General features: G+C 46.9%; 63 protein-coding genes and 12 pseudogenes (2 of these 75 only partly in view). 14 read left to right on the top strand and 61 right to left on the bottom strand.

Annotation, left to right across the window (positions count from 1 at the left end):
• From L0M14_RS06360 to fabD, 26 genes and pseudogenes are all read right to left on the bottom strand, one after another.
• Positions 1–4,828 carry the 5' portion of an SDR family NAD(P)-dependent oxidoreductase gene (locus tag L0M14_RS06360; RefSeq protein WP_235121350.1) on the bottom strand. Its footprint begins 9,122 nt before the window's first position, so 4,828 of the gene's 13,950 nt are visible here — the first part of the coding sequence; its start codon is at positions 4,826–4,828; its stop codon lies off the left edge, out of view.
• Positions 4,814–6,345, bottom strand: a pseudogene (locus L0M14_RS06355) (type I polyketide synthase); the annotation flags it as partial. The pseudogene L0M14_RS06355 and the gene L0M14_RS06360, both read right to left, overlap by 15 nt.
• 162 nt (positions 6,346–6,507) lie before the next feature.
• Positions 6,508–7,257, bottom strand: coding sequence for a polyketide synthase (locus L0M14_RS06350; RefSeq protein ID WP_235121348.1), 750 nt, complete (start codon positions 7,255–7,257; stop codon positions 6,508–6,510).
• A 57-nt stretch (positions 7,258–7,314) separates the two neighbouring features.
• Entirely contained in the window at positions 7,315–8,574 is a 1,260-nt protein-coding gene (locus L0M14_RS06345; RefSeq protein ID WP_235121347.1) for a hydroxymethylglutaryl-CoA synthase family protein, read from the bottom strand.
• A gap of 74 nt (positions 8,575–8,648) precedes the next feature.
• Entirely contained in the window at positions 8,649–9,398 is a 750-nt protein-coding gene (locus tag L0M14_RS06340; protein WP_235121346.1) for a 4'-phosphopantetheinyl transferase family protein, read from the bottom strand.
• Positions 9,399–9,426: 28 nt separating this feature from the next.
• Entirely contained in the window at positions 9,427–10,197 is a 771-nt protein-coding gene (locus tag L0M14_RS06335) for an enoyl-CoA hydratase/isomerase (RefSeq protein ID WP_235121345.1), read from the bottom strand.
• Complete coding sequence (locus L0M14_RS06330; protein ID WP_235121344.1) at positions 10,197–11,456, bottom strand: hydroxymethylglutaryl-CoA synthase family protein; 1,260 nt, start codon at positions 11,454–11,456, stop codon at positions 10,197–10,199. The genes L0M14_RS06335 and L0M14_RS06330 overlap by 1 nt, the downstream gene beginning before the upstream one ends.
• Positions 11,457–11,472: 16 nt before the next feature.
• Positions 11,473–12,417, bottom strand: coding sequence for a beta-ketoacyl synthase N-terminal-like domain-containing protein (locus tag L0M14_RS06325; RefSeq protein ID WP_235121343.1), 945 nt, complete (start codon positions 12,415–12,417; stop codon positions 11,473–11,475).
• Positions 12,350–12,775, bottom strand: coding sequence for a beta-ketoacyl-[acyl-carrier-protein] synthase family protein (locus L0M14_RS06320; protein WP_235123080.1), 426 nt, complete (start codon positions 12,773–12,775; stop codon positions 12,350–12,352). The genes L0M14_RS06325 and L0M14_RS06320 overlap by 68 nt, the downstream gene beginning before the upstream one ends.
• A complete protein-coding gene (locus L0M14_RS06315) occupies positions 12,750–13,001 on the bottom strand; it encodes an acyl carrier protein (RefSeq protein ID WP_235121342.1) in 252 nt (83 codons plus the stop codon). Before L0M14_RS06315 ends, L0M14_RS06320 begins: the two co-directional genes overlap by 26 nt.
• A gap of 59 nt (positions 13,002–13,060) precedes the next feature.
• Entirely contained in the window at positions 13,061–13,831 is a 771-nt protein-coding gene (locus tag L0M14_RS06310; protein ID WP_235121341.1) for an alpha/beta hydrolase, read from the bottom strand.
• 35 nt (positions 13,832–13,866) lie between these two features.
• Complete coding sequence (locus L0M14_RS06305) at positions 13,867–14,820, bottom strand: acyltransferase domain-containing protein (protein ID WP_235121340.1); 954 nt, start codon at positions 14,818–14,820, stop codon at positions 13,867–13,869.
• Between the two features lie 23 nt (positions 14,821–14,843).
• Positions 14,844–15,518 carry an MBL fold metallo-hydrolase gene (locus L0M14_RS06300; RefSeq protein ID WP_235121339.1) on the bottom strand — a complete coding sequence of 225 codons (675 nt, stop codon included), beginning with the start codon at positions 15,516–15,518 and terminating at the stop codon, positions 14,844–14,846.
• Positions 15,519–15,580: 62 nt separating this feature from the next.
• Positions 15,581–16,345, bottom strand: coding sequence for an acyl carrier protein (locus L0M14_RS06295; RefSeq protein ID WP_235121338.1), 765 nt, complete (start codon positions 16,343–16,345; stop codon positions 15,581–15,583).
• A gap of 160 nt (positions 16,346–16,505) precedes the next feature.
• The gene (locus L0M14_RS06290) at positions 16,506–16,823 is read right to left on the bottom strand and encodes a hotdog family protein (RefSeq protein ID WP_235121337.1); all 318 of its coding nucleotides are present in this window, start codon (positions 16,821–16,823) and stop codon (positions 16,506–16,508) included.
• Positions 16,824–16,828: 5 nt separating this feature from the next.
• Positions 16,829–18,595 (bottom strand): annotated as a pseudogene (locus tag L0M14_RS06285) (beta-ketoacyl synthase N-terminal-like domain-containing protein); the annotation flags it as partial.
• Positions 18,596–18,934: 339 nt separating this feature from the next.
• Positions 18,935–19,423: pseudogene (locus L0M14_RS32320) on the bottom strand (KR domain-containing protein); the annotation flags it as partial.
• Positions 19,330–30,798 (bottom strand): SDR family NAD(P)-dependent oxidoreductase, encoded by an 11,469-nt coding sequence (locus L0M14_RS06280; protein ID WP_235121335.1) that lies wholly within the window; start codon positions 30,796–30,798, stop codon positions 19,330–19,332. The pseudogene L0M14_RS32320 and the gene L0M14_RS06280, both read right to left, overlap by 94 nt.
• A gap of 187 nt (positions 30,799–30,985) precedes the next feature.
• Positions 30,986–42,244: pseudogene (locus tag L0M14_RS06265) on the bottom strand (beta-ketoacyl synthase N-terminal-like domain-containing protein); the annotation flags it as partial.
• Between the two features lie 129 nt (positions 42,245–42,373).
• A pseudogene (locus L0M14_RS06260) lies at positions 42,374–43,279 on the bottom strand (SDR family NAD(P)-dependent oxidoreductase); the annotation flags it as partial.
• Positions 43,280–43,323: 44 nt separating this feature from the next.
• The gene (locus L0M14_RS06255; RefSeq protein WP_235121333.1) at positions 43,324–48,141 is read right to left on the bottom strand and encodes a PfaD family polyunsaturated fatty acid/polyketide biosynthesis protein; all 4,818 of its coding nucleotides are present in this window, start codon (positions 48,139–48,141) and stop codon (positions 43,324–43,326) included.
• An 84-nt stretch (positions 48,142–48,225) separates the two neighbouring features.
• Positions 48,226–51,381, bottom strand: a complete 3,156-nt coding sequence (locus L0M14_RS06250) for a beta-ketoacyl synthase N-terminal-like domain-containing protein (protein WP_235121332.1) — start codon at positions 51,379–51,381, stop codon at positions 48,226–48,228.
• A gap of 14 nt (positions 51,382–51,395) precedes the next feature.
• Positions 51,396–51,644 (bottom strand): hypothetical protein, encoded by a 249-nt coding sequence (locus L0M14_RS06245; protein ID WP_235121331.1) that lies wholly within the window; start codon positions 51,642–51,644, stop codon positions 51,396–51,398.
• Positions 51,635–52,216, bottom strand: a complete 582-nt coding sequence (locus L0M14_RS06240; RefSeq protein WP_235121330.1) for a class I SAM-dependent methyltransferase — start codon at positions 52,214–52,216, stop codon at positions 51,635–51,637. Before L0M14_RS06240 ends, L0M14_RS06245 begins: the two co-directional genes overlap by 10 nt.
• Positions 52,217–52,234: 18 nt before the next feature.
• Positions 52,235–53,017 carry an alpha/beta hydrolase gene (locus tag L0M14_RS06235; protein WP_235121329.1) on the bottom strand — a complete coding sequence of 261 codons (783 nt, stop codon included), beginning with the start codon at positions 53,015–53,017 and terminating at the stop codon, positions 52,235–52,237.
• Between the two features lie 28 nt (positions 53,018–53,045).
• Positions 53,046–55,384: pseudogene (gene fabD / locus L0M14_RS06230) on the bottom strand (ACP S-malonyltransferase).
• Between the two features lie 538 nt (positions 55,385–55,922).
• On the opposite strand from fabD, the gene loaP reads away from it, so the two are divergent.
• Positions 55,923–56,594, top strand: coding sequence for an antiterminator LoaP (gene loaP / locus L0M14_RS06225; protein WP_235121328.1), 672 nt, complete (start codon positions 55,923–55,925; stop codon positions 56,592–56,594).
• 76 nt (positions 56,595–56,670) lie between these two features.
• Here the strand turns inward: loaP and L0M14_RS06220 are convergent, their stop codons facing one another.
• The 6 genes and pseudogenes from L0M14_RS06220 to L0M14_RS06195 all read right to left on the bottom strand — a co-directional run bounded on the left by L0M14_RS06220 (position 56,671) and on the right by L0M14_RS06195 (position 71,521).
• Positions 56,671–57,357, bottom strand: coding sequence for a 4'-phosphopantetheinyl transferase family protein (locus L0M14_RS06220; protein ID WP_235121327.1), 687 nt, complete (start codon positions 57,355–57,357; stop codon positions 56,671–56,673).
• Positions 57,358–57,384: 27 nt separating this feature from the next.
• Complete coding sequence (locus L0M14_RS30915; RefSeq protein WP_260115444.1) at positions 57,385–58,668, bottom strand: non-ribosomal peptide synthetase; 1,284 nt, start codon at positions 58,666–58,668, stop codon at positions 57,385–57,387.
• Entirely contained in the window at positions 58,661–59,044 is a 384-nt protein-coding gene (locus tag L0M14_RS30910; RefSeq protein ID WP_260115443.1) for an AMP-binding protein, read from the bottom strand. Before L0M14_RS30910 ends, L0M14_RS30915 begins: the two co-directional genes overlap by 8 nt.
• Before the next feature lie 22 nt (positions 59,045–59,066).
• Positions 59,067–68,317 (bottom strand): annotated as a pseudogene (locus L0M14_RS06205) (amino acid adenylation domain-containing protein).
• 187 nt (positions 68,318–68,504) lie between these two features.
• Positions 68,505–70,010, bottom strand: a complete 1,506-nt coding sequence (locus tag L0M14_RS06200; protein WP_235118066.1) for a transposase — start codon at positions 70,008–70,010, stop codon at positions 68,505–68,507.
• A gap of 224 nt (positions 70,011–70,234) precedes the next feature.
• Positions 70,235–71,521 (bottom strand): Gfo/Idh/MocA family protein, encoded by a 1,287-nt coding sequence (locus L0M14_RS06195; RefSeq protein WP_235121326.1) that lies wholly within the window; start codon positions 71,519–71,521, stop codon positions 70,235–70,237.
• Between the two features lie 182 nt (positions 71,522–71,703).
• Here L0M14_RS06195 and L0M14_RS06190 point away from each other — a divergent pair, with 182 nt between their 5' ends.
• Positions 71,704–72,531, top strand: a complete 828-nt coding sequence (locus L0M14_RS06190; RefSeq protein WP_235121325.1) for a helix-turn-helix domain-containing protein — start codon at positions 71,704–71,706, stop codon at positions 72,529–72,531.
• A 57-nt stretch (positions 72,532–72,588) separates the two neighbouring features.
• Here the strand turns inward: L0M14_RS06190 and uxaC are convergent, their stop codons facing one another.
• The 7 genes from uxaC to L0M14_RS06155 form a co-directional block, all read right to left on the bottom strand.
• Complete coding sequence (gene uxaC, locus L0M14_RS06185) at positions 72,589–73,989, bottom strand: glucuronate isomerase (protein WP_235121324.1); 1,401 nt, start codon at positions 73,987–73,989, stop codon at positions 72,589–72,591.
• Positions 73,990–74,180: 191 nt separating this feature from the next.
• Entirely contained in the window at positions 74,181–74,405 is a 225-nt protein-coding gene (locus L0M14_RS06180; RefSeq protein WP_235121323.1) for a cold-inducible protein YdjO-related protein, read from the bottom strand.
• 278 nt (positions 74,406–74,683) lie between these two features.
• Positions 74,684–74,899: a hypothetical protein gene (locus L0M14_RS06175; RefSeq protein ID WP_235121322.1), complete on the bottom strand. Its 216-nt coding sequence runs from the start codon at positions 74,897–74,899 to the stop codon at positions 74,684–74,686.
• A gap of 218 nt (positions 74,900–75,117) precedes the next feature.
• On the bottom strand, positions 75,118–76,200 hold the full coding sequence (locus tag L0M14_RS06170; RefSeq protein ID WP_235121321.1) for a Gfo/Idh/MocA family protein: 1,083 nt from the start codon (positions 76,198–76,200) through the stop codon (positions 75,118–75,120).
• Positions 76,201–76,401: 201 nt separating this feature from the next.
• A complete protein-coding gene (locus tag L0M14_RS06165) occupies positions 76,402–77,118 on the bottom strand; it encodes a response regulator transcription factor (RefSeq protein ID WP_235121320.1) in 717 nt (238 codons plus the stop codon).
• 96 nt (positions 77,119–77,214) lie between these two features.
• The gene (gene pnpS / locus L0M14_RS06160) at positions 77,215–79,011 is read right to left on the bottom strand and encodes a two-component system histidine kinase PnpS (RefSeq protein ID WP_235121319.1); all 1,797 of its coding nucleotides are present in this window, start codon (positions 79,009–79,011) and stop codon (positions 77,215–77,217) included.
• A 113-nt stretch (positions 79,012–79,124) separates the two neighbouring features.
• A complete protein-coding gene (locus L0M14_RS06155) occupies positions 79,125–80,675 on the bottom strand; it encodes a fumarate hydratase (protein ID WP_235121318.1) in 1,551 nt (516 codons plus the stop codon).
• A 133-nt stretch (positions 80,676–80,808) separates the two neighbouring features.
• Between L0M14_RS06155 and L0M14_RS06150 the strand changes: the two genes are divergently transcribed.
• Both L0M14_RS06150 and yfbR read left to right on the top strand, forming a co-directional pair.
• Positions 80,809–81,957: a polysaccharide deacetylase family protein gene (locus L0M14_RS06150; protein ID WP_235121317.1), complete on the top strand. Its 1,149-nt coding sequence runs from the start codon at positions 80,809–80,811 to the stop codon at positions 81,955–81,957.
• 278 nt (positions 81,958–82,235) lie between these two features.
• Positions 82,236–82,817 (top strand): 5'-deoxynucleotidase, encoded by a 582-nt coding sequence (yfbR, locus tag L0M14_RS06145; protein ID WP_235121316.1) that lies wholly within the window; start codon positions 82,236–82,238, stop codon positions 82,815–82,817.
• 93 nt (positions 82,818–82,910) lie between these two features.
• Here yfbR and L0M14_RS06140 read toward each other — a convergent pair whose 3' ends face one another.
• From L0M14_RS06140 to citZ, 4 genes and pseudogenes are all read right to left on the bottom strand, one after another.
• Positions 82,911–83,336, bottom strand: a complete 426-nt coding sequence (locus L0M14_RS06140) for a hypothetical protein (protein WP_235121315.1) — start codon at positions 83,334–83,336, stop codon at positions 82,911–82,913.
• 197 nt (positions 83,337–83,533) lie between these two features.
• On the bottom strand, positions 83,534–84,475 hold the full coding sequence (gene mdh, locus L0M14_RS06135; RefSeq protein ID WP_235121314.1) for a malate dehydrogenase: 942 nt from the start codon (positions 84,473–84,475) through the stop codon (positions 83,534–83,536).
• A 57-nt stretch (positions 84,476–84,532) separates the two neighbouring features.
• Positions 84,533–85,830: pseudogene (gene icd, locus L0M14_RS06130) on the bottom strand (NADP-dependent isocitrate dehydrogenase).
• Between the two features lie 210 nt (positions 85,831–86,040).
• Positions 86,041–87,153, bottom strand: a complete 1,113-nt coding sequence (citZ, locus tag L0M14_RS06125; protein ID WP_235121313.1) for a citrate synthase — start codon at positions 87,151–87,153, stop codon at positions 86,041–86,043.
• Between the two features lie 283 nt (positions 87,154–87,436).
• Here citZ and L0M14_RS06120 point away from each other — a divergent pair, with 283 nt between their 5' ends.
• From L0M14_RS06120 to L0M14_RS06110, 3 genes and pseudogenes are all read left to right on the top strand, one after another.
• Entirely contained in the window at positions 87,437–88,090 is a 654-nt protein-coding gene (locus L0M14_RS06120; RefSeq protein ID WP_235121312.1) for a Ppx/GppA phosphatase family protein, read from the top strand.
• 114 nt (positions 88,091–88,204) lie between these two features.
• Positions 88,205–88,288, top strand: a pseudogene (locus L0M14_RS31435) (hypothetical protein); the annotation flags it as partial.
• 27 nt (positions 88,289–88,315) lie between these two features.
• On the top strand, positions 88,316–88,966 hold the full coding sequence (locus L0M14_RS06110; protein ID WP_235121311.1) for a hypothetical protein: 651 nt from the start codon (positions 88,316–88,318) through the stop codon (positions 88,964–88,966).
• On the opposite strand, the gene L0M14_RS06105 is transcribed toward L0M14_RS06110, so the two are convergent.
• Positions 88,932–90,986, bottom strand: coding sequence for an RNA degradosome polyphosphate kinase (locus L0M14_RS06105; protein WP_235122829.1), 2,055 nt, complete (start codon positions 90,984–90,986; stop codon positions 88,932–88,934). The genes L0M14_RS06110 and L0M14_RS06105 overlap by 35 nt on opposite strands.
• A 305-nt stretch (positions 90,987–91,291) precedes the next feature.
• On the opposite strand from L0M14_RS06105, the gene ytvI reads away from it, so the two are divergent.
• Positions 91,292–92,416 (top strand): sporulation integral membrane protein YtvI, encoded by a 1,125-nt coding sequence (gene ytvI, locus L0M14_RS06100; protein WP_235121310.1) that lies wholly within the window; start codon positions 91,292–91,294, stop codon positions 92,414–92,416.
• A gap of 19 nt (positions 92,417–92,435) precedes the next feature.
• Here ytvI and L0M14_RS06095 read toward each other — a convergent pair whose 3' ends face one another.
• From L0M14_RS06095 to L0M14_RS06060, 8 genes are all read right to left on the bottom strand, one after another.
• Positions 92,436–92,831: an FxsA family protein gene (locus L0M14_RS06095; protein ID WP_235121309.1), complete on the bottom strand. Its 396-nt coding sequence runs from the start codon at positions 92,829–92,831 to the stop codon at positions 92,436–92,438.
• Positions 92,832–92,870: 39 nt separating this feature from the next.
• Positions 92,871–93,314, bottom strand: coding sequence for an acyl-CoA thioesterase (locus tag L0M14_RS06090; RefSeq protein ID WP_235121308.1), 444 nt, complete (start codon positions 93,312–93,314; stop codon positions 92,871–92,873).
• Between the two features lie 69 nt (positions 93,315–93,383).
• Positions 93,384–95,138: a pyruvate kinase gene (gene pyk, locus L0M14_RS06085; protein WP_235121307.1), complete on the bottom strand. Its 1,755-nt coding sequence runs from the start codon at positions 95,136–95,138 to the stop codon at positions 93,384–93,386.
• Positions 95,131–96,105, bottom strand: a complete 975-nt coding sequence (locus tag L0M14_RS06080; RefSeq protein WP_235121306.1) for an acetyl-CoA carboxylase carboxyltransferase subunit alpha — start codon at positions 96,103–96,105, stop codon at positions 95,131–95,133. The genes pyk and L0M14_RS06080 overlap by 8 nt, the downstream gene beginning before the upstream one ends.
• Positions 96,095–96,961 (bottom strand): acetyl-CoA carboxylase, carboxyltransferase subunit beta, encoded by an 867-nt coding sequence (gene accD, locus L0M14_RS06075; protein WP_235121305.1) that lies wholly within the window; start codon positions 96,959–96,961, stop codon positions 96,095–96,097. Before accD ends, L0M14_RS06080 begins: the two co-directional genes overlap by 11 nt.
• 64 nt (positions 96,962–97,025) lie before the next feature.
• Complete coding sequence (locus L0M14_RS06070) at positions 97,026–97,214, bottom strand: glutamate decarboxylase (protein ID WP_235121304.1); 189 nt, start codon at positions 97,212–97,214, stop codon at positions 97,026–97,028.
• Positions 97,215–97,459: 245 nt separating this feature from the next.
• A complete protein-coding gene (locus L0M14_RS06065) occupies positions 97,460–97,960 on the bottom strand; it encodes a phosphatidylglycerophosphatase A family protein (protein ID WP_235121303.1) in 501 nt (166 codons plus the stop codon).
• A gap of 82 nt (positions 97,961–98,042) precedes the next feature.
• Positions 98,043–101,810 (bottom strand): DNA polymerase III subunit alpha, encoded by a 3,768-nt coding sequence (locus L0M14_RS06060; protein ID WP_235121302.1) that lies wholly within the window; start codon positions 101,808–101,810, stop codon positions 98,043–98,045.
• A gap of 121 nt (positions 101,811–101,931) precedes the next feature.
• Here L0M14_RS06060 and L0M14_RS06055 point away from each other — a divergent pair, with 121 nt between their 5' ends.
• From L0M14_RS06055 to L0M14_RS06045, 3 genes are all read left to right on the top strand, one after another.
• Positions 101,932–102,264: a YtrH family sporulation protein gene (locus tag L0M14_RS06055; RefSeq protein WP_235121301.1), complete on the top strand. Its 333-nt coding sequence runs from the start codon at positions 101,932–101,934 to the stop codon at positions 102,262–102,264.
• Positions 102,261–102,776, top strand: coding sequence for a sporulation membrane protein YtrI (locus tag L0M14_RS06050; protein WP_235121300.1), 516 nt, complete (start codon positions 102,261–102,263; stop codon positions 102,774–102,776). The genes L0M14_RS06055 and L0M14_RS06050 overlap by 4 nt, the downstream gene beginning before the upstream one ends.
• Positions 102,777–102,872: 96 nt before the next feature.
• Positions 102,873–103,169 (top strand): YtpI family protein, encoded by a 297-nt coding sequence (locus tag L0M14_RS06045; protein ID WP_235121299.1) that lies wholly within the window; start codon positions 102,873–102,875, stop codon positions 103,167–103,169.
• Between the two features lie 12 nt (positions 103,170–103,181).
• On the opposite strand, the gene L0M14_RS06040 is transcribed toward L0M14_RS06045, so the two are convergent.
• From L0M14_RS06040 to L0M14_RS06000, 9 genes and pseudogenes are all read right to left on the bottom strand, one after another.
• A complete protein-coding gene (locus L0M14_RS06040; protein ID WP_235121298.1) occupies positions 103,182–104,510 on the bottom strand; it encodes a DRTGG domain-containing protein in 1,329 nt (442 codons plus the stop codon).
• 262 nt (positions 104,511–104,772) lie between these two features.
• The gene (locus tag L0M14_RS06035) at positions 104,773–105,051 is read right to left on the bottom strand and encodes a hypothetical protein (RefSeq protein ID WP_235121297.1); all 279 of its coding nucleotides are present in this window, start codon (positions 105,049–105,051) and stop codon (positions 104,773–104,775) included.
• A gap of 101 nt (positions 105,052–105,152) precedes the next feature.
• Positions 105,153–105,887 (bottom strand): oxygen-insensitive NADPH nitroreductase, encoded by a 735-nt coding sequence (gene nfsA / locus L0M14_RS06030; RefSeq protein ID WP_235121296.1) that lies wholly within the window; start codon positions 105,885–105,887, stop codon positions 105,153–105,155.
• Positions 105,888–106,098: 211 nt separating this feature from the next.
• Positions 106,099–107,160, bottom strand: a complete 1,062-nt coding sequence (locus tag L0M14_RS06025) for an acyltransferase (protein ID WP_235121295.1) — start codon at positions 107,158–107,160, stop codon at positions 106,099–106,101.
• A gap of 77 nt (positions 107,161–107,237) precedes the next feature.
• A pseudogene (chrA, locus tag L0M14_RS06020) lies at positions 107,238–108,415 on the bottom strand (chromate efflux transporter).
• A gap of 75 nt (positions 108,416–108,490) precedes the next feature.
• The gene (locus L0M14_RS06015; RefSeq protein WP_235121294.1) at positions 108,491–109,069 is read right to left on the bottom strand and encodes a ferric reductase-like transmembrane domain-containing protein; all 579 of its coding nucleotides are present in this window, start codon (positions 109,067–109,069) and stop codon (positions 108,491–108,493) included.
• Positions 109,066–110,055: an FAD:protein FMN transferase gene (locus tag L0M14_RS06010; RefSeq protein ID WP_235121293.1), complete on the bottom strand. Its 990-nt coding sequence runs from the start codon at positions 110,053–110,055 to the stop codon at positions 109,066–109,068. Before L0M14_RS06010 ends, L0M14_RS06015 begins: the two co-directional genes overlap by 4 nt.
• 37 nt (positions 110,056–110,092) lie before the next feature.
• Positions 110,093–110,587, bottom strand: a complete 495-nt coding sequence (locus L0M14_RS06005) for a hypothetical protein (protein WP_235121292.1) — start codon at positions 110,585–110,587, stop codon at positions 110,093–110,095.
• A gap of 147 nt (positions 110,588–110,734) precedes the next feature.
• Positions 110,735–111,497, bottom strand: a pseudogene (locus tag L0M14_RS06000) (DODA-type extradiol aromatic ring-opening family dioxygenase).
• A 272-nt stretch (positions 111,498–111,769) separates the two neighbouring features.
• Between L0M14_RS06000 and L0M14_RS05995 the strand changes: the two are divergent.
• From L0M14_RS05995 to L0M14_RS05985, 3 genes and pseudogenes are all read left to right on the top strand, one after another.
• Positions 111,770–113,136: pseudogene (locus L0M14_RS05995) on the top strand (YheC/YheD family endospore coat-associated protein).
• 9 nt (positions 113,137–113,145) lie between these two features.
• Positions 113,146–114,342, top strand: coding sequence for a YheC/YheD family endospore coat-associated protein (locus tag L0M14_RS05990; protein WP_235121291.1), 1,197 nt, complete (start codon positions 113,146–113,148; stop codon positions 114,340–114,342).
• A 95-nt stretch (positions 114,343–114,437) separates the two neighbouring features.
• Positions 114,438–115,343: the 5' portion of a YheC/YheD family endospore coat-associated protein gene (locus L0M14_RS05985; RefSeq protein WP_235121290.1), read on the top strand. Its footprint extends 462 nt past the window's final position; the window shows 906 of its 1,368 coding nt (coding positions 1–906); it begins with the start codon at positions 114,438–114,440; its stop codon lies off the right edge, out of view.

Here is a 115,343-nt window from a genome sequence, read left to right as displayed (position 1 = left end):
TCTTCCAATTCGGGTATTCCTTGGCCATTGTGCCCATAAGACCATAGACACTTGCATGCGCCGGGTTTACCGCGTCGTTTTTATGAATGGGCTGCGTTTGTACCGTAATCACGGTCCAACCCAAATCCTTGGCGTCATATCCCAGTTGAAGCAGCGCTTTCATTACTTTAAAAAGATGGAGAACACCACATTCCTGATCTGCAATACATACCTCACTAGCTGCGGATTCTAAAGGTTGAGAAGGCGCCATCCAAATCAAATGGTCAATCGGACCATACTCTTCCATTTTACTCGCCAGTTCTTCCATAGATTCCCCGTATTGGGTCACCCATACGTCCATGTGCGGGCAGCTGCGTTTAAGCATTTCCCAATTGTCTTGATCTCCGCCTATCACCACTACGCGATCTGCAGCAGCCGGAAAGCTCTGCCCCATTTCCAGCTTAACAGCATCCCACACAGGAGCAAGCATGACCGGACCTGTTGCTGTCCAGCCTGCGTATTCAGTGGAACCCGTTTGCGGCACATGGCTGAATTGGAGATCCCTTTCCAGCATCCGGGATGAAACACCTTTCATCCTTACACATACTCTGCCTTGTTCATCACATAAATCAATATCGGTTTTCTCCAACTTATCCCCTGCAGCAGCATGATCACTATACCGGATTAGAGCCCACATCGTTGAATGGCATGTATCAAAAATCTCAAGTTCCTCCAGAGCGAAGGGCATAACCGGCTTATTGGGACGTCTTGGATCTCCATTGGCATACATCATTAACCCTATGTACGACTGCAAAGCAGAATCCATCAAGCTGGGATGCATGACATACTGTTCCTTCGTATTGGAAAGGAAATCGGGCAGTGACAGTTTGGCCAGCACCTGCTCAGCGCCTTTATAGATTTCTACAATTCCACGGTATGCTGGACCATAGTCCATTCCCATAGCACGAAACACTTCATAACATTGGTCGGATGAAATCTTGCCCTGTCCGCACTCTGCCTGCAAAGCCTGCAGATTCAGCACAGGCGACTTTGTTCCCGGAATGACTACCGCACTGCCCTGACTGTGTATCACACAATCTTCCGCTTCTGTTTCAGGAACACTGTAGATGTCGTAATCAATCGTGCCGTCTTCCTTGGGGTACAACCCGATATGGATCTCCACAGGCAGGTCAGCGACCACGACTGGCCTTATCCAAACCACATCTTTGAGGAGAATTTGAGCCTTGGCTTCGTGCATGTTCCCTAGCGCATGATAAACTGCTGTTCTGGCCATTTCCAAATAGGCAACACCAGGAAGAACCTTCCCGCCTTTTACCCTATGATCTGTAAGGAAAAACTCCTGCCCGTTAAAGGTTGTGCTAAACCTCATCTCGGATAAATCCGATGTGTTCTGATGCAGGAATGGGTGGATAACAGCCGCACCACTGTCTGGCTTGACGTCCATGTCAGGAACCCAATAGCGCTCCATTGCGAAGGGATACGTTGGCAAACTGATGATACTTGGCTTGAAGCCCTCATAGAGTCTGTTCCAATCATAGTTCAAGCCTTTGACCCAAAGGTCTAAAATCTTTCCATATTTGCTTCTTTGTGTCCAGACATCGATTATTTTTTCAAAATCTTCATCTTCCATGAGTACGGCGACATGTTCTTTGCTTTGCTTCCCTTGGGTCCAGTACACATCTTCAGCAAGATCCGATTCTTCCACAAAACTTTGCAGCTTTTCCTCAAGCTCGGAAATTGAGCTCACGATCATGCCCATGCGCTCATCCATGGCTTCTCGCCCGACCTGAAGCGTATATGCTATGTCAGGCAGATCGCCGTCGGAAACTTGACCTTTCCTAATAAATGCTATCAGCTGTTTTGCCCGCGCCTTAAGCCGTTCATTATTTCTGGCGGATAAAACAATTACAGTTGGATTTTGGGAAATCCCTACAATAGCGGGCTTTGCTATTTCCTGGGGAATATATTCCTCCAGCACAACATGGGCATAAGCACCTGACATACCAAAAGAACTTACTCCGGCGCGTCTAGGCGTACCTTCGGGACACTTCCAATCTTCTAATTCTCGATTTATGTATAGTGCCGACTTATCCAAATCAATATAAGGATTCAACTTATTGAACATGGGCAAAGCCGGTATCTGACGATGTTTCATTTGGAGAATAACTTTGACTACGCTTGCTATACCAGCTGCACCTTCTGCATGACCGATATTAGCCTTTACTGAGCCTACAGCACAGAACCCTTCATTCCCTGTAAAATGCTTGAACGCTCTTTTTAAACTATTCATTTCAATCGGATCGCCTAACTTTGTACCTGTGCCATGAGCTTCTATATAGCTGATGGTTTCAGGAGGCACTCCTGCATCCTCCCAAGCTTTCACAATAACATTCTCTTCTCCCGCTACGCTTGGTGCAGTTATAGACGGCGTATATCCTCCATGCAGGGCGGCCGAACCTTTGACAATCGCATAAACACGGTCTCCATCTTTAATGGCCTGATCCAGCGGCTTCAACAGCATACTGGCAACACATTCCCCTGGAATATAACCGTCTGCAGCTTCATCGAAAGTATGGCAGCGTCCTGAAGGCGATAATGCCCCCATACTGCTGAAGTAACGGTAATGCCAAGAAGATAGGAGCAGATTCGCTCCACCTACAAAAGCCATGCTGCACTCTTTATTTCTTAACGCCTGGCACGCGTAATGCAATGCGAACAAGGAGGATGAACACGCCGTATCTATGGCAATACTCGGACCTTTCAAGTCAAGGAAAAACGAAATGCGATTGGCAAGTATCGTCTGAGATGTACCTATACCGACATAAGGATCAACGGGAAGATTCTTTTCGGCAATCAAATCTTTATAATCGTGGCAGCAAGCCCCAATAAATACTCCTGTGTCTGTACCTCTCAGCCTGTTCATGACGCCTGCATCTTCCCCTGCAGCATAAATGCTTTGCAGCATAAGCCGGAGCTGAGGATCCATCCACTCTGCTTCACGAGGGGAAATATGGAAAAATTCCGCATCAAATTTATCTACATTTTCGATAAAGCCGCCCCACTTACAGTAGGTCTTATCTTGAGTCTCAGGATTGGGATCATACCAAGGACGGTAATCCCAATGGTCCAGAGGAATCTCTGTGATTACGTCTGTTTTTTCCCTCAAATTATTCCAAAACTGTTCCAAATCAGATGCCCCAGCAAAGGTTCCATGAATCCCTATGACAGCAATCTCATCTCTAGCAGGTTCGGACCAGGTCTGGCTGGTTGACGGTACGAATTTGTTAGGTTCGGCGTTGATCGTTTCTTGTGAAGCCTGCCTGTTGTCACGGACGATCTCAGGCTTCGACTGGTTCCTTGAACCGGACTCAAGAAGCTGAACAAACGCATCCCCGTGCTCTTGTGAAAAGAACTTTGTAAGCTCCTTCACATTCGGGTACTCAAAAAACAATGCAGGACTCAGCTCAATGTTTGCTTCTCTTTCAATCTCGCGGGTCAGTGCAATAAAATCCGAAGACCCCACGCCCAAATCCATTAAATTAATCTCAATATTGGACGTTTTCTTGTATCCGGGTATGATGCTGCACAGCTTGTCTCTCAAATATTTTTGTACTTTACCTGAAAGGTGGGATGCTGCCCCAGTCACCACAGGCTTGTATTCACCCGAACTGTTTTGGCTTTGTCCTTGATGCGTCGCATCCTCTTCTAATATCCGGCTGCCGGAATGACTTTGCGCCGCAGATCGAAGCCTTTTCGAGGAGCATCCTGAAAAACTCGCAATAACCTGTGAGCGATCATTCATCACATCCGCATCGAAAATCGCCATCTCTCCCGAAAACTTCCTTAGCGTTACCAATAACCAAAATGACTCCAGCTTGCCGGTCTGCTGAACATACATATCTTTAATCCCAAAGGGCAGAAATCCGCCATTCATGTCTTGTCGGCCCAAAAGCGGAACTACCGCCTGGAAGGCGTTATATATCATGAGCGGATGCGTTGCATACGTATGCTTTTCTTCCTGAAGCGCTTGAGTCAAATCCACTCTGGCAAGCACCCGGTCATGTCCAGCATAAATTCGGCTTATATTTTTAAAGGTATCTCCAACTTGAATAGCAGGATTGTCGGAATAAATATGTTCGAAAGCTTTCAGCTCTTCCAACTCACCCTGTAATTCCTCCAAATTGATGCTGCCGCCTGCGAATGAAGACTTGCGTAATGTGCCCGTAGCACTCAGATCCCACGCCTCATCCAAGCGATATCGGTAAACAGCACGAAAATCAGCATGATCCCCGATTTGTTCAGACTCAATCGCAATTTCCGCATGCTGCCCTTTTTTAATTTCAACAGGCTTTATAAAATGAAGTCCATGGAGATGAACGTTGTTTTCCTCTGGAAATGCTCTAAAAAAATCATTGATTGCCAGGCTTGCATGAGTCATTCCAATAAGAACAGGTTCGCCTCCGACCTTATGATCCTGTAAATAAGGCTCGTCATAAGCATAAACCTCAGGAACAGCGGAATTCTTACTGTCCGGTTGGGATGAATCAACGCTTCGAGTGCTAATTATCCCAGCGTTTCCGTTGTAAAGTTCCTGAACCCAGCAGAGCTCCTTAGCAAAAGGATAGGCAGGAAGATGAACCCGTCTAGGTCTTGAATTATCATACAAGCTATCCCAATCGAGCTGTAATCCGTTCACCCATAATTCTGCTATTTTCCGCCATTCTCTACGTTGAACAAGAAGGGTTACCTCCTCTTCACTCGCTTCATTCCTATTCAACTGCGCAGTCAACACGCCTGCAGGCTGACGATTTTCCAGAATCGCTTCCATAACCTCGACAGCGGACTCCCTTGAATCTGCAAAAAAGCAATACGGTGCTCCATCGCTTCCCGGCCGACCTGCAACGTGTATGCGATATCTGCCAAATCGGGCTCAGAGTGAGATTGGATGAAATTCTTCAACGACTTTACATAGAATCGCAGCTGGTTCTCGCTTTTCGCCGACAGGATGAACAATAACGGAGAATCGGATTTGCCGCCGGACAATGAGGAAACATGTTTGTCTGGGGCCGGATACTCCTCAATAACAAGATGGGCATTGCTGCCGCTAAATCCGAATGAACTCACACAAGCCTGCCTTGGAACGCCAGATGGAGACTCCCAAGGTTTTAATTCGGTATTCACATAAAATGGGGAAGTCTTGAAATCGAAGTGCTCATTTGGACTTTTAAAATGTAATGTCGGTACTAGCATCTGATGCCTCATACTTAGCAGCACTTTCTGAATACTTGCCACCCCGGCGGCTGCCGATACATGCCCGATATTGCCTTTTACCGAACCTATCGCACAATAATTCCTCCGGCTTGTCTTTTCCTTAAAGACCGTCGACATTGCTTCCAATTCGATAAGGTCACCCAGCTTCGTCCCTGTCCCATGCATTTCAGCATATCCGATCCGCTCTGGATCAATTTGATACTTATCATAGATCTCCCGCTCCAACTGCATCTGGCAGTTTTTACTGGGAGCGGTAATTCCGTTCGTATTGCCGTTTTGATTGATTCCCGAACCGATAATAACGCCGTATATAGAGTCACGATCCGCCTCGGCGTCACTCAGTCTTTTTAGCACCAATGCTCCGGCACCTTCGCCCGGCACAAATCCATCGGCATGATTGTCAAAAGCTTTGCTATGGCCGCCAGGTGACAGCATTCCAGCTGCACACATGCTTATATATCTATCAGGCGTCAGATACAGGCTTACGCCTCCTACCAACGCCATATCAATTTCGCGGTTTAATAATGCCTGGCACGCCAAATGTGCTGCAACCAGGGAGGAAGAACAGGCTGTGTCTACGGAGATTGCAGGCCCTGTTAAATTCAAATAATAAGCGATGCGTGCCGCAGCTATGGCAGAGCTGTTACCGGTCGTGTCCATGGCTTCAGCCTTATTTTTATAGAGCATCATGCCATATTCATTACCCGCAATCCCAAGATACACACCGCATTTCTTGCTGCTTAGCAAGCGGCGGCTGTATCCCGCATCCTCAAACGCTCTATATGCCTCCTGCAGGAAAATGCGCTGCTGAGGATCCATAGTCTCCGCTTCCGCTAACGGAATATGAAAAAATGCAGGATCAAAATATTCGATATCATCCAACATCCCCATCCAATTACAGTTCAATTTCCCCCGTTGATTAGGGTGCGAATCATAGTACGCATTCACATCCCAGCGCGAAGCCGGAATTTCCCGGACAGCATTTTGGGCAGAGGCTAGGTTATCCCAATATTGGTCTAATTCATCCGCACCGGGGTACCTAGCAGACATCCCGACAATGGCGACAGCATCCTTACGATCCATTTGGCGAGTCAGGTCCTTGTTCCCCAGATGCTGACTATTTGTTTCCGTATGTATGGTTTTTGCCAATTCTTTTTTTGCATCTTCAAGACTTATTTCACGTCCCCGCAGCGCATGCAAAATATCTCTAGGATTCATCAATAAACCCTCTCTCCATTATTTGCCGAATAATTCCATGATTCGATGTTTAACCTCATCTTGATGGAAGGTTGTTTCATGCATGGCAATTTCCTGTTCGATAACGAAGGGGAGTTCCTCCCGAATCGTTTTTACCAAGTGATCCTTTAAGGTAATTAATGATATTCTCGGCTTTTCAGCCACTTGTCTAGCCAATTCCAGTGCCTGTCCCAGAACCTCATCCCTCGGGAGCACCCGGAATGGAACTCCTCGTTTTTCAAGCTCTGCTCCCCGATAACCACCGGCGCTTAGCAGCATTTCCTCGGCCAAACTAAATCCCAGTTTCTTGGGCAGCATATACGTCGCGCCCATGCCAGGCGTAAATCCGTATTTCATAAAGTTGGCGGTATACATACTTTCCCTGCTGAGAATTACGAAATCCGAATATAAACCCAATACAAATCCGCCGCCAATGCCATGCCCCTGCATGGCAGCAATCACAGGTATCCTGCAATTTAGGGGAAGGCTGTAAATATTGACGTCGGTAAACTTTTCCCGTCCTTCGTATATGGATAACAACCCTTCCCTCGTTCCGCCTGAAGAAAAATAGCTGTCATACCCGGTCACAACCGCAACCTTATAGTTCGGGTTTGCATGAATCGTTTCATAGGCTTGAATCAAGCCGCAGACTAATTCCTCCGAAAACGTATTTTTATGAACCCGGTCCTGCATCGTGATTTGAACAATACCCGGCTCCACTTCACACACATCAACAACCGATTGTGACATTGGCATCTCCTTACTCCCACAATATCCTTGCTATGTATGAATTTACGGCCTTATTTACTAGATCCAGCTGTATTGGCGATGAAACTCTTTGATTTCCTGTAGGAACAAAAGTCCTTTCCCCTTGCATGAATCCATAACTGCCGGTATCCGGTCAAACTCCAATTTGGTATTCCGCGTGCCGAATTTTACGGCACTGCTCTCGGCCAATAGAGCCTCATATTCTTGGATATTTAATGAATAGCGCCCGTTTAATTGCTCCTCTATGCGAAAACGCGATTGAAGCTGCTGCCCGCGGGCTGAAGCAATGCCGCTGTAGAACTCTGAGCAGCAGCCTGACCCGTATGAAAAACAGCCGATTCGCTTTGGCAAATCGTAGGATCCATGATCTATTGTGCTTGCTAGAGACATGAACATGGATCCTCCCATCATATTGCCAACACGCTGGCAATAGATCAATCCGGGCGCCACGCGCTTCTGAAAATCGGGTTCTATCTCTCGCGGGCTGGCTTGAGCCATCTTTCTCATCATGGCTCGGTGAGCACTTTTCACCATCCCGCCAAAGGGGGTATGAAAGGAAAGATATTCAAAGGTATCTCGATAATTCACATCGTTTACCCTATTCTGATACTCCAGGAACGAACGCTCACAGCAGTCTAAATAGGACATGAATCCCAAATCCGCATCCCCAACTTCGCCATCTGGTGTCGGCCGGCAAGTATCCATTACCTCGTAGCCGTAATATCCGTTTGCTCCTACATCTACTTGAAACACATATGGGGTATCGCTCACCAGAATTGCAGCCGCCCCCGCACCTGAAGTAGGCTCCGCAAAGGCCCAATCCATGTTCAGGACATCTCCGCTCTCCGCCAGAGTAAACCGTGAAATATCTGTCACAACAACTAAAGCTTTCGCCCCTGGGGAAGTCTGTGACAATATAAAGTTGACCGCCATCTGAAGCCCTGCGGTTCCCGAATAGCAAGCGTTCTTCATTTCGAATAAACGGCAATTCCTGTTTAATCCCAGATAATGATGAATGTAGGTGCTTATCGATTTTCCAAAGTCCACACCGGACTCGGTACAGGTTATCAACAATTCGATCCGGTCTTTATCGGTGTCGGAGAGCAAATCAATCAGCGGTTTGGCCGCATTAACGCCATAGGTGATCGGATCTTCATAAGGCATGGCCACCGTCTTTTCTTTGATAAGTAAATTTTCAAATCTTGAGGTATCCATGTTTCGATGCTTGGCTAACTGCATAACATCCAGGAATGCTATTCCACCAAATACATTCATCGCTTCAATTCCGACAGATATCATAGTCATCTCCCTTCCGATATCGGTACTTGCATCTATGTATCTTTCAGGCGGAGCTGCCCCCGCCTAATCGCTAATTATTCATTTGCAGCAAATATTCCCTTGAAGGAGCTCATATCCAGACACATATCTGTTTTGAGCGGGCAGGTTATTGCACATATATAGCTTCCAACTGTAAAAGCAATCGCTTTATATTGCTTGAAATTTTTATAAAAGCATATGAAATGATCATCATGCACTTCTATTTTTGAAACTTCAAAAATCTTAAATGAAGTCGTTAAACCTGTTTTAAGAACTTTGGACAAAGCTTCTTTAGCTGACCATAACAATGTAAGCGCAGTATCCAACGAGATAGGCAAATCGTTGATATTTTCTTTTTCTGCCATGGTAATCTGGCTTTCAAAAGCACTTCGCTTTTGATCATCGATCTTTTCAACATCAATGCCCATCGGATGAGCCTCCGGAAAAGCAATAGCCGCACCATAATCGTTACAATGGGTAATACTGACCTGAATATTCGGTTTGGCTGAGGTCAGGATAGGTTGGTCAAATATACCTGACTGAATATGGATATTCTCTAGTTTTTCTTCATCGGTTAGAGCTGCAGCCGCCTGTTTGGCGGCAAAGCGGCCTAAGAGAAAACTTCTCCTGCGTTTTTCGAATGTTAAGGTATCCAAATAATCCCGCTCTTCGGCATGCAAATAGGGGATTATTCTTTCAAATTCCGCCATACTCTGAAAATAGCAGCAGCATAGAGAACCCTTATATGTATTCTCTTGCCTAGTCAACAAGATCTCACCAACCAAACATTGACCTTCTGGAGCCAAAATTCACCGATACCTCCATCATGCTGATTTAATTTGCATCCTCCCATGGAAACAGCCCTTTTTCCACATATCGAAAGATCAATTCTAAATTCCGTGGATCCGAAAACACTTCTACATTACTTGCGATTGCCGCTGATTTGGATTGTAAAAGCGACCCGTTCAAGTGATTCAAGTATTTTTTATATCGTGAAATGCCCGCTTTGGGCAAATGCTTTAATCGCATTACATGTTTGCGGAGCAAAATATCGCTCTGAGCATCGCACGCATCTACCAGCCCCCAGGCACTGGCCTGCTGGGCGGATATAGGCTGCGTCATCAATGTTAAATAATTGGCTTTTTGAAACCCAATTTTTCGAATCAGAAACGGCAGGACGCAAGAAGGTAAAAGTCCGAATAGCAACTCTGACAAGCTGAACTGGGCAGTCTGATCCGCAATGACAATATCACTGGCAGCAACAAACCCCACGCCACCCGCATTTACCTTTCCTCTTACATGGGAAACGGATATATACGGTCCGGTTGCCAGTTTCAACCATAAGTCATATAGGGGCTCCGGGTTTTGTCCACTGTGCTGTCCCCTTGTCATGGCACCATGAAATTCTTGAAAGTCTGCCCCGAAGCAGAAAACTTCCGGCAGACCTTCCAGCACTACAACATTAATAGATTCTTCGCACATCTCCAGCACCTGGCGGCATTCTTCAATCAAACAATCGTTGATGGTATTGTTGGCCTCGGGACGATGGATCTGCAAAAAACAAACCGAACCCTGAAAGCGGACCCGCAAAGTTTGATAGTCCATCACATCCACCTGTATTCCCGGTGAAACTCGTTAATTCTCTCCAGGAACAAACGCCCCTTGCCCCGGCTTGAAGCGATCGCTTCCGGAATCAGTTCAAAGTCCGTTTGCATATTACGGGTCCCGAATTTCACTGCTCCGCTGCCCGCCAAGAGCGTCTCGTATTCAGCGATCGATAATGGGTAGCGTTCGTTTAATCGGTTACCAATCTCGAAACGCCGCTGGCGCTCCTGCCCTTGTGGTGTAACGATTCCGCTGTAGAACTCGGAGCAACAGCCCGAACCGTAGGAAAAACAGCCAATTCGTTTTGAAGTTTCGAACCTGCCGTTATCGATTGCGCTCGCCAGAGACAGAAACACCGCGCCTCCCATGATATTTCCGACACGCTGACAATAGAGCAATCCCGGTACGACCCGTTGCTGGAAATCCGTTTCGATTTCAGCAGGCTTGGCTTGAGCCATCTTCCTCATCATAGCCCGGTGCGCCCCTTTGACCATTCCGCCAAATGGAGTGTGAAACACAAGATATTGGAATGCTTCCCTGTAGTCCGCACCCGTCACCCTTTTCTGATATTCAAGAAACGCATTTTCACAACAGTCCAGGTAAGATAATAAGGATAAATCCGCATCCCCAGCCTCACTGTCAGGAACAGGGCGGCAGGTATCCATGACCTCATAGCCATAGTAACCGTTAGCCCCCACATCAACTTGGAAAACGTAAGGAGTCTCGCTTACAAGAAGCGCCACAGCTCCTGCACCTGAACTGGGCTCGGCAAAAGACCAATCCTCCGTCAGGGCTTCTCCTCCATCTGCTGCCAAAAACCTTGAAATATCCGTTGCAATTACGAGGGCTTTGGCTCCTGGAGAGGTTCTGGACAAAATAAAATTAACCGCCATTTGAAACCCGGCAGTTCCTGAAAAACAGGCTTGCTTGATTTCAAATAAGCGGCAGTTCCGGTTCAATCCCAGATAGTGATGGATGTACGTGCTCATTGATTTTCCAAAATCGATTCCGGATTCGGTACATGTAATCACCAATTCGATCCGGTCTTTCTCCGCCTGCGAAAGTGAATCTACAATGGGCTTGGCCGCGTTAACAGCATTGGTAACCGGATCCTCGCAAGGCAATGCTACTGTCTTTTCTTTCATTAATAAATTCTCAAATCTGGCCGTGTCCAGATTGCGGTACTTCGCCAATTCCATAACATTCAAATAAGCTGTCCCGCCAAAAACGTTCATAGCTTCGATTCCAACTGAAATCAAATCGATCGTAACCTCCTTAATTTATACCTCTGAGGACTATACTTGTATTTATACCTCCAAACCCGAATGAGTTACTCAATGCTGTCTTTAGATTTGCTTTAACCGTATTGCCCCTGCTGAATCTGCACTCCTGATCAATAGGTTCTTCCAGATTCAGATTAGGATGAACAAAACCTTCCTTCATTTGTACGATTGCAGCTAAAGCCTCTACGATGCCGGCAGAATATAGACAGTGGCCCGTAAGGCTTTTCGTTGAATTCATCCATATTTCTCCGATGCGTTCTTTAAACAGTCTTTTAATTGCTCTAATTTCGGTCATATCGCCTGTAGGCGTCGATGTGCCATGAGCATTGATATAATCGATATCTCCAGGTGAAAGACCCGCTTGTCGCAATGCTTGCTCCATAGCGCGTACTTCGCCGTCTTCATTGGGATCGGATAACCTGTTACCGTCCAATACCAGAGCTCCGGAAAGGAGCTCTGCAAGAGGCTTAACACCGCGCTTTTCAGCAGACTGGCGAGATTCAAGAATAAGGCAGGCTGCTGCCTGCCCATAGATGAATCCTTCGTGCTTCTTGTCAAAGGGCCGGCAAGCTTGACCAGGCTCGCTTCCAAAGCTTTTGCCGCCCATCGCGCCCAGATTGCTGAAACTCATTAATTCCAATGGAGATAAGTCTGCAAGAGTTCCCGAAACAAGACATAGATCGGCAAGTCCCAGCTGGATCATCTGCATAGCCTTGATAATGGCAACATTCCCGCTCGCAGACGCACCGCCGACATTGAAGCCTTCACCCTTAATGTTACATATATCACTGATTGTTCCAACGTGGTCTGTATCCATGAAATGCAGAGCGTAGCTGGGTGTGAGATATTCGGGAGCTTCATCAAACTTTTTAAAAAGTGAGTATGCATAATTCTGGGAAAGATTGCTCCCGGAAACAACGATCCCCTTTACGCTCATCCGCTATTGGATGCGTATGGAGTTCAGCTTGTTCCCATGCCTCCAGCACAGCCAGTACAGAGCATTGTACGGAAAAAGGAGAACGTCTCGCACACAGTCTCGCTTTATTCGCAAGTTCTAAAGGGCTTTGCTTGATCAGCTTGTCAAACGAAAAGTCACGGATTTGTGCTCCTATTCTCACAGGTGCAGCAGACCCAGCCGGGCTCTGCCAACAATCGATACCGCTTTTGCCCGACTTCAAGGATTCAGTGAATTCCACGGAATTGTATCCAATAGGGCTTATGATGCCAGTTCCGGTAATAACAACGTTATTTACCATGCCAGACGCTTGATCAGACAAGTGCGGCTTTCTTTCCATAAAGCAAATTCACCAATTCCTGAATATTTTTTACTTGCCCGAATTCAACCATGGACATTTTTAGCCCTATTGCTTCCATTGCGCTTACCGCTATATCTGCACGATCTATGGAATTAGCCCCTAAATCTTTAAGGGAAAGTTCAATTCTGATATCGCCTTCACTCAAATCTGGCAGAATTTCCATAATACAACCCTTTACAACTGTAAACACTTCGTCTTTAGTCATCTAATTAGCCTCCCTAATATGGTTATTCCGATCTCATCGGCGTGTCTCATTTTCTAGCCCTAAACTGCCTGTACTTGATCCGCGGTCGTAAACCATCTTTCTTTTTTCTCATTAATCCATGAGACAAGCATCTCATTAAAATGATTGCAAATATACGAATCAACGTGTCTTCCTCTATCGAGGATGAGAATGTTTTTTTCACAAGGGCTCTGTAAAAAGGTTTTGAGTATTAAATCTACAGGCATAATATCATCATTTTCAAAATGAACTAAAAGCAGCGGTAAGCCTTCCAGTTGATTCAGCACATCCTTGATATCGTTTTTGCGGAAATCTTTGAGCAAACTGTCTTGATCAAAAATACAGTGATGATTTTCTCGTTTCGAATTCAAAACTTCAACAATGAATTCCCATTTTTCTACAGTTATAGCCGATTCCAGCAAAATGGACATACCAAAAACAGCTGTCACATTTTTGTTTTGTGCAGCTGCTTGAAGGGAAAAGAGGGCTCCCATGCATTGACCGCCCAGTATGATCGGCAAATCATGTGAAAGATAACTTCTCGCATAATCGATCGCTGCGAAAATATCACTGATCATTTCATGACCGGCAACACCTTCGCTGCCGCCATGACCTTGATAGTCATAAGTAAATACATGATTCCCGCCTTCGCATATATCAATTGCTTTTTTGGCAAGCATTTCTTTGGTTGCGCCAAATCCGACAGATAAGATAACAATACTTTTCTGATCGTTATCATCCGTATTCAGATAAAATTTCCCACTTAGTTTGATATCCCCATTATTAAAATAAACGTCTTTCGTTTCGTGCATCGTCTATTCACTCCCATTCATCGTTTTAAAATTTACTATCGCAGCAAGCTTTCGATTTTCATTACATGTTTCATATCCTGGCCGAATGGCGTAACGATTGGATAAAATGAAGATACGGAATCCTTAGCAAGATTATATTTTGTGAAATTTGCCAAGGTTCCCGCTGGCCCTACATCCAAATAAATACAACCTGACCTCTTTTCTAATCCTAGAAGAGCTTCTTGGAATTGAATCGGACTTCTCACGATTTCCCATAAATACGAATTCGGTACTTCCAATAGCTGCGCTCCAAACAGACTAGAAATTACGGGTATAACAGGTTTATTGAATGACATTGATCTTAAAAAACTTCTATACTGCTCTTCAGCAGGATCCATGCATGAAGAATGGAATCCATATGAAACCGGCAGCAATTGGTATAGTATATTTTTCTCCGCTAACCACTGAACCACTTCTGCTAATCGTTCATTCTCCCCTGATACTACAAAGTGGGAGTGATAATTAACCGATGCCAACTCTATGTGCTTAAACATCAGCTGGTCTTCATGATATACGTCAACGCTATCCAAAATAGCTAGCATCCCGCTTTTCTGGCAATGAGACTCGATAACTTCAGCTTGTTTGATGACGCACTCCATTACATCCTCAACGCTCATGCATTCGGAAACAGCAATAGCCGTAAACTCGCCTAAGCTAGTGCCTAATACGTAATCCGGCCTTATTCCGCTTTCTATTAGAACTTGGGACAACGCATATTCCACCATAAAGATAGCCGGATGAGTGAATAAGGTGCGATCAAATTTTTCCTCTTTTCGCCGTTGTTCATTATAGATTTCATGTAGAACAGATCGGCCGATCAATCGCTGCACTATATCATCCATGTGTAACATCCAGTTTCGAAATACAGGATGGTTATGAAATAAGTCCTTTCCCATTTGATAATATTGAGATCCTTGTCCAGAAAACATAAAAACGATAGGTTTCTTCATTTCTCCCCCCTAATTCGAACGATTCAACAAAAATTAAACAGATTTTTTTGACCTTTTCTCATTCTAAAATTAATAAAATGTTCTTTGTTTATGAATTGAAAGTAAATATTGTGCCTTAACAGATACTCCAAGGTATATCCAGGATCTTTCCCATAGGAATGACCAGGGAATATTTGAACCTCCGGCTTAATGGTTGACTTTATCCTTTGGATGCTATGAAACATCTTATCCGGATCTCCCCCAACCGTGTCGCAAAGCCCACAACCTTCGATAAATACCGTGTCTCCGGTAAACAAGTCATTCGATATGAGAAAACAAGAACTTCCATATGTGTGTCCTGGGGTCAGCATACATGATACTGACGTATCGCCAAGCATGATTACATCGTTATCTTCGAATGGATGTAAGTTTTCACAAGCGAAATTATAGTAATGTATTTCTTTATGAGACAGATATACTTGCGGGTTGTACTTTTCTAATAATCGATGAACTAGATTCACATGGTCGTTGTGAGAATGGGTCAATAAAATCGTTGTAAGATGCCCATTCAACATGTGCATGGTGGATTCGATTTTAGCCAATTCCCACGCCGGGTCGATGATGGCTAACTGTCTGGTTGTATGATCGACGATCACGTATGTATAATTTATAGAATTTCGGTTTCGTAATTTTAACGGGTACACCGAATGGGTATCCATAAGAAACTTAATCCCCACCTCCTTTCTGTAAATTTTCATTGATCGGATTCGAATGTCCTATCCTAATAAAGCGATTCCGATAGCTTCTCATGATGCTTCGGATCCGTTTGTTCGTCCGTTTGCTTTCTCTGGTTGTATCTACTGAATTCCGGTGCATAATTTTGGATCAGATATGCTGCTAATTCTGCAATGGTCGTGTATTCAAATAACAAGGTCGGCGGTAATTTGACCTCGAGTTTGGCTTCAATAGCATCGACAACACTCATTAATCCGGACGAATCCAATCCCATTTCATAATATTCGATCTTTATATGAATCAAATGGGCTGGCTTTTTCACCTGGTCTGCGAGCAATTGTTGCAAGAAACGCTCCACCTCAGCGGGGGCGATTTGAACGCGATCTGAGCTGCTGGTTGCTTCCTGAGAAGCTGCGACCGACTGTTCCAACAATGGTTGTACGTTGTTTTTGCGGCTAGGATGGATGATAGCCGGCTCTCGAACTAGCTTAGCCGCCAGATCGCTCAGTTCGCCTGCTTTTTTCCCGAATTCGTCAAAGAATTCCAATGTCAAATAGATCAGTTCATTTTTTGATTGGATAGATGAACGTGAAATTCGGGCCAAGCATTTTTTTTGTAATAACGCGGAAGCGCGAAACGACTTGTAAAACAGCGGCAAAAAAAGCTGCTGCGTTTCGGTAAGTACGCTTGCGATCAAGTCGCTTGCACCCACTCCGCTTCCATCCATCAAGGTAGGATGAAACATAAACTCGGAGGCGCTGGGAAGAGCATGTTGTCCGAGTGAGAGATCAATGACTACCTCATTACTCAAGGTATAGATGGTTCCCTCAGCTTTGATAAATCCGGAATGCACCAATTCGTGGCATCGGCATTTTTCATATATCGCGTCGAGTGATTTGACTTGGATTGACTGTCGGATCAAATGTAAGTCTAATTTTTCACTATACTCCACAGGGGCACTCTGATACATTTCAGCGCTGATATAATGTTTTTTTTTCCAATGCTAACTTGCCATTCACTTGTTCCTGACCTTCGATCCGAATCTTCCACTGTCCTTTTTGAACTTCCGCGACTTGAACATGAAGCATGACACTACGGTCATGCTCCACAATTAAAGGGTTATAAATCGTTACATCACGAAGTTCAAGCTCTCGATAGTCAAAACCATTTTCGCGGAAAAGTTGATACAACATATCGATATAAGCCAAGCCAGGCAGTAAAGCCTGACCAAACACCTTATGGTTACCAAGTATTGGATTATCGGTGCCGATAAGAAATTGTTCATTCATTTTCATTATTCCTCCGCTATTTTCCTTTTCCAAATACTTACGATGTTCGATGCCTGTTGTTGGGGGTTATTGGACATAGCTTCCTGTCTCGATGTTGTTTCAGCAAGAACCTTTGACTGTTCCTTCCGGACGTCATATCGTTTCAATTCCGGAGGCGGAAGGGGATGTCGTGTAGCTGAATGTACATGTAATTCTTCGGGCTCTTCCCAGGCCTCCAATATGACATGGGCATTCGTACCTCCATCGGCAAAGCAGTTTATGGCCGCAGTCCGCTGCAAATCGCTCCAATCGGTAAGATTGCGATAAAAATGAAAAGATGTTGATTTCATATCAAAATGTGTCATTGCCATTTCGCCTGATAAGAATGGAACGATTTGTTTGTTTTGAAGCATAAGGATGACCTTAATAAAACTTGCAATTCCTTCGGCGCATAATGGATGCCCGATATTGGGTTTCATTGACCCTAACCCGCAAATTGCTGAGTTGGAAGAACGATAAACGGATTGGATGGCTTTAAGTTCCAGTAAATCAGTAACCTCCGAACCCGAACCGTTGGCCTCAATATAGCTGATCTCCTCTGGTTTTTTGCCGCTTTGAGCCAAAGCATGTTTCATGACTTCTTTTTGCGCTTGGAGATTGGGAGTTGCAGGTCCGGCCGTGCGACCGTCATTATTAACGGCAATTGCTTTGATCGTTGCATAAATCCGGTCTCCATCCGCAATGGCTTGATCAACGGTTTTCAAGAGAACCATCCCTACACCTTCACCTAGCACAGTTCCTTGGGAACGTTGATCGAAAACATGAAAAACAGGCTCGGGGCTTAAGATGTTCCGTTGCTGAAACAGCCGGTGCGCCGAATCTGTATGCAGCAAACTCACCCCTCCGACGACTGCAGAAGTAATCTCGCCCATTTGCAAAGCTTGCACCGCCATTTTCATCGCGACCAAGGCGGAGGAACAGGCTGTATCCAGCACAAGGCTAGGCCCGCGCAAATCAAAAAACTGTGAAATATTGGCGGCTAAATAATTTTGTCCTACAGCCATAATCGGATTTCGGGTATCACTCCAAGGTAACGGATTCGATTGAGGTTGACTTCGGGCTCCTAAATAAACCCCGATTGGTTTTCCCTTCACTTCCTGGTGCGTATACCCCGCGTGATACCATAAATGCAAACACTCCTCTAAAGCTAACAAAGCCTGCGGATCCATGGAGCTGACATCTTCCTTGGAAATGGAAAAGAATTCCGGATCAAAATGGTTTATTTGATCCACCAAACCGGCATAAAAGTGGGTTGAATGTCCCCATCTTTCCTTTGGTACAGAGCCGATTGCACTTCGCCCTTCCGATAATAGCTGCCAATATTCCTCGAGATTTTCAGCCCCGGGGAACCGGCAGGAAAGACCGATTACTGCAATATCCGATGGCGTGCTCGATTTCGGACCGCCTGGATATAGAGGCTTTACCGCATGACTGAAGGCATGGGCGGCATTCTGCGAATCTTGAGTCGACTCCCGATGTTCCGCAATTGGATTGCCCCCCCATATGTTAGCTAGAACTGCTTGATACGTATGAGACATCCACTGTGCAAATGACTCAATTGTTGAATATTCATAAAAAATTGAAGGATCCAATGATTCTGAGAGTAATTTGTTAATTTGTTGCAATATTTGAGCTAATAAGACGGAATTTACTCCATAATCCTGAAAGGGAACACTTACTTCGAGTTTTTCAGGATCCATTTTTAATTCCCGAGCAAATAATTCGATCAAATACATTTCAGCCGATTTCGCGGTTGTATTGGCAGCAGTCTGTGCGGACGCGACATGGGTGCGGCGCTGTGGCGACTCGTTCTTCCATCCAATTGGTGTTTGCATGGTTCGCGATAACAACTGATCAGGCTGCCATACATCATGATTAACTACTGCCGGAAGTATCACCGGACCGATTCTACGGGCTAATACCTGATCCAACAGACGTAAACCATCCGCATTCGTATGGCTTAATAAGCCGGTTTGTTCATAGGCTCGACCTTTGACCTCCCCCATGCCGGTTTCTTTCCAATTGGGCCATTGAATACTGATAATAGGAAGTGATTGGGCATTGGCCTCAGCAAAGTAGTCCATATACGTATTCGCCATAGCATAGTCACTCTGTCCGGCTGCTAAAGTCGGAATCATTCCTGATACCGACGAAAATAAGATAAAGAATTGTAAGGGCTCATGTTTAATACTTTCATTAAGGATTTGCAGCCCGCTTACTTTCGGATCTAACACCTGCTGGATTCCAAGGATTGATTTTCGGATAAAAGCAGGGTTTTCCTGGTCAACGAAACCCGCACAGTGGATGACTCCCCCTATCGGCCCCATCGTGTGATTGATTTCCCTGATGCATTCTTGTACGCTCAGGCGATCCGTCAACTGAACTGCTTTTACCTGCACCTCAACACCTTGGGCTTCCAAATTTTCGATAGAGCGAATTTTTTGTGCAAGTGTGTTATTATGCTGCTTTACTGCATTCCATTCAACTCGCGGCGGAGTTGTTCTCGGCCAGTAAGAACTATACGCTTGACTCCATATTGGGCGACAAAATGCTGTGCGCATAAATAGCCAAGACCTCGCGTCCCCCCGGTAACCAAGAGCACGTGTTTCTCAGGGAACTCCAGTTGTCGGGCCTCTTGATTCTCACCTTGGTATTCCTTCAAATAAGAACGATATCGTTGTCCGTTCCGGTAACAGACTTCCGGCTCTTCACTTTCCATTAGAAACTCCAGAGCAATCTGTTGTGCCAACTCGCGATCCTGAGCAGCCGGATCCATGTCCACATGACGTGACCGCAGTTGGCGATATTCACTTTGCAGCATGCGATACAACCCTGCGCGAGAGGCACCTGATAAGTTTATGGCAGCATGGTAAAAAGATTCTAAACCTTTCGTAACACATAACGCCATGAGACCCTCTTTTTCGCCCTGTTCAATGAACTGCTGGACAAAAGGAATCCAGTTAAGAGAGTCATCTATATCCGTTCCGCAACCTATCAAATCAATAAGGCCGTCATATTGGTTCCGCTTTATCTGCGATTCCAGGAGCTCTGGCTCCAAATCATGTACATTCAGAATTTGACCTTTTGGAAAATGTTCCTTAATTAAATTTGCCAATCCCATTGTTTCTTTAGTAATTAGGATGGCTATGACAGAATCCGCTTCCCGAGTTGAAGCGGCTGAACATAGTTCCCATTGCTTCTTCAGAAAACACATTTTACGATCGATAATGTGTTCTTTATGATTGGAAGAAGTGATTTCTGTAACAGGCAGATTGCTAATTTTTTTGACGTTCCCAAACAGCCAATAGCGTTCTCTGGCAAAAGGATACGTCGGCAGGCTGATGCGACGAGGCTTATTTCCCGGGTACAGCCTGTTCCAGTCCATACTCAATCCTTTTACCCATAAATCAAGCAGTTTCCCGTATTTCCTTTTACTTATCCAGGCATCGATGGCTTTAACCAGGTCTTCATCCGCCGTAAAGACGTCCATAGTCTCCTTATTGCGTTTACTTTGTCCCCGGTACAGATCGATATCATCTTTGCCTTCCAAGTAACCTGTCAGCTTTTCTTGCAGTTCCTTCAGCGAACCTGCAATTACGGCCAGACGTTCTTCCATGGCTTCCCGCCCAACTTGGAGCGTATAGGCGATATCGATTAGATCCTTTTCAGCGAGCGGCTGCTCTTGAATGGCAGTGATCAATCGCTGTACTTGCTCTTTCAGACGTTCCTCATTCTTGGCCGACAATACAATCATGGCCGGATTATCGGGACTAACCGCATGCGCAGCTCTGTTCCGATCTTCCGCCATATATTCTTCGATGACCACATGAGCGTTGGCTCCCCCGGCTCCAAAGGAAGATATTCCCGCACGTCTTGGGTATTCTTTGACCTTACCGTCGATCTCGATCAACGGCCGCTTCCATTCCGTCAACTCCTGCTGCACCACAAATGGTGTTTCCTTAAAGTCTATATGGGGGTTCAGCACCTTGGAATGAAGCGACGGCACGATTTGGCCATTCTTTAGTTGCAGCAGAACTTTCGTTAAACCCGCTATCCCGGCAGCGCCTTCAGAATGCCCGATATTGGACTTCACCGAACCTATCGCGCAAAACTGTTTGTCTGGCGTATCTTGACCAAAAGCCCGGGTCAAACCGGTAATTTCAATCGGATCTCCCAAGACCGTCCCAGTTCCGTGGGCTTCCAAATAACTGATGGTCCGAGGATTCACACCGGCATCTTTCAAGGCTTGGCTGATTAAATTTCCTTGCGCATTAGGGTTAGGCACCGTATATCCATTGGTCTTTCCCCCATGATTGATCGCTGTACCTTTGATAACCCCATAAATCTGGTCTCCGTCTGCGATCGCTTTCGATAACGGCTTCAATAATACGGCTCCTACCCCTTCGCCGGGTACGTATCCGTCGCCGCCTTCCCCGAAGCTTTCGCATCTTCCTTTGTTGGAAATAAACTTACCTTGACTGAGCTTCAGATATTTATTCGGATGAATAGAGATGTTCACTCCGCCAGCAATCGCTAGCTCACATCCGCCCCGCTGGATACTTTGACAAGCCAGATGAATCGCCGTTAATGAGGAGGAGCACATCGTTTCTACAGCCATGCTCGGCCCATGGAAGTTGAAGAAATAGGACACCCGGTTGGCGATGGACGCTAACGTCCCTCCCGCCGTTACCGGCCTTCCTTGAATCTGCTCCTGGGCTCCGTATAGCTGATACTCTTCATACATGACTCCTACATAAACTCCGACGTTTCTTTCCAGTCCCCACCCGCGGTACGAGCCTAACGAGTCACGAGTGTATCCTGCATCCTCTACAGCTTCATACACACACTCCAAAAATAAGCGTTCCTGGGGATCCATGACCTCCGCTTCGCGTGGGGAAATATGGAAGAAGAGCGGGTCGAATTGATCAACTCCCTCCAAAAATCCTCCCCGTTTGGAGTACGTCTTGCCGGAATTCGTTTTATCTTCGTCAAAGTTTAGGCTGGAATCCCAGCGCTCTTTTGGAATTTCAGTGATGCAATCCCGTCCATCCCGCAAATTGTTCCAGAATTCCTGCAAATTTCTCGCTCCGGGATACCTGCCCGAAACCCCAACGATGGCAACGTCAACCACTTCGTTATCTTTCTCGGCAGGAGATCCTTTCAACGAGACGAACCGATGGCGTCGATGACGTTTAGTCGCAGTCATTGCACTGCCTGCCCCGATGTCTTGAACCTGATTCGTCGCAGCCGCAACTTTTTCTTCAATCCCCAGTAATTCTTGCAATTGCTCCCGATGTGCCTCTAGAAAATATCTGGCTAATTGCTGAATGGTTTGGTATTCAAAAAACAATGTTTTCGATAAAGAACCAAACACTTTTTCTAATTGATTTGTTAACTGCATAACCATGACCGAATCAATTCCGTACTTTTCCAACTGGGCGTCCGCTTCAATTCGATTCGCGGGCAGCTTGATAATGGAAGAAAGCATTCTCTTTACATAATTTACGACTTTTTCGTAGAGCAATTCTTCATCGGCTGCTTCCGATTTTGTACTCTCTCCGGCTGAGACAGTTATATACAAATTCTCATTCCGATATATATTTTTGAGCATATCGCCGTAGGTTTCGATCAAGTAAACAGCAGTATGACGAAGCGTTGAATGATCAAATAATAAGGTCGGAGAAACCTCAAATGCATACTTCTCATTGAGTTTATTGGCTAGCTCGGTCACATGGAACGGATCGAATCCATACTCAGACAGCGCCACGTTTGCATCGATATTCGTCTGATTCACCTTGAGTAACTCAGCCGCAATTTGGATCAGATCTTGTTGCAATTGATCCTGCAAATTGGTACTAACGGCATCCAGCTTCATCGATGCTACGTGAGCTGGGGAGAATGCCAACAACTGCTGTCTCATTTTCGTGAGTTGGCCTTCCATTACCATGATCTGGTCTTTTCCGGATGCTATGCTCTGATATAAAGCCCGGATGCCGGTTTCAGTCTGCATAGCCACCATTCCGGTATTCTGCATCATCATCTTTTCGCGTTCTTTGACAACACTCATTCCGCCAGCCTGCCATAACGGCCAGTTCACCGATAAGGTTTTCCCATGACGTCGGTTCAATTGGACCAATCGGTTACGGTAATTGGCATAAGCATCCATAAAGGCGTTGGCGGTTGCATAATCTGCCTGCCCCATATTGCCGAATCTTCCCGTTAAGGAAGAGAATAATATGAAGAAATCCAGCCTCAAATCTTGGCTTGCTAGATCCAGGTTTTCCAAACCGCAAACCTTAGGAGCCAATACTTCTATACATTCATCCTTTGTCTTATTCAAAATAAAATTATCCTGAATCACTCCGGCGCTATGAATAATGCCATCGACTCTTCCGTATTGTTCCTGAAGGCTGCGTATGAATGCTGCTACTGCATGTTTATCTGTTACATCGACCTGACGGTATACGATATGTACGCCCCGATTTTCAATCTGCTTCAATTGGGCTCGTTTGGCCTCGTTCAGCGAGGATCGGCCCGCTAATACTACAACAGCTCCTTGAACTCGTTCGGCAATTTCTTCGGCGAAGACAAGTCCCAATCCGCCGGTACCACCGGTGATGAGATACACGCCCCGGTCTTTCCACGGTAAGTCGACCGCTTTAGGCTGTTCCTCGAGCTCTTTCCATCTGCTAACTAACCGCTTATCTGATTGATAGCGAATATGCTGTTCCCTGGCGGCACTGCTGGTTTCCAGGATCTTCTTGATCCCTTCCGTTCCTTCATGCACTTCCACTTCAATCAATTGTCCTATCAATTTGGGATTCTCAATTTGCGCCGTTTTCAAAAGTCCGAGCAAACCCTTGAAAAGCTCCCCTTCTCCTTGGTTCGGGACTATAATTTGAATGAGAATTTCTTTCTTCGGTTTCGAATCTACCAGGCCTTGAATTTCTTCAAATATTCGAACTGCATAGCTTTGGAATCGTTCCGCGATACTTTCCTGGTAAGATTGTAATGAAATGCAATGTGCCCCATTTATCCGATCCCCCAGAGCTTCGGAGGTGACGCTACTTAGTTCACACAGAATAATCAGATGCTGTGCATACTCGATAGCAGAACTTTGATGTCCAGCCACCTGTTCCTCCCAGACCGGTTCAAGCATGAGAAGCTCTGAGACTGCTTGGGATTCTGGAGAATCGATCTCACCCTCCAGCGCTCTGGAAGAAAGCCCCTTCATCCGAATACAGACATTGCCCTGCTCATCGCATAGATCTATATCTAGTTTCCTTACGCGTTCCCCCGTTTGACTGTTGGTACTGCTGCGAATCCAAGCCCACATCTTCTGCGTGCAAGCACCGAAAATTTCAATCTCTTGCAATGCAAAAGGCAGCGCCGCTTTAAGTTCTTCTTTGCCCTTCCGCAGCCCAATCGATGCTTGGAGTGCGGAATCCATGATACTGGGATGGAGAACATACGTGTCTTGGGTATCAAGGACAGAAAATGGCAATGACAGTGCTGCCAAGGCTTGATCTTCTCCCACATATACCTTCTCAATGCCCTGATGCCCGGGACCATACTCGATTCCCATCGCCCGAAATGCCTGATACAGCTCATCAGATGAGAGATTGCTTTGATTACACTGCTCCTGCAAAGCCGTTAAATGTAATAGCGGCTTTTCCTTCATCGGGCTTAGCAAGGCACGGCCTTGGCTGTAGAAGACAGATTCATCAGGATCCGATTCATCTTCACGGTAGATTTCGTATTCGATCTCTCCGTCATCTGCCGGATACAGCCCGATATGCACCCGAAGAGATTGTTCCCCTGCAACGACAGGCTGTGTCCACACCACGTTTTTCAGCTTGATCGCTGCCCCGTCATTTCCCCTTGTCGCCTCCGCTACTGCCGCACGCGCCATCTCCAGACAAGCTGCCCCCGGCAGTACCCGTTGTCCTTTGATCACATGATCGGTTAAGAAAAATTCCTGCCCCGTTAATGTTGTGCTAAATCGCTGCTCGGTCAGATCGGACGTATTTTGATGCAATAACGGGTGGATCACGGTGACGGCTGTCGGTCCCGACAACCCGCCGGCGATATCAGCGACTCCCGCCGCCATTTCCGGAACCCAGTATCTCTCCCTAGCAAAAGGATACGTCGGCAGGCTGATGCGGCGCGGCTTGCTGCCCGGATAAAGCCTGTTCCAATCTAAGCTCAAACCTTTCACCCATAAATCAAGCAGTTTTCCATATTTCTGCTTGCTTATCCAGGCATCGATCGTATGGTGCATGTCCTCATCCGCATTGAAAATCGCCATTGTTTCTTTATTCCGTTTAACTTGTCCCCGGTACAGGTCTTCGATATCATCTTTGCCTTCCAGAAAGCTTGTCAGCTTTTCTTGCAGTTCCTTCAGGGAACTTACGATGACGGCCAAGCGTTCTTCCATGGCTTCCCGCCCTACTTGGAGTGTATAAGCGGTATCGATTACATCCTTTTCGGCGAGCGGCTGCTCTTGAATGGCAGCGATCAATCGCCGTACTTGCTCCAGCAGACGTTCCTCATCCTTGGCCGACAATATGATGATGGCGGGATTTTCAGGACTAACCGAAAGTTCAGCCGTCTTTCTGTCTTTCGATATATATTCTTCAATGACCACATGAGCATTGGCTCCCCCGGCTCCAAAGGAGGAAATTCCCGCACGTCTTGGATACTCGATGGCCTCTCCGTCGATCTCGATCAACGGCCGCTTCCATTCCGTCAGCTCCTGCTGCACCACAAAAGGAGTTTCCTTAAAATCAATGTTAGGATTCAGTACCTCGGAATGAAGCGACGGCACGATATGGCCATTCTTTAGTTGCAGCAGCACTTTCGTTAATCCCGCTATTCCGGCTGCGCCTTCACAATGCCCAATATTGGACTTCACAGAACCAATCGCGCAAAACTGTTTGTCCCATGTATCTTGACCAAAGGCCCGGGTCAGCCCGTTAATTTCTATCGGATCTCCCAATACCGTTCCGGTTCCGTGAGCTTCCAAATAACTGATAGTCCGTGGATTTACTCCGGCATCTTTCAAAGCCTGGCTAATTAAATGGCCTTGCGCATTGGGGCTAGGCACCGTATATCCATTGGTTTTTCCTCCATGATTAATGGCTGTACCTTTGATTACTCCATAGATCTGGTCCCCGTCTGCGATTGCTTTGGATAGGGGTTTCAGTACTACGGCCCCTACCCCTTCTCCGGCAACAAATCCATCGGCATGCTCTCCAAACGCCTTGCATTGATCCGTTGATGAAAGCATCGTCTTCGCTGATAGTCTCTTATAATGAACGGGATCAACAATTAAATTGACACCACCTACGATCGCACATTCACTTGTACCGCTATGCAAGCTTTCCAAGGCCAAATGTATCGCTGTCAATGAAGAGGAACAAGCGGAATCCACGGCGATGCTCGGACCATGAAAATTAAATAAGTAGGAAACCCGGTTAGCAATGGACCAATAATTATGCCCCGTAGGATAGTTGCCATTCATAACACCGACAAATACGCCAACTTTACGGCTTTCACTTAGATTAGCCGTTGTGTACCCGGCGTCTTCGATGCAAGCATAGGCGGTTTCAAGAAATAGCCGCTCTTGAGGGTCCATTTTCTCAGCTTCAGCAGGAGCAATATTGAAAAATAACGGATCGAATTTATCAATATCCTCGAGAAATCCGCCCCATTTCGTATAGATGGACCCTTTATTTCCTTTCTCGGCATGATAATAGTGTCTCCAGTTCCAGCGTTCGCCAGGAATTTCTGAGATACAATTCTGTCCCGCTTTTAGTTGATTCCAAAATTCATACATATGAATAGCCCCAGGGTAACGCCCCGAAAGGCCAACAATGGCAATCTCCTCCACCGCTGAACGTGTTGATTCCGGTCTTGTCATGCTTGGCTCATCCATATGGAGAAAGCGTCTGGTTTGTTTCATTCCCGAATGATTATGCGTTGATGAAATCGAGATGTCTTTTGGATCGATCCTTGAACTCTTTTCTTCCTCCCCCTTCTGCTCTAAACCTACTAAAGCAATCAATGACTCTTTTTGAGTGATTAGAAAATGTTCTACTAAAGCATCGATGGTTTGATATTCGAAGAATAAGGTGCTACTCACATTCGCAAATACTTTGCGCAAGTTATTCGTTAGCTGTGTAACCAAAATGGAGTCGATCCCGTACTTTTCCAGCTGCTCTGTCGAATCGATCTTGTGACTGGGCAGCTTTAGTGTTTCTCCAATCAATCTTTTCAGGTACGACGTACTTTTGTCCCGAAGCAAATCTGAGGCGACTTCTTCGGTTTGTTTTTTAGCTATCTGTTTTCCAGGAATGGCATTTGAATGAGATAACTGTTTTTGTCGGACAACTCCATCACTTTCAGCCGCAATGATCTGTAATCCCAAATCATGCGCCGTTTCAGCGGGAAAGTACACCGACTTGAAACCCTCATTTTCCAGAACCTTGCGCCAGGTTTCAGAAGATAAGCCCGGACAACCCGGAATGCGTAATTCCGGATCTTGATACAGCCACCACCCTTCTAGAAGGCCAAAAGTCAAATGGGTGAATAGCGACTTCCTGCTTATTTCATTTAATAAGATCAACCCGTTTTTTCGAGCGACTGCTTTCAGATTGCGTATAGTTTGCCGAATATTTGGGGTAGCATGTATGACATTGGCGGCAATGACAATATCGTAATCACCCACACGAATTCCTTGTCCGGCGGCAGGCTGTTCCACGTTAAAAAGCTGGTATGTCAAATAAGGATGGCTAGCCCCGTATACGTTTTCAGCATGCATAATGAACGCTTTCGAAATATCTGTATAACAATATTCCTGAATATGTTCCCGATAGGGCTCAAGTTTCCGAAAAATCATGCTGCTGGTTCCTCCGGTACCAGCACCAATCTCAATCAGCCGGATGCGCGCAGCCGGGTCTTGGTGCAACCGGTCTTCAATATGAGCAATAATTGTATCCACCAGCACACCATTAAAGTAATCTGCAACCAAGTTATTTTTGTATATTCCTTCCACCAATTCAAGAGATGAATCAGGAAACATGATGTCTGTAGCAAGCACTTTACCGGTAAGAATTGCGGGTAAAGCCCGCATTGTCTCTTCTACCAAAGTCACCTGGGCTTTCAAATTCGGAATTTCCAGCCATGTGTTCTTCTTTTTGAACCAATCTTCCCATATCGAATCTATTTCCTCTAAGGGGGCTTCATTTACCACGGCATGTGCTCCGTCAAACCGAAGATATTGGTTCGTCTCCAAAACTGTGAAACTTTCTTTCAACCAACGGTCGTACTTCTCCAATAAAACCGTTTTCGTTTGATTGCCGGATGTCCATTCACCTGACTTCAACAATCCCAACGCTTGTAATTGACCCAAAAGCAGTCTATGGAGGACGTTCTCCATTTCTTTCACGGCTAAGTTTTCTGTGTTCTTCAACACTTCAAGCTCTTGGTTTCGTTTTGGCAAGTTGTTCGATATGTTCTCCAGATTGGGTTTCAAACGATCCGGGTATATTGTTATCCGTTCCTCCATGGATTCTAATGCCTCAAAACCTATGGATTTTGTAGTCTTTATGAATCCGATTTGATCCAGAGGACCTGCCAAAAGTGTTTCCAAGGCTGCCATGGCTTCCGGTGGTTCTATAGATCCGATGCCCGCCTGTTCCATCCGTTCCCGGTAAGCTTTGGAAGCGACAATACCGACACTTCCCCAATATCCCCAATTCATCACTTTCACAGCACATGGCCATTCCAAAGATAGCTGATGGGCAAAAGTATCTGCGAATGTACAGCCGGACGTGTAGTTACTTTGTCCAAAAGCTTTTGTAAATGAGTTGAACGAAGAGAAAAACATGACAAAATCCAACGGTTCCTGGTGGAAAACTTGAGCAATATGCACACTGATATCCACTTTTGCCGCGAGTCCGGCTCTAAAAGATTCTTCTTCCATGTTTGCCAAGCTTTGATCATGAAGTACGAGCGCAGAATGAATGACTCCATCAATTCCCGTATATTTCCGCTTGATCTCTTCATAAGCTTGCTGGAGTTCCTTCTGGTTCGTCGCATCAGCTGTCATGTAATGCGGCGATACTCCTAAAATTGCGAGTTGATCCAGCTTCGTCTGTATCGCTTCATCTTTAGGCCGTCTGCCAATCCATATGATCTGTGCTTGATAGGTACGAATCATGTAGTCCGTCCAGATTTCGCCAATACCGCCGGCGCCCCCAATGACTACATAGACTCCTCCCTTCTTATACGAAGTTCGGTCCCTGTTAACAGGCTGGATGGCAACCAGTTTCTGGCTGTACCATTCCCTGCCTCGGTAGGCCACAGGGTTGCCTCGTGAATCCCATGGCAGCGCGAACATTTCATCAATTGGCCACGAGCAATCCGCTTCCAGATCAAGAAGACGTATTTTCCAGTTCGTGTATTCTTTAGCCATTGAACCGATGAACCCGTCAATTCCCGCATGAATTGGATTTACATGATCATTTTTATGAACAGGTTGAGCTTGAGTGGTAATTACACTCCAATTCAGGTCTATTCCTCCGTAGCCTAACTTCAGCAAGGCTTTAACCGTTCTGAATAGCGAGAGGATACTTTGATTCTGCTTTTCAATGAACGACTCTTCCATGAGTGAGCCTAAAGGAGCGTATGGAGCAATCCATATGATATGATCTGCTGTTCCGTGCATCTCTATCTTTTTGGCGATTTCCTCCACATTGTCATCAATTCCAATTTCCAATCGATGTGCATTAGGGAAATATTCCCCGATCCGACTTTGCTCACCTGTATTTGCTCCAATAACGAAAACCTGCTCGTTTGAGAACGAACAGGCTTGACTTGGTTTCTCCGTAATGACATCCCATACAGGTGTTAACATGGCAGTCTCTAGGGCAACTTGCGGCTCAGAATGGTTTTGAAGTTCCCCTTCCATTCCCCTGAAAGAAATCTCCTTCATTTGAATGCAGACCTTACCCTGATCATCGCATACATCAATATCTAATTTTCTTACCCGATCCCCTGCTTGACTGCTCCTACTATTCCGAACCCATGCCCACATCTTCGGTGTGCATGTGCCCATAATTTGTATCTCCTGTACGGCGAAGGGCAACGATGCCTTCCGATCTTCGCCGCCAATTCGCAGCCCGATCACCGCTTGGAGCGCTGAATCCATGATGCTTGGATGGAGAACATACTGATCTTGGGTTTCGCGGACAGACATAGGCAATGACAGCTCTGCCAATGCATGACTTTCTCCCACATAGAGCTTCTTAATCCCCTGATGTCCGGGTCCATACTCGATTCCCATCGCCCGAAACGTCTCATACAGCTCTTCGTATGTGAGACTGCTTGGATTGCACTCCTCCTGAATAGTCTTTAGTTGTAACACCGGTCTATCCATATCAGAGCTCAGCAGGGCGCTGCCTTGGCTGTATACGACCGATTCGGCAGGATTCGCTTCATCATCACGGTAGATTTCGTATCCAATCTCACCGCTACCTTCCGGATACAGCCTGATATGCACACGAAGCGGTTGTTCACCTGCAACGATAGGCTGCGTCCATACAACATTTTTCAATATGATTGCAGCCCCGTCTTTAGCTCTAGTCGCTTCGGCCACTGCCACACGCGCCATTTCCAAACAGGCTACACCTGGCAGAACCTTCTGACCTTGTATCACATGATCGGTTAAGAAAAACTCCTGCCCCGTCCAAGTTGTGCTAAATCGTTGTTCAGTCAGGTCGGAAGTATTTTGATGCAAGAAGGGATGGGAAACATGCGATTTCTCATCGTTCGCAATTCGAGAATTCAATTGACGCAGCAAAAGTAAGGCTTCTGATTTCAATAATCGCCCGTTTTTCACCTCAGATAGAATGTATGTTAAAAAACTATCCATAGCTAACCTCCAGAATGAACTAAATCCCATTTCCTACTTCCATAAATTCTTTTACTTTCCGAACCGCAACATCGATAGTAATGGAATCTTCTAACACTTGATCAATTAATTGTTCATATAAGAGATCATCCAGTTGAGCTTTATTTTGTGATGATATAGGGTTGGTTTCCGATTGAATCTTATTTTCGGGAACCCAGTATCTCTCTTTAGCAAAAGGATACGTCGGCAAGCTGACTCGATGCGGCTTGATGCCCGGGTATAGCCTGTTCCAGTCCATGCTCATTCCTTTCACCCATAGATCAAGCAGCTCTTCGTACTTTTTATTGCTGATCCACAAATCAATCGCTTTATCCAGATCCTCATTCGTAGTAGAGGTGGACACGATTCGCTTATTACCTTTAATCTGCCCCCGGTATAGGTTTTCGATAGTTTCCTGACCTTTCAGGAAGCTTGTGAGCTTTTCCTGAAGTTCCTTCAGGATCCGGCAATGATGGCCAGGCGTTCTTCCATCACTTCCCGCCCTACCTGGAGTGTATAGGCGATATCGATCAAATCTTTGTCGGTAAATGGCTGTTCCTGAATGTCGACCATCAAGCGCTGCACTTGTTCTTTCAGGCGTTCCTCATTCTTGGCCGACAATACGATAATGGCCGGATTCTCGGGACTAACCGCTAATTTGGAACGTTCCCGCACTTTAGGAATGTATTCCTCAAGTACCACATGGGCGTTGGCTCCTCCAAATCCAAAAGAACTAACCCCAGCCCTGCGGGGGACTTCTCGGCCTTGAGCATCCTGAACAGAACTCCATTCTTTGGTTTCTTGCACAATATAGAATGGGCTGTCTTGAAGTTGAATATAAGGGTTAACCGTTTCACAATGAAGGCTTTTAGCCAGCGCTTTGTGTTTCATTTGCAGCAATACTTTAATAACTCCTGCGACTCCTGCTGCCAGTTCCAAATGACCGATATTCGTCTTCACTGAGCCCAATCCGCAATTAGCAGCTATGTTGTCGGAATCTCCCGCGATTTGATACAACTCCTTAAATGCTGTTTTCAAACCGTTGATTTCGATGGGGTCGCCAAGTTCAGTTCCTGTTCCATGGGCTTCAATATAAGTAACCGTTCTCGGATCAATTCCAGCCTTCGTGTACGCCGTTTTCAACAGCTCCGCTTGCGCTTTCGGGTTAGGCGCCGTCAAGGAATTGGCCCTACCTCCGTGATTTTCGGCCGTGGCGCGGATTACCCCATAAATATGATCGCCGGCTTGTTCCGCATCCCCCAACTTTTTCAAAAAGAGCATGCCAACCCCTTCACCTCGCACATAACCATTGGCACGGTTTGAAAACGTCTTACAGCGTCCGTCTTCACAGAGCATCCCAGCTTTGTTGAAACTGATGTAAGGCTCGGGCGTCACGAGCGTGTTAATGCCGCCAACAATCGCCATGTCGCAGCTGCCTGTCTCAATGGCGTTCACAGCTCTATGGATCGCTACCAATGAACTTGAGCACGCGGTCTCAACGGGTTCGCTTGGACCATGAATATTTAAAAAATAACTCATCCGATTCGGTCCCATCGAAGCAACTGACCCGGTCGAACTGTACCCTTCGATTGACACTTTCGCTCGGGATATCAATCCGCTGTAGCCGCTATTGGCCGTTCCTACAAATATGCCGGTTTTAGTTCCCGAAAGGCTTTGAGCCGAATATCCGGCATCCTCAATCGCTTTCCAAACATAAGTCATAAGCATGCGCTGCTGTGGATCCATAAGCTCAGCTTCCCGTGGCGAAATGCCAAAAAACAACGGGTCAAAATCAGCGATTCCATCCATAAAACCGCCCCACTTAATATTGGTTTTATTGGCTTCTTGGATTGGATCCCCATAATACTCACGCCAGTCCCAGCGTTCTTTGGGAATTTCGCTGATACAGTCTTTCCCTGCCGCTAGATTACTCCAAAATTCTTTCAAATCCTCAGCCATAGGAAAAGCCCCGCTCATGCCAACAATCGCAATAGGTTCGGAGATGATAGGATTGGATTTGGTTACGGGCAAGGTCTGGGCTGAAACAAACCGCGAGCGCTGTCTTTTACCCGAAAGCTTAACCTCTTTCGATTTTTCTTCCCCTGGCATTGGAACCGCAGCGTGCGTTATTACATCCAATTTACTTGCTAAAGCGGCTTGGTGTTCCTGGATCAAGTAGGTAGAGAAACTTTCCAAGCTGGAATATTCAAAAAATATGGTTGGGGCAAGTTCAAGCTGGTATTCCTGGTTGATCATATTGGTATATTGCGTAAATGTTATGGAGTCAAATCCATATTCATTCAAAACAACATCTAAGCTAATATCGTCACTCTTCACCTTCAACAACTGCGACATCATCTGCACTAACGCTTTCTGAACTTGATCAAGCAAGTTATTCGTGACGCCGCTGGCCGAAGATTCAGGCCTTTTAACAACAACTTTCGGTTCTGGTGCAGCGGGAGTCGAAAGCATTTTTTGCTTCATTTTTGCCAGATTCCCCTCCATCACCATGACCTGGGCGTTTCTCGATACTAAGACTTGGTACAAGGCGCGGATTCCTGTCTGAGTCCGCATCGGGATCATCCCTGTATGTTGTGTCATCATTTTTTCGCGTTCTTGGTCAACACCCATTCCGCCATCTCGCCATAACGGCCAATTTACCGATAACGTACTCCCATGGCGTCGGTTCAATTGGACCAATCGGTTACGGTAATTGGCATATGCATCCATAAAAGCATTGGCGGTTGCGTAGTCTGCCTGCCCTATATTTCCGAACCTTCCCGTCAATGAAGAGAAGAGAATAAAGAAATCCAATCTTAAATCTTTACTTGCCTGGTCCAAGTTTTCCAATCCGGCAACCTTTGGGGGCCAATACTTCTATAAATTCATCTTTCGTCTTATTCATCATATAATTGTCTCTAATTACTCCGGCGCTATGAATAATGCCATCGATATGACCGAATTGTTCCTGAAGATTTCGTATTAATTCTGTCACCTCTTGTTGATCCGTTACATCCACTTGCCGATATACGATATTTGCGCCCTGTGTTTCAAGCTCTTTCAACTTCGCTCTGCTGGCCTCATTCAGCGAAGATCGGCCGGTTAGAATTAACACCGATTCTTGAACCCGCGCCGCAATTTCTTTCGCGAACACAAGTCCTAAGCCGCCCAATCCTCCGGTGATGAGATACACACCTCGGTCTTTCCAAGGGAGGTCGCCCGCTTCAGGCTGCACCTCGATTTCCTTCCATCTAGTAACCAACTGCTTACCTGATTGATAGCGAATGTGCTGCTCTCTGGTGGCGCTGCTGGCTTCCAGCATTACTTCCAACCCTTCTGCTCCTTCATTCGCTTCTACTTCAATCAGTTGTCCGATCAATTTGGGATTCTCCATTTGCGCCGTTTTCAAAAGTCCCAGCAAGCCCGAGAATAGCTCCTCTTCTCCTTGATTCGGAACTACAAGTTGAATGAGTATTTCTTTCTTTGATTTCTCCTTGACAAGGCTCTGAATTTCTTCAAATACCCGGACTGCATAACGTTGGAATCGTTCCGCAATACTTTGCTGCGGAGATTGCAATGTGACACAGCGTACCCCGTTCATCCGCTCTTCAATAGCCTCTGAGTTGACGTTACTTAGTTCACATAAAAGAATCAGATGCTGAGCATAATCAGCAGCAGAACTTTGCTGAGCAGTTAATCGCTCTTCCCAGACAGGTTCAAGCATGAAAAGCTCCGGTGCATCCGAAGGTTCGGTCGAATCCATCTCTGCTTCCAGCACTCTGGAGGAAAGTTCCTTCATCCGTATGCAGACATTGCCTTGCTCATCACATATATCAATATCTAATTTCCTTACTCGATCCCCCGCATGACTGTTGGTACTATTCCGAATCCATGCCCACATTCTCGGCGTGCATGCACCGAGAATTTCAATCTCCCGCAAGGCAAAAGGAAGCGCTGGCTTCAGGTCCTCACTGCCGACCCGCAGTCCGATTGACGCTTGGAGCGCGGAATCCAGGATGCTCGGATGGAGAACATACTGGTCCTGGGTGTCCCTGACAGACACAGGCAATGACAATTCCGCCAAAGCTTGACCTTCTCCCACATCTACCTTCTCAATCCCCTGATGTCCGGGGCCATACTCGATTCCCAACGCCCGGAATGCCTGATACAGCTCGTTGGATGAGAGACTTCTTTGACTACATTCCTCCTGCAAAGCCTTCAGAGGTAATACCGGCTTTTCGTCCATGTGGCTAAGTACGGCGCGGCCTTGGCTGTATACGACCGATTCACTGGGGTCTGCTTCATCCTCGCGGTAGATTTCGTATTCAATCTCCCCGTCATGATCCGGATACAGTCCGATATGAACCCGAAGCGGTTGTTCCCCTGCAACGACAGGCTGTGTCCACACCACATTTTTCAGTTTGATCACAGCCCCGTCTTGTTCCCGTGTCGCCTCCGCTACTGCCGCACGCGCCATCTCCAAACAAGCTGCCCCTGGGAGTACCCGTTGTCCTTTGATCACATGATCGGTTAAGAAAAACTCCCGCCCCGTCCATGTTGTGCTAAATCGCTGCTCGGTCAGGTCGGACGTATTTTGATGCAAGAAGGGATGGATTACAGTACCCGCAATAGGTGCTACTGTGCCACCGGCGAGTCCAGTCTCACTTTCCGGAATCCAGTATCTCTCTTTGGCAAAAGGATACGTCGGCAGGCTGATACGGCGCGGCTTAATCCCCGGATACAACTTATTCCAATCCACATTGAAACCTTTCACCCATAAATCAAGCAGCTTTCCATATTTGCGTTTACTTATCCAGGCGTCTATTATCTGGACCATGTCTTCATCAGCAGCGAAGATGGCCATAGTCTCCTTATTCCGTTTAATCTGTCCCCGGTACAGGTCTTCAATATCGTCTTTTCCATCCAAATAATTTGTCAGCTTTTCCTGTAGCTCCTTCAGGGAACTTACGATGATGGCCAGACGTTCTTCCATCGCTTCACGCCCCACTTGGAGCGTATAGGCCGTATCCATTAAATCCTTCTCGCTGAGTGGCTGCTCTTGAATGGCAGCAATTAATCGCCCCACTTGCTCCTTCAGGCGTTCTTCATTCTTGGCCGACAATACAATCATGACCGGATTGTCGGGACTTACCGCACGTTCAGCCCTCACCCCGTCTTCCGATACATATTCTTCGATGACCATATGGGCATTAGCTCCTCCAGCCCCAAAGGAGGATATTCCCGCCCGTCTTGGGTATTCTCTGAGCTCTCCGTCGATCTCGATCCATGGACGCTTCCACTCCGTCAGTTCCTGCTGCACCACAAAAGGAGTCTCCTTAAAGTCAATATGAGGATTCAGCACCTTGGAATGGAGAGACGGTACGATTTGGCCATACTTGAATTGCAATAATACTTTCGTTAATCCCGCTATACCGGCGGCGCCTTCGCAATGCCCGATGTTCGACTTCACTGAGCCAATTGCGCAAAACTGCTTGTCAGATATATCCTGGCCAAATGCCCGAGTCAACCCGTTAATTTCAATCGGATCTCCCAAGGACGTTCCGGTTCCGTGGGCTTCCAAATAACTAATGGTCCGCGGATTGACTCCAGCTTCTTTCAAAGCATGACCCACTAGAACTCCTTGCGCATTAGGGCTAGGTACCGTATATCCATTATTCTTTCCTCCGTGATTAATGGCAGTCCCCTTGATAACCCCATAGATCTGGTCGCCGTCTGCGATGGCTTTCGATAGCGGCTTTAGCAATACGGCCCCTACACCTTCGCCGGGCACGTATCCGTCGCCGCCTTCCCCGAAGCTTTCGCATCTTCCTTTACTGGAAGTGAACTTCCCTTGGCTGAGCTTCAGGTATTTATTCGGGTGAAGAGATACATTCACTCCCCCCGCTATCGCCAGTTCACATCCACCCCGCTGGATACTTTGACAAGCCAGATGAATGGCCGTTAATGAGGAGGAACACATCGTTTCCACAGCCATGCTGGGTCCATGGAAATTGAAGAAATAGGACACCCGGTTGGCGATTGAAGCTAAGGTTCCTCCCGACAAGACCGGTCTTCCCAGCATCTGTTCCTGAGCCCCGAAAAGCTGATACTCATCATACATGACACCTACATAAACCCCAACGTTGCCTTCCAGACCCAATCCGCGATATGAACCCAATGTTTCGCGAGTATATCCCGCATCCTCCATCGCTTCATACACACATTCCAAAAATAATCGTTCCTGAGGATCCATCAGTTCCGCTTCGCGCGGGGAAATATTGAAGAAAAGCGGATCGAATTGATCGACACCCTCCAAAAATCCTCCCCACTTGGAATACATCTTTCCAGGTTTCGTTTTATCTTCGTCATAGTATACGCTGGAATCCCAGCGTTCTTTAGGAATTTCAATAATGCTATCCTTTCCGTCCCGCAAATTGTTCCAGAATTCCTGAAGATTTCTCGCCCCCGGATACCTCCCCGAAACCCCAATAATGGCAACGTCAAAGGCCTCATTTCCTTTCTCTGCGGAAGATTCCTTAGAGGAGGCAAACCGTTTTCGTCTACGGCTTTTAGGCGCAATCTTTGTATTGTCTATTCCAGTGCGTTGATCCTGAGTAATCGAGGTCGCTGCTTTATCTTCAATACCCCATATCTTCTGCAGCTGCTCCCGGTGTGTCTCAACCAAATATCCGGCCAATTCCTGAATACTTTGGTATTCAAAAAGTAATGTTTTCGATAATGAACCGAATTCCTTTTCTAATAGATTCGTTACTTGCATGACCATAACCGAATCGATTCCGTATACTTCTAGCTTGACATCCGCTTCAATTCGATTACTTGGGAGCTTGATGACGGAAGCAAGCATTTTCTTTAAGTAATTGATAGCTTTTTCGTAAAGTAATTCCTCACTGTGAGCTGTGCCTTTTGAGTCATCTCCGGTAACCGTATTCTGATTTGTCATTCTGTCTTGGTGATGGGTTGGCTCGATAAGATTGGCTCGGAACTGGCCGATGTCCCCCTCCATCACCACGACCTGCTCATTTCTCAATGCCAAGCCCTGGTACAAGGCGCGGATCCCTGTCTGTGTTTGCATCGGGATCATCCCAGTGTTCTGTGTCATTATCTTTTCGCGTTCTTGGTCAACACCCATTCCGCCATCTCGCCATAACGGCCAATTTACCGATAACGTTTTCCCATGTCGTCGGTTCAACTGGACCATTCGGTTACGGTAATTGGCATATGCATCCATAAAAGCATTGGCGGTTGAGTAATCCGCCTGCCCTATATTACCGAACCTCCCCGTCAATGAAGAGAAGAGAATAAAGAAATCCAGTCTCAAATCTTTACTTGCCTGATCCAAGTTTTCCAATCCGGTGACCTTTGGAGCTAATACTTCTACAAATTCATCTTTCGTCTTTTTAATAATAAAATTATCTTTAATTAATCCAGCGCTATGAATAATGCCATCGATATGACCGAATTGTTCGTGAAGGCTTCGTATCAATTCTGTCACTGCTTGTTGATCCGTTACATCGACTTGCCGATATACGATATGTGCTCCCAGGTTTTCAAGCTTTTTCAATCGGGCTTGTTTGACCTCATTCAGCGAAGAACGGCCGGTTAGAATTAACACCGACTCTTGAACCCGCGCCGCAATCTCTTCCGCGAATACAAGTCCTAAGCCGCCCAATCCCCCGGTGATGAGATACACACCTCGGTCTTTCCAAGGGAGGTCGCCCGCTTCAGGTTGCACCTCGAGTTCCTTCCATCTTGTAACCAACTGCTTACCTGATTGATAGCGAATGTGCTGCTCTCTGATGGCGCTGCTGGCTTCCAGCATTACTTTTAACCCTTCTACCCCTTCACTCGCTTCCACTTCAATCAGTTGTCCGATCAATTTGGGATTCTCAATTTGCGCCGTTTTCAAAAGTCCCAGCAAGCCCGAGAAGAGTTTTTCTTCTCCTTGATTTGGAACTACTAGTTGAATGAGTATTTCTTTCTTTGGTTTCAACTTTGCCAGGCTCTGAATTTCTTCAAATACCCTGACTGCATAACGTTGGAATCGTTCCGCAATACTGAGCTGCGGGGAATGCAATGTGACACATCGTACCCCGTTTATCCGCTCTTCAATAGCCTCTGAGGTGACGTTACTTAGTTCACATAAAAGAATCAGATGTTGAGCATAATCAGCAGCAGAACTTTGGCGAGCATTCAATCGCTCTTCCCAGACGGGTTCAAGCATGAATAGCTCTGATGCGATCGCGGATTCGATCGTATTCTTCTCTCCCTCCAGCGCTCTGGAGGAAAGCTCCTTCATCCGTATACAGACATTGCCTTGTTCGTCACATACATCAATATCTAATTTTCTTACACGATCCCCCGCATGACTGTTGGTACTATTCCGAATCCATGCCCACATCTTCGGTGTGCATCTGCCAAGAATTTCAATCTCCCGCAAGGCAAAAGGAAGCGCTGGCTTCAGGTCTTCGCCGCCTATTCGAAGCCCGATTGTCGCTTGGAGCGCAGAATCCAGGATGCTGGGATGGAGAACATACTGATCCTGTGTATTCCGGATCGACATTGGCAATGACAGCTCTGCCAACGCTTGATCTTTTCCCAAATATACGTTCTCAATTCCTTGATGCCCCGGTCCGTACTCGATTCCGATCATTCGAAACGTCTTGTACAGTTCTTCGGATGTGAGAATGCTTAGATTGCACTCCTCCTGCACATCTTTGAGATGTAATATCTGCTTTTCCTTCACTGGGCTTAGCAGAGCTCTGCCTTGTCCGTATACGACCGATTCGGCAAAGTCCGCTTCATCCTCTCGATAGATTTCATACTCAATCTCCCCGTTATCTTCGGGATACAGCCCAATATGCATTCGAAGCGGTTGTTCTCCTACGACGATAGGCTGCGTCCATACGACGTTTTTCAGTTTGATTGCGACTTCGTCTCCTTCTCTTGTAGCCTCCGCTACTGCCGCACGCGCCATCTCCAAACAAGCTGCCCCCGGGAGTACCCGTTGTCCTTTGATCACATGATCGGTTAAGAAAAACTCCCGCCCCGTCCATGTTGTGCTAAACCGTTGTTCCGTCAGATCGGAAGTATTTTGATGCAATAAGGGATGAATCACACTGCCGGTTATTGGTGCTACAGTGCCATGGGCGAGTCCAGTCTGACTTTCCGGAATCCAATATCTCTCTTTGGCAAAAGGATACGTCGGCAGGCTGATGCGGCGCGGCTTGGTCCCTGGGTAAAGCCGATTCCAGTCTATACTTAATCCTTTTACCCATAAATCAAGCAGTTTTCCGTATTTCCTTTTACTGATCCAGGCGTCTATCGCTGTAAGCAGGTCTTCATCCGCTGTGAAAACTGACACGGCCTCCTTACTGCGTTTGATCTGTCCCCGGTACAGGCCTTCGATATCGTCTTTGCCTTCCAAGTAACCTGTCAGCTTTGCCTGTAGGTCCTTCAGAGAACTTACGATCACGGCCAAACGTTCTTCCATCGCTTCCCGCCCTACTTGAAGTGTATAGGCGGTATCGATTAAATCCTTCTCGGTGAGCGGCTGTTCTTGAATAGCGGCAATCAATCGCACCACTTGCTCCTGCAGGCGTTCCTCATTCTTAGCCGATAATACAATAATCGCCGTATTCTCGGGACTAACCGCAGATTCGGCACGTTCCCGTACTTCGGACATGTATTCTTCAATAATCAAATGGGCGTTGGATCCTCCCGCTCCAAAAGAGGATACTCCCGCCCGTCTAGGGTATTCTTTGAGCTCTCCGTCGATTTCGATCCATGGTCGCTTCCATTCCCTTAGTTCTTGCTCCACCACAAAAGGAGTTTCCTTAAATTCTATATAAGGATTCAATACCTTTGAATGGAGCGACGGCACGATTTGGCCATGTTTGAATTGCAGTAATACTTTGGTTAGTCCCGCTATCCCCGCTGCGCCTTCACAATGCCCGATGTTCGACTTTACCGACCCTATCGCACAAAATTGTTTGTCAGGCGTATTTCGGCCAAACGCCCGGGTTAAGCCGGTAATTTCAATCGGATCTCCCAATTCTGTTCCGGTTCCGTGGGCTTCCAAATAACTGATGGTCCGCGGATTGACTCCAGCTTCTTTCAAAGCTTTACCTATTAGGTCACCTTGCGCATTGGGGCTAGGTACCGTATATCCGTTGGTCTTTCCTCCGTGATTAATGGCTGTCCCTTTGATAACCCCATAGATCTGGTCGCCGTCTGCGATTGCCTTCGATAGCGGCTTTAGCAATATGGCCCCTACCCCTTCGCCGGGTACGTAACCGTCGCCGCCTTCCCCAAAGCTTTCACATCTTCCTTTGCTGGAAATAAATTTCCCTTGGCTGAGCTTCAAATATTTATTCGGATGAAGGGAGATATTCACTCCTCCTGCGATGGCCAGTTCACAACCGCCTCGCTGAATACTTTGACAAGCCAGATGAATGGCTGTTAATGAGGAGGAGCACATCGTTTCCACAGCCATGCTCGGTCCGTGTAAATTGAAGAAATAGGACACGCGATTAGCGATGGATGCTAAGGTTCCGCCAGCTGCTATCGGTCTTCCCAGCGTCTGTTCCTCGACTCCAAAAAGTTGGTAATCCTCATACATGACTCCTACATAAACCCCAACGTCTCCATCCAGACCTGACTCACGGTTCGAACCCAATGTTTCGCGAGTATACCCCGCATCCTCCATGGCTTCATACACGCACTCCAAAAACAATCGTTCCTGAGGATCCATCAGTTCCGCTTCGCGGGGGAGATATTAAAGAAAAGCGGGTCGAATTGATCGACCCCCTCCAAAAATCCCCCCACTTGGAATATGTCTTCCCGGATTTCGTTTTATCTTCGTCAAAGTATACGCTGGAATCCCAACGTTCTTTAGGAATTTCAGTAATGCAATCCCGACCATTCCGCAAATTGTTCCAGAATTCCTGTAGATTTCTCGCCCCGGGATACCGCCCTGAGACTCCGATAATGGCAACGTCAAATACCTCGTTTTCTCTCTCTTCTGGAGATCGTTTTAACGAGGTAAATCGCTTGTGAGTATGGCTTTTAGGAGCCATCATCACACTGTATACGACTGGATCTTGTTCCTGGTGAACCGTTGCTGTTACTTTATTCTCTATTCCTAATATTTTTGCAGCTGCTCCTTGTGTGTCTCCATAAAATATCCGGCCAACTCTTGAATATTTTGGTATTCAAAGAACAAAGTTTTCGATAATGAACCGAAATCCTTTTCTAATTGATTCGTTATTTGCATCACCACGATCGAATCGATTCCGTACTTTTCCAACTCGGCATCCGCTTCTATTCGATTTACGGGCAGCTTGATGACTGTAGATAGCACTCTTTTCAAATAAGTAACGACTTTTTCATTAATCAGTTCTTCTCCGACTGCCGTCCTTGTACCATCTGCAGCGGGAGATTGTTGGTCCGAATGCTCTATCCGATATGTATTTTTGAGCCTATCACCGTACTTATCTATCAAGTAGCTGGTAATGTGATGAATCGTTGAATGATCAAATAATAGATGTGTGGAAACCTCAAATGAATATTCCTCGCTGATTTTATTGGCTAATTCAGCCACACGGAAAGGATCAAATCCATAATCAGTAAGCGATACGGTTACATCGATGTTTGCGGGATTTACCTCAAGTAAATCTGATACCATTTTAATCAGATCTTGTTGCACTTGATCTTGTAAATTGTTACTATCAGCAACCTTCTTCATCGACCTTACGGAAACAGGGCTGTTTTCCAACAGCTGCTGCTTCATTTTAGCGAGCTGGCCTTCCATCACCATCACTTGATTTTCACCTGATGCTATACTTCTATATAAAGCCAGGATTCCGCTTTCAGTCTCCATAGCCAACATTCCGGTATTCTGAACCATCATTTTCTCACGTTCTTGATCAACGCGCATTCCGCCATCTCGCCACAACGGCCAATTGATCGATAACGTTTTCCCGTGACGTTGGTTCAATTGGGCCAAATGATTACGATAACTAGCATAAGCATCCATAAAGGCATTGGCAGTTGCGTAATCAGCCTGTCCAACATTACCAATCGTTCCAGCGATAGCAGAGAACAGAATAAAAAAGTCCAGCTTAACATCTTGACTGGCTTGATCCAGATTGACCAGCCCTGTTACCTTAGGCGCTAGTACATCCGCGAATTCATCTTTTGTCTTTTTAATGATGAAGTTGTCTTTGATTACACCAGCGCCATGGATAATACCATGAAGTTCCCCGAAGTATTCTCGAATGTTTTGAATGAGCTCGTTAACCGCATTGAGATCGGACACATCGACCTGCCTGTATTCAATCCTGATATCTGTACTGTTCCATTCCTTCAGTTTAGCATGTATATCCTCACTGAGCGGAGATCTGCCTGTTAGAATCAAAGATGCATGCTTGACTCGCTTTGCGATTTCTTTGGCAACTATGAGCCCTAACCCGCCAAGTCCCCCAGTAATTAAATAAATCCCCCCTCTTTCCAGGGAATATTCGCTTCAACTTGAATCGTCTCACATTCAATCCAGCCATGAACCATACGTTTATCATTTTGATATCGAATCCATTTATCAGAAGGAGTTTGACTATTCTCCAATAATTTCGCTACAATTCCTTCAGCATTCTCTGTGGTCTCTATTTCAATGCATTGCCCGAAAAAGTTTGGATTCTCCAAATGAGCAGTTCGTAACAGCCCCACAAGTCCGGAAAAGATTCGTTGTTGTTCATGATTGGCGGTTACAAGTTGAACAAACGTTTTGCCTCTTGGTCTTTCTTTAAAGAGACGATAGATCTCCTCAAATAATTGAATGGCATACGCCTGAAACCGCTTGTCCGGCTCTTGGCAGGGGGCCTGCATGGTCAGGAGGCGGACTTCCGGCATAGCTCTCCTCAAATGAGCTTCGATGCTTCGCTGTAGATTTTGACTTAACTCACAAAGGAATACATGATGATGGTCATAATCATCCAACTGCGATGCTTCTGCCGAGATAGAGATTGCTTGCTCTTTCCAAATAGGAGAAAGCAGCAAAGTTCCAAAAGGTTCCGTAGATCCTCCTGCCCCCAGCTCACCTTCTACAAATCTGCTTGTCAGTGCTTGAATGCGTACTCTAACGCTTCCTGTATCATCACAGATATCAACATCAAGCTTTTGAATCCTGTCTTCGGGAGAATTGCTGTTACTACGTCTAATGAAGGCCCACATCGCGGATGTGCAAGCACCAAAAATCTCAACTTCTTGCAAAGCAAACGGGAGCGATAATTTCAAAGAATTTTTTGTACCCATTTCTTCTTGATCTAGAGTTAAACCTATAGAAGCTTGTAAGGCTGAATCCATGATACTTGGATGCAAAACATATTGTTCTTCAGTATGAGAGAGAGAGGTCGGTAGCGAGAGCATTGCCAGCACTTGTCCCTTTCCAACAAATATCTTCTCAATCCCCTTATGACCTATTCCATACTCAATTCCCTTTCTTTGATAAACTTCGTAACATTGTTCCCGTGTAAGAATACTTTGGCTGCACTCGGATTGTATTGCTTTTAGATCTAAGGTGATTCTTTCCGCAGCAGGTTTCAGTATCGCGGTACCCTGGTTATGCACGATCGGTTCGGTATTAGCCTCATCGGGTTTACTATACACTTCATAGGCAATTTCTCCATGCTCATTCGCGTTTAGTTCAATATGCAGCGGATACCTTTCATTGTCCACAATGACCGGGCGGGACCAAACGATATTTTTCAAACATACGGAAGTTGGTCTGGATTCCTCCATGGCCTGTTCTATAGCTGCTCTGGCCATCTCCAGGTAAGCTACTCCCGGCAAAACGCGCTGCCCTCTTACAACGTGGTCGTTCAAAAAAAACTCCCTGCCTGTAAATGTGGATGTAAATCGCTGTGTGAATAGGCTGGAAGTATTTTGGTGTAATAACGGATGAATGACCGAAGCAGCAGATACGGATGCTGTAGGTTTGGTTTGTATGATATTTTCAGGCAGCCAATAACGTTCTCTTGCGAATGGATATGTAGGAATGTTGATACGCCTTGGTTGATCCTGGGTAACATATAGATGATTCCAGTCAAATACAAACCCATTTATCCACAAATCCAATATGTTCCAGTAGTCGCCTTTTTGAATGTAACTTTGCAGGATCTTATATGTATCTTCATCTGTGTTCGATAGCCCCGCTTCATGTTTGCTCTTTTTAATCTGGTTAAAACGTATAGATTCCGATGCATGGTCTGTCATGTAGCTTTCAAGGGCCTTAAGTAATTCCTCCCTCGAATTGATTAATAACGCCAGTCGATAATCCATCGCCAATCGCCCAACTTGTAAAGTGTAAGCCACATCGTGTAAGCTTACCGATTTATTCATTTCTACAAAGTCCTTGATGGATTGGGCATAGGCTTTTAGTTGTTCTTTACTTGCAGCAGATAGGACAAACAGGGGCGGTTGAGCCGGTTTTACCCCGTTCGGAACTGCGCAGGATGTGTTCTCCTGAAGATATTCTTCAATCACAATATGGGCATTGGTTCCACTAAACCCAAAAGAACTCACGCTGGCACAACGGGGCAGTCCTGCTGGTACCTCCCATGGTTGTAATTCCGTATTTATATAAAATGGGCTGTCTTCAAGGGTAATATGTTCATTTAACGTTTGAAAATGGATCGTTGGCGGCAGCATACGGTGTCGCATTGCCATTAAAACTTTAATGACACCGGCAATTCCAGCCGCTTTAATGAGATGCCCAATATTGCTTTTAACAGATCCTAAAGCACAATAATTCTTCTTATCGGTAAAGGACTGAAACGATTCAGTCAGAGCCTCAACCTCAATGGGATCCCCCAGTTTTGTTCCCGTTCCATGTGCTTCTACCATAGAAATTCTTTCCGGATTAATACCAAAACGCTCGTAAACTTCTTTTTCTAATTGAATCTGTGAATTCACGCTGGGAGCGGTAATGCCGTTCGTTTTTCCATCCTGATTGACGCCCCATCCCCGAATCACACCATGAATCGGATCTCCGTCTCGAACCGCATCTTCCAACCGTTTCAATAAGATAACTCCTACACCTTCACCTGGAACATAACCGTTCGCTCGTGTATCAAAACTAAAACAACGGCCATCTTGAGATAACATGCCCGATTTTGTATTGGTGATAAAACCTGCCGGGCTTAAAAATAAGTTAACCCCGCCTGCCAAGGCCATATCACAATTTTTCAAGACCAAGTTATTACATGCTTCCGCAATAGCTACTAGTGAAGAAGAGCAGGCGGTGTCGATCGCTAGACTAGGACCTTTCAAATTTAGGAAGTACGCGATGCGTGCCGATAGAATCGCCATGGAACTTCCCATATAACCTTGAGCGGATAATTCTTCTTCAGGTGTATGCTGTCTGTAATCACCGGGGCCACAGCCTACGAAAACACCACAGCGGCTTTCTGATAAGCTGACAGGATTCAAACCAGCATCTTCAATACAATGCCAGCAATTTTCCAAAAACAAGCGCTGCTGGGGATCCATCAGCTCTGCTTCCGTTGGTGAAGTTCTAAAAAATAGAGGATCAAATACATCCACATCCTCTAAAACGCCCAGCCATTTGCAATTCGTTTTTCCGGGTGTTTTCAACTCAGGATCGTAATAATCATCGATAGACCAACGATTTGATGGAATCTCTGAAATACAATCCTTCCCCTGACTCACATTATCCCAAAATTCTGCTACCGTTTTTGCCTTAGGAAATTGTCCCGACATCCCTATGATGGCAATCGCTGGATATTCATGATCTGTTGCCACGCGTTCCTCTGTGGATAATACCTCTTCCCCCATAAGTGGTTTGGAACGTATATGATCACAAGCTTTCATCATTAGCCATTCAGCAATTTGATCTACGTGACGATTTTTCCAATGTTCATAGGGAGTTCCTTTTACCCACTGATTAAAAGCGCCCATCGCCGGACCGCATGGGATTAAGAAATTATCTTTCTCAGATTCATCACCATTTCGGGTGACCTGACTACAATGGGCAAAATACCATTTAAAGATCAAAGCCATTTTATATCGAGGATTCTCTTCGGCTTCCCTTAGCTGTTCCGATTTTTTCCCTTTTTTATATTCACAAACCTCAGTCCATACTTCAGCGAATGTCTTCTTGAAATATAAGGTTTCAATTTGATTCTTGATCGCCTGTGGAATATCTTCAAGCGAATGGTAATTCATGTACAATTTATATAAATGGTTTGCACGTGCGTGAAACTGCGTGCTTTTCTTAACAACTTGTGCTTTCGCACCAACTTCAAACATATCTCCGGCAATCGTAATTGCCGTATCATGGATTGTAATGGTATGTAATAGATCTTTGATTACTGGATGAGCGCCGCTTTCGACGGTACAATGATTAATCGAACCGGTAAAAATGAAATCAGCACCCAATGTAAAGGCTGCGGCAGCAGCCTCAGGTGTGCCGATGCCGCCCCCGCAACCGATCATAATCTCTTCTTGATATTGATATTGGCGCTGTAAGCTATTTTTTAAAGAAATAACGGATGGGATTAATGAAAACGAAACTCCTTGGTCTGTATGTCCTCCGGAATCGGCTTCCACAGCAAGATCATCTGCCATAGGGATGTATTGCGATAACCTTGCCTCCTCATCGCTAATCAATCCTTCGTTTAATAGCTCACGAATGATAGGCATTGGAGGCGGTGATAAAAATAATCGCGCTACTTCCAGTCGGGAACACTTACCGATGATGCGTCGGGGAATTACAATCTTGTTCCCATGCTGAACGAGACCTTTCGTGCGAAAATAGACTAATGGCAAGGTTAACTGAGCATAAGCCGATGCTTCTACGACCGGAATTTGATATTTTAGAAATAATTCTACGCGTTCCCATTCTTCTTCGATATGATCCAAATTGCGAATTAGACACATACCGAACGGCTTGTCCGGTCCAAGCTGAGTTTGCAAGCTTGTAATATGCTCCTCGATTTCGCTGACACTCAGCCCAGCGCTCCCAAAAATACTTAATAGATCCGCTTTGCCCATAGCAACGACTAATGGTTCCGAAGCGATTCCCCGTCCCATAGAGCCCGCATAGTAACTCCATTTACAATGATATCGTTTTTGAAATATCGGATTTCCCAATAACTCAGGTTTTACGTTCGATGGATTGAAAGTGTCTTGGTCAGGTGCTGTTGGCCGTAATTTTAATAACATCTTTTCAGCATCCTCAGGAGTCATCGTCCCTGATTGCAATGCCTGGAAGATCTCTTCCGGATTCATATTGACCACCTCATTATTTACATGCTACAACCGTCTATTTCATTTGAAATACCATATAAGGCACTAGTAAGGTCTGTTATTGTACTAGCTTCTTTCAGCAAGGCTAAAAAACTGCAGGGCTTGATCCGCTCCAAGTTTCCCCTGATGAACTTGTTGGATCAGTGATTGCAAAGAATTTGATGAAGACTTTTGCGAAGGAATTTCCGGCGTGTTCCGCTTCTGTTCTTTCAATTCCTTCTCCAGGAATCCCAGAAAAGCCCGAATAGTGGGGTAATCATATATTTTTGTGGTTTTGATGGAAAGTCCAAACTGGCTATTGATTTCCTGAATCCACTCAACACCGGTAACCGAATCCAACCCCATATCCACAAACATGGTATCTTGATCAAAGGCATCGGAAGCAATGCCCAACATATTCGCCAAACTGTGTATTACCGTTTCCTCTAACCTGTTAGCTGGTATGGATTCCTGACGGTTTATTGCCACATTCATCTCGGATGGCTTGGATATGTCCAATGCATCAATTCGTCCATCATTCATTGGTTTCAAAGCAATCCCTTTCGGCTTTTCGACATATGCAGCTTCTGCATCTGTACGAATTGCAGACGATGGATACGAAACTTGCAGCAATCCCGTTTTTTGTGTTTTCGATTCTTTTTCGAACAGTTTGACGAATTGCCTGATTGTTGGATAATCATAGATTTTCGTGGTTTTGACAGAAAGTCCGAACTTGTCATTGAGCTCTCGAACCCATTCAACACCAGTAATCGAATCCAATCCCATATCCACAAACTTTGTATCGATATCCAGGACGTTTGCTGGAATACCCAAGGTATTCGCCAGACTGATTATTAAAGTATCCACTACAGATTGTTCCTCTTTCTGTATGGATGGAGGATGAGATGAAATGGGTTGTAGTTCCGTTTGGCTTTTCGGCAGTTGAATGGCCTGTTCAAATGTTGGAGTAGCGTTGACAGCTTGCGGCTGTTCGGGATACCAGAAACTTCTTCTGTTAAACGGATATGTAGGTAGAGGAATCTTGTGGTTGTTCTCGTTCATAAATAAATGGTTCCAATTCAAGGAATAACCTTGAATATACAGATATAACAACACCGATAACTTTTCTTTATAAGAGTCAGAAGATATATCGCTGAATTCCCCTAATTCTTCAAGCAGACTTTCACCATATTCTTTTAATTCTTTTAGTACGGGCTCACGTTTGGGGGATTGATTGGTATCGTTGCTAAAGTAATATGTTGTTGTCCCATTTTGAACAATCTCTACAAGCTTCTCTTTTAAATCCGCTGCATCTTTGGCAATAAAAGCGCAGCGAAACAGGAAACTGCTTCGTCCAATGAGCAATGTATAAGCGATATCTTCAAATCGATAGTTTTCCGCTTCCTTTTCCAACCATGTGCTAAGATCCAACAGCTTTTGATGCAAGGCTGTTTTGGTTTTTGCAGAAAAAACGAAAGGATAGTACGGCTTACTATCCATATGGGGACTGCTCTCGTGCATAGGTGCTTCTTCCATGATAAGGTGGCAATTCGTTCCACTAAATCCAAACGAGCTGATCCCCGCCCTTAAAGGGGTCCCCTCCTTGCGTTTCCATTCCAGCAATTCCGTATTTAAGAAAAATGGGCTGCTATCAAAATCGACATGTTCATTAACCTTGGTAAAATGAATGGTCGGTGGAATTTTGCGATATTTCATCGCCATTAAAATTTTAAGAACTCCAGCCATTCCGGCAGCCATAATCGTATGCCCGAAATTAGGTTTATGAGACCCGATCGCGCAAAATTGAGTTTTATCGGTAAACATCTGGAAAGCTTCGGTTAATGCTTTGAATTCAATGGGATCGCCCAATTTGGTTCCCGTACCATGGGCTTCCATGTAACTAATGGTTTCGGGATGAATCATCGCTTTCTGATATGCCTCAACAAGCAAGGCTTTTTGCGAAAGTGAACTAGGCGCTGTGATGCTTTGCGTTCTGCCATCCTGATTAATGGCCGAACCCTTGATGACTCCATAAATATGATCTCTATCTTGGATCGCCGCATCCAATCGTTTCAATAGGAGAACCCCTACCCCTTCACCTACTACAATACCATTCGCATCGTTATCAAAGGTTTTACATGTCCCGTCAGGGGATAACATTTCCGTTTTGGAGGCCATAATCATAAACTCCGGTGAATTAATGACGAAGACTCCACCGCCTAATGCAACTTCAGATTCTCCTCTACGGATACTTTCACACGCATAATGGATGGCTACAAGGGAGGAGGAACAAGCTGTGTCGATGGCTAAACTCGGCCCCTTAAGGTCTAAAAAGTAGGAAATTCTTGAAGCCAATATAGACATATCCGTACCCAAGAATGTAAGTGCATTGATATCGTTTGCTAACAACGTCTTTTCTTTATAATCCGAGCTCCGCCCTCCAACAAAAACGCCTGCTTTTCTTCCCGCCATCTGTTCAATCGAATAACCGCTGTCTTCAATGGCCTTAAAGCATTCCTCTAAAAATAACCTTTGTTGAGGATCCATCCTCTCTGCTTCACGGGGCGTAATATTAAAAAATTCGGTATCAAATTTATCGATATCTGTAAGTAACCCGCCCCATTTGCTTGTTGATTTATTTTTACGGGCAGCATTACGATCATAATAGTCTTCTAGATCCCAGCCTCTTCGGTCAATTTCTGTTACGCAGCAATCTCCGTTCTGCAGGTGCTCCCAAAATTGTTCAACGTTTTCAGAACCAGCAAACCTGCCTGAAACACCAATTATGGCTATATCTGAATCCCGCTTAACCTCATCAGAAAAGCGAGCTTCATTTTCTTCTTTAATTGGCTCTTTAGCCTTTAGCGAGTCTTCCGCTTGTACTAGCTCTTCCGCCTTAGATGGATCCTCGGCTTTTTTTCGCTCAGACTTTACTTTTTGTTTTCTATTAACCGGTTGGTTCTTTTTGCCCGAAGGAACGTCCTGATCCTGCATGTTTCCGTATTTTGCACGGATATAATCAGCTAGTTCCCTAACACCTCGGTAATCAAAAACAATTTCGACTCCTAAATCAATCTCTAACTTATGATTAATTGCTTCTATGAAATCTACCGATAGCACTGAATTCATGCCTAGTTCTATAAAGCTTTTCTCCATATCCAGAGAATCCCTTGAAATCTGAAACAAATCCGTGATGATAGTTATCAAACTTAATTCGATCTCTTCCTGAGAATCCAATTGCATACCCTACAGCTCCTCTACAATGGTTTTTCCCCAACAGCCATATACAGTTGACGAACAAGAGCATGCTCTTTACTTTTAATCATGTTCCTCCATTCAATCGATATTTCCCCTAGTGACTTACTTGATAAGAATCCATCTTGTACTAATTTCGTTGGAATACCTATCCCCTCTGATTGAAAGAAAATCTCTTCCCCTACAATTTCACTATGAGCACAAATAATTTCCAAATCGATCTTCGAAAATCCCCCTTTTTTCATAAGCATCGGCAATTCCTGCCAATTCGCGGATTCCCTCCCTCGGAGTACCTCGACTTGCAATACGCATCATAAAGTTCTCTTAATTGTAAAATTTGAGGATATGTAATAATATGCATTTCAAAATCATTATCGACAAATACAGCCTTACCACCAGGCTTCAGAATCCGAAAAATTTCACGAACCGCATCGATCGGATCCGGCAGATGCTCTAACACAAGTCTGATTATCGCAAAATCAAACGTATTCTCAGGTAACCCTGTCTCCGTAATCGACCCTTGAGATATGTCATAACGTGTATCATGTTTCTGTGCCAAATAACGCTTGGAATAATCCACTAATAACGGATCAATCTCCATCATCGTGATATGCACACTACCGAAATGCTCCAAAATTTTTTCAGATAGAAATCCGGGCCCTGAACCAATTTCTACAACAGACATTCCATCGATCAAGCCAAACTCTTTGTAATGCTTTAGCTCCTTGTCCCAAAATAATCCAACCTGTGCTTTTAATCGATCAAGTTCTTTTTCGATATTGCTAGCAATCGTACTGATTTGATAGGAACCTTGTTGACTCATGGACACGTCCTCCTTGATTTAAGGCGCCAATTTCTGTAAAAAAGGAACAATTTGATCGGCAACTGTGCGCCATTTTGGATCTAACATCATATCGTGAGAAATATCGTTAAAGATGACAGGTTCCGTGTTATAGTTCTTCCCAATGCTATGAACTGTCTTCTCTGGAAAAAACCAGTCCTGCCTGGAACCCATGACCAGCATTGGAACCTTAGTCGATACTGACTTAGGAACGAACCGTCTCATTGATTCGTGCTGAGCTTTTGTTGATTCCGGTTTTAATAACCCTAAGTATTCTTCTCTCTTTTCATCAGGTAAGTCTGGAGATAAAAAAGCTCGAGACGGCATATGAGGACTTCTCCCCTTATCAAATAGCCGAATTTGATACAGTTCTTTAAAACGTGTAAACAACAAGCGCCGAATATCTCTAGACATGCCATTCGGAGGTATCGAAGCCATTAGAACGGCACCCTGAATTTTATCTGGATGCGAGCATATTATTTTTTGAACGATCGCTCCACCTAAGGAATGTCCGATTAAAACCGGTTTCTTATTCATAAGCTGCATGACCTCAAGTACATCATTCATATAATCGTTCAATGAAAATGAATGAATTTGTTCATTCCCTTCACTTTCTCCATGTCCCCGAAGGCTTAACGCATAAGAAGGAAAACCCTTTGATGAAAAGTACGGAAGAAAATGCTCCTTCCAACACCATGCACCATGACTTCCACCATGGACGAAAAGAAGTGGTGTTTCACTGGCGATTCCATCAGGTACATATGTTAAAATTTCTAATTTCATCTCTTTCACCTCGTATTCATATATAGAATTAATTAAAGCATGCAATAGATCTCATTCTGTAATGAAGTAGTCTGGCTGCTTCCGTCATTAGCTTTTCACCGATTTCATCCACATGACGGTTTTGCCAATTCTCCATGCTCGTACCTTTAACCCATTGGTTGAACGCTCCAAGTGCCGGTCCACATTGTATTTGAAAATCTACTTTATGCTCCTCCATGCCTTTAAGCGCCCACTGCGTGCTATGACCAAAATACCATTTGAAAATCAAAGCCATTTTGTATTTGGGATTGCGTTCCGCCTTCTCAATCTCTAGTGGAGGATGAAATGCTTTGCAATCCTCATACACCTTATCAAAACTACGCTGAAAGTACTTTTCTTGAATATGATCTTTCGTTTTTGGATCGATTTCGTCTATGGAATTATTATGAAAATACAAATCATATAATTTATTGGCCCTAGCAGGAAAAAATACACCTTTCTTTAAGACCTGTACCTTGGAGCCTAACTCAAACATATCGCCAGCCGGTGCATATTCCGTATCTTGAATATTAATCTGCTGCAGTAAATCTTTAACTGCGTTACTTGTATGAGCTTCCGCCGTACATTGATTAATGGAACCGGTCACAACGAAGTCTGCCCCTAAAATGAAAGCGGCAGCAACAGCATCAGGTGTTCCAATACCTCCAGCTGCTCCAACATTCATTTTCCTATGATACTTATATTTCGCCATCATGTTATCCCGAATTTTCATCATAGCGGGTATCATCGCATAAGCAACACCGCCATCTGTATGTCCACCGGAGTCCGCCTCTACACAAATATCATCAGCTACAGGAATTCCTTTGAGCAACTCTGCCTCTTCCGTTGTTATCTTATTTTCAGCTAAGAGTTTATTAACAATTCTTTCTGGGGCTGGGCTCATAAACATCTCCGCCACTTCAGGACGAGATACTTTCGCAATTATTTTATGGAGAGAGATAACATTCCCCGACCGGTCCCGTGTTAATCCTTTCGCCCTATACTTCACTAAAGCAGGAGTCATGCTTATAAAAGCAGAGGCTTCAATATGCTTGATGTTGTATCTCAAATAAAGATCAACGGTCTTTTCTTCCATTTCGGGAGCGTTTAAATTCATAATGAAATTCATCCCGTAAGCTTGACCTTGTGAAAGTTCCTTTTGGATATATTGAATGGCGTCTTCAATTTGGGATAGCTGCACCCCCCGCTCCCAAAGAAACCCAGCATCCCGGCTTTCCCTACTTTTACTACCATTTCTTTGGATGCAATCCCTCGATACATGCCTCCGGTTACATAGGCGTATCTCAGATTATAATCTTTTTTAAACTCACTACTCCCTAAAGATAATGGTGATATCTCTTCTTCATCGAATCTAATTTCCCGGTAAGCCTGAACCAGGAGCCGTTGATTGATCATCAACAGGCTGCGCTTCAACCTGTAGAGGTTTTTCATCCAAGATAAAGTTTTCATCATGTTCCATAGTAGTAATTATTAATGGTTCGGCTTCCCTCTTAATTCGTTGGATGAGTCCGGTTAATACATTGCCTGTTCCAATCTCCTCAAATTCAAACTCCTCTAAGCCCATTAAATATCGGATACTCTCAGTCCATTTGACAGGATGGGTAATTTGGTCAACCAGATTCTGTTTAATCTCGGACTGCTTATAGGGTCTGGCATGAACGTTGGATATGACCGGTATTTGAATACTGGAAAATGTGAACGTTTCCAAGAACTCTTTAAATTCATCTTTTGCCTCTTCCATATACCGGGAATGAAATGCGCCACTTGTTTTAAGTTGAGTAAACATAATAACTTCAGGTATTGCTTCAAAAAATGGTTTCGAATATTCAATATCAGATTTAGGTCCCGAAATCACAATTTGAAAGGGCGAATTTAAATTCGCAATATCAATATTTTGTAAATGATTCCTCCTTATCACATCTTTTACCTGTTCTTCACTTAGGCCAATAACGGCTGCCATACCACCACCGGTGGCGCGACTCATGAGTTCCCCCTCTTTTTGACCAATTTCAATCCGGTTTCAAAATTAAATGCGCCTGCTGCAAATAAGGCATTGTATTCTCCTAAACTATGACCAGCAACAAAGTCTGGTTTTCTTACTGTTTCCCTGATTCTTTTTAAATAACTAAACGCATTGACTATGTATAATGCAGGTTGGGTATATTGGGTTAAATTCAAGTTTAAATGAGGGTCTTCCGTACATAATTCTTTAACAGAGAAGCCTAAAATTTGATCCGCTTGCAACGTCAATTCCTTAAATTCATCAAATAGTGTACCGCCCATTCCTTTTCTTTGAGAGCCTTGACCGGGGAAAATAAATGCAACCATCTTCTTATTACTCTCCTTTGTAAACTAAACTTGACTACTATTCGCTGAAGCCAATACTGTAATCTTACCCTGTAAACTTAAATAAGCCTGGTTTGCATTTCAGGCATAAAAATGCACCCCCTAGAATGTTTTGGATCAACCAGGTGGTTATCCAATATCCATTCTAGGGGGTGCACTTCAAAGAGCATAGCTTCCCTCTTTCATGTACTAAAAAAAGCTACACTACATGTGGTAACAATATGTAATCTTATCCAAATACAAACGTGCCGAAACAGCGATTTGCTTAATATAAGATTATGAGGTACGGAGAGTAACCGTAATTCTTTCTTTGGGTCTATTATACAAATCGAAATAAAATGACGTCAATTCTATGAAAGTCCTAGTTCTTTTTGCCTAAAATTAGAAATTTTGACAAAATTCGATTAGTCAATCAGACTCTTTCTTCAAGTTGATCACGAAGAAATAAGAGACCAAATCCCTGTAAATGGTATTATTTCTTGATTCTTCTTGATTTATCAGATAAGATTTTCATGATTCCATGTTTTTTCTCATCTACGAAACTTGCTTATGGAGAAATACTATCGAGGTGATCATTCTGGCTTGGTATGTTATCTTTGTTCAAAGCGGTAGAGAGTTTACAGTCAAGAGCTACATCAGTAAGTATTTTGATTCCAGCAGGGTACGATGCATGATTCCACGAAGGAAAGTGCCGGAGAAAAAATCAGGTGAAACTCATAATGTCATTAAAACCCTTTATCCTGGGTACGTTTTTGTACAAACGACGTCCATTACTTTTTCCATTTATTATCAATTATGCAAAGCCCCTTACATATACAAATTTTTAAATTACTTAAATCCTCGGGACAAGCAAATATCTGAAGGAAGCCACATGAATCAAAGCAATCCGGACTCTACCGAATGTCCAAAATTGCGGTTCGACGATCCCATTGATGAAGCGCTCTATTTTCAACGAGTTTCGGATGAAGAGATGTCAACCGTTTTAAATTTATTAAATCATGATGATGTAATCGATTATTCAAAAATATACGTTGACGGTACAAAAGTTCACGTTGTATCTGGACCCCTAACAGGCAAAGAAGGAATTATCAAAAAGATCGATAAGCATAAGAAGCGTGCAAAAATATTATTAAACATGGTCAATACTACAGTACTGGTCGATGTAGGCATTGAGTTGATCAATTCTTTATAGTCTGCCAAAAGAAAACTCCCCTAAAAGCAAGAAGTCTATTTAACAAGTCTTCTCCTTTTTATGGGGAGCCTATGAATTACCAAAGACAATGAATAAATGCTAGCGGAACTTCAACAATCTGGCGGGACAGATCATCTTCTTGGGTACAAGCAGCAAGAAGATGCATTGCATCCAAGTGACAGCTGTAAAAATAATAGTCATCAGCCTGAGGTGAGAACCAGAAGTTTTCTTTGCTGTGCTTAAAGGAGAATGAATTCATAGGGATGGATAAGCCCATCCCCCTTGCTTTCATATAACTTTCTTTTAAGGTCCAGAGTTTGAAAAAATACTCCGTTTGTTCGATCCCATCCTTGTTTAATAAATCCATATATTCATCACGGCAAAAAAATTGTTTCGCAATATTTATATGGGCCGTCCCTATCTGCTCAACATCCACTCCGATTACTGAACCCGTTGTATTCCAAATCAGGGCAATCCAATCGCCGGAATGCGAAAGATTAAAAGAGAAATGCGGTTGATAAAGAAGATAGGGCTTCCCATACGGATGATAGCCAAAGTGGATCTGTTCATTAGGCAGATTGTACTCCGTAGATACAATAGCCCTAACAAGCAAGTCTCCCAATAACGAACGATAGGAATCGGGAGTCTTATGAAATTTTTTGATTTTATTCAGTTTCTCTGCACTTGCTTTTTGGAGAAGCATTTCCAAGTATTGAGGATCCAAAGAAACAGGTAACTTTAATACCGTAATTCGCGTCGTCATTTGATAGCTTTCCTTGAGGCCAAGCCGTTACACATTCACACGCATCCGCTTCTCCACAGATGCCGTGACATCGGCGACGGTAACAAAACGCCCGGCACTCATATCCCCATCCTCGAATTCGAAGCCAAACTCCTCTTCGAGCGCAACAATCGCTCGCATGTAGCTTAATGAATTAACCCCCAAATCTTCCAAATGATCCAGCATTCCGATGCGTTCAATACCGAGGATTTGCGACCAAATGTCCACAATCTTGCGCTCTAGCTCCGTCACAGGCGGCTTGTATTCAGTCAGAGACGCCGACAAGTCCGGCTCCGGAAGCGCCCTGCGATCTACCTTGCCGTTGGCGTTCAACGGCATGAGCGGTAACTGAATCATATAGGAAGGCAGCATGTATGAGGGCAGCGTGTGGGACAGAATCGATCTGAGTTCACCTGGACGAATCGGGCGGTCGCCCGTGTAATAGGCACACAGATGGCTTTGACCAGTGTTATCCTCCTTCGCAATAACAGCCGCTTCTCTGATCCCGTCAACTGCTAGCAATCGGGATTCGATTTCCCCCAGTTCGATTCGATATCCTCGAATTTTAACCTGATTATCCATTCTCCCTAAGTATTCAATTGTCCCGTCAGGCAGCCATCTTGCCAAATCCCCAGTCCGGTACATCCTCTCTCCCGGGAAGAAAGGGTCTTCTACAAACTTTTCAGCATTCAGTTTCGGTAGACCAATGTACCCTCTGGCCAAGCAAACGCCAGCTATACAGAGCTCTCCCGGTACTCCCTTCGGCTGAAGCTTTCCGCTTGGGCCAAGCATATAGATGCGAGTATTTTGAATCGGCTTTCCAATCGTAGGCACATCCGGGATGTCCCGCCCGCTCTCATCGGGACTTGTCAGTGAAGCTATGGTGACGACATGTGTTTCCGACGGTCCGTAGTGATTGTGCAGCACGACCCCAGCTTCCCGTACAAACCGCTTCAGATTATGGTTCGCCACCAGTTGTTCGCCTGCGACGACCAAGTGCTTTAAGTGTCCCTTCGCCAACTTTTCCAGGAGTCCTTTTTCCGAAGCCAAAAACTTTAGATAGGACGTCGGAAAGAACATCGTTTGAATGCCGCAATCAACTGCGAATTCAATCAGTCTCTCCGGATGCTGCTTATGCTCCTCCCATGCTATGTGCAGCTGCGCACCGCTTAGCAAAGCCGTGAATATTTCCTGGTAACAGACATCAAAGGAAATCGTGGCAAACTGGAGCACACGGGAACCCAAAGGCACTGGGTCATTTTCTTCCCTCTGCGCCAGAATCAGATTAGTCATGGTGCGCTGCTCCAAAAGCACCTCCTTTCGGCGTTCCCGTGGAACCCGATGTATAGATTACATACAGCCCATCGGAGGTTGTGCCAGGATTCAAATTGGACACTTCCTGATCAGCTGCTGACGCAAGCCATGCATCGAATGAAAATCCACCGATGGCATGGAACTCTTGGTTCAATTCGGCATCTTCCGCAATCAAGAGAGCTGGACAACTGTTCTCCAACATGTACCGAATACGTTCCTTTGGAAGCCCCGGATCGATTGGAAGCACGGTAGCGCCGGCCTTCACCACGGCAAGCACGGATTGCACAAATCGCTCCGAACGGCCCAAGATAAGGCCAACGATTTGTCCGCGAGTGACGCCCCTATGTTGCAGCACTCGAGCCATTCGGTTGGCCGATTCATTCAGCTCGGCATAAGTCAGCTCCCTTTTCCCGGTAGACGACAGCTAAAGCGTTCGGTGTTCTCGAAACTTGAGCTTCAAACAACTCTTGTATCGTAGCAGGAGATGATTCTACGCTGCCTGCATAAACGCTTTGCAGCAACCGGACCTTCTCCTCTGGAGACAGCAGCTCCAGCTCTTGCACGGGTAGGTGCGGTTTCTTCACCATCTGTTCGAGTAAATGAACGAGCTGCCCTCTGATCGATTCGATCATGGGAATATCGTAGATACGTGCATTATACAAGAAACGGAGCATGAAGTTGTCTCCGGGAAGAACGACCACATTTAGCTGATAGTTCGTTTGCTCATGCATCTGCGTTTCGGAAAGCGTGATACCATCTGTCCCCTGCACAATGGTACCTTTCATGCTAGTTTCTACAGGATAGTTCTGGAAGACAAACAAATGCTTGATCAAATCCTGTTTATGCTCGGCTTGTGCCTGAATGTCATACAGCGGATACGTATCATAAGCACTTGAGGCTAACGCCTGTTCCTGAATTGCCTTATACAAGTCGGTCACCTTCATTCCTTCATCGGAGCGGACCCTGACCGGGATCGTGTTAATACAGAGTCCGATCATCGATTCGATGCCTTCGATTTCCGACGGACGGCCAGATACGACAGTGCCGAATACGGCTTCATTGGAATGATTGTATCTTTGCAGCAAAATCCCCCAAGCCGCCTGGAACAGCGTATTGAGTGTGAATCCACGTTCCTTGAGAGCTGTACCAATCTCGCACTCAGGTCCTCTCCAACCGGCAGAACGAGATTTTTGGCGTAATAAGGGCCGGATTCGCGGGTTTTGCCCGGAATCAGCGAGCTTTCCTGATAGCCCGACACATACTGCGTCCAATAAGATTTAGCCGATTCAACATCCTGCGTATCCAGCCATTTGACATATTCCCGAAAAGGGATAGGCTGAGGGAGCGGCGAGGAGTTCCCCTTGCTGTACGCCTCATACAATTGAAAGACTTCTCGCATTAGGATCGGCAAACACCAACCGTCGATCACGATGTGATGGAAGGTCCAGAGAATGCGGTAACGCTCATCTCCGGTTCTAAGCACCAAAAGCTTCATCAACGGATCGCACTCCAAATCGAAGCCTTGTTTCAAATACTCCACAGCCAGTTGGTCTTCATGCGTCTTACAGCCGTTTTCGTCAAAATTCCGAATGTCTTCGAAGGTAAATCCGATGTTTCTATTTTGGTAAACCAGACCTAAAGGCTGCTCGCCTGGCATTTGGAGAAAATTCATCCGAAGCGCGTCGTACCTGAGCAGCAATTCATCCCAGCAGCAGCGCAGTAATTCACAGTCCAGTCTGCCATGAAGCGTCATGCGCATTTGCTGGACGTACGCTCTGTCCCCAGGATCAGCTATCGCATGGAACAACATACCCTGCTGCAGCGGAGTCAGCGGGTAAATGTCTTCGATTTTGCCGACGGCAGCGGTTCGCTGAAGCAGCTTCTCGAGTACCGGTTCCTTGAGTCCCTTCATAAGAAGATCGCTTGGCGTCAGTTCCGGATGATCCTTGTTCGCGCAGTGGTGAACGATTTCACTCAACGAGGCTTGCAGCAACTGCCCCAGCCTCTTCACTGTATCCTGACGATACTCCTCACTGCTATATGAAATCGTCAGTTCCAATTTCCCTTGAATGATCCAACCGGAGATATCGAGGGACTGATGCTTTGTCGCATGAGGGCTTTGCGAGCTGCCCGGCTTATGAGGGGAGAGGCTGAAGCTGCCGGCCTGCTGCTCCCAATCTCCTTGACCCAGATAGTTGAAAAGAATCTCCGACTCCTCCGCCCCGTTCAACCCCTCTCCGAAAGAAGAGAGATAGCGCAAGACACCATATCCGATCCCCTTATTTGGAATCCGGCGCAGCTGTTCTTTCACCGAAATGATCCGCTGCCTCAAGCCATGAACGCCTCTCAGAGACAGCGTGACAGGATACATGCTGGTAAACCAGCCTACGGAACGGGTAATATCCAGATTTTGCCCGATAGGCTCTCTTCCGTGGCCTTCCAGTGTAATCCGTATGTCGTCCTCACCGCTCCAGTCACTTACAGCATTGGAAAGAGCCGTTAATAGAAGATCATTCGCTTCTGTACGATACGCCCTGTGAGCTGTTTTCAGAAACAGGCTCGTTTCTTCTTCCGTCCACTGCAAGCTAAGAGATTGATCGTGTCGCTTGGGTAGTCCGTCCTGGGCAAAGTCTTTTGGCAACTTGGCGACCGGCTTTCGCATCTCGTCGCGCCAGTAATCAAGCTCCCGCCTAAGCTGCTCAGAACCGGCATAGTTGGTAATTCCTTGTGCCCAAGCCTGAAAGGAGTCCGTTTTGGCGGGGAGGGCGATGTCCTTGCCCTGCAGCGCCTGAGCATAAGCGCTCTGCAAATCCGCCAGAAGAATCCTCCACGACACGCCGTCAACCGCAGCGTGATGAATTACGAGGAGCAGATGATCTCCGTCCTTGCACTGAAACACTCCAAGCTTGAATAGCGGGCCTCGTTCCAGATCGATACTGCTCTGAATCCGATTGGCGTTTTCTTCGATCGCTCCCGCCACATCCAAGATGTCCCGCAAATCAAAGATGGCAAGCTCATATCGTTCACCGTCATCAATGCTTCTGTTCCACAATTTGTGGCTTCCGTCGGTAGAACGGATGATAAGACGAAGTGCATCATGATGAGCGGCCAACTTTTCCGCCGCTTGTCGAAGCGCAGACTCATCGAACCTGCCGCTGTGAAATAGCATGACGCTCTGATTGAAATGATGAATGTCCTTCTGACTAGACAAAAACCACTTGAAAATCGGCGTTAAAGGAATGCTGCCCTGGATCTCCCCCTGATCGGCAGTAACGGAGGTCGGCTCGAGACAAAGACTCATCTCTGCGACCGTCGGATTGCGGAAAATATCCGTCAGCTTTAGCTTATATCCTGCCTGATGCAGCCTGGCTGCGATCTGGATAGACTTGATTGAATCTCCGCCCAAATCGAAGAAGTGATGAGATGCGCCAACCCCTTTGGCAGCCAATACTTCCTCCCAAATCTTCGCTAGCAGCTTTTCCTCAGGAGTACGAGGAGGGACGTATTCGTCTCGATTCATTTCCTGCGGGTCAGGCGCGGGAAGTGCCTTGCGGTCGATTTTACCGCTCATATTCAGCGGCAGCTTAGGCAGCTGCAGCAGAAAGGATGGCACCATATAATGTGGCAGCATACCGGATAATTGACTGCGCAGCTCGCTCGGGCTGATAGCACGCTCCGCTGTATAATACGCGCACAACTGATTATGACCGTCGCCCCCCTGCACGGATACGGCGACTGCGACCGCTTCACGAATGCCGCCGATTTGCAGCAGTTTCGCTTCTAGCTCGCCGAGCTCGATGCGGAAACCGCGGATTTTGACCTGATCGTCCACACGGCCCATGTATTCGATGGAACCATCAGAATGCCTTCTGGCCAAATCGCCTGTTCGATACATCCGTTCTCCCGGAAAATACGGGTGAGGCACGAACTTCTCCGCCGTCAGCTCCGGGCGATTCAGATAACCCCGGGCAAGCCCTAATCCGCTTAAGCATAGCTCCCCGGACACACCTATGGGCTGAATCTGCATTCGACTATCGAGAATACAAGCCTGCACCCCTGCAATCGGCTTGCCAATTGTAACCCGTTCCCCAGGCTTCATGCCGCCATTTAGGGTAGCGGTAGCCAGTACGCTGTTCTCCGTCGGACCGTACTCGTTGACCAGATGCACATGGCCGTGTTTCGCCAAGCTTGCCGCAACCAGAGATTCCTGAGTTGCCTCCCCAGCCAAAGTTACGATTCGAAGCCTACTCCAAGCTCCTGGTTCCGACTGATCAAGCAGCGCCCGGTACAAGGATGGCACCGAGATGAAGTGAGTGACGTTGAGGCTTGCTAGCATACCGCCAAGGGCTGTGCCGTCCCTGGCTTCGTCCTCGGACGGCTGTACCACGCAGGAGCCTGAGACTAGAGGTGTGAAGAAGCTGGCTACAAAGCCGTCGAACGCGAAGGAGAAGAGCTGCAGCGTCACATCGGAAGGGCAGAGTCCGTACCTCGCTTTTCTCCACTCCAGCATGTTGGCGACTCCGCCATGCTGCACCTCTACCGCTTTGGGCTGTCCTGTGGAACCTGAAGTATAGATGATGTAAGCCAGCGAGTTGGAAGCTGCCGGAGCATGCACACCGAGGAGAGGAAGTTTAGCAACCTCAGCTTCATCAGCCTCAGCCTCGTTATTTAAATAAAGAGCCGGAACACCGCTGCCGTTCAGCTTAGTTATATGACCCTGAGCAATCAGAAGCCTGGCGCCGCTGTCCACCAGCATATACTGGAGACGATCCTTCGGCAGCTTCGGATCAAGCGGCAAGTAGGCGCCGCCAGCCTTTAAAATCGCCAGCACACCGACCGCTAGCTCCAGCGACCTCTCGCACAGGAGACCAATCACGCACTCCGCCCCGACGCCTTTCTCGGTTAGAAGCGCAGCAAGCCGTTCGGCTTTGTCATTCAATTCGCGGTACGTCCAACGCTGCTCTGCGAAGTGGAAGGCCGTTCCATCCGGTGTCCGCTCAACTTGTTCTTCGAAGAGACGATGAATTGTCGCGGGCGGCATAGCCTGGAGCTGTGATAGTGTACATTCCTTGAGCAGTCCTTCTTTCTCCGATGCCGGAAGCATATCAAGCCATCCGATCTCATTGTTCGGATTAGACGCTGCTTCTTCTAGCAACACCTTCCAATATTCAGCCCAGCGTTCTATCGTCGAACGATCGAACAGCGCAGAAGCGTATTCCAGCGAGCAATCCAGACCTTCTTTACGTTCCGTCACCGTCAGCGTTATATCGAATTTGGCAGCAGCCAGATCGTAGGCGTACTGCCTGATCCGTAGACCGTCCAGCTCCAGCTCGGTGCTCTCCATATTCTGCAGTACCAGCATGGCATCGAAGAGCGGGTTGCGGCTCAAGTCCCGATTGACGCCCAAATGCTCCACCAATTCCTCGAATGGGCAATCCCCGTGATCGAACCCGGACAAAGCCGTTTCCTTCACCTCGTGAAGATAAGCTGCGAACGTCTTCCCGGCTTCCGGCTGCATACGCAGCGGGAGCGTGTTGACGAACATACCGATGACACCCTCCAGCTCCGCATGCGATCTTCCCGCTACTGGCGTACCGACGACGATATCCTCCTGTCCGCTCAGCTTGGAAAGCAGGATACTGAAAGTTGCGAGCAGCACCATGTAGAGCGTTGCCCCTTGTTCTTGCGCAAGCTTATGTAATCGCGCAGCTTCTTCTCCAGAGATCGAGAAGCGGATCGACTCCCCATCGTAGCTGCGCTTCGCCGGCCGCGGACGGTCTTCCGGCAGCGAAAGCACAGGCAGATCACCCGTGAGCTTGTTCTGCCAATAGCTCATTTGCTTGCGGTAATCCTCGCTATGCAGGAACGCCTGCTGCCATACAGCGTAATCCTTGTATTGGATGCGTACCTCATCTAACTCCATTCCCGCGTACAGTCTTGCGAGCTCTGAGGTAATCGTGGCCACCGACACCCCGTCAGACACAATGTGATGCATGTCGATCAGCAGCAGGTGCCGATTCTCCTCCAACCGGACCAGTCCCACCCGCAGCAAGGGTGCCTGACTAAGGTCAAACGGTCGGATAAATCTTCGGAAAAGTCGCTCTGCGGACTCTTTCTCCGAAGCCGGAAATAATGGTTGTGTTTGCAGTTGCTGTGCCTGTGTCTCCTCTGGAGCCGGCATCAGATCCTGTATCGGCTGTTGAATTATCTCCAACTCCAGCTCTACCTTATCATGCACAACTTGAACCGGTTTGCCGTTCACTTCTTGGAACGAAGTTCGCAGCGCATCGTGGCGCACGGCCAAGGCTCGGAAGGCTTCCGCCAGCCGTTCCGTTCGAAGCTCACCTTCGAGCAGCAATGCAGCAGGCATATTATAGCTGACGGATGTGCCGACTCCTTCCAGTTGCTGCAGCACATACATCCTCATTTGTGCAGAGGATAGCGGATAATAAGGAGCTGCAGGTGTCAGAGGAATAGAGGCATACGAGCTGGTTCCGCTAAGCTCCACGAATTTCGCCATCTCCTCCAGAACGGAGTGATTGAACACATCCCGCACGGTAATTGCGGCGCCGAGTGCCTGATTCATCCTAGAAACCAGCGTCATTGCTTTAAGCGAATGACCGCCAAGCGCGAAAAAATGATCCCGCAAGCCGACCTGCGGAACATCCAACACCTCCTGCCAGATTGCCGCGAGCTGACGCTCGACGATGGTGCATGGCGGCACGTATTCTCCCTTATCTTGATGCACCAGCGATTGGGGAAGACTTCTGCGATCCACCTTGCCACTGGCCGTCATCGGCAGCTGTTCCATGCCGATGAACTGCGACGGAATCATATAATCCGGCAGTACCGCCGAAAGCTTCACGCGCAATTCTGCTGCGGAAAAAATGCGGTCCGCCGAATAATAAGCATATAACCTGTTGTGTTCATCCACTTCCCGGACTACCGCTGCGGCCTGCCGGATGCCCGCTACCTCCAACAGCCGTGCTTCTACTTCCCCGAGCTCGATGCGGAAGCCGCGGATTTTCACCTGGTCGTCGATCCGGCCCAGGTATTCGATTGAACCGTCAGGCAGCCATCTAGCCACGTCGCCCGTCCGGTACATCCGCTCACTCGGAACGAGCGGATGCGGTACGAACTTCTCCGCCGTCAGATCCGGCCGGTTCCGGTACCCACGGGCAAGGCCTCGCCCGCCCAAGCAGAGCACTCCCGCCACTCCGATCGGCTGCATCCGCTGCCGATCATCCAATATGCAGACATGCACCCCGGCAATCGGCTTACCGATGGTGACCCGCTTCCCAGGCTGTAAGCCCAAGAGTGTGGCCGTGGCAAGTACACTGTTCTCCGTCGGACCGTACTCGTTAACAAGCTCCACCAGGGGATGTTTGGCTGCGCTTGCCGCAATCAAAGAAGGCTGGGAAGCCTCTCCTGCCAGCGTCACGCTTCGAAGTGTGTCCCACTCTCCCGGCTTCGACTGCTCAAGAAGCAATCTATACAAAGATGGCACTGAGATCAAGTGGGTGACCTTGTAGTCGCGCAGCATGCGGCAAAGCGCTTCAGCGTCTCTGACCTCTTCCTCGGATGGCTGTACCACGCAAGAGCCTGAAATCAAAGGCGTGAAGAAGCTAGCCACAAAGCCGTCAAACGCGAAAGAGAAGAGCTGCAAGGCCCTATCGGAAGGTCCCATACCGTATCTGGCTTTTCTCCACTCCAACATATTAGCGACTCCGCCATGCTCGACCTCTACCGCTTTTGGCTTTCCAGTGGAACCTGAGGTGTAGATGATATAAGCCAGCGATCTGGAATCAGCGTGCTTGTATTCGCCGAATGCAGGAAGGTTGGCAGCGGTTGGCTCCTCGGCTTGAGCTTCATCATCCAAAGTAAGATGTGGGACACTCCCATCAATGGCCGTTACCTGTGATTGTGCGATGACAAGACGAGCACCGCTATCTTCCACCATGTACTGAAGCCTCTCCATAGGCAGTGCCGGATCGAGAGGTACATAGGCGCCGCCTGCTTTTAAGATCGCCAGCACACCGACTGCCATTTGCAGCGATCTCTCGCACAGTAGACCGACGACAGACTCCGCCCCTATGCCTTTCCTGATTAGCAGCGCTGCCAACAAATCAGCTTTGGTATTTAGTTCGCGGTACGTCCATCTTTTATCTCCGAAGAGAAAGGCCGTTCCATCAGGCGTCGACTCGACTTGCTTTTCAAAGAGATGATGAATCGTGGTCTGCGGAATGTCGGGAACATCGGGTTTGGCATCAGCATATAGCTTGAATGGATCGTTATTCCACTCCTGAATCTGCCTTCGGTCTTCATCAGACAAAATCTCAACATCCTTGACTGTAAGGCCGCATTCGCAGACCACTTGATCGATGATGGATTGCAGTCTTTCATGGATAAGATCCATATCCTGCTCCGTAAACAACTCGGTCTTGTAATCGTAAATGATTTGAAAATGCTCACCTGACATATCTACGATGTGTAGGGTCAGTGATTCCTGCTGAAACCCGCTTGAATACCACCGCGTAACAATAGGAATTCCATTGAGTCTGTCAGCAACAGCATGATTCAAATAGTTGATCCCGTAGTGGGACAATTGATTCAAGGAGGGATCGTTTTTTCTAAGAGAGGGAACCAGGAGATCGAAAGGATATTTCTGATGAAAATAACATCGTTTGAGCTCAGCGGACACCTGTTCAAAACATTTGCTGACAGGCTCATCCGAGCTGATCTTGAGCCTAGTAGGCATCGTGCTTGTACACATGCCAAACAAATCGCGCTCTTCCCGTCCCGAACGGTTGAATACAGGAGTGACTAGCACGAGGTCGCTGCATTGCTCCACTCTGCTCAGATAGATATAGAACACCGTCATGAAAAAAGCATGCTGCGATATCCCTTTCTTTTGGACGAAACTACGAACAGCTCCCTCCCTCGTTTTATCCAACGCGATGGTCTTTCTTGCCGCTTCTAAGGTTGGATGTTGAGTCGGCCAGTTCTCTGGCAGCGTCTGGAATGTATCCATCCAGAATCTCTCGTTTTTGCTAAAACGCTTTGAAGCCAAATACTCCTGTTCCCTTTCCATGTAACGGAGGTACGATCCCGTAGGAATACGTTCCGGGGACTTGAATGTATCTCCTCCCTCTTCCTCCATCTGTCTGATATATTCGTTCCATACGAAATCGAGGAACACAGCCGAGGACCATCCGTCTGCCATTATGTGATGAAATTTTGCGATGAGCCCGCTTCGCTCACCGATTTGGTACAAATAAATTTTGTATAATGCACACTCCACTCTCTTTATTTGGAAATCTTCTTTGCGTGCTATCAGCTCCTCTAGGCTTGATTGAGATTCCAACGTAAGGGTCTCAATAGATTCATAATCATTTCCGTCATGGTAAAATTGGCAAACTTCATCATGAACGCGCGTTAATCGTAGGCAAAAGGAATCTTGCTGCTGGATAAAACAGCGAATGACCTTCTCCATTACAGTGAAATTGATAACTTGTTCAGTCTCACTGCTAACCATAATCCGATTCAAGTCCGTCTGTGGATACAATTGTTCCGTGTACCAAATTCTACGCTGTGCATGAGTGAGGGGATAAACTACGGTTTGTTTCATGGGGGGCATCTAACCTAGCACATCCTTTTTCGTCGTTTTCGTCTTCTCTTGAGGAGACGGATACTGCCTCTGTTCTGCAAACCAGGTAATAATGGTTTTACAGCTTAAAATAATGTAACACGCTTCCAAAACATTTTTAATATGTAAATATAACTAAAATCATTCAACGATTTTTACCAAACATGAGTTATGCACCTCGTGGTAACACTTGGTAATTTTGTGGTTTAGGTGTAACCCAAAGAAGCATTAAATAATGCTGTGGCCAAAATAATCGAATAAGTCTTGCAAAACGTTTCACTTCTATGTCAAAATCAACGTAGATTCGCTCATGACCTTTGTAGGTTCTTTTGCGAGTTTGGCAACGAGTGTGGAAAAGGCTGCGGACCATTTCGCCGTGGGTGCAGCCTTCATCTCCACTCGTTTTTTCTTTGTTCATTTCAAATAAGGCAACGCCCAGCAAGGTCTCCGCTGTAAATAATAGCTCGAAGTGGGCATGGTGATGCGCTTCGGATTCGGAGTGGCACTTTTCAAAAGCCAGTTCCTGCTTAGCAGTTCGAAAAAACACCTCAATACGCCAGCGTTTCACATACGTCTGTGTAGCTTCCTTCGGTGCATCGTAGCGGTTACTAATGAGAAGATAAGCCCCTCTGTATGTAGCTGGGGATTCGTCATCTTCCGTAGATTCTACATGTATCGAGAGTTCGTCTTCCTTTAAACGCATGGCGGCAACAGCGGCAATCTGAACATATCTTTGTTTGGTGACTTGTTTTCCTTTACGATTGGTTACGGTATAGGGCTGTTTCATATAGATATCTGGAATTGCGATGGATACCAGACCTGATGTTCTGTGACTTGTTAGCTTCTTAAACACTTCTCGAATAAGCATATTGGGAGTCAACGGTACGTAACGCTCTCTTCGAGTAAGAGGCTCGATTTCCCTTCGAAATAAAGCCGTATTTCGCTTGGCTTTGGTTACCCAATCAAACTGATTTGACTCCAGGAACACGAAAAAATCCTTACACAAATACCAACGGTCCATGGCTACCCATAATCGGCATTTCACGGATTCACGCAGCATCAAGAGCATTTGCTTGGCGAGATCCAACTTCGTAAGACCCTCACCTTTGGTTTCAGGTTTATGCCAAATCGAATAGAACAAGGGATACTCTAGCCCACTTTGTAAGACAGCTTGAATGACAACCAAATTCATCGCCCATGAATATGTTTTCGTAGAATGATCAAAAAGCCATGATAAAAAAGGGAGTTGTTTAGCATACGGATGCGCACAATGCGTGTCATCTAGATTTATGACATCCCCTTCTTTCAGCCTTGTTTGCCCATCCTGCTGAAGGCGCTCAATTCGCTTTTTACCAAATGTTTTCCATGGAAACGAAGTCGTAAAAAAACGGCTCATGGTATACTGCGCAAGTTTCCATGGCTTAAACATAACTTTTAATAAAGAGTCCTTTTGAGCCAAATCGGCCATTTGAACAACGGAAGAGCAATTAGAAATGAGACCCACCACATAGAGAAAACATAGCAACCAGGACGGCGTTCCGCTACGCTTCATCATGCCAGACTGAGTTAAGAGGAGCGAAATATCAAACCTCTCCCAAAGGGTACGCAAGATAGGGGCGCCCGCACATTCACTCAATTGTAAATCCCGATATTTCGGTTTTTTTAACGCTTTCATTGGAAAATCACCTGTAATTTTGAAGTAACACCTTGGTTAAGGTATCCTTCGCAATTATTGTGGTGATTTTCAAAAGTCAAGTGTTTTTTTAGTTGGACGTAAGATTTTTGACATAGATTAACTACCAATAAATTACTTCAACTGCATAACTCATGTATCAAGTAAACAATAAGCCGCTTCTTCGTGACTCATCACGCGGAAGCGGCTTATTGCCAATCTTCGAATTAATCGAATTTCACTAATTTATCCACTTGAACCGGCTGACCGGTACGTAAAGATATATTACCCGCGATGCCAGTCAGAATCGACATAGCCCCGTCAACATGAGAAGCTGCGCGGTGGAAACGATCATCCGATGGCTTATCGAATATATCCCGAAGCAGAACAGGGTCTCCGCCACCATGACCGCCAACACCTTCTTCAATCTCCACTGCGTAAGGCGCCGCAAACATCGGGAATACTTTGATGGTTTTCTCCTTCAGCGCACCCTCATCTTCCTTCTTACCGCCGGAGTTTACATACGATTGCTCGACGACACGCATTTCAATTCTTCCCTTGCTGCCGTTGAAAACGACATTGAAGCCTTCCCATGGCAGGTAAGCATTGAGCGAGTAAGTGAGAATCGCTTTGTTGTTATAGCGAACCATTACGCCCATCGTATCCTCGATGTTAATTCCATCTCCAAATACGCTCTGATCGCGTTGGTAGCCGTCTTCATGCTCCGCATCGAGGTATAAGCCCTTTAGATGCTCATTTTGATCTAAATGAAGTGCAAACGGATCGTTCTTTGCGTTTTCATTGCCAGTAGCACGCTGATAGAACTGGGTAACACCGCGCTTCTCCGCATTTTCTCTGCCATAGAACATAAGACCGCCCATTGCGAATACGGTTTGCGGAGTGGAGCCGAGCCAGAAGTTGACCAAATCGAAGTGATGCGTCGACTTGTGTACAAGCAGACCGCCGCTGTTGCGCTTGTCACGATGCCATCTGCGGAAATAGTCAGCGCCATGCTGCGTGTTCAGCAGCCACTCGAAGTGAACCGAATGCACGTCGCCGATCACGCCGTCCATAATGAGCTCGCGGATCTTCGTATTATGCGGCGCATAACGATAATTGAACGTCACACGCAGGTTGCGTCCTGTTCTCTTCGTTGCATCCAGAATCTCCTGGCATTTCTCCTCATCGACCGTCATCGGCTTCTCGGAAATCACATCGCAGCCAAGCTCCATCGCTTTAATTATATAATTGTGGTGCGTACGGTCCACCGAAGTGACGATGACATAATCCGGCTTATGCTCACGAATCATCTCTTCGAACTGATCCGCTTTATACGTTGGTACTTCGTGATATCCGTATTTATTCACCAACAAACTGTTGGTGTAATCCATTCTTGTTTGGTTCACGTCGCAGATCGCGACAAGCTCTGAGGTCTCTTGAAAATCCTTCACAATCGCTCCGTAGAAAAACTCTGCACGTCCGCCTGTTCCCACCTGAACATATCGCTTTTTCATGGAATATATATTCCCCTTTCACTGATGAACTGGATTGGTTAACTGCATTTGGTATATCTCAAGATTATTACAATATTTGATCATTTTCTAATCGAATATTACCTTATTGAAGACATTCTTTGCATATATTGATATACTATACGAAACTACATGATGTATGTATACTGAGAGGTGGTCAACCCTTGAGCGGTTTTGAAATCGAACGGTTGCGCAGAGACGAACGTTTCTCCATGCCGATCCATCACTTTCACGACTTTTATGAAATGTATTATTTGTTAAACGGTAACCGTTATTATTTCATCCAAGACCGGAACTATCTCATTGAAGAAGGAAATCTCGTTTTCATTGATAAGCATAATCTGCATAGAACCCATGATGCTGGAGCGCCTCACCATGAACGGATTCTGCTCCATTTGGACGACCCCTGGTTTGATCAAGTGCAGGGCGATGACATGGCGGCGCTGCTTCGGACTCCATTTGCAAGCAAGCAGCCGGTCATCGCATTGCAGACAACGAATCGCTCCTTTGTCGAGAACATCCTTTTCAGCTTGCTGAAGGAGCAGCAAGAACGAAGACCGGGTTGGGAGCTGAACAGCCGCTCTATGCTCGTTCAACTGCTTATTTTTTGCTCTCGACTACTGAGTGAGGCCGCACCTTCTACCGAACAGCCTCATGTGCCAAACGATAAAATATTGGAAATTATCAGCTATATCAATCAGAATTTCAAAAACCGGCTTACATTAGCGCATATTTCGGAGACCTTTTACATTAGCTCGAGCTACTTCTGCCGTATTTTTAAAGAAACGAGCGGCTTCTCGTTCATCGAATATTTAAACAATATCCGGGTCCGTGAGGCCCAGAAGCTGCTTCGGGAAACCAAGCTCAAAGTGATTGATATCGCTGAGTTATCCGGCTTTGACAGCATCGCGCATTTCGGTCGTGTCTTCAAGCAAGTAACGAAGCAGACACCTCTTGAATGCCGCAAGCTGATGCGGGCGCCTAAATCATGACACAGAAAAAAGACCTGATAGCGGTTCGAGCCGCATGCTCAGGTCTTCTTCTTTTATTTAGAAACCGAAATAAGTTAATGCGTTGTTGTACGAAATACCTTGAACCAGCTGTTTCAGCAGCGCTTCGTCTTCCGGAAATTCGCCCTGCTCTACCCACTCGCCAATGATATTGCAAAGAATTCTACGGAAATACTCATGACGTGTGTAAGAGAGGAAGCTTCTGGAATCCGTCAGCATTCCTACAAAGCGTCCCAGCAGCCCAAGATTGGCCAGAGTCTTCATTTGCTGTACCATGCCGTCCTTCGTATCGTTGAACCACCATGCGGAGCCCAGCTGCATTTTACCAGGGATGCCGTCACCTTGGAAGCTGCCCATCAATGTAGCAAGAATATCGTTATCCTTCTGATTCAGGGAGTACAGAATCGTTCTTGGCAGAGTTTCGTTAAGCGCCAATTCGGAAAGCAGTCCTGTAAGTCCTGCAGCTACGGAGCTGTCGTTGATGGAATCGTAGCCCGTATCCGGTCCGATCAATTTGAACATATGAGCGTTGTTGTTACGGGATGCGTTAATATGATACTGCATCGCCCAACCCAGCTTATGATACACGCCGCCAAGGAAGACAAGCGTATAGGTCTTGAACTGCTTTTCTTCTTCCAGACTAACAGGCAAGCCTTGAAGCGCATTTTGGAAAATAACGGCTGCTTCTTCCCGTGTAACCGGTGCATAAGGAACGTAATCCAGCGCATGGTCGGACACTTTACAGCCAACGGAGTTAAAGAATTCAGCGCGGCTTTCCAATGCCTCCAAGAAACTGTCATAGCTGTTAACCGTGATGCCCGAGACCTGCTCCAATTGGCGTACCCAAGGCACAAAGGTCGGTCTGTTGATTTCAAAGCCTTTGTCCGGTCTGAACGATGGCAGCACTTGTGTGTTGAAGCCTTCGATTTCCTTGATTTTGATATGATATTCCAGTGAATCATTAGGGTCGTCCGTTGTGCAGATCACGGTTACGTTCGACTTTGTAATGAAGTCACGGGCACGCAGGTTTCCTTCCGCCAGCTTCGCATTGACTTTCTCCCAAATCACCGGAGCATTCTCTGCATTGATGATCTCATGAACGTCAAAATAGCGGCGAAGCTCCATATGCGACCAATGGTACAACGGATTTCCGATGGCCATCGGCATCGTCGACGCCCAAGCCAAGAAACGATCATAATCGCTTGCATCACCTGTAACTTTGGTTTCTTCTACGCCATTGGCGCGCATCAGTCTCCATTTATAGTGATCTCCGTACAGCCAAGCTTCCGTGATATTGGTAAATTGCTTATTTTCATAAATTTCTTTCGGACTTAGGTGACAATGGTAATCAATAATCGGCATGTCCTTCGCATATTCGTGAAAGAGTCGCACAGACGTGTCCGTTTGCAGCAAAAAGTTATCATTTAAAAAAGTTTTCATAATCCGGGCTTCCACCTTTCTGAACCTGATTGCTCGCTATTCATTGTAACCAAGTCTCCATAAAAAATCTTGTTCTTTCTTGCTTTTTTATATTTGGGAATATGCATATTTTGACTCCAAAACGTAAAATGAACTTCGCCTCTACTGTCAAACAGCGGAGGACAAAGCTCATTTCTTGCTGCGGTCTTTATTTAGAACCGTCTTTTACCCATGATAAACTTCTTGTTCGTCTTCTTTGTCGTAACCGGAACATGCTTATAGCTCCGAATCATTGGTGTCTTGCATAGCGGACATGCAGGCAATTCTTCCGTGACAAACTCTTTACGTACCCAAGCTTTGCAATCGGCCTGTTTGCACTTCCAAATCTCGATCTGCTCCAGCTCTTGCTTCTGTTCGTCTGTAGTTGAAGTAGGCATTTCTCTCATGTTCTCCCTGTTTCTCATTTCATTTTCTAGACTATTTATTATTATACAGATCAAGACGAATAGCAAGTGCCCGAGATAAATGGTTGGCCATTTGTCACAACTCGACATAATTAACCATAGGTTCATAACATAGATTTTCATCAGAAAAAGCCATCGTGTTCACATCCTGCTAAGGATCTGATCGACAGCTTTTCTTTGCTCGGGCACCGTTACAATGCCTATGTATCAAGTAGCGAGTTGTTTATCGTATCATGTCATGTGTTTCTGTTTTAAAAAATAGGAATTCTCGCTTTATTGCCATCACTGGAATATAAGATAGCTTCACTATGAAATAAGTCCACTCTTTCTAACGATTGAATCATCTTTAGCATTGTCAGCTTGTTGTTGCGCAGCGCATGAATGAGCGCCGGGATGAGCTTCTGGTCCGTGCCGATAAAATATACGGAAATTGCCTTCATGTTAAATAAGATGTTCATCTTTGCCAAAAACATCATCTCCTATCTCGTCACTATGAGTAGTGCTGGTTTTCATAGAATAGCACGGCCTCGGTAGAGAGTCAGTCGATTATCGTTGTCGTTTTTGCTCTATTTTTGACTAAAGATAGGGCACAAATCGTATGCCGACCTACAAGCGAAAATACAACAATCCCTCCTTCGCCCTTCTAGGCTTGGGAGGGATTTTATTTCCTAGGAAATGGAAAGTTTTAATCAAAATAAACCGCTTTGCCGGTTTTCGCGGATTCATAAATAGCTTCTAAAATCTCTGATACGACACAAGCCTGCTCCGGTGTTACGACCGGCTCCAGATCTTGATCAATAGCCTCGAACCATAAACGCATTTCTAGGTCAGGCGCATTCTCCTCGGTTCCGTCATAGAAGGCTACTCCGCCCGCGTTCATCTCTACATTCGTCGTGAAGAGTTTGCTGTGCTTCTCGCCGTTGATGCGCAGACCTTCCTTCATATCCGCTCCGCCCTCCGTACCGCAAAGCGTACACTTGGCTTCATCCACTTCCAGTGAGTTAAGCGCCCAGCTGGATTCCAGCATGATCGTTGCACCGTTCTTCATCGTAATCATACCGAATGCCGAATCCTCGACAGTAAACCTGGAAGGATCCCACGGCCCCCACGCATTGGCAGCATTCTCACGCTGGGACAGCTTGTGATAGGATGTCCCTAGGACAACCTTAGGCTCGTAGTTGTTCATCATCCATAACGTTAAATCGAGCGCATGTGTACCAATGTCGATGAGAGGACCTCCACCTTGCTTCTCTTCGTCCAGAAACACGCCCCATGTCGGAACGGCACGGCGGCGAATCGCATGAGCTTTCGCAAAATAAATCTCACCAAGGTCTCCTTCTTCGCACAGCTTGTGAAGGTGCTGGCTGTCGCTGCGGAAACGGTTGTTATAACCAATGGTCAGTTTCTTGCCAGTTCGCTTAGCAGCTTCCACCATTCTTCTAGCGTCGGAGGCTGTCTTCGCCATCGGCTTCTCGCACATGACATGTTTTCCTGCTTCAAGTGCTGCAATTGTGATCTCAGCGTGGGAGTCATTCGGTGTGCACACATGCACAACGTCTATGGAGCCGTCTTTCAGCAACTCGCGGTAATCTTCATATACACTCGTTTCTCCCTTGCCGTACTTACCGGCCGCATCGTGCGCTCGATCCGGAATGATGTCGCAGAACGCGACCATTTCAACATGCTCCAGTTTTTGCAGGCTGGGCATATGCTTGCCGTTGGCGATACCGCCACAGCCAATAATGGCTACCCGATAGGTGTTAGACATCTATAGTTCCTCCTTGGTTATGTACATAAAAGTCGGTTTGTTATGATCATTTACCTTGTACAACCAAAGTATAACAAAATCGAAAAAAAGAATATTTCAGATCTGGCGCAAGTTGTATGCGATTGTGTCATTTCTGTCCATGCAACGTCAGAGAAACAAAAATGAGCCCGGGCCGCCTTCCTCTCAGCAGCCCCAGGCTCATTATTTTTTGACAAGATTCGCAATCAATTTATATCCAACGCCTCGGATTGAATCAATCTGTACCGATTGCTGATTCATTTCCAGCTTTTTGCGCAGCGAGCTTACATGCACGTCTACGGTACGCTGACCTCCGATATAGTCAAATCCCCACACGATATTCATCAGATCATCCCTGGTCACGACAACACCTGGACGCTGAACCAGATAGAGCAGCACCTCGAACTCTTTGGGACGAAGAGGGATCGACTCACCACCCAGCACCACTTCATACTTTTCCGGATATATATACAATTCTCCAGCCTGAATGACCTTCTCGGACGACTTCGCCCCCCCTGCTGAAGGATCTTCAGACTGGGTTCTGCGCAGTACAGCGGATACGCGGGCTAACAGCTCTGCGACGCCGAACGGCTTCGTAATATAATCATCAGCTCCATGCTTCAGGCCTTGAACCACTTCCTCTTCCGCATTCCGTGCGGTCAAAATGATAACCGGCGTCGTGCTGCCCTTTTGCCGAAGCTTCTGAAGCACCTCAAAGCCGTTTAAACCCGGCAGCATAATATCTAATACAATCAGATCGTAAGACTGCTGCAGCGCCTCTTGAAGCCCATCTCCCCCATGATCGACAACTTTCGTATGATAGCCTTCCTGCGTAAGATTGTACGAGAGTAATCGGGCCAAGGTCGGTTCATCTTCAATTACCAAAATTTTTTGAGCCATGGGATCCCCCGGATTTACAGAATATTAATACTCTATATGTACATGTTAGCACTAGAATGTAAAGAGATTGTAAAGTTTTTATCAATTCGATGTAAATTAGTGGATAACGGGAAGCTCGATAATAAACTTGGTTCCGAGTCCAACCTCGCTATCCACACGGATGTTCCCTTTGTGAAGCTCCACAAGATGCTTAACAATGGACAAGCCAAGTCCCGTACCTCCTGAGCTTCTAGATCTTGCCTTGTCTACACGGTAAAACCTCTCAAAGATGCGAGGCAGGTCTTTTTTCGGAATCCCGATGCCTGTATCGGAGACGATAAAGCGAAGCCGTTCATAATCCCCTTGGGCATTCAAATCGAGCGGTTCCACCTTAATCCTCACCTTGCCGCCTTCCTGTGTGTAGCTAATGCCGTTGGAAAGCAGATTGATAAAAATTTGTCTAAGCCTGTCTTCGTCAGCCTCCAGGTAAATATCATCCTCCACCTGCACGTTAAGCTCTATGTTCTTCTTCTCCGCCTCCGTGCGGACAACGTTAACGGTACGATCTAAAAATTCAGGCACATAAACAGGTGAAAAATTCATTGGAATCCGCTTGGATTCTATCTTGGAAAGCTCCAGAATATCGCCGATCAGACGATTCAGGCGTTCACTTTCATCGAAAATAATATGAAGAAACGATTCTGCAGTATCCCGATCGTTCAGGGCCCCGGCCAGCAAAGTCTCGGCAAAGCCCTTGACCGCTGCAATCGGTGTTTTCAACTCATGGGACACGTTCGCCACAAACTCGCTTCGCATTCTCTCCAGTCTTCGCACCGCCGTGATATCGTGAAGCACGATCAGAACGCCTGCCCACTCTTCTTCCTCATGAGAGACCGGATTAATCGTGAGCTCCAATATCCGCTCCGAAGGGTAATAGAAGATGATTTCCTCCCGAATCGCTTCCTTAGTCTCGATGCATTCCTGAATCAGCTTCGTAAACTCATATTGCTGCTTCGCTTCCGTGTATTTTTTACCGAGGAGCTCTTGTGAAGTAAAGCCCAGTAAATATTCGGCCGACGGATTAAGCAGCACAATATGCTGGGAGCGGTCGATCATCATGATCCCGCTCATCATGTTTTCCAGAACGCCCTGAAGCCTGCGCTCATTCTCTTTAATGTGTTCCATTTGCTGCTGCAGGCTGTCCGACATCCGGTTAATTGCCTGTCCCAGCTGGCCAACCTCATCCTTACCCAAGGACGGCACACGCGCTTTATAATTCATATTCGTAATTTGCATGGCAACCTTGGTCATTTTCTCAATCGGTCTGGTGATTCCTCTAGCAATCCGGTAGCTCACACCACCGACAACAACAAAGAGAATTCCCAGGCCCGCAATCAGAAAATACCATAGGCTTCGAATCGAAGACTCCACCTGCTCCAAGCTTAAGGCAATCCGGAGGTACCCGGTGATTTCTGAGCCGTTTTGTAACGGAATAGCTGCATAAAGCATGTTTTGCTTCAAAGTCGCACTATATCGCGTAATGTAGCCGATGAATCCGGTTCTGGCTGCATCCTCTACCTCGGGGCGGTGGCGGTGATTGTCCATCTTGGCAGGATCCTCGTCCGAATCCCCCAAAACGAGACCGTCTGAGCGAATATAGGTCAACCTAGCCTTGGAGCTCATCTTGATCTTATGAGCTTGCTCCGTATAGTACCGGGTAAGCTCCTGCTCGCTGCCCGTCCGGTTCCAATCACCCATGGATTGTATTAAGCCAAGCTCACGCTGCATATTCTCCTTGAGCGCCTCAATATGCGAATCTTCAAGCACCTTCGCCATGAACAAGCCTGCAATTAGCACGGAGCAGCCAACCAGCAGGAGTAAGATTAACGTTAATTTTGCACGGAATTTGAGCATCCGCTTTGGACCTCCTATCGGACTAAAGAGCCTAAGATTTCCATAAGAAAAAGGGCTACTCTACATAGTAACCCTTTCCTCCGTGCCAAATCCAGTTATTTTTTTGTAAAGATTTATGCTTTAAACACTGGCTCTTTCAAAGCGGCTAGCTTTTCGAGGGAGCTCTTTTCCACGTCCGCATGCAAGCTGTTGCCGTGAGAATCCATCGTTACAATCGCTGCAAAACCTTCTGTTTTCAAATGCCACATCGCTTCCGGAATACCGAATTCCATAAAGTCGACGCCCTCTACTTTTTTAAAGCATCGTGCATAGTATTGAGCCGCTCCGCCGATCGCATTCAAATACACGCCGCCGTGTTCTTTCAGCGCAGCGAGCGTTTTGGCTCCCATACCGCCTTTGCCGATGACCGCGCGAATGCCGAACTTCTTAATGATATCGCCTTGATAAGGCTCCTCGCGAATACTTGTTGTCGGTCCGGCTGCCCTCACGTGCCACTCGCCGTCTCGATCCTTACTCATCACCGGACCACAGTGATAAATTGCCGCACCGTTCAAGTCAACAGGTGAATCATGATCCATCAAGTACTTGTGCAGCGCATCGCGTCCTGTATGCATAGTTCCATTGATGACAACAACGTCTCCAACCTTCAAGGAACGGATCTGCTCTTCGGAGATTGGCGTCGTCAGAACGATTTCCCGAGTCTCCTCTTCTTCACTTGCAGCCGCTGTTTGTCCGGCTTCATAGGCTTCTTTAAAAGAAACCTCCGTACCGCGCGGATAGGACCAATCTTTAACCTCACCTGTCGCAGCGTCGAGCACGACACCTTGACGGCGGAACGCCCAGCAGTTATAAGCAACGGATACGAAGAAGCTTGCCGGCAGACGGTTCGCCACGCCTACTTTGCATCCAAGCAGCGTTACTTGACCGCCAAAACCCATTGTACCAATTCCCAGTGTATTGGCATGGTCCATTACGTACTCTTCCAATTGGCGCAACTCCGGATGTGGGTTCACGTCATCTACATGACGGAACAGCTGATGCTTCGCCAGCTCATAGCCGCTTGTTCGATCACCGCCAATACCAACCCCGATGAAGCCTGCGCTGCAGCCTTGGCCTTGCGCTTGATAGACCGCGTGCATGATGCACTTGCGAATGCCGTCCAGGTCGCGTCCTGCTTTACCTAATCCTTCGAGTTCAGTCGGCAAACTGTACTGGATGTTCTTATTCTCACAGCCGCCGCCCTTCAGAATCAGCTTCACCTCGATATCGTCCCGTTCCCATTGTTCGAAATGAACAACCGGAGTTCCCGGACCCAGGTTATCTCCTGTGTTCGCGCCGGTCAATGAATCTACCGAGTTTGTGCGAAGCTTGCTGTCCTTGGTTGCCTGCGCAACAGCCTCAAGGATTTGCTTCTTCATGATGATTTGGTTTGCTCCGACCGGACAGTGTATAATAAACGTTGGCATGCCCGTGTCCTGGCAAATCGGAGACACATTGCATTCCGCCATATGGATGTTGTCGGCAATGCGGGATAAGGATAGCGCGGAACGCGTTCCATCATCCTCACGCTCCTGTGCAGCTTGAACAGCACGGCGCACATCGCCCGGCAGGTTCGTAGAGGTTTCGACAATCAGATCATAGACACTTTGATAGAATTGCTGCATAACAGTATGGACTCCTCTCTATGAAAAGCAAAAAAATAAATAGAATGAAAAACTATGAACCTATGCCTGTCATTATACCACACCGCGAGGGAACAGTTCGACGTCCACGCGAAGAAATTAGGAGATTTATTACATGATCAAAAAGCTAGGAATCACTCTGCTGCTCAGCCTCATTGGCATCACCCTGCTGATCAGCCCCCTGCGCGCGCAGCGAACCGGACAAATCGACTATCAAGACCAGGTCGCCGTACTCATGTACCACCACGTTCACGAAACTGACACCAGCTCCAGCACGATTACTCCCGCATTATTACAGGAACAGCTGCAGTACTTGCTTGGAAAAGGCTACCATTTCATTACCTTAAGCGAATTTCATGCCTATATGAACGGTGCCAGTGTACCGCCGAACGCTGCTTTGGTCACCTTCGATGATGGATACCAGAGCTTTTATACGACCGCATATCCGATTCTAAAAAGTCTGCGGGTTCCTGCTGTTAATTTCGTCATCACCTCCGATCTTGCCGATCCGCTGGCGTCCTACATTCCTTCGATGTCGAAGGAGCAGATCGTGGACATGCAGCAGCATACCAACTTCATCGATGTTGGCTGCCATACGGATGATCTGCATCATAAACTCCCTAACGGCCAAGCTGCCCTGACAGGAAGACTGGAGACTAATGGTAAGCAGGAGAGCGAAGATGCCTATAAGCAAAGGATTCTTACAGATATCACCGCTTGCAAAAGCAAGCTGGATGCACTAACCAAGGAGCCGATCGATACGATGGCTTACCCCTACGGCATCAACGATGACCTCTCGGCGGAGCTGGTTGGGCAAGCGGGCATCCGCTACGCCTTCACCATCACGCCGGATATGGCTACGCGAAGCGCCGATCCGCTGCGCATCCCGCGGATCAACGCGGGCAGCCCGAACATCACGCCGGCGCTGCTGCTTCGCTCGATCCAGCGGCGCGTCCTGGCGCAGCCAGGCAGTGCGCCGCTGCGCGTCGACGCGGCTGCCGCCGCCGAGCAGCTCGGCGGCAGCGCCGCAGCAGAAGGCGGAGCGCTGCAGCTCCGCCTGAAGGGCCAGGCATTCACCCTGCAGGTGAATGCCGCAGAAGCGGCGCGCGGCGATGCGCGCGTCATGCTGCGGGAGCCCGTGCTCCGCGAGCACGGGCGGGTCACGATCGCGCTTGACGATCTGCAAGCGCTGATCGGGCTGCCGCTCGTCTACACCCCGGCCACCGGTAAGGTGGCTGAGCGGGTGACGCCGAGCGTGCAGTGATGCCGCGGCCGGGCGCATGCCGGCCCGACCCTGGAGAAGCGCAGCGGGCACCTTTGCCCATTTTCATATCACCTAAGAATAGCTTTTATTTCAATGGAATAACAAAATGTCAACAGCGCTCGGAGAAAATCTGCTGAAGCTCGAAATGGACACACCTTGATCAATACTCGGCCCGACCTGTATGAGGTCGGGCCTTCCTTTTCATCCATTTCCGTTGCGATTGGATATTTTATGATGGATTCGATAGTATAAGAAGATCATTGATGTAGGAGGCAGCCATGAACCATCATTTTTTTGCTTATTTGTATCGACTTAAGTACATCGATCGTTGGAGCTTGATGTGGAATATGAGAAAAGAGAATGTCGCCGAGCATTCCTTTTATACCGCAGCGCTTGCCCATATGCTGTGTACGATTGCCAATGAAGTATACAAACGCGATGTGCCAACAGACCGTGTCGTGTCCATCGCTTTGTTCCACGATGTATCCGAGGTGCTCACAGGGGATATACCTCAGCCCGTCAAGCATAACAATGAAAAGATTTTACGAAATTTCCGGGAGATTGAAGATGCAGCGGTGGAGAGGCTCATTCAAACACTTCCTGCGGAAATTAACAGCGTCTACAAAAGTTTGATTCAAGATCCGGATGAGGAGCTATATCGTTGGGTGAAGGCAGCTGATCTGCTCGAAGCCTATATCAAATGCCTGACTGAGCTTTCGGCGGGGAACCGGGAGTTTATCGTGGCAAAACAGCAAATTCTCGAGAGCCTTAAGAAGATGGATATGCCCGAGGTCGACTATTTCCTTACACATATGAGCTCATCCTTCGAAAAGACACTTGATGAAATCACATTAAGCTAGCACCTGCCACACCTTCATTCCTTTATCAACAGCAAAAAAGCACGCCATCCTTAACTGATGTGCGTGCTTTTTTAGCTTTTTCTTATAGCTTGCTTACAGAATGGCCGGATTCGTCATAATCAAAACTGCAGCAACAACGGCGATTGCAGCAATCCAGCTATACACCTTAACTTTTGCAGCATCCGCTGATGTATTGCCACCCGATTTCCCTGCTTTCAGCAGCTTCTTCAATCTCGCTCCCATCATACCGGTCATAGCACCGATGATTAGAAGCAGCACTACCGCAACAATCATCCAAGGTACGGACGGACCTGCTTCATGAATCATAGCGCCGCCTGTGATAAAAGCTACGATTAAAGCGAATTGGCCCACACGGTTAAAGGAACTTAACAGCCCTACAAAGCTTTCCTGAGCCGCTCCGGATAAACTGGCTGCACGCCCTGCCAAAAAAGGGAACACCACATAAGCCCCGAGTAGTAAAGCACTTACAACATGCAAGAAAATCATGACATTGTACATTTGACGCCTCCGCTTGTTTTTAAAATGGTTTTCTCTAGTATAACCGAATTAAGCAAGCGTGGACAAGAAAGCGGTCCCACTGCTTTCCCCAGTTCACCATATCTTCATATTCCTTTGTCACATTCACGACATATAGAAAAGAAAAACCAGCACCCCGCCGCTATGGCGAAATGCTGGTTTTTGCTATTTGATCCGATTTAACCCGTTACAATTTGAATCACGCTGCGAACGGAATTCGCCGTTTTGTCCAAAGCCGCTTTCTCTTCAGCCGTCAGCTCGATATCCATGATTTTCTCGATACCGCCTGCACCCAGTACGGTGAGAACTCCCATGAACAAGTTCTGATAACCGAATTCACCTTCAAGTAAAGCGATCGTTGGAATAATGCGCTTCTTGTCTTTCAAAATCGCTTCCGTCATTTGCACCAAGGATGCAGCGGGAGCATAGTAAGCACTGCCGTTACCTAGCAGGTTTACGATTTCGCCGCCGCCGGTGCGTGTGCGCTGGACGATCGCTTCGATTCGTTCTGCAGGAATCAGCTTCTCAATGGGAACTCCACCTGCGTATGTGTAACGAACCAGCGGAACCATATCATCGCCGTGTCCGCCGATCACGACTCCCTTCACATCCTCAACAGATACGTTCAGCTCTTGAGATATAAATGTAAGGTAACGTGCCGTATCCAGGACACCGGATTGGCCGATGACACGGTTCTTAGGAAACCCAAGCGTTTGATAAGCGACGTAAGTCATTGCATCCACCGGATTGGACAAAACGATTACGATGGAATGAGGGGCCACTGTTTTGACATTCTCGCATACAGATCTAACAATGCCTGCATTGGTATTTACCAGATCGTCGCGGCTCATGCCCGGCTTGCGGGCGATCCCTGCCGTGATAATCACAATATCGGAATCCTTAGCATCCTCATAGCTGGAAGTACCTGTGATCTGGCTGTCAAAGCCTTGAACAGGACCTGCCTCCAGCATGTCGAGCGCCTTGCCCTTCGTAGGATTCTCCAATTGCGGGATATCAAGCAGAACTACATCGCCCAGTTCCTTTTGGGCAAGCATCAGAGCAGTTGTAGCTCCGGTAAAGCCAGCGCCGACAACGGTAATTTTATTACGACGAATGGTCATTCGGGGCGAGCCTCCTAGTCATTTAATGGAATTATCATTTCCATTATTTGAATGAAATTATTCCATGTTTTTGATAATTTCGTTAGCGAACTCGGAGCATTTGATTTCTTTCGCGCCTTCCATCAGACGAGCAAAGTCGTAAGTAACGGTCTTGTTGTTGATGGATGTTTCCATACCTTTGTAGATCAGGTTAGCCGCTTCCAACCAGCCAAGGTGCTCAAGCATCATAACGCCGGACAGGATAACGGAACCTGGATTAACTACGTCCAGACCTGCATATTTAGGAGCTGTACCATGAGTTGCTTCGAAGATCGCATGACCAGTCAAGTAGTTGATGTTAGCGCCCGAGCAATACCGATACCGCCAACTTGCGCTGCAAGAGCATCGGACAGGTAGTCACCGTTCAGGTTCAATGTTGCGATTACATCAAAATCAGTAGGACGAGTCAGTACTTGCTGCAGGGCGATGTCGGCGATCGCATCTTTTACGATGACTTTGCCAGCAGCCTCAGCGTCTTTTTGAGCTTTGTTTGCAGCTTCAGCGCCTTGTTCTTCTTTGATGCGGTCGTATTGAGCCCAAGTGAATGTTTTGTCGCCGAACTCACGCTCAGCCAGCTCGTAACCCCAGTTTTTGAACGCGCCTTCTGTAAATTTCATGATGTTGCCTTTATGTACCAAAGTAACAGTCTTACGTCCGTGTTTGATTGCGTACTCGATAGCTGCACGAATCAGACGCTCGGAACCTTCGGAGGAGACAGGCTTCACACCGATACCGGAAGTCTCAGGGAAACGGATTTTCTTAACGCCCATTTCATCCTGCAGGAATTTAATTACTTTTTTCACAGCTTCGGAACCGGCTTCCCACTCGATACCTGCATAGATGTCTTCTGTGTTTTCACGGAAAATAACCATATCAACCAGCTCTGGACGCTTAACAGGAGATGGTACACCGTTGAAATAACGAACTGGACGAGAGCAAACATACAGATCAAGCTCTTGACGAAGCGCAACGTTCAAAGAACGGATACCGCCGCCGATTGGAGTTGTCAGAGGTCCTTTAATGGATACGATGTATTCGCGCATTGCTGTCAATGTATCGTTAGGCAGCCAGTTGTTGAATTTGTTGAATGCTTTTTCACCGGCAAATACTTCGTACCAAGCGATTTTCTTTTCGCCTTTATAAGCTTTCTCTACAGCAGCATCCAATACACGCTGGGAAGCAGCCCAAATGTCAGGACCTGTTCCGTCACCCTCGATGAAAGGAATGATTGGATTGTTAGGAACTTGGAGAACACCGTTCTCGATCGTGATTTTTTGACCTTCAGTAGGCAGTTCGTAAGACTCGAATTGTGGCATTGTATTTCCTCCTAAATAAATTTGTCCTTATATAAAATATCACGTTCCGCTGAATTCACCTAACAAGCACATTATTAATATAATGATATCTCGTTATAGCCGCATAAGCAGCCGCTTGAGCGCGCAAAAAGCAACGGGAGTTACGGCCACTTCCCGGCACACGCCAGGACGGGTACCGAACAGCCCGCGCCATGAGCTTCAAGCATGAAATTAGCGTTCGCTGATTGGAACGTACTTCTGGTTTACTGGACCTGTGTATTCGGCACGAGGACGAATCAGACGGTTATTCTCGTACTGCTCCAGAATATGGGCTGTCCATCCGGAAGTTCGGCTGATTGCAAAAATCGGCGTGAACAGGTCGCGAGGGATTTCCAGCGCTGTATATACAGAAGCGGAATAGAAGTCAACGTTTGGCTTCAAGCCTTTAAGACTTGTCACGAGATCGTCAGCTTTAATGGACATTTCGTACCATTTCATGTTGCCCGTGATTTTACCAAGCTCGTGAGACATTTTTTGCAGATGCTTGGCGCGAGGATCTCCGTTTTTGTATACGCGGTGTCCGAAGCCCATGATTTTGTCTTTACGCTCAAGCTTGCCGTTGATGTATGGAACTACGTTGTCAATCGTTCCGATTTCTTCAAGCATAGCCATTACCGCTTCGTTTGCGCCGCCGTGAAGAGGTCCTTTGAGAGTTCCGATGGCTGAAGTAATACCGGAATAAATATCTGTAAGCGTAGCAACTGTAACACGCGCTGCAAATGTAGAAGCATTCAGCTCGTGGTCAGCGTGAAGAACCAACGCCTTGTCCAATGCTTCAATGGCTACCTTGTCCGGTTCTTTACCTGTCATTTGGTACAGGAAGTTAGCCGCAATGGAAGGATAGCCCTTGGATGCAATCGGCTCCAGACCTTGGCGAATACGCGCAAATGCAGCGATGATTGTAGGAACTTGCGCTTGCAGCTTGATCGCTTTGCGAACATTGGATTCCGCGCTCATGTCGTTCGCCTCAGCATCATAAAGCGCTAGGCTGGATACAGCTGTGCGAAGCGCTGCCATGGAATTAACATCTTTAGGATATAGCTTCATTTGTTCAATGACAGCAGTAGGAACCTCACTGCTTGCATTAAGATCGTTTTGCAGTTTAGTAAGCTCTTCTTGGTTAGGCAGCTTGCCAAACCAGAGCAGGTAGATCACTTCTTCAAATGTCGCATTTTCTGCGAGGTCATCAATATCGATCCCGCGATACGTTAAAACGCCGTCCACGATGGAGCTGATTGACGAGGTTGTGGCTACAATGCCTTCCAAACCTTTGGTTGCAGTCATGGAAATCTCTCCTTAGCTACTTGAATTCGCATAGTATTGCTTATACCTTACATTTAATAATAAAGGATTTTACTTGGTAAGTGAAGAAAACCGCACATAAAACTTCATTATCACTACCATAAAGAATCTTTTTGACGGAATTCGGGCTCAAAAGGCACGATACAAGTTTTTGTTAATTTTGATGAATTATACGGAACAAGCAGGAAAAGTTTGTCGTTCGCACTTCCGATTGATACAATGGAAGGCAAGCATCAAAGATTTCTGAAGCAGAAGGAGACCTCACATGAACAATATCTCCTATACAGGTGTCATTGATATAGGCTCAAATTCCATTCGCTTGGTGATTTACGAACACTTCGGAGGTTCCTACCGGGTTGTCAGCGAGCATAAAAATGCTGCACGACTCAGTGAACGAATCGGACAAGACGGTCTCATGAAGATGCAGGATATTTTATCCATCGTACCTACCCTCTCCCACTACGCGACTCTGTGCCGTTCTTACAAAGTTACAGATATGAGAGTCGTCGCTACCGCTGCCATACGTAATGCTGGGAACAGTCAGGAGATTGTCAGGGTACTCGATGAGCATACAGGACTCCAGATCGAAGTACTGAGCGGAGAAGAAGAGGCTAGATACGGTTTTCTTGGAGTCATCAATACGATTGATATACAAGACGGCCTCATTATCGATATCGGAGGGGGAAGCACAGAGGTGACCCTTTTTCGGGATCGGATGCTTGTTTACAGCCATTCCTTTCCGTTTGGCGCGGTCAATACGGCACGTCAATATATCTCTAGCGGGGCTCTCTTGAAGAGGAGCTCCTCCAAATTCGCCAGATGGTACAAGATGCGCTTGCCCTTCACCCTTGGATACAATCAGCTCCGGGACTTCCTATGGTCGGACTTGGCGGGACGATCCGTACACTCGGTAAAATGAGCCAGAAAAAAAACAAATATTCGCTCCAGCTTGCACATAACTACATGATTAAGCCAGGGGAGATCGAAAATTTTCTAACTTTGCTATCGTCTTTACCACTGGAAAAGAGAAAAAATAGACGGCCTCGCCAAAGAGCGCGCTGATATCATCATTCCAGGTTTGGAGATTCTCAGCGTTATTTACGAAGAGACTCGCGCCTCCCAATTTATCATAAGCGGATCGGGATTGCGGGATGGCCTTTTCTATGAAATGCTGAATCCCGACAAGCCGCAGCTTAACAATGTGTTGGAAGAAAGCATTCATAATATGCTCCAGCTTCATCCGGGCGGTGTGCTTGAGCATGTCAAACAGGTTAACAAGCTCGCGCTGCAGCTTTTCGATTTTCTGGCACCGATACTTACTCTGCCAGCAAGATACAGATCTTACGTGCACGCAGCATCCTTGCTCTATCGAATCGGTTCCAGCATTAATTACTATCAATTTACCAAGCATACGCAATATATGATTGCGCAGGCGCGGATCGATGGTCTAAGCCATCGCGAAATCGTGCTTTGCTCGCTGATCGCATCGCATAAAACAAAAAGCCGGACCCACCAACTGGCCTCAACGTACAAGGACATTCTGGAAGAATCCGACGAAACAGTGGTCAATCAACTAGGTACCCTGGTACAGTTAGCAGCAGGTCTCGACCGGAGTGAAACACAGCCGATTCAAGACATAGTGATCGCAGTTGAAGGCAAAACCATGCTGCTTAAGCTATTGTGCTCCCACAGCGCCGCTGCCGAGATGCGCGAGATCGCCGATTTCACTAAAGAATTCGAGAAAGCTTGGGGACTGTCACTTAAGGCTCAAGCTGGAGTTTTTTCCAAGATGTAATCTTCAAAGCCTCGAACTGGCTCCGATAAGGGGTCAGTTCGTTTTTTACCCTCATGTACATACCATTAGGCATCAACTCTCTAGCCTTGACATTATCATTCAAGCTCAATCGCAAGATTTGAATCATCATTTTCTTGAGCGTATTATCGAATACCGGACACATGAGCTCGATCCGTCTGGTCAGATTGCGCGTCATCCAATCCGCAGACGACAGATACACATCCACATGACCGCCATTCTCAAAATAGTAGCTCCGAGAATGCTCCAAGAAGCGGTCAACGATGCTTCGAACCGTGATATTCTCACTAAGGCCTGGTACGCCAGGACGAAGGCAGCAAACTCCGCGAATGATCAGATCGATCTTTACACCAGCTTGTGACGCGGCATACAGTGCATCAACCATCTGTTGGTTGGAAAGCGAGTTCATTTTCGCGATAATGTGAGCCGGTCTACCTGCCCTAGCATGCTCCGCTTCCCTTTCAATCAATTCAAATAGTTTATCCTTCAAATCCGTCGGAGCAACGGCAAAAGCCTGCCAGTCGTGCGGAGCCGAATAGCCGGTAATTTCGTTAAAAAGCGCAGAAGCATCTTCCCCGATAACCCCATGAGAGGTGAACAAACCAACATCTGTGTAAAGTCTAGCCGTGCTGTCATTATAATTGCCCGTACCCACATGAACATATCTTCGCAGCGTATTATCTTCCTGTCTGACTACCAGCGTAATTTTCGCATGTGTTTTTAATCCGACTAGCCCGTACACCACATGACAGCCCGACTTTTCAAGCTTCCTTGCCCAAGCAATGTTGCGTTCTTCATCGAACCTAGCCTTTAGCTCAACGACTACCGTTACCTGCTTGCCTGATTCGGCTGCTCTGGCCAAGGCCTGAATAATCGGTGAATTTCCGCTGACCCTGTACAGCGTCATCTTAATTGCCAGCACCTGCGGGTCATATGCCGCCTGTACGACAAAATCTGTCACAGCATCGAAAGATTCATAGGGGTGATGTAATAGGACATCCTGCTGCTTTAATAGCGTAAAGAAATCCTCGACGTCTTCGAACTCAACAGGGTACTTAGCTGTGATTCGCGGAAAGCGCAAATGATCAAAGCCTTGCAATCCTCCGGCCAGCTTCATAAAATAAGTCAGGTCCAGCGGACCGTCGATTTCAAAAACATTCTCATTGATCTCAAATTCATCCTGCAGCTGGGATAGTGCATAAGGGTGCATGCCTTGCTGTACTTCCAACCGAACCGGCGAGCCCCATCTGCGGCGGCGCAGCTCCTTCTCAATTTCCTCGAGAAGATCCTCGGCGCCTTCTTCATTCAGTGTCAAATCTGCATTTCTAGTCAACCTAAACGCATGTACCGCGATCGGGATATATCCGCTAAACAATGATTGGATATGATGCTCGATCAACTCTTCCAACAAAATAAATTCCTGCTTCTTACTATTGGTGCGTGTCGGAACAGGTATGTACCTGGATAAATTACTTGGTACCTGTACGATTGCAAAATAGGGGTCATCGTCCGGATCGTCTCCATCACGAACTAGAACAACGGCCAAATATACGGACTGATTATGTACAAGCGGAAACGGCCGGCTCTGGTCTACCGCCATAGGTGTCAAGACTGGAAAAATAATATCGTGGTAGTAGGCGTCCATGGCCTTCTTCTGGCTGATGTTGAGCTCTTCATATTCGGTAAAAACAATGCCCTCTTTCATGAGCAGTCGCGACACTTCACGGTACGCTTTGTATTGCTCCGATACCATCTTTGCTGTTCGTTTCATAATTCGCTTTATCAAGCCCGCAGGGGTATAGCCGGTAAAATCTTTTTTGTTATAGCCCGCCTTCATCTGATCCTTCAGACCGGCGACACGAACACTCATAAATTCATCTAAATTGCTAGAAACAATCGACAAAAATTTAACCCGCTCGAGCAGCGGTGTGCTGGGGTCTTGAGCTTCCTCCAAAACGCGTCTGTTAAATTCAATCCAGCTCAAATCCCGATTCAGGTACATCGAAGAAACCTCATTAACAACTCTAACGTCTTTGACTTCCTTCGCCACCGGTTCTCTCGCAATACTCATAGTGCCTCCGTAAGTAAATTCCAATTTTTAATCAATATTGATATATTTATTGTACTATGACCTGTCTGATCGGACAATGTAAGGTATACCATTTGCTAATGTTAAGTTTTTGTAAAGGTTTGGGATTTTCGCTTTCCTGAAAAAGGGTGTTACAATACAATTATGTGGAAAAACATAATTCTAGACATTCCAGATAGCTGGCTAATCAAGCAAGGAGAGGATCTGCCATAAATATCTTGAATCCGAAATTAGTTCACCAAATTTTTAGGGGCATTTGGGTATCGCTGATCGTTTTCATCATCGGCTTGTTCATCTATTATGTAACACCGCTTATTTATCCGTTTCTTTTTGGTTGGCTGCTTGCCTTCATGTTAAACCCGCTTGTTGGAATTTTTCATTATAAGCTGAGGTTTCCACGTTGGTTAGCCGTGACGGTTTCCATGTTACTCTTCTTGGGCGGGATGATCACTGCAATTACCCTCCTGGTGGCCAATATTGTCGTTGAGCTCGGTTCACTGGCAGATACGCTTCAAGAACAGATTAACGAATGGGTCGCCCAGTTTAATGTATTTATCAATTCAACAACATTCCAAGACATTATCGAGAGAATCAACGAGTTTTTTGAAAATAATCCAAAATATCAGGAAACCGTAAACAACAATTTATCATCAACTGCAGGCTCCATCGCCGATGTAAGCAAGCTCGTGATTGGCTATGTGTTTGACACCTTAAAGAAGCTGCTGACCTCGCTCCCGAATATTGCAACACTAACGATCATCGTTCTTCTGGCGACGTTCTTCATTAATAAAGATTGGTATCAAATCATTAGCCGCTATTCCGGTATTCTATCGGATGCCGTTGTAAAGACCTCCAGGCTTATCCGAACCGACCTACAGAAAGCATTGTTCGGGTACATCAAAGCCCAACTCATTCTCGTATCCATGACTGCATTGGTCGTCATTATCGGTCTTCTTGTTCTAAGAGTCCCCTACGCGATCACCATTGGCTTATTGACAGGACTTGCTGATCTCATGCCATATCTGGGAACAGGTGCGGTCATGGTTCCTTGGATTCTTTATGTATTCTTTGCGCAAGGCAACATTTATCTAGGTATTGGACTTAGCGTGCTCTATGGTGTGATTCTGATAGCGCGGCAGATCATGGAGCCCAAGGTATTGGCATCCAGCGTAGGCCTTGACCCGCTAGCCACTTTAATCGCTATGTTTGTGGGTTTAAAGCTGTTTGGTCTAGGAGGACTTATCGTTGGACCGGTTTCGCTTGTTATCTTCTCCGCTTTTTATCGGGCAAGAATTTTTCACGATATCGCCTCTTATATAAAAAAGGGCTCGGCTTCCGAATGATCGGAGCGCCGGGCCTGTTTTATTGAATACAGTCATGCTTTCTATACCTTCTTCCTATCCTTTTCTGAAGAACAGCCATAAGCAATACTTTAAAAATGGGACGCGTCCAAGGTAACACAAGCAGGAAGCCTAGAATATCCGTAACAATACCTGGTGTAATCATGAGCAAACCGCCAATGAAGATACAAATTCCATCAAGCAGCTGCTGTGTCGGCATTTGCCCTTTAGACCACTCGTACTTCGCATACTCCCATACCTTCTTACCTTCACGTTTTGCAAAGTAAGCTCCCAAAAAACCGCTTAGCAAAATAAGCGCAAAAGTCGTCCATCCTCCGATCCAATGACCCAAGGTGATCAATAATGTCAACTCTACAGCTGGCACAACAATGAACAAAGCAAGAAGCAGTCGGTACAAGTTGATCAACTCCTAAAGATTAGGCCCATAAAAAAGCCATCAGGATGATGACTCATCCGTCAGCAGCCTCCAAAGAGCGGGCTCTTCCTTTTCTATACGTACTGGCTTCCATGAAGGATTCACCCAAACATGCTTGGTAGTCCCTGTAACTAACAAATCGCCAGCAGGTGAAATAGGGCTATTTTGTCTGCGAATCTCATATGCAAATTCCAAACGCACACTTGAATAACCGGAGACTCGCGTATAGATGGCAACCAAATCATCATATCTAGCTGGCTGTTTAAATTTCATATCAGCCTCCACTAGGGGCAGTAGAAGTCCTTTGGATTCAATAAGCCTGTAGGGATACCCCATTCCCCGTATCAGTTCGGTTCTGCCGATCTCCATCCATGTCAAATAATTGGCATGATAGACAACTCCCATTTGATCGGTTTCCTGGTATCGGACCCGAAGCTGATGTTCATACCATTTCTCTTGATGCATAACTTATACATCCTCCTACAAAAAAGAGTGAAGACGAGCATATACTCGCTTCACTCTTGCTGATTTCAATTACAATACTTTAGCTTGTCCGGAGTAAATTACCCCTACTTCAGGGTAGATGGATACTTCGGTACCGTCCTGAATCAGTTCCAGCGCGCGGTCAACACCTACGATAACTGGAATGCCCAAGCTTAATGCTACTACTGCAGCGTGAGAAGTAATACCTCCCACCTCTGTAATTAAAGCAGAAGCTCTTTGTACAGCGGGCATATATTCTTTGTCCGTTGATACCGTAACAAGAACAGCACCATCAACCATCTTCTCGTTCGCTTCTTCTGGGGTACGTGCAGTAATGACTTTACCTGTTGCTGTTTGAGTACCGATACCTGTTCCTTTAGCAATCATTTCACCGACATGGTGAACTTTAATCAAGTTTGTGGTTCCCGAGCGACCTACTGGTACGCCTGCTGTGATAACCACGATGTCGCCCAGTGTCACAAGTCCTGATTTGATGCTGCTGTCTACAGCAAGGTTGAACAGCTCGTCCGTTGTTTTAGCTTCAACGCCTTTTACCGGAATAACGCCCCATACGAGGGAAAGTCTGCGAATAACTTGATCATTCGGAGTTACCGCGATGATTGGTGCTTTCGGACGGTACTTAGATACCATTCTAGCCGTATATCCACTTTCCGTAGCGGTCAGGATCGCTTTAGCTCCTAGTTCTAGTGCGGAGTTCGCAACAGCTTGGCTGATTGCTTCCGTTACTGTAACCTGCTGCGCTTGCGCTTGTCGCAGGAAAATCTCTTTGTATTCTAGAGCCGCTTCTGCACGCTCCGCAATTCGAGCCATGGTCAATACGGATTCTACAGGATATTTACCCGCAGCCGTTTCACCGGACAACATGACCGCATCTGTACCGTCGAATACTGCGTTGGCCACGTCACTCGCTTCGGCGCGAGTAGGACGAGGATTGCGCTGCATCGAATCTAACATCATAGTAGCTGTAATAACAGGCTTGCCTGCAATATTACATTTCTTGATCATCTGTTTTTGTACAACCGGTACATCTTCTGCTGGAATTTCTACGCCAAGATCACCGCGGGCAACCATCAGACCGTCAGAAACTTCAAGAATTTCGTCGAGGTTCTCAACACCTTCTTGGTTCTCGATCTTACTGATAATCTGGATATGATTCGCATTATGTCTTTCCAAAAGCTCACGGATTTCCATAACGTCGCTTGCTTTACGAACGAATGAAGCGGCAATAAAGTCTACGCCTTGTTCGATACCGAAGATGATATCGTTAGCGTCTTTCTCCGTAATACCCGGCAGGCTGATTTTAACGCCTGGTACGTTAACACCCTTTTTACTTTTAATCGTTCCGCCGTTGACAATGCGGCATTCGATATCAGTACCGCGAATATCAACGACTGTCAAACCGATCAAACCATCGTCGATGAGGATCGTCGAACCGATTTCCACATCACGCGGCAAGTTCTCATAAGTAACGGAAAGGCGGTCTGCATCCCCGAGGATTTCTTCTGTAGTCAAAATAATATGTTTGTCCTGTACGAGCTCAATCGGCTCTTCCTTCAGCTTACCGGTACGAATCTCCGGACCTTTCGTATCAAGCAAAATCGCAACCGTCTTGCCCGTTTCCTGACAAGCCTTGCGCAGATTGCGGATACGGGAGCCATGCTCCTCAAAGTCTCCGTGGGAGAAGTTCAGACGGGCAACATTCATTCCCGCTTCCACTAACTTCTTCAGATTTTCCAGTGATTCACTTGCCGGTCCGATGGTACAGACAATTTTCGTTTTACGCATGATTACCCTCCTGAGTGAATGTAAACCGACCGATTTCTCTAAATTTTCGGTAGCGGTCGTCGATAAGTTCCTGCTCCGTCATGCTGAGCAGCGGTTGAAGCTGCTCCCATACAGCTGTCTTGATGAACTCAGCTTGCGCTGACGGATCCCGATGTGCTCCACCCTTAGGTTCCGGTATGATACCGTCAATCACCTTCTGCTCGAGAATATGATTCGCGGTAATTTTCATCGCTTCAGCCGCATGCAGCGATTTCGAAGCGTCTTTATATAAGATGGATGCCGCACCTTCCGGACTGATAACCGAATAAATAGCGTTCTCCAGCATTAACACTTTATTGCCTACCCCAAGAGCCAACGCTCCGCCGCTCCCGCCCTCGCCAATGACGACACAGATGATCGGCACACGGAAAGAGGCCATCTCCAGCAAGTTTCTGGCAATCGCTTCACCTTGTCCGCGTTCTTCCGCCGCATTACCGGGAAATGCGCCTTTGGTATCGATAAACGTCACAATCGGACGATTAAACTTATTCGCTTGACGCATCAGACGAAGTGCTTTCCGGAAGCCTTCCGGATGAGGACATCCAAAATTACGGGCAATATTGTCCTTGGTATCTTTCCCTTTTTGATGGCCGACTACCGTAACGGGAATTCCATTAAGTTTGGCCAATCCGCCTACGATCGCAAGATCGTCACCATACAGCCTGTCTCCATGGAATTCAATAAAATCAGTGAAAATGGCTTGAATATAATCAATCGTCGTCGGACGCTGAGGATGACGAGCAAGCTGCATCTTCTCAGCGGAAGACATACCGGCGTAAAGCTCGTCTTCTAGTTGAGCATATCTTTCCTCCAAACGACGGATTTCTTCCGTAAAATCAATCTGCTTCTCCGCACCAAATTTCTTAAGCTCGTTAATCTTGCTTTTGAGCTCGGCCAGCGGCTGTTCAAAGGGCATCTCACCCGGCATGTGTCTCTTCCCCCTTCACTCCGTGCATGTCCAGCAGCTTAATCAGCGTGGGCCTCAGATCCTTTCGGCTCACCACTTTATCCAGTTGACCATGCTCCAGGTTGAATTCCGAGGTTTGAAAGGTTTCAGGCAGCTTCTGCTTGATCGTTTGCTCGATAACCCGGCGTCCTGTAAAACCAAAGGATGTCGCAGGCTCGGCCAAAATGATATCGCCTAGCATCGCAAAGCTCGCTGATACTCCACCGAAGGTTGGATCCGTAATAACAGAAATGAATAAGCCGCCTTCTTCACTCAGCTTGGATAAAGCTGCGCTTGTCTTCGCCATCTGCATTAAACTCAGTATGCTCTCTTGCATGCGCGCTCCGCCGGATGTGGAATAAATAATGATCGGACATTTCTTCTCTAAAGCCGTTTCTACGGCTCTAGTAATCTTCTCACCAACAACGGAGCCAAGCGATCCGCCCATGAAATCAAAGCTCATAACAGCAACTACAACCGGGAATCCGCCGATCGTACCTTCACCTGTCACGATAGCATCCCTCAAGCTAGTCGCGTTTCGGGCTTTATCCAGCTTGCCCATATAGTCAGGAAACTGTAAAGGATCCTCTGATATCATCTCGCTATCGTATTCGATAATCTCGCCTTCATCGAGCGTCATCTGGATGCGTTCCATCGCATTTAACCGATAATGATAGCCGCAAGCTGTACACACCTTCAAGTTCTTTTCCAATTCTTTACTCGTCTGGATGGTACCGCACTCCGGGCATTTATTCATTAAGCCTTCAGGGATTTCCCGCTTTGTCTTCTCGGAAGGAATCGTCGCATACTTTCGTTTTTGAAATAGATCCTTTAGCACTGTTCCACCTCTACTTGGCTTTTTATCGTATAACCTAACAAGCCATGTTTACTTCCGCATTTGCCTATCTATGTAAAATTGAATTGAGCACTTCCTGCACTTCTTCCAGTTCTCCTTCTGGCACGAGAATCTCGAACTGATTTTTGGACAGACTGATTCCGCGAACTTGTACAAGAAAGCCTTCCTCGGATAACCTCTGTTTGATTCGTTCTGCAATTTTCGCGGTAGGAGCTATGTAAATCACCGTCCACATGTAAAAAAAACCTCCTAAATAAGTGCATGTTTAAAGAGCTTGTTCACAAGCTCCTTAAACAAACCATATGAGTACATGCTGAAACGGTCAGCTTTCCATTTCGACAAGATGACCCCTGCAGCAGCCTCATAAATGAAGTGCAAATGAAAGATTAGGCATACACAATGGAATAATGATATCATAAGTACTCTTTTTCCCGCAACAAAGCACTTTCGTCAAAAGAGGCCAGGATTCGGGTTTGCCCGCTAATCCAACTCTAATTTCTCGCTATAATCCGGCGCATTCTCGTTCTGATGGGCGATTCTTGCAGAAGCGGCTGCTGCCAAACCGCAAACAAGATCATCCAAAAAGACATGAACGGCCGATTTTTTGTCATTTAATGTTTTAATGATGCCGATTTTTTCTTTGTCCAAATAGCCGAAGCTCGTTAGGCCGATCATCCCGTATACATGGACAATTCCGAGTGCCAGAGTCTCATCAACTCCATATAGAGGCTCATCAACCTCCATAATGGATTGCAGCGGTTCCGGGAGAAGCTTCTTCTCGGCCAGTTCATCAAGCGCAATTCCCGTATACAGTGTATATCGAACCTCGCGCTTGGATAGTACAGCCAATACGCTTTCGATGCATTCTTCTACCTGAAGAGCAGGATTATAAGGCTTCTGAAGCTTATACACGATATCGGCAATTTGATCAATGGTTACGCCGCGCTTTTGCAGCAGTTGAATGATATGCTGTTCGGTCATCGTATTCCTCCTCACTTGAACCCGGATTCTTCGAGTTCTTGAATCATGCCGGGTTTCTATATATATGCGGAGGAGAAGACCTTTATTTCACTTTCACTGAATCTTTACCCATGATGACCTCAATCATGCGAATCAATTCGGGGGAATCGTTCACCCGATATTGATCACTGAGGGCCAGGAGCCGGCCGCCGCGTTCGTAGAATAGCGCGACCGCGAGCTGGCCCTTATGCAGCTTCAGCAACGTCTTCAGCTGAAGCAGCTTATCCGGCTGCTCGCAGTCAGCCGAGATCTTGACGAACACCCGCTGCTCCTTCGGAGCCTCGGCGGGTGGGTCTGCTGCGCTGCCCACGGCCTGCGGCCGGGCAGCCACTTCCCGCGCAGGCTGCGCCGCTGTGCGAGCATTTGGGGCTGCGCCGCTGCGCGCGCTGCCGGGGCTTTGGGCTGCGCCGCTGCGCGCGCTGCCGGGGCTTTGGGCTGCGCCGCTGCGCGCGCTGCCGGGGCTTTGGGCTGCGCTGCTGCACGCGCTGCCGGGGCTTTGGGCTGCGCTGCTGCGCGCGCTGCCGGGGCCTTGGGCTGCGCCGCTGCGCGCGCTGCCGGGGCTTTGGGCAGCCCCGCGCGCGGGCTGCCTGCGAAGCCGCTGGACGGCCGCAGAGTCGTCCAGCGCGACGAGCTGCTCCGCGAGCAGCTTGGGCGGGTCCTCATCCTGCAGCTGCAGCTTCGCGCGGACGAGGACGAGCCGCCCTTTGTGCACGAGCGGAGCGGCATGCTTCCAGGTCTCGGGGAACAAGACGACCTCGACCTTGTCAATGCGATCCTCTAGCTCCATGAACGCCATCGGCAGTCCCTTCTTGGTGACGATCGTCTTATTCGAGAGAATCATTCCCGCTACGATAACTTCGCTGTTATCGGGGAGTTCCTGAAGCTCATGAAGCTTATCAGCTTCCAGTGATTCCAGCAGTTCTCCATATTCATCCAGAGGATGCCCGGAAATATACATACCGAGCAGTTCGCGCTCTAGCTCAAGCTGCTTGCTCTGAGGCATTGGAGGGATATCAGGAACTTCCACATCCCAGTTGGGCTCTTCCACAAAGCCGAACAAGTGGAGCTGTAAATCGTCGCGTTCTTTGCGCCATTTTGTCGCAGAAGCAATGGTCTCGTCGAGAACGGACATCAATTGAGCCCGATGTCCTCCGCCAATCGTATCAAAGGCGCCGCCTTGAATTAATGACTCTATGACTCTTTTATTGCATACCCGAAGATCGACACGGCGGCAAAAATCCAAAAGGCTCTCAAACGGAGCCTGCTTCCGCTCGCTGATGATCGCATCAATCGCCTGCGTGCCGACATTTTTAATGGCCGCCAGACCGAAACGGATCCCGCCCTGCAGATCGGGAGTAAACACCGTGCCGCTGACGTTCACATCAGGAGGCAGCACGGACATTTTCATCCTCCTGCACTCGTCAACGTATTCCGCTACCTTCCGATGGTTGCCCATAACCGCTGTCAGCATCGATGCCATAAAGTGCATCGGATAGTGAGCCTTCAGATACGCAGTCTGAAAAGCCAGCACTCCGTAAGCTGTAGCATGAGCTCGCGGAAATCCGTAATCAGCGAAGCGGACGATCATATCGTACACATGATTCGCATCTTCACTTGCAAAGCCCATTTGCAGGCTGCCTGTTACAAAGTGGTTGCGCTGCTCATCGAGCACCTCACGCTTTTTCTTCGAAACCGCTCTTCGTAATAGATCCGCTTCCCCGAGACTAAATCCGGCCATCGTAGAAGCAATTTGCATGATCTGTTCTTGATAAACGATGATGCCATACGTATCCCTAAGAATCGGTTCCAGCGTCGGATGCGGGTACTCCACCTTGATTTGTCCATGCTTACCATGAATATATTTAGGGATAAATTCCATGGGACCCGGCCGGTACAAGGCTAGAACGGAAATAATATCTTCAAATTCGGAAGGCCGCAGATCTTTGAGCACCCTCCTTACTCCCGCTGACTCAAGCTGGAATACGCCGGTCGTTTCTCCTCTGCTTAGGAGTTCATACGTCAATGGGTCCTGATTCATATCTAAGCTGGAAAGATCAAGCGGCTTCCCTTCCAATTCTTGAATCCAGCGAAGCGTTCGCTCAATGATCGATAGCGTCCTTAGTCCCAAGAAGTCCATCTTAAGCAATCCGATCGACTCCAGATGCTCCATCGTATACTGCGTGAGCGCCGTATGTCCGGTGCCTTCCTGCAGCGGTACATAATGCGTTAAAGGCTCTCTGGAGATGACGACGCCGGCTGCGTGCGTAGAGGCATGTCTCGGCATGCCCTCCACCCGCATTGCCATATCCAGAAGCTCCGCCGTCTTCGGCTGCTTGGCGGCAGCCGCTCTAAGATCCGGACTTGCTTGCAGCGCTTCGGACAACGTCATGCCAAGCTGATGTGGAATCATTTTAGCAGCACGGTCTACTTCTCCATACGGAACATTCAGCACTCTTCCAACATCACGAACAGCCGCTTTAGCCGCCATCGTTCCGAAGGTAATTATCTGAGCGACGTGTTCATGACCATACTTGGATGCTACATAATCGATGACCTCATCGCGACGCTCGTCGTTAAAGTCAATATCGATATCCGGCATCGTAATTCGTTCCGGATTCAGGAAGCGCTCAAAGAGCAGCTTATACTGCAAGGGATCAACGTTCGTAATTCCAAGTACGAAAGCAACCAGACTTCCCGCTGATGATCCACGGCCCGGACCCGTCATAATACCGTGTTCATGGGCAAAACGGATAAAATCCCATACAATCAAAAAATAATCGGAAAAGCCCATGCTTTCTATAACACCAAGCTCATAATGCAGCCGCTGCTCGGCTTGCTTTCTGAGCTTTGAATCCTCTGTCTGCCAGTCTGCCATGCCTCGATAACGTTTCTCCATGCCCAGCTCGCAAAGAGTCTTCAAATAAGCGCCTGCCGTCATTCCTTCCGGGATGGGCTGGAACTGCGGCAAAATAGACTGTCCGAAGCTCAATTCAAGCTGACATCGATCTGCAACCCGCTGCGTGTTGGCAATGGCCTCGGGCACATGTTTGAACAGCCGCTCCATTTCTTCGCTGCTTTTCAGATAAAGCTGACTGGTGCCCATACGCAACCGGTCGGTATCTTCAACGGTTTTACCCGTCCCGATACAAATGAGAATATCCTGAACAACATGATCCGGTTCATTCACATAATGCACATCATTCGTAGCTATGAGAGGAATTCCCGTTTCCTTGCTCAGCTCGATCATGGACTGCATCACTTTCTTTTGCTCAATCATGCCGTGGTCTTGGATTTCCAGAAAGAAATCCTCACCGAAGATGCTTTGGTACCGCAGCGCCGCCTTGCGCGCTTCTTCTTTACGATCGTGAAGCAGGTGCTGGGACACCTCTGAACCGAGGCAAGAGCTTAAACAAATCAAACCTTCGGCGTGCTTCGCCAGCTGTTCCGCATCAATTCTAGGCTTATAGTGAAAGCCTTCTAAATGCCCAATTGTACACAGCTTCATCAGGTTCTGATAGCCCGTCATATTCTTGGCCAGTAATATCAAATGATAAATCGGCTGCTCCTGTCGAGTTCCCTTGTCCCGAATAGACCCAGCGGTAAAATAAGCCTCGCAGCCGATAATTGGCTTAATCCCATGCTGCTTACAGGCCTTATAAAATGCGATTGCGCCGTACATAACACCATGGTCGGTTAAAGCCAGAGAGGACATGCCAAGCTCAGACGCCCTCTTGACAAGATCTTCCATGCGTGCTGCGCCGTCCAACAAGCTGTATTCACTATGCACATGCAGATGTACGAATGTACCCACTCTCTTACCCTCCTGTGTGCCGAACGCTTTAAATTTTGCACTGTATTATCATAATATGGCCATGCCTACCCATACATTGTACAGAGGAAATCTGCTACTTAAGAAGGGACGCGATATCGCTATGTACAGCTTTTGGGCAAATATGATCGTTTACTTTTGCATTTCTTTTGGTGTTGTCTTTGGGGGCAGCATGCTCAGCGGTATTGCCGCCGTATTAACCATGCAGTCACCTACGGAAAAGATGCTTACCATTTCGGAAAATATTAAAATCTGGGCGATGGTCGCAGCAGTCGGCGGCACCATTGACCCTATTCGATATATCGAAAGCCACGTCGCGGAAGGACATTTGAACCCGGCAATTAAACAAATCGTTCTGATTGTAGCCGCCTTTATCGGGGCTCAACTGGCCACTTCTCTCATTCAAATGATTTGCAAAGGAGGCAATCAAACTTGAGAGTCCCTCCGTTCGCCCGATATCATCGTTTGCTGGCAAGCTTAGGGCTGCTTCTATCAGGTGCGATTATCGGAGCAGCTATCTATATGAGCATCCATCAACATACGTACAACCAATTATATATAGAGATGCATAAATATTTGGAAGAGCGCGACGAATTAAAGGGGGATATCGAGGATTTGATTAAAACCCGCAATAAACAAGCGCTTATAAACGCCGTACATGTCTACTTAATCCAAAATCAGGACGAGCTCATCAGCGAGGATATCCAAAAAGAGATCGAAAGTGAAGTGAAAAACGAGCTGAAGCTCGTAATCGGGCAAAAAGCCGCCTACGTACGCGATGCAAGACCACTTTATGAAAAGCTGATTACTCAAAGAGTCTACATGCTGCATGATAAAAAATATACGATTGACGTCAAATCGATCATCTTAATTCAAACGGAACTTAGTGTCTGGGTATCGGCTAAAGAATCCCGTATTGACGATACAGGCGTCAAGAAGGCTCATTGAATGAACGGGACTTCTTTGCCGCTTATGAATTGCAATTTAGACTGAAAATCGCTACAGTAATATGATCACCTTCAAAATAAAGGACGGTTCTCACTCATGCTCTGGATTCGATTTTCATTGTTTGCTCTTATTCTCATTACCCTGGTCTGCTCCGTCTATTTCAGTATCCGCTCTCGCCGTGCAGCGGACGTTCGAATGAGAGGCCTGTACGCTTCTAGAATGAATATATCCATGGGACTTATGCTTGCGGTCATCGCTGTCACACAGTTATTCTTCTTCCAGGATTCCAGCTTCCGACGAATATTTGGTACCGTATGCTTGCTTCTGGGGCTCTTCAACCTATTCGCGGGCATTCGCAATCACGGACATTTTGAGCGGTTAGGCAAGGGGTAGCGGACAGTAGCATCAAATTACCTGCGCTGTCAACATTGCCTTCGAAACAAGCGCACCGGCATGAAAGATTTCCACATCAATTTTACCAAATTTACGGCTTACCTCGATAATGGTGGGCCGTATTTCTATTTTACTGTCAATCTGCACAGGCTTTAAGAAATAGGTGGACATATTGTCCATCACCAAATCACCCTTTTTGTGCTCCTGTACAATCCGGTATGCCGCTTGTGTCATTAATGTGGTAAGCACACCTTCAGAGACGGTTCCCAAGTGGTTGGTCATTTGAGGAGTGATCACTCCGCGGAAAAGAAGTGAGCCGTTCTCTCCGCGCTCCTCTTCCATCCCTGACCAAATCAATTCTTCAAAGGTCTCACCGTTCTGCGGCTGCTTCTGGATATACTGCATCGCCTTCAGCACATCGCTCCGGTTGAGCACGCCGAGAATTTTGCGGTTGGTATCCACCACGGGCAGCAGCTCGATTCCTTCCCACACCATCATGTGTGCAGCCGATGCTACGGAGGTTTGCGGCGTTACGGTTAGCGGATTTCTCGTCATCAGTTTGTCAACTGTCTGTACGGCGCTAGCTCCAACCATATCCTTGGAAGTGACCACCCCGATGATCCGATTCCACTCGTCCACAACCGGAAATCTGCTGTGTCCGGTTTCTTCAGAAAGCCGCTGCCAGTCCTTCAACAAGCTGTTAGCCTTAAGTGCAAACACGGAAGTCCCTGAAGCTAATATATCCTCGACAAGCATAATCTTTTTCTTGATCAGCCGGTCGTAAATCGCTCTGTTAATCATCGAGGCGACTGTGAACGTGTCATAGGTGCTGACAATAATAGGGAGCTCCCTTTGATCCGCAAGCCTCTTGACTTCGGTACTCGTATCGAAACCGCCGGTTATAAGTACGCCCGCTCCCTGCTCCAACGCGCAGATGTGGGCGCTATCCCGGTTACCGACGATGAGCAGGCTTCCCGCTTCGATATAGCGCATCATGGCGTCCTGCTCCATCGCTCCGATGACAAATTTATTTAAGGTTTTATGCAGTCCCTTTGAGCCTCCAAGGACTTGTCCGTCAACCATATTCACGACCTCGGCAAAGGTCAGCTTATCAATGTTTTGCCGCAGCTTCTTCTCGACACGTACGGTGCCGATTCGTTCCTTCGTACTGACCAGCCCCTGATTCTCCGCTTCCTTAATAGCCCGATACGCGGTGCCCTCGCTGACATCCATGTTCTTCGCTATCTTGCGGACCGAGATTCGGCTGCCCAGCTTCAAGCTTTCAATATGCCTTAAAATTTGCTCATGCTTGGTCAATGTATCTGCGGTATGTGTATCCATCTGTTACACCCCATCAAAGAAACTCTGTTGCACTTCTGTACTATTATTATAGGGGGTTCCGCTCTGCAGGACAACGCCCAGAACAACTAGGGAACAAATGTTCTACACACTTCATCTTAGCATACGTCCCCGTAGAAATAAAGCGCCCTTTCCCCTCAAAAGGAAAGAACGCTTTTGTTGTTAGACTATTGAACCATTCGGATTCATGACGGGGCTCAGCTCTTCATTGGATTTATCAACAGTCTGAGTACTTCCTATTGTGTTACTTGCGGAATTGTAAAATCTTCTTACGGCCTTGGAGTGCTTGCTCCATCTGCCATTTTTTCATCCGGTTGATGCGTGTCAGCTCCTTACGTCTCTCTTCGTCTACACCAAGAATTTGGTGCAGATGAGCTGCAACTACGAGCAGTGCCATGGCGATCCAAACTAGGCTAAAAATCATGGGCAGTGACAAGCCCTCGGAGAATTGCAGCTTGGGAACGGAGTAGAACAGCATGCCCAGAGCCGCACTCATATAAATGACATTTTTGAACCCTTTCAAACGAAAAGCACTCCTCTCGGTTATAACGGATATGAGCTCGGTAACAGCTTCTTGTTATCCAATATATGAGACAAGTTCTTCGTTTATGAGCAAAATGCAAGTCAATCCATGTTAAAGCCTTGCGTGCTAAGAAAGGCTTTCATATGCTCGCGCGGCCGCAGTGCCTTGGCCGCCATTTCTTTGGACCACACCGTACTGACCTTGCCACCCGTCCGCTCCTTCATATAGGAGCGGATCGACTCATCGTAGTCTGCGATGGCGGTGTGCTGCTTCTCAGCCGTGTACCGGTTCTCATGGTACACGGCTTCCAGTGGGAGCCGCGGGCGCAGCAGCGGCTCCTGGTCCGGCATGCCGATACACATGCCGAAGACGGGGTATACGAGCTGCGGCAGCTGCAGCAGCCGGGAGACCTCGGCGGGCTGGTTGCGCAGCCCGCCGATATAGACGACGCCGAGGCCTAGCGACTCGGCGGCAACGGCCGCATTTTGCGCAGCTAATGCGGCATCCACGGTGGCAACGATGAAATTCTCAGCGTTGCCGGTCACGGGCGCGTCCGAGTGAAGCCGGACGGCCTGCTCGTAGCGGTGCAGGTCTGCGCACCAGACGAGAAAGAGCGGACACTCCTTAATGTAGACCTGATTGCCAGCGAGCTCCGCAAGCTCAGACTTCAATGCTTCGTCCGTTACGCTAATCACACTGTATGCCTGCATATTACTGGATGTCGAAGCCGCTTGAGCAGCCGTAAGGATGGCGCGGCGCTGCTCCTCCGCAACCGGAGCTTTAGTAAATTTGCGAATAGAACGGTGTGCTTGCAGCAGCGAAATAACATCATTCATGTTCAATACCCCCGATATGTATGAATTCCATTATATTTTTTTGCTATCATGCCTGCGTGATACCTCCGTCACAATCCGTATTGGGATTATTCAAGAAAGTATCCCCGATACGGGAGCCGCTGTCCGGCTCCTAGAAATCAGCAGGGATTCAAATAAAAAAGGAGCAATGCCCGTCCATGAACAACATGGGCGCACTCTCCTTAGCGAGCTCTTATGCCTTCCTTTTCAGCAATTTGATTCCACCGCGGTAACCATTCGTTAAGATCCAAGGAATTGCGATAATGAGTATCCCTGCAATTACGTTATACAAGTTGTACCATATAATCGAGCCCGGCATATGGACCTTATACTTCCAAGCTGACAGCAAGGCTGGATGCATGAGATACACGCCAAAGGAAACGGCACCGAGCGAAGTAAAGAAACCGGCCGCTTTGGGCAAGGCTCTCTCCATTTGGGCAGCCAGCCATATGAAGCTAACTCCTGCTCCAATACTGTAAATCACCCATGTTAGCTCAAACCATGTATTTTCGATCGAATAGCCATGTTGTGCAGCAATAAACAGCAGGGCGTAGCTGACTCCACTCAGGAACGTTACCGGCAGTACCCAGCCCTTATTGCGGTCCAGCCAGGCTCGAAACTGCCCATAGCTGCTTCCGATGGCGCCTCCAACAAGGAAAAAACCGAAATAGGTGATGCACAGCTCCGCTTTATGCGGGATGCTCCCGTACCAATGATTATACACATAGACGCCACTTTGAATCAGAAGCCCCCAGATGGCCAGTGTTTGGCGAAACCAATGGAAAGCTCTAGCTGCAGCTACTAGAAGTGGAAACAGCACATAAAACTGAACGATAATAATCATAAAATAGAGATGATAGCCGGAATCCGCCCATTTCAGCTGACCTAAAAACTCTCTAAAATTCACATGAATCGGGTGGCTCGGCGTCCAAAGCCAGGGATTATAAAGATAGTAGAAGAACGACCATAAAATATAGGGCACCAACACTTGCCTGACTCGTTTCCAATAAAAAACGCCGGCTTGTTTGGCACTCCATCTGTCTATGTAAATATAAAAAAGCACAATCCCGCTTATAAAAATAAATACAGGTACGGCGAAATAGCTGATTTTGTTCAAAAACAAACTCATAAGTTGTGTGCCGCTGCCAAGTAAAGCGGGGTCCACAGTGCTGTCTGATGTAACGTGAATGATAACCACGGCAATAATTGCCAGTGCTCTTACGATGTCCAGTTCGGTAATTTTTGCTTTTGCCATGATGTCAATTTGCCTCTTTTCGTTCTTAATCACCTTCTACTATAGTTAGTTTCCAAGATGGAAGCAATACACGAAACTTACAGAATCAGAAATCCGCTAAAAGCCGCAGCCAGCACAATCATCCAGGGAGGCAGCTTCCAGAAATGAAGTCCAAGAAAGAGGAACAGCACCACACAAAAATCAAGAGCCGATTGCACTGCGTTCACCCAAACTGGATCATAGAGCGCAGCCAATAAAATGCCTACGACGACAGCATTGACTCCCCACATAGCTCTTCTGACTGTCCGCAGCTTTCGCCATCGGGCCCAAAATGGGATGGCACCGACCATAAGCAAAAATGCTGGGAGGAATATAGCAAGAATCGCCAAGCAGGCGCCCGTCCATCCCTTCAGCATGTACCCCAAGTAGGCGGCAAAAGTAAATAAGGGTCCCGGTACAGCCTGCGCAGCCGCATATCCTGCCAAAAATTGTTCATGAGTAAGCCACCCTGGTAGAACCATGCTTTGCTCGAGCAAGGGCAGCACGACATGCCCGCCTCCAAAACCAACGATCCGGCGCGATAAAAACTTTCAATCAGGCTCAGCGTCAGCGTAGGGGCCAACAAGCGGATAGCGGGAAGCAGCAAAAGCAGAAGCATGAATAAACACAGCATCGAAAGCGATAATCTAGAAATCGCAGTATTGGGTTTGGGAGGATTCATTTTCTCTGATTCGAATGTGTCAGAGACTGTGCCCAAATAGATCCCGAGCAGTGCTCCTAAACCAATGAATAGCAGCTGAGTCCATGCTGAATGAACCATCAGAGACAAGCCGGCCGCCGCGATGGCAATCGTCAGCCTTTGTTTATCGGGGGTCAAGCTTTTCCCCATTCCCCAAACAGCCTGAGTCACAACAGCCACAGCCGCCAACTTTAAACCATGAACCCACGGCAAATTTGTCCATTGCAGCTTTAGATACAGCATAGCAAATAGTGCAAGCACAACCGCCGAGGGTAAAGTAAAGCCTAACCATGCAATGAAAGCGCCCCATAATCCTCCACGCATCCAGCCGATTCCGATCCCAACTTGGCTGCTGGCCGGACCCGGAAGAAATTGGCTTAGAGCAACAAGATCAGCATATTCCTCCTCCGAAAGCCATTTTCGCTTATGTACATACTCCTCTCGAAAATAACCAATATGCGCAATAGGCCCACCAAAAGAGGTGAGCCCTAGCTTAAATGATGCGAATCCTAATTCCATCAAACTGTTTTTAGGCATAATCTTCCACCGTCCTATTTCTTTCCACATTCTATGAAATAGAACTATTTTAGCACGTTCGCAATAAGAAGTCCTTTACACATTTTTCACATGCTTTACAGGACCCACCGACACTTTGGTTTTGCCGCGGGATTCGGTAGCACGTGCAACCGTTAAACCAACCAGCACAGCCGCTGAGACATAATACATCAGCTTAATCAAGATATTGGAGCTGTCCGTTCCTTCGAAAAGTCCATGAATAAGAGCCAAGACGAACAATGGATAGGATAAAAAATGGAATGCCAACCAAACCTTTCTGCCCAGCTTGTTACGCAAATCCGACGTAAGCAAGACAACAATCAAGCCATAAAAGGCGATGGTGCCGAGCGCATTTAAGACCGTGGAGTTGCTGGCGTGAAACGGCACTATAATGTCCATCCAGCTAAATGGCATATACACATCAATGATTAATAACATAGCGTGCAATAAAGCGAGTAAAGTCCCTGTAATGTTGGTACCCGTATGCCATTTCAGCAGCTGTGCCCTCTTAGACTTCAAGCTCGGAAATGAATAGCTGATTCCAAGCACCATACCGAGAAACAAGCATAAATATGAAGCAATTCCAAATATTCGTATCAAGTTCCATGTGGGCATATTTACCAGAAAATCTATCATATACACTCAATCCTTTCTTTACCATCATCATGAATGACATCCGCTACAAGTCCATGCCATCTGGTTTGGGTGCGAATTCGGGAAGACGGAATATAATGAAGCTTACCGTCATTCGTGTACAGCAGTGCTTCAAGTCCTGCTGTCTGCTTCTGGAATAAAGGAATCCCCTCTTCCACACCTGCCACACACAGAACCTTTGCCCAAACCTCGCAATCAATCAGGTTTTTCCCTACAACCGTACACTGGACGACAGTGTTAGCAGACGGTTCCATGGTTCGAGGATCGACCAAATGATGCATGGTTCCCCGATTTGTCAGCCATTTTCTTCGTAATGTACTGGAGGTAGCGGCGGCTCCGTTCGTCAATTCTAGAATAATTTCTTTTTGCGTTTCTCCGTTAGGATTCGCTACGGCAATCAACCAAGGCTCCGCGTTTGTTGCTCCCCAGACCTCCAAATCCCCTCCAGCATTGATAAGTCCCTTCCTGCAGCCGTACTGCTCACGCATCATGGCCGCCGCTTCTTTTACGGTCCAGCCTTTGACAATACCCCCTAAATCGAGCTTTCCAGAGGAGGATAGTCTAACAGACTGCATACGAGGATCCAGTTCCATATCAAAGTTCTTTCCTGTCGTTGTCTTATCAGAAAGAAGCTCGACGCTTTCGCTACCGATCTGTTCAAAAGACCGGGAGTAACCTAGCTGCATCATACGATGATAGAGGAATACCGTAAATAATCCTGAGGTCAGCTTCTGGTAATAGTCCGACAGCTCCAACACATTCAACATAGGAGCGGATACCAGGCAGCGCTCTCCCGCTCTGTCATTCAGATTGGAGAGCTCACTGTCCGGACGAAACCGGCTAAATCGGCTCTCAGAGCGTTCAAACCAAGCTTGTACCGGATGTACGTCAAATGGCTGCGTCTTTTCCCATGGGTCTAACTGGGCTTCTATGTCGGTATTCATGCCGCGAAATCGAAGTACGTCCATGCTGATCTACCTTTCATACTAAATTTACGATCACCAATTAAGAAGCTTGTGTTCTGCTATGCGACTGTACGGACGAAGAAGAGGAAGAGGAGCCCGAATTCGGAATAGAGCTCGATCCATTGTTACGCCCGATGGAACTCGATCCGCTACTGCCGCTGCCGGAATTTAATCCATCACCGCTGGAGCCGGAGCTATTGCTGCTGCCAAAGTTCGAACCATTGCTCCGGTCATTGCCGCCCCGCTGCTGCATTCCGTGTCTTTTACCTTCCCTTGAAAAAGTATTGTTACTTGTTCTCTTGTCCCTTTGCGAGCCTTCTGTGCCTTGTAAGCCCTGAATCCCTTGTGTGGAAGGCGTCCGATTACTATCGGCGTATAAAGGCTCTTTATCCGTTGCCTTCTGCGAGGATTGCGCCATTTGCTGCTGGGCTTTCTGGAATTGCGGACTATCTTTAACCTCTTGGAACAAGAAGAATAGAAGAACGATAACCACAGCTCCTACCTGCCATTTCAACCACTTGGATGTTTTTTTCATGAGGCATCTTCCTTTTTTCTTTTATGATTTGGACTATCTATAGATCTCATTATGGTCCACAACCATGAATTCTTCCTTAAGCCGCGCTGAATGTTTACTGAGTAAAAAAAGCCGGCCAAGGCTGTCCAAGCCTTGCCGGCAATTCTATTAGAATTTCATGCATAAATAGCTTAAAGTTCCAAGATCGTAGCTGCGATGAATCACTTCTGGATCTCCGCTGCCGCTCCCCATGGCGATGAATAGAGGAACAAAATGCTCCGGCCGCGGGACGGCTAACCTTGCGTGAGGCGCCAAGGCTTCATATTGAAACAGAGCTTGTGTGTTTGCGGCTTGCATATTCGCAATAAGCCAGTCATCAAACTCAACGGCCCACGACTCTGGTGTTTGTTGTCCCCATTTGATGATGCGCAGGTTATGAACGGTAACTCCGCTGCCAATGATCAAGATTCCTTCCTCTCCCCAGCCCCCGCAGAGCCTCTCCGATCGCATACTGCTGCTGCGGTGCTAGATAGGGATGGACGGACACCTGCACAACAGGAATGTCTGCCTTCGGATACATTCTGGACAATAGAGTCCATGAGCCGTGATCAAGGCCCCTTGATTCATCCCTGCGGACGTCAATGCCGTGGCTGCGCAGTCTCTCTTCCACCAAAGCGGCAGTAGACACCGATCCCTTCGCGGGATAGGTTTGCTGATACAGCTCATCGGGGAACCCGCCGAAGTCGTAAATCGTTTCATATATGTTGTCATGAGCGGAAATCGTCAGGATCTCTTTTTCCCAGTGAGCGGTAAAAATCACAATAGCCTTCGGCTTGTAGCGAGTACCCAGATCGGCTAGAAAATCCGTATACGGCGTCTGCTCAATTGCAAGCATAGGAGATCCGTGGGCTAAGAATAAAGAAGGAAACATCAGGCAACACCCCCTAATTAATTTAAATTCACTAATGTTATGTAAGTAACTTTATAATAATAAATAGATTCTGTCAAGGAAAATAGAATGTCTTACACCGATTAGACGCCACTTCGGCCGCTCGAATAAGTCATATTTGTGCAGCAGTTGGGCTTATCCCCCCCTACTTTCGAATCGACTCCTAAGCACCAAGGGATATATGTCCTCATATGATGGAGTAGTTTACTCTGCTTAAGCAATGCCATTTTTGATGCTGGAAGGAGTGTTCGCTATTGACCAGGACGAAAATTGGGATATCTATTCATGGCACCAGCATCTATTTGGATGATCGGACCATTGTTCTAAGTGAAGCCATTGTCAAGAATTGGAAAATCCCAACCAATCAAACGATTACACTTCGGTTTGGTTCAACCAAACAGGATGTGCGGGTCGTCTCAGCAGCCCTCTCCAAAACGCTGCGAGTGAATCCCGCACTCGCATCCAAACTCGGGCTTCATCACGGCGCTCAGCTATGCCTTCACTATAAAGGCGGCACCTTAGCCATAGGGCCTCTAATAGGCGTGATGATCAGCCGTGTTCATTCTGGTTCCCCGGACCGGCCCTTTGGCGCTATCACCGCCTTTTGTAAGGAAATGACGGATGCGAGTGAGATGTTCGGCGCTATGGTGGTCTTCTTTCCTCCATCCGAGATGCGGGGCGGAGCCCAGAGTGTGTCCGCCTACTCTTATGCCAATGGTTCATGGAGCAAAAAAACGTTTCCGATACCCAATGTGATTTATAACCGCCTCACCTCACGTAAATATGAAAACATGACAAATGTCCAACAATTCATGAACGACGCCAAAACCCGCTTTAACAGCCATATCTTTAATGAAAAGTACTTGAATAAAACGGAAGTGTTCGATGCGCTTCGCAAGGATAGCTCCCTTCATGCTTATCTGCCCGAATCCCATCTTTTTAAAAATTATCAGATGCTGAAATCCATGGCCGCGAAGCATCCTGTATTATTCCTCAAACCGATAACAGGAAGTCTAGGCAAAGGCATCATACGGGTTCGTCGTGAAAGCGGCAATACCTATACCTGTCACTATACGAATCTGAACGGAGTGCGAAAGCAATCGTTTCCGTCCGTATCCGGGGTATTTCAAGCTATCTCGGGCAAGCTCAAGACGCAGCGCTATCAGATTCAACAAGGGCTGGATTTGATTACCGTAGAAGGCAGACCCGTCGACTTTCGCGCACTTGTACAAAGGGGCCTCAAGGCCAATGGGCCATCACATCCATTGTCGGCCGAATCGCGGGCAACCAGCATTTCGTGTCCAATCTGGCGCGCGGCGGCACCTTGAGTACTGTGAAGGGAGCCTTGGGTAAGTCATCCTTATCCGCGCAGGGAAAAGTAGCTGCCTTCGGCCGTCTGCGCAAGGCCGCTTTGGATATTGCCAAAGGGGTCGAAACCCAAATCCCTAACCATTTCGGCGAGCTGGGCATCGATTTAGCCGTCGATAAAAGCGGAAAGGTATGGCTTTTGGAGGTTAACTCCAAACCTTCCAAAGATGACAATACACCCCTCACGGAACGTAAAATCCGTCCATCCGTGAAACAAGTCGTTCAGTATGCGCGATATCTAGCGAAGTTCTGAGGTGATTTCATGCAGAGTAACGCTTCCCCTTTATTGGGGATTATGGTGACCGAGCTAAAGCGTAGGCTGCCTTTTGCCAGCTCTCGATTCTACGAGCAGCTGACACTGGCCGGAGATGCCTTAGGAATTCAAGTGTTCGTCTTTTCGCCCAATCGAATCAATTGGCAGCAGCGTACAATAGCAGGGCATTCCTATGCTCATGAGACTAGATCGTGGAAAAAGGATACGTTCCCGCTCCCTTCTTTCATCTACGACCGCTGCTTTTTTTCGGGAAAGGACACCTATCTGCAGTACCGGTTCCATGTGCGTAAACTGCGCGAAACTCCAGGCGTTCGCTTCTTGGGCTACGGACTTAAGGGCAAGTGGGAAGTACAGCAAATGCTCCAGCAGGAAGCTGAGCTATCACCTTACTTGCCTGCAACGGCCGTATTCACCGATGAGTATATGCTGAAGGACTGGCTGAAGGAACGCCAGCAGCTATTCTTGAAGCCGCAAGGCGGCAGTCAAGGGAAAGGCGCCGTTCATCTGCAGGTCGTCAGCGATTCGGATGGAATGCGCTCTTTCATCATCCATGGGCGTGATTCCCGTAACGTACCATTGCACGTACGATTCTCTGACTGGACTGAATGTATGAGTTATCTTCACGGCTTGATAGGGCGAAGGCCTTATCTGGTCCAAAAGTATTTACCGCTTCATACCTCTGATGGAACTGCCTATGACATCCGCTGCTTTGTACAGAAGAATCGCAGAGGACTATGGGAGACCGTAGGTATGGCGGCACGAGCAGGGCAGCCAGGAAGCGTGACCTCCAACCTTCATGGGGGAGGCAAAGCTCTAGAAGTTCTATCCTTTCTGTCCGGACAGTTCGGCGAGAATAGAGCCGGCGTCCTAGTTGATACTCTTTACAAGCTTTCCGAAATCATTCCTTCCACGCTGGAATCCTCACATGGAAGACTTGCTGAGCTTGGCATTGATTTCGGAGTTGACACGTCCGGCCAAATTTGGATTCTAGAAGTCAATTCCAAGCCGGGGCGAACGATATTCTCACGAACCGGCGATACAAAAGCACGCATTCAATCCATCGTAAATCCAGTCCGATATGCCGCCTACCTATGGAAGACATCTTCTCCCGGAACGGTGGCGCCTTACCGTAAGTCAACCGTTTACCCGGCTTCCATGATCGTCAAGACCCATATACAGGGATAAACGACTTCGTCATCCTATCAGGACGATTGCGTTTGTCAAGGACCGAAAACTCCGGCACTGCCGGATTTTTGCAACAAGTTTAGGAGGGTAACCTAATGAGTTTGACAACGTGTATGCTCCATGCCGTAAAACGAACAGACCGATCCGTCTACTTAACAAGCGAGCTCGTCAAAGCTTTACGGTTAACCGGCGTCAAAACGATTACCGTAAAAGCCGGCAGCAAATCCGCTAGCCTCCCGGTACGTCTGATCAAAAAGCCTGGCCAGCATATGTATATTCCGCTTTCTTTAATGAGCAGTCTACGTATTCCCCGAATTGGCAGTGTACTGGCTGCAAGCAATAACAATAAAGAAATTCGTATCGGGCCGATGATCGGAATCTTAACGAATGTATCCGGAAGCAGCACCTCCCCCTTCGGCTCCATAACCGGATTTATCCGGCAAATTATGAATACTAGTGCGAATAAATCCTTTCATTTTGCCTTTAGTCCCCGAGATGTGAATTGGGCCCAAGAAACGGTATCGGGCATAGTTCCCAAAGCCGGGGGAGGATGGGTCCGCAAAACATTCCCGCTTCCCGACGTCGTGTATAACCGGATGTCCAGCCGCAAAGCGGAGAAGACGGCCGGGATCGCAAGCTTTAAAGAACGCTTCGTTCGCAGAGGGATCCCGCTCTTTAACTGGAGCTTCTTTGATAAGTGGGATGTGTACAAAATGCTGGACGGAGACGAGGTCTTCAAATTTGTCCCCGAATCGCGCCTTAACCCTTCCGCGGAGCAAATCAAGGATATGCTGGATCGGCATAAATTCATTTACTTGAAGCCGACGGCAGGTAGTCTCGGCATCGGTATTTATAGAGTCACCTATAATCCGAAGCGCGGTTACTTTGTACGCTACCGGAAAGCCGGCAAGAACGTACTCATCCGATATGCAAAATTCGAGGGCTTGATGCGCATGCTTGGCACCGGTCGCGGACGTCTCACGAATTATGTGGCGCAGCAA

The sequence above is a fragment of the Paenibacillus hexagrammi genome, assembly GCF_021513275.1.
In the GTDB taxonomy this organism is placed as follows: Bacteria; Bacillota; Bacilli; order Paenibacillales; family NBRC-103111; genus Paenibacillus_E; species Paenibacillus_E hexagrammi.
This window is presented reverse-complemented; position numbering and strand designations above follow the sequence as displayed.

Coding starts and splice junctions, on each gene's coding strand:
- L0M14_RS06105 (WP_235122829.1), bottom strand. CDS start 90,986: ATGTACCTGAATCGGGATTTGAGCTGGATTGAATTTAACAGACGCGTT.
- L0M14_RS06065 (WP_235121303.1), bottom strand. CDS start 97,960: ATGACCGAACAGCATATCATTCAACTGCTGCAAAAGCGCGGCGTAACC.
- yfbR (WP_235121316.1), top strand. CDS start 82,236: ATGAACCATCATTTTTTTGCTTATTTGTATCGACTTAAGTACATCGAT.
- L0M14_RS06195 (WP_235121326.1), bottom strand. CDS start 71,521: ATGAAAAAGCGATATGTTCAGGTGGGAACAGGCGGACGTGCAGAGTTT.
- L0M14_RS06245 (WP_235121331.1), bottom strand. CDS start 51,644: ATGCTTATGAAAAAAGGGGGATTTTCGAAGATCGATTTGGAAATTATT.
- L0M14_RS06240 (WP_235121330.1), bottom strand. CDS start 52,216: ATGAGTCAACAAGGTTCCTATCAAATCAGTACGATTGCTAGCAATATC.
- L0M14_RS06310 (WP_235121341.1), bottom strand. CDS start 13,831: ATGCACGAAACGAAAGACGTTTATTTTAATAATGGGGATATCAAACTA.
- pnpS (WP_235121319.1), bottom strand. CDS start 79,011: ATGCTCAAATTCCGTGCAAAATTAACGTTAATCTTACTCCTGCTGGTT.
- loaP (WP_235121328.1), top strand. CDS start 55,923: ATGTTTTTTCTCATCTACGAAACTTGCTTATGGAGAAATACTATCGAG.
- L0M14_RS06315 (WP_235121342.1), bottom strand. CDS start 13,001: ATGACTAAAGACGAAGTGTTTACAGTTGTAAAGGGTTGTATTATGGAA.
- L0M14_RS06325 (WP_235121343.1), bottom strand. CDS start 12,417: ATGAGCGTAAAGGGGATCGTTGTTTCCGGGAGCAATCTTTCCCAGAAT.
- L0M14_RS06335 (WP_235121345.1), bottom strand. CDS start 10,197: ATGGACTATCAAACTTTGCGGGTCCGCTTTCAGGGTTCGGTTTGTTTT.
- L0M14_RS06045 (WP_235121299.1), top strand. CDS start 102,873: ATGCTCTGGATTCGATTTTCATTGTTTGCTCTTATTCTCATTACCCTG.
- L0M14_RS06350 (WP_235121348.1), bottom strand. CDS start 7,257: ATGTCACAATCGGTTGTTGATGTGTGTGAAGTGGAGCCGGGTATTGTT.
- L0M14_RS06070 (WP_235121304.1), bottom strand. CDS start 97,214: ATGTGGACGGTGATTTACATAGCTCCTACCGCGAAAATTGCAGAACGA.
- L0M14_RS06290 (WP_235121337.1), bottom strand. CDS start 16,823: ATGAATGAACAATTTCTTATCGGCACCGATAATCCAATACTTGGTAAC.
- L0M14_RS06150 (WP_235121317.1), top strand. CDS start 80,809: ATGATCAAAAAGCTAGGAATCACTCTGCTGCTCAGCCTCATTGGCATC.
- L0M14_RS06025 (WP_235121295.1), bottom strand. CDS start 107,160: ATGGCAAAAGCAAAAATTACCGAACTGGACATCGTAAGAGCACTGGCA.
- L0M14_RS06280 (WP_235121335.1), bottom strand. CDS start 30,798: ATGGATAGTTTTTTAACATACATTCTATCTGAGGTGAAAAACGGGCGA.
- uxaC (WP_235121324.1), bottom strand. CDS start 73,989: ATGAAAACTTTTTTAAATGATAACTTTTTGCTGCAAACGGACACGTCT.
- mdh (WP_235121314.1), bottom strand. CDS start 84,475: ATGACCATTCGTCGTAATAAAATTACCGTTGTCGGCGCTGGCTTTACC.
- L0M14_RS06250 (WP_235121332.1), bottom strand. CDS start 51,381: ATGCAATTGGATTCTCAGGAAGAGATCGAATTAAGTTTGATAACTATC.
- L0M14_RS06200 (WP_235118066.1), bottom strand. CDS start 70,010: ATGAAAGCGTTAAAAAAACCGAAATATCGGGATTTACAATTGAGTGAA.
- L0M14_RS06015 (WP_235121294.1), bottom strand. CDS start 109,069: ATGATAGATTTTCTGGTAAATATGCCCACATGGAACTTGATACGAATA.
- L0M14_RS06120 (WP_235121312.1), top strand. CDS start 87,437: ATGAACAATATCTCCTATACAGGTGTCATTGATATAGGCTCAAATTCC.
- L0M14_RS06155 (WP_235121318.1), bottom strand. CDS start 80,675: ATGCAGCAATTCTATCAAAGTGTCTATGATCTGATTGTCGAAACCTCT.
- L0M14_RS06080 (WP_235121306.1), bottom strand. CDS start 96,105: ATGCCGGGTGAGATGCCCTTTGAACAGCCGCTGGCCGAGCTCAAAAGC.
- L0M14_RS06090 (WP_235121308.1), bottom strand. CDS start 93,314: ATGCATCAAGAGAAATGGTATGAACATCAGCTTCGGGTCCGATACCAG.
- L0M14_RS06235 (WP_235121329.1), bottom strand. CDS start 53,017: ATGAAATTAGAAATTTTAACATATGTACCTGATGGAATCGCCAGTGAA.
- L0M14_RS06320 (WP_235123080.1), bottom strand. CDS start 12,775: ATGGAAAGAAAGCCGCACTTGTCTGATCAAGCGTCTGGCATGGTAAAT.
- L0M14_RS06345 (WP_235121347.1), bottom strand. CDS start 8,574: ATGATATCTGTCGGAATTGAAGCGATGAATGTATTTGGTGGAATAGCA.
- nfsA (WP_235121296.1), bottom strand. CDS start 105,887: ATGAATGATGTTATTTCGCTGCTGCAAGCACACCGTTCTATTCGCAAA.
- L0M14_RS06300 (WP_235121339.1), bottom strand. CDS start 15,518: ATGGATACCCATTCGGTGTACCCGTTAAAATTACGAAACCGAAATTCT.
- L0M14_RS06305 (WP_235121340.1), bottom strand. CDS start 14,820: ATGAAGAAACCTATCGTTTTTATGTTTTCTGGACAAGGATCTCAATAT.
- L0M14_RS06220 (WP_235121327.1), bottom strand. CDS start 57,357: ATGACGACGCGAATTACGGTATTAAAGTTACCTGTTTCTTTGGATCCT.
- citZ (WP_235121313.1), bottom strand. CDS start 87,153: ATGACTGCAACCAAAGGTTTGGAAGGCATTGTAGCCACAACCTCGTCA.
- L0M14_RS06180 (WP_235121323.1), bottom strand. CDS start 74,405: ATGCCTACTTCAACTACAGACGAACAGAAGCAAGAGCTGGAGCAGATC.
- L0M14_RS06255 (WP_235121333.1), bottom strand. CDS start 48,141: ATGAATCCGGAAGAGATCTTCCAGGCATTGCAATCAGGGACGATGACT.
- L0M14_RS06165 (WP_235121320.1), bottom strand. CDS start 77,118: ATGGCTCAAAAAATTTTGGTAATTGAAGATGAACCGACCTTGGCCCGA.
- L0M14_RS05990 (WP_235121291.1), top strand. CDS start 113,146: ATGCAGAGTAACGCTTCCCCTTTATTGGGGATTATGGTGACCGAGCTA.
- pyk (WP_235121307.1), bottom strand. CDS start 95,138: ATGCGTAAAACGAAAATTGTCTGTACCATCGGACCGGCAAGTGAATCA.
- L0M14_RS06040 (WP_235121298.1), bottom strand. CDS start 104,510: ATGGATACACATACCGCAGATACATTGACCAAGCATGAGCAAATTTTA.
- L0M14_RS06140 (WP_235121315.1), bottom strand. CDS start 83,336: ATGTACAATGTCATGATTTTCTTGCATGTTGTAAGTGCTTTACTACTC.
- L0M14_RS06055 (WP_235121301.1), top strand. CDS start 101,932: ATGTACAGCTTTTGGGCAAATATGATCGTTTACTTTTGCATTTCTTTT.
- L0M14_RS06005 (WP_235121292.1), bottom strand. CDS start 110,587: ATGAAAAAAACATCCAAGTGGTTGAAATGGCAGGTAGGAGCTGTGGTT.
- L0M14_RS06010 (WP_235121293.1), bottom strand. CDS start 110,055: ATGGACGTACTTCGATTTCGCGGCATGAATACCGACATAGAAGCCCAG.
- L0M14_RS06170 (WP_235121321.1), bottom strand. CDS start 76,200: ATGTCTAACACCTATCGGGTAGCCATTATTGGCTGTGGCGGTATCGCC.
- L0M14_RS30915 (WP_260115444.1), bottom strand. CDS start 58,668: ATGACTAATCTGATTCTGGCGCAGAGGGAAGAAAATGACCCAGTGCCT.